General features: G+C 47.9%; 94 protein-coding genes (1 of these 94 cut by a window edge). 18 read left to right on the top strand and 76 right to left on the bottom strand.

Features of this window, described 5'->3' with window-relative positions; translation table 11 throughout:
* The first annotated feature begins 176 nt into the window (after positions 1–176).
* Positions 177–1,085, top strand: coding sequence for a C40 family peptidase (locus HP401_RS02605; protein ID WP_173603944.1), 909 nt, complete (start codon positions 177–179; stop codon positions 1,083–1,085).
* A 79-nt stretch (positions 1,086–1,164) separates the two neighbouring features.
* Here the strand turns inward: HP401_RS02605 and HP401_RS02600 are convergent, their stop codons facing one another.
* From HP401_RS02600 to HP401_RS02535, 14 genes are all read right to left on the bottom strand, one after another.
* Positions 1,165–1,416, bottom strand: a complete 252-nt coding sequence (locus HP401_RS02600) for a hypothetical protein (RefSeq protein ID WP_173603943.1) — start codon at positions 1,414–1,416, stop codon at positions 1,165–1,167.
* Positions 1,417–1,537: 121 nt separating this feature from the next.
* Entirely contained in the window at positions 1,538–3,325 is a 1,788-nt protein-coding gene (locus HP401_RS02595) for a M3 family oligoendopeptidase (protein WP_173603942.1), read from the bottom strand.
* Between the two features lie 140 nt (positions 3,326–3,465).
* The gene (locus HP401_RS02590; protein WP_064199675.1) at positions 3,466–4,683 is read right to left on the bottom strand and encodes a M20 family metallopeptidase; all 1,218 of its coding nucleotides are present in this window, start codon (positions 4,681–4,683) and stop codon (positions 3,466–3,468) included.
* Between the two features lie 37 nt (positions 4,684–4,720).
* Positions 4,721–5,683 carry a P1 family peptidase gene (locus HP401_RS02585; protein ID WP_173603941.1) on the bottom strand — a complete coding sequence of 321 codons (963 nt, stop codon included), beginning with the start codon at positions 5,681–5,683 and terminating at the stop codon, positions 4,721–4,723.
* Positions 5,683–6,240, bottom strand: a complete 558-nt coding sequence (locus HP401_RS02580) for an ECF transporter S component (RefSeq protein WP_016740391.1) — start codon at positions 6,238–6,240, stop codon at positions 5,683–5,685. Before HP401_RS02580 ends, HP401_RS02585 begins: the two co-directional genes overlap by 1 nt.
* A 66-nt stretch (positions 6,241–6,306) precedes the next feature.
* Positions 6,307–7,143 carry an energy-coupling factor transporter transmembrane component T family protein gene (locus HP401_RS02575; RefSeq protein WP_087350829.1) on the bottom strand — a complete coding sequence of 279 codons (837 nt, stop codon included), beginning with the start codon at positions 7,141–7,143 and terminating at the stop codon, positions 6,307–6,309.
* A gap of 13 nt (positions 7,144–7,156) precedes the next feature.
* On the bottom strand, positions 7,157–8,017 hold the full coding sequence (locus HP401_RS02570) for an energy-coupling factor transporter ATPase (RefSeq protein WP_173603940.1): 861 nt from the start codon (positions 8,015–8,017) through the stop codon (positions 7,157–7,159).
* Complete coding sequence (locus tag HP401_RS02565) at positions 8,014–8,883, bottom strand: energy-coupling factor transporter ATPase (protein ID WP_173603939.1); 870 nt, start codon at positions 8,881–8,883, stop codon at positions 8,014–8,016. The genes HP401_RS02570 and HP401_RS02565 overlap by 4 nt, the downstream gene beginning before the upstream one ends.
* A 161-nt stretch (positions 8,884–9,044) precedes the next feature.
* A complete protein-coding gene (locus HP401_RS02560; protein ID WP_173603938.1) occupies positions 9,045–10,343 on the bottom strand; it encodes a sigma-54 interaction domain-containing protein in 1,299 nt (432 codons plus the stop codon).
* Complete coding sequence (locus HP401_RS02555) at positions 10,340–10,582, bottom strand: hypothetical protein (RefSeq protein WP_106653159.1); 243 nt, start codon at positions 10,580–10,582, stop codon at positions 10,340–10,342. The genes HP401_RS02560 and HP401_RS02555 overlap by 4 nt, the downstream gene beginning before the upstream one ends.
* A 109-nt stretch (positions 10,583–10,691) precedes the next feature.
* Complete coding sequence (locus tag HP401_RS02550; RefSeq protein ID WP_173603937.1) at positions 10,692–11,363, bottom strand: GNAT family N-acetyltransferase; 672 nt, start codon at positions 11,361–11,363, stop codon at positions 10,692–10,694.
* A gap of 41 nt (positions 11,364–11,404) precedes the next feature.
* Positions 11,405–12,073: a GNAT family N-acetyltransferase gene (locus HP401_RS02545; protein ID WP_173603936.1), complete on the bottom strand. Its 669-nt coding sequence runs from the start codon at positions 12,071–12,073 to the stop codon at positions 11,405–11,407.
* A gap of 36 nt (positions 12,074–12,109) precedes the next feature.
* The gene (locus HP401_RS02540; RefSeq protein WP_173603935.1) at positions 12,110–12,967 is read right to left on the bottom strand and encodes a carbon-nitrogen hydrolase family protein; all 858 of its coding nucleotides are present in this window, start codon (positions 12,965–12,967) and stop codon (positions 12,110–12,112) included.
* Positions 12,968–13,095: 128 nt separating this feature from the next.
* Positions 13,096–14,355: a M20 family metallo-hydrolase gene (locus HP401_RS02535; RefSeq protein WP_173603934.1), complete on the bottom strand. Its 1,260-nt coding sequence runs from the start codon at positions 14,353–14,355 to the stop codon at positions 13,096–13,098.
* A gap of 203 nt (positions 14,356–14,558) precedes the next feature.
* Between HP401_RS02535 and HP401_RS02530 the strand changes: the two genes are divergently transcribed.
* Positions 14,559–14,744, top strand: a complete 186-nt coding sequence (locus tag HP401_RS02530) for a hypothetical protein (protein ID WP_012686240.1) — start codon at positions 14,559–14,561, stop codon at positions 14,742–14,744.
* A gap of 69 nt (positions 14,745–14,813) precedes the next feature.
* On the opposite strand, the gene HP401_RS02525 is transcribed toward HP401_RS02530, so the two are convergent.
* The 6 genes from HP401_RS02525 to HP401_RS02500 all read right to left on the bottom strand — a co-directional run bounded on the left by HP401_RS02525 (position 14,814) and on the right by HP401_RS02500 (position 22,161).
* On the bottom strand, positions 14,814–16,427 hold the full coding sequence (locus HP401_RS02525) for an ABC-F family ATP-binding cassette domain-containing protein (protein WP_012686237.1): 1,614 nt from the start codon (positions 16,425–16,427) through the stop codon (positions 14,814–14,816).
* 351 nt (positions 16,428–16,778) lie between these two features.
* Complete coding sequence (locus tag HP401_RS02520; RefSeq protein WP_173603933.1) at positions 16,779–17,900, bottom strand: sulfate/molybdate ABC transporter ATP-binding protein; 1,122 nt, start codon at positions 17,898–17,900, stop codon at positions 16,779–16,781.
* Positions 17,897–18,763: a sulfate ABC transporter permease subunit CysW gene (gene cysW, locus HP401_RS02515; RefSeq protein ID WP_012686235.1), complete on the bottom strand. Its 867-nt coding sequence runs from the start codon at positions 18,761–18,763 to the stop codon at positions 17,897–17,899. Before cysW ends, HP401_RS02520 begins: the two co-directional genes overlap by 4 nt.
* Before the next feature lie 12 nt (positions 18,764–18,775).
* A complete protein-coding gene (cysT, locus tag HP401_RS02510) occupies positions 18,776–19,612 on the bottom strand; it encodes a sulfate ABC transporter permease subunit CysT (RefSeq protein WP_173603932.1) in 837 nt (278 codons plus the stop codon).
* A gap of 30 nt (positions 19,613–19,642) precedes the next feature.
* Complete coding sequence (locus HP401_RS02505) at positions 19,643–20,647, bottom strand: sulfate ABC transporter substrate-binding protein (RefSeq protein WP_242466622.1); 1,005 nt, start codon at positions 20,645–20,647, stop codon at positions 19,643–19,645.
* Positions 20,648–20,934: 287 nt separating this feature from the next.
* Positions 20,935–22,161, bottom strand: coding sequence for an NAD(P)/FAD-dependent oxidoreductase (locus HP401_RS02500; protein ID WP_173603931.1), 1,227 nt, complete (start codon positions 22,159–22,161; stop codon positions 20,935–20,937).
* A gap of 150 nt (positions 22,162–22,311) precedes the next feature.
* Between HP401_RS02500 and HP401_RS02495 the strand changes: the two genes are divergently transcribed.
* Entirely contained in the window at positions 22,312–22,614 is a 303-nt protein-coding gene (locus HP401_RS02495) for a DUF3846 domain-containing protein (protein ID WP_016740093.1), read from the top strand.
* Between the two features lie 97 nt (positions 22,615–22,711).
* On the opposite strand, the gene dut is transcribed toward HP401_RS02495, so the two are convergent.
* On the bottom strand, positions 22,712–23,248 hold the full coding sequence (gene dut, locus HP401_RS02490) for a dUTP diphosphatase (RefSeq protein ID WP_173603930.1): 537 nt from the start codon (positions 23,246–23,248) through the stop codon (positions 22,712–22,714).
* A gap of 197 nt (positions 23,249–23,445) precedes the next feature.
* Between dut and trhO the strand changes: the two genes are divergently transcribed.
* The 4 genes from trhO (at position 23,446) to HP401_RS29785 (ending at position 26,519) form a co-directional block, all read left to right on the top strand.
* The gene (trhO, locus tag HP401_RS02485) at positions 23,446–24,390 is read left to right on the top strand and encodes an oxygen-dependent tRNA uridine(34) hydroxylase TrhO (protein ID WP_173603929.1); all 945 of its coding nucleotides are present in this window, start codon (positions 23,446–23,448) and stop codon (positions 24,388–24,390) included.
* 144 nt (positions 24,391–24,534) lie between these two features.
* The gene (locus HP401_RS02480; protein WP_173603928.1) at positions 24,535–25,986 is read left to right on the top strand and encodes an amidase family protein; all 1,452 of its coding nucleotides are present in this window, start codon (positions 24,535–24,537) and stop codon (positions 25,984–25,986) included.
* 12 nt (positions 25,987–25,998) lie between these two features.
* Positions 25,999–26,229, top strand: coding sequence for a hypothetical protein (locus HP401_RS29790; protein ID WP_254456980.1), 231 nt, complete (start codon positions 25,999–26,001; stop codon positions 26,227–26,229).
* 59 nt (positions 26,230–26,288) lie between these two features.
* Positions 26,289–26,519 carry a hypothetical protein gene (locus HP401_RS29785; RefSeq protein WP_254456979.1) on the top strand — a complete coding sequence of 77 codons (231 nt, stop codon included), beginning with the start codon at positions 26,289–26,291 and terminating at the stop codon, positions 26,517–26,519.
* A gap of 31 nt (positions 26,520–26,550) precedes the next feature.
* On the opposite strand, the gene HP401_RS02470 is transcribed toward HP401_RS29785, so the two are convergent.
* Positions 26,551–27,000 (bottom strand): hypothetical protein, encoded by a 450-nt coding sequence (locus HP401_RS02470; RefSeq protein ID WP_173603927.1) that lies wholly within the window; start codon positions 26,998–27,000, stop codon positions 26,551–26,553.
* A gap of 240 nt (positions 27,001–27,240) precedes the next feature.
* Here HP401_RS02470 and HP401_RS02465 point away from each other — a divergent pair, with 240 nt between their 5' ends.
* Positions 27,241–27,993: a class I SAM-dependent methyltransferase gene (locus HP401_RS02465; protein ID WP_173603926.1), complete on the top strand. Its 753-nt coding sequence runs from the start codon at positions 27,241–27,243 to the stop codon at positions 27,991–27,993.
* 34 nt (positions 27,994–28,027) lie between these two features.
* Here the strand turns inward: HP401_RS02465 and HP401_RS02460 are convergent, their stop codons facing one another.
* Positions 28,028–29,404, bottom strand: a complete 1,377-nt coding sequence (locus tag HP401_RS02460; protein WP_173603925.1) for a D-serine ammonia-lyase — start codon at positions 29,402–29,404, stop codon at positions 28,028–28,030.
* Between the two features lie 160 nt (positions 29,405–29,564).
* Here HP401_RS02460 and HP401_RS02455 point away from each other — a divergent pair, with 160 nt between their 5' ends.
* The 3 genes from HP401_RS02455 to HP401_RS02445 all read left to right on the top strand — a co-directional run bounded on the left by HP401_RS02455 (position 29,565) and on the right by HP401_RS02445 (position 31,412).
* A complete protein-coding gene (locus HP401_RS02455) occupies positions 29,565–30,056 on the top strand; it encodes an NUDIX hydrolase (protein WP_087350279.1) in 492 nt (163 codons plus the stop codon).
* Between the two features lie 18 nt (positions 30,057–30,074).
* A complete protein-coding gene (locus HP401_RS02450) occupies positions 30,075–30,527 on the top strand; it encodes a GNAT family N-acetyltransferase (protein ID WP_012686223.1) in 453 nt (150 codons plus the stop codon).
* Positions 30,528–30,611: 84 nt separating this feature from the next.
* Positions 30,612–31,412, top strand: a complete 801-nt coding sequence (locus HP401_RS02445) for a VOC family protein (protein WP_173603924.1) — start codon at positions 30,612–30,614, stop codon at positions 31,410–31,412.
* A gap of 61 nt (positions 31,413–31,473) precedes the next feature.
* On the opposite strand, the gene HP401_RS02440 is transcribed toward HP401_RS02445, so the two are convergent.
* The 3 genes from HP401_RS02440 to HP401_RS02430 are packed head-to-tail and all read right to left on the bottom strand — an operon-like array spanning position 31,474 to position 33,941.
* Complete coding sequence (locus HP401_RS02440; protein ID WP_173603923.1) at positions 31,474–32,592, bottom strand: YheC/YheD family endospore coat-associated protein; 1,119 nt, start codon at positions 32,590–32,592, stop codon at positions 31,474–31,476.
* A gap of 59 nt (positions 32,593–32,651) precedes the next feature.
* A complete protein-coding gene (locus HP401_RS02435) occupies positions 32,652–33,560 on the bottom strand; it encodes an RluA family pseudouridine synthase (RefSeq protein ID WP_173603922.1) in 909 nt (302 codons plus the stop codon).
* Positions 33,561–33,593: 33 nt separating this feature from the next.
* Complete coding sequence (locus HP401_RS02430; RefSeq protein WP_173603921.1) at positions 33,594–33,941, bottom strand: thioredoxin family protein; 348 nt, start codon at positions 33,939–33,941, stop codon at positions 33,594–33,596.
* A 151-nt stretch (positions 33,942–34,092) separates the two neighbouring features.
* On the opposite strand from HP401_RS02430, the gene HP401_RS02425 reads away from it, so the two are divergent.
* Both HP401_RS02425 and HP401_RS02420 read left to right on the top strand, forming a co-directional pair.
* Complete coding sequence (locus tag HP401_RS02425; RefSeq protein ID WP_012686218.1) at positions 34,093–34,311, top strand: hypothetical protein; 219 nt, start codon at positions 34,093–34,095, stop codon at positions 34,309–34,311.
* Between the two features lie 133 nt (positions 34,312–34,444).
* Complete coding sequence (locus HP401_RS02420; RefSeq protein WP_254456978.1) at positions 34,445–35,032, top strand: class F sortase; 588 nt, start codon at positions 34,445–34,447, stop codon at positions 35,030–35,032.
* Between the two features lie 29 nt (positions 35,033–35,061).
* Here HP401_RS02420 and HP401_RS02415 read toward each other — a convergent pair whose 3' ends face one another.
* Entirely contained in the window at positions 35,062–35,949 is an 888-nt protein-coding gene (locus HP401_RS02415) for a LysR family transcriptional regulator (RefSeq protein ID WP_012686216.1), read from the bottom strand.
* 114 nt (positions 35,950–36,063) lie between these two features.
* Here HP401_RS02415 and leuC point away from each other — a divergent pair, with 114 nt between their 5' ends.
* Positions 36,064–37,494: a 3-isopropylmalate dehydratase large subunit gene (leuC, locus tag HP401_RS02410; RefSeq protein WP_173603953.1), complete on the top strand. Its 1,431-nt coding sequence runs from the start codon at positions 36,064–36,066 to the stop codon at positions 37,492–37,494.
* Positions 37,491–38,075 carry a 3-isopropylmalate dehydratase small subunit gene (gene leuD, locus HP401_RS02405; RefSeq protein ID WP_064200017.1) on the top strand — a complete coding sequence of 195 codons (585 nt, stop codon included), beginning with the start codon at positions 37,491–37,493 and terminating at the stop codon, positions 38,073–38,075. The genes leuC and leuD overlap by 4 nt, the downstream gene beginning before the upstream one ends.
* Positions 38,076–38,150: 75 nt before the next feature.
* Here leuD and HP401_RS02400 read toward each other — a convergent pair whose 3' ends face one another.
* From HP401_RS02400 to HP401_RS02310, 19 genes are all read right to left on the bottom strand, one after another.
* The gene (locus HP401_RS02400) at positions 38,151–38,657 is read right to left on the bottom strand and encodes a GNAT family N-acetyltransferase (protein ID WP_173603919.1); all 507 of its coding nucleotides are present in this window, start codon (positions 38,655–38,657) and stop codon (positions 38,151–38,153) included.
* Between the two features lie 116 nt (positions 38,658–38,773).
* Positions 38,774–40,432, bottom strand: coding sequence for an AMP-binding protein (locus HP401_RS02395; RefSeq protein ID WP_173603918.1), 1,659 nt, complete (start codon positions 40,430–40,432; stop codon positions 38,774–38,776).
* 135 nt (positions 40,433–40,567) lie between these two features.
* On the bottom strand, positions 40,568–41,044 hold the full coding sequence (locus tag HP401_RS02390) for a hypothetical protein (protein ID WP_012686211.1): 477 nt from the start codon (positions 41,042–41,044) through the stop codon (positions 40,568–40,570).
* Positions 41,045–41,136: 92 nt separating this feature from the next.
* Positions 41,137–41,628 carry a YajQ family cyclic di-GMP-binding protein gene (locus tag HP401_RS02385; RefSeq protein ID WP_064200014.1) on the bottom strand — a complete coding sequence of 164 codons (492 nt, stop codon included), beginning with the start codon at positions 41,626–41,628 and terminating at the stop codon, positions 41,137–41,139.
* Between the two features lie 20 nt (positions 41,629–41,648).
* Positions 41,649–42,437 carry an SDR family oxidoreductase gene (locus tag HP401_RS02380; protein WP_173603917.1) on the bottom strand — a complete coding sequence of 263 codons (789 nt, stop codon included), beginning with the start codon at positions 42,435–42,437 and terminating at the stop codon, positions 41,649–41,651.
* A gap of 124 nt (positions 42,438–42,561) precedes the next feature.
* Positions 42,562–45,657, bottom strand: coding sequence for an efflux RND transporter permease subunit (locus HP401_RS02375; protein ID WP_173603916.1), 3,096 nt, complete (start codon positions 45,655–45,657; stop codon positions 42,562–42,564).
* A gap of 4 nt (positions 45,658–45,661) precedes the next feature.
* Positions 45,662–46,885, bottom strand: coding sequence for an efflux RND transporter periplasmic adaptor subunit (locus HP401_RS02370; protein ID WP_173603915.1), 1,224 nt, complete (start codon positions 46,883–46,885; stop codon positions 45,662–45,664).
* A 247-nt stretch (positions 46,886–47,132) separates the two neighbouring features.
* On the bottom strand, positions 47,133–48,992 hold the full coding sequence (pepF, locus tag HP401_RS02365) for an oligoendopeptidase F (protein WP_173603914.1): 1,860 nt from the start codon (positions 48,990–48,992) through the stop codon (positions 47,133–47,135).
* Between the two features lie 96 nt (positions 48,993–49,088).
* Positions 49,089–50,375 (bottom strand): UDP-glucose dehydrogenase family protein, encoded by a 1,287-nt coding sequence (locus HP401_RS02360; protein ID WP_173603913.1) that lies wholly within the window; start codon positions 50,373–50,375, stop codon positions 49,089–49,091.
* Positions 50,376–50,387: 12 nt separating this feature from the next.
* Positions 50,388–51,461 carry a glycosyltransferase gene (locus tag HP401_RS02355; RefSeq protein WP_173603912.1) on the bottom strand — a complete coding sequence of 358 codons (1,074 nt, stop codon included), beginning with the start codon at positions 51,459–51,461 and terminating at the stop codon, positions 50,388–50,390.
* A 26-nt stretch (positions 51,462–51,487) separates the two neighbouring features.
* A complete protein-coding gene (locus HP401_RS02350) occupies positions 51,488–52,438 on the bottom strand; it encodes an NAD-dependent epimerase/dehydratase family protein (RefSeq protein WP_173603911.1) in 951 nt (316 codons plus the stop codon).
* Entirely contained in the window at positions 52,435–53,238 is an 804-nt protein-coding gene (locus HP401_RS02345; protein ID WP_087350231.1) for a glycosyltransferase family 2 protein, read from the bottom strand. The genes HP401_RS02350 and HP401_RS02345 overlap by 4 nt, the downstream gene beginning before the upstream one ends.
* Positions 53,235–54,281 carry a glucose-1-phosphate thymidylyltransferase gene (locus tag HP401_RS02340; protein ID WP_173603910.1) on the bottom strand — a complete coding sequence of 349 codons (1,047 nt, stop codon included), beginning with the start codon at positions 54,279–54,281 and terminating at the stop codon, positions 53,235–53,237. Before HP401_RS02340 ends, HP401_RS02345 begins: the two co-directional genes overlap by 4 nt.
* A gap of 122 nt (positions 54,282–54,403) precedes the next feature.
* Positions 54,404–55,576, bottom strand: a complete 1,173-nt coding sequence (locus tag HP401_RS02335; RefSeq protein ID WP_173603909.1) for a glycosyltransferase family 4 protein — start codon at positions 55,574–55,576, stop codon at positions 54,404–54,406.
* Positions 55,557–55,979 carry a hypothetical protein gene (locus HP401_RS02330; protein ID WP_173603908.1) on the bottom strand — a complete coding sequence of 141 codons (423 nt, stop codon included), beginning with the start codon at positions 55,977–55,979 and terminating at the stop codon, positions 55,557–55,559. Before HP401_RS02330 ends, HP401_RS02335 begins: the two co-directional genes overlap by 20 nt.
* A gap of 105 nt (positions 55,980–56,084) precedes the next feature.
* A complete protein-coding gene (locus HP401_RS02325; RefSeq protein ID WP_012686199.1) occupies positions 56,085–56,768 on the bottom strand; it encodes a DnaD domain-containing protein in 684 nt (227 codons plus the stop codon).
* 120 nt (positions 56,769–56,888) lie between these two features.
* Positions 56,889–58,178 (bottom strand): asparagine--tRNA ligase, encoded by a 1,290-nt coding sequence (gene asnS / locus HP401_RS02320; protein WP_012686198.1) that lies wholly within the window; start codon positions 58,176–58,178, stop codon positions 56,889–56,891.
* Positions 58,179–58,395: 217 nt separating this feature from the next.
* Complete coding sequence (locus HP401_RS02315) at positions 58,396–61,350, bottom strand: WIAG-tail domain (RefSeq protein ID WP_173603907.1); 2,955 nt, start codon at positions 61,348–61,350, stop codon at positions 58,396–58,398.
* Positions 61,351–61,702: 352 nt separating this feature from the next.
* Entirely contained in the window at positions 61,703–62,869 is a 1,167-nt protein-coding gene (locus tag HP401_RS02310; protein WP_173603906.1) for a serine hydrolase domain-containing protein, read from the bottom strand.
* A gap of 171 nt (positions 62,870–63,040) precedes the next feature.
* Here HP401_RS02310 and HP401_RS02305 point away from each other — a divergent pair, with 171 nt between their 5' ends.
* Positions 63,041–63,484, top strand: coding sequence for an Lrp/AsnC family transcriptional regulator (locus HP401_RS02305; RefSeq protein ID WP_173603905.1), 444 nt, complete (start codon positions 63,041–63,043; stop codon positions 63,482–63,484).
* A gap of 85 nt (positions 63,485–63,569) precedes the next feature.
* On the opposite strand, the gene HP401_RS02300 is transcribed toward HP401_RS02305, so the two are convergent.
* The 5 genes from HP401_RS02300 to HP401_RS02280 form a co-directional block, all read right to left on the bottom strand.
* Positions 63,570–64,769 (bottom strand): MFS transporter, encoded by a 1,200-nt coding sequence (locus HP401_RS02300; RefSeq protein WP_173603904.1) that lies wholly within the window; start codon positions 64,767–64,769, stop codon positions 63,570–63,572.
* Positions 64,770–65,205: 436 nt separating this feature from the next.
* The gene (locus tag HP401_RS02295) at positions 65,206–66,717 is read right to left on the bottom strand and encodes an AAA family ATPase (protein WP_087348288.1); all 1,512 of its coding nucleotides are present in this window, start codon (positions 66,715–66,717) and stop codon (positions 65,206–65,208) included.
* Positions 66,710–67,237 (bottom strand): hypothetical protein, encoded by a 528-nt coding sequence (locus HP401_RS02290; protein ID WP_064199999.1) that lies wholly within the window; start codon positions 67,235–67,237, stop codon positions 66,710–66,712. The genes HP401_RS02295 and HP401_RS02290 overlap by 8 nt, the downstream gene beginning before the upstream one ends.
* A 152-nt stretch (positions 67,238–67,389) precedes the next feature.
* On the bottom strand, positions 67,390–67,869 hold the full coding sequence (locus tag HP401_RS02285) for a cell wall elongation regulator TseB-like domain-containing protein (RefSeq protein ID WP_064199998.1): 480 nt from the start codon (positions 67,867–67,869) through the stop codon (positions 67,390–67,392).
* Positions 67,870–67,898: 29 nt separating this feature from the next.
* Positions 67,899–68,591, bottom strand: a complete 693-nt coding sequence (locus HP401_RS02280) for a hypothetical protein (protein WP_173603903.1) — start codon at positions 68,589–68,591, stop codon at positions 67,899–67,901.
* A 133-nt stretch (positions 68,592–68,724) separates the two neighbouring features.
* Here HP401_RS02280 and HP401_RS02275 point away from each other — a divergent pair, with 133 nt between their 5' ends.
* Positions 68,725–68,904 carry a hypothetical protein gene (locus HP401_RS02275; RefSeq protein ID WP_133257456.1) on the top strand — a complete coding sequence of 60 codons (180 nt, stop codon included), beginning with the start codon at positions 68,725–68,727 and terminating at the stop codon, positions 68,902–68,904.
* A gap of 64 nt (positions 68,905–68,968) precedes the next feature.
* On the opposite strand, the gene HP401_RS02270 is transcribed toward HP401_RS02275, so the two are convergent.
* The 15 genes from HP401_RS02270 to HP401_RS02200 form a co-directional block, all read right to left on the bottom strand.
* A complete protein-coding gene (locus tag HP401_RS02270) occupies positions 68,969–70,273 on the bottom strand; it encodes an amidohydrolase (protein WP_173603902.1) in 1,305 nt (434 codons plus the stop codon).
* 16 nt (positions 70,274–70,289) lie between these two features.
* Positions 70,290–70,913 carry a redox-sensing transcriptional repressor Rex gene (locus HP401_RS02265; RefSeq protein WP_012686190.1) on the bottom strand — a complete coding sequence of 208 codons (624 nt, stop codon included), beginning with the start codon at positions 70,911–70,913 and terminating at the stop codon, positions 70,290–70,292.
* A gap of 15 nt (positions 70,914–70,928) precedes the next feature.
* Positions 70,929–71,834, bottom strand: coding sequence for a ComEC/Rec2 family competence protein (locus HP401_RS02260; protein ID WP_173603901.1), 906 nt, complete (start codon positions 71,832–71,834; stop codon positions 70,929–70,931).
* 41 nt (positions 71,835–71,875) lie between these two features.
* Positions 71,876–74,779 carry an ATP-dependent DNA helicase DinG gene (gene dinG, locus HP401_RS02255; RefSeq protein ID WP_173603900.1) on the bottom strand — a complete coding sequence of 968 codons (2,904 nt, stop codon included), beginning with the start codon at positions 74,777–74,779 and terminating at the stop codon, positions 71,876–71,878.
* Positions 74,780–74,870: 91 nt separating this feature from the next.
* Entirely contained in the window at positions 74,871–76,280 is a 1,410-nt protein-coding gene (locus HP401_RS02250) for a tetratricopeptide repeat protein (RefSeq protein ID WP_173603899.1), read from the bottom strand.
* 82 nt (positions 76,281–76,362) lie between these two features.
* Positions 76,363–76,746 (bottom strand): aspartate 1-decarboxylase, encoded by a 384-nt coding sequence (panD, locus tag HP401_RS02245; protein ID WP_007723146.1) that lies wholly within the window; start codon positions 76,744–76,746, stop codon positions 76,363–76,365.
* Between the two features lie 20 nt (positions 76,747–76,766).
* Positions 76,767–77,633: a pantoate--beta-alanine ligase gene (gene panC, locus HP401_RS02240; protein WP_217365899.1), complete on the bottom strand. Its 867-nt coding sequence runs from the start codon at positions 77,631–77,633 to the stop codon at positions 76,767–76,769.
* On the bottom strand, positions 77,630–78,493 hold the full coding sequence (gene panB, locus HP401_RS02235) for a 3-methyl-2-oxobutanoate hydroxymethyltransferase (RefSeq protein ID WP_173603898.1): 864 nt from the start codon (positions 78,491–78,493) through the stop codon (positions 77,630–77,632). The genes panC and panB overlap by 4 nt, the downstream gene beginning before the upstream one ends.
* A gap of 260 nt (positions 78,494–78,753) precedes the next feature.
* Positions 78,754–79,737 carry a biotin--[acetyl-CoA-carboxylase] ligase gene (locus HP401_RS02230; RefSeq protein WP_173603897.1) on the bottom strand — a complete coding sequence of 328 codons (984 nt, stop codon included), beginning with the start codon at positions 79,735–79,737 and terminating at the stop codon, positions 78,754–78,756.
* Positions 79,727–80,950, bottom strand: coding sequence for a CCA tRNA nucleotidyltransferase (locus HP401_RS02225; RefSeq protein WP_173603896.1), 1,224 nt, complete (start codon positions 80,948–80,950; stop codon positions 79,727–79,729). The genes HP401_RS02230 and HP401_RS02225 overlap by 11 nt, the downstream gene beginning before the upstream one ends.
* A 127-nt stretch (positions 80,951–81,077) precedes the next feature.
* Positions 81,078–82,220 carry an N-acetyl-alpha-D-glucosaminyl L-malate synthase BshA gene (gene bshA, locus HP401_RS02220; protein ID WP_173603895.1) on the bottom strand — a complete coding sequence of 381 codons (1,143 nt, stop codon included), beginning with the start codon at positions 82,218–82,220 and terminating at the stop codon, positions 81,078–81,080.
* A gap of 16 nt (positions 82,221–82,236) precedes the next feature.
* Positions 82,237–82,932: a bacillithiol biosynthesis deacetylase BshB1 gene (bshB1, locus tag HP401_RS02215; RefSeq protein ID WP_173603894.1), complete on the bottom strand. Its 696-nt coding sequence runs from the start codon at positions 82,930–82,932 to the stop codon at positions 82,237–82,239.
* Complete coding sequence (locus tag HP401_RS02210) at positions 82,929–83,339, bottom strand: methylglyoxal synthase (protein ID WP_012686180.1); 411 nt, start codon at positions 83,337–83,339, stop codon at positions 82,929–82,931. The genes bshB1 and HP401_RS02210 overlap by 4 nt, the downstream gene beginning before the upstream one ends.
* 48 nt (positions 83,340–83,387) lie before the next feature.
* A complete protein-coding gene (gene dapB, locus HP401_RS02205; protein ID WP_087348317.1) occupies positions 83,388–84,140 on the bottom strand; it encodes a 4-hydroxy-tetrahydrodipicolinate reductase in 753 nt (250 codons plus the stop codon).
* Positions 84,133–84,480: a nucleotide pyrophosphohydrolase gene (locus HP401_RS02200; RefSeq protein WP_016740047.1), complete on the bottom strand. Its 348-nt coding sequence runs from the start codon at positions 84,478–84,480 to the stop codon at positions 84,133–84,135. The genes dapB and HP401_RS02200 overlap by 8 nt, the downstream gene beginning before the upstream one ends.
* 215 nt (positions 84,481–84,695) lie before the next feature.
* Between HP401_RS02200 and HP401_RS02195 the strand changes: the two genes are divergently transcribed.
* Complete coding sequence (locus HP401_RS02195) at positions 84,696–85,553, top strand: YitT family protein (protein ID WP_173603893.1); 858 nt, start codon at positions 84,696–84,698, stop codon at positions 85,551–85,553.
* A gap of 58 nt (positions 85,554–85,611) precedes the next feature.
* On the opposite strand, the gene HP401_RS02190 is transcribed toward HP401_RS02195, so the two are convergent.
* The 10 genes from HP401_RS02190 to HP401_RS02145 all read right to left on the bottom strand — a co-directional run.
* Complete coding sequence (locus HP401_RS02190; RefSeq protein ID WP_064199986.1) at positions 85,612–86,427, bottom strand: sporulation protein YpjB; 816 nt, start codon at positions 86,425–86,427, stop codon at positions 85,612–85,614.
* A gap of 48 nt (positions 86,428–86,475) precedes the next feature.
* Entirely contained in the window at positions 86,476–87,075 is a 600-nt protein-coding gene (locus HP401_RS02185; RefSeq protein ID WP_016740044.1) for a DUF1405 domain-containing protein, read from the bottom strand.
* A 76-nt stretch (positions 87,076–87,151) separates the two neighbouring features.
* Positions 87,152–87,943, bottom strand: coding sequence for a menaquinol-cytochrome c reductase cytochrome b/c subunit (locus tag HP401_RS02180; RefSeq protein WP_173603892.1), 792 nt, complete (start codon positions 87,941–87,943; stop codon positions 87,152–87,154).
* Between the two features lie 28 nt (positions 87,944–87,971).
* Entirely contained in the window at positions 87,972–88,643 is a 672-nt protein-coding gene (gene qcrB / locus HP401_RS02175) for a menaquinol-cytochrome c reductase cytochrome b subunit (protein WP_012686173.1), read from the bottom strand.
* 1 nt (position 88,644) lies between these two features.
* The gene (locus HP401_RS02170; RefSeq protein WP_064199985.1) at positions 88,645–89,163 is read right to left on the bottom strand and encodes a Rieske (2Fe-2S) protein; all 519 of its coding nucleotides are present in this window, start codon (positions 89,161–89,163) and stop codon (positions 88,645–88,647) included.
* A gap of 250 nt (positions 89,164–89,413) precedes the next feature.
* Entirely contained in the window at positions 89,414–89,836 is a 423-nt protein-coding gene (locus HP401_RS02165) for a DUF2487 family protein (protein ID WP_173603891.1), read from the bottom strand.
* Positions 89,837–89,925: 89 nt separating this feature from the next.
* On the bottom strand, positions 89,926–90,141 hold the full coding sequence (locus tag HP401_RS02160) for an IDEAL domain-containing protein (RefSeq protein WP_173603890.1): 216 nt from the start codon (positions 90,139–90,141) through the stop codon (positions 89,926–89,928).
* Positions 90,142–90,150: 9 nt separating this feature from the next.
* Positions 90,151–91,269, bottom strand: coding sequence for a hypothetical protein (locus HP401_RS02155; protein WP_173603889.1), 1,119 nt, complete (start codon positions 91,267–91,269; stop codon positions 90,151–90,153).
* Between the two features lie 103 nt (positions 91,270–91,372).
* A complete protein-coding gene (locus HP401_RS02150; protein WP_173603888.1) occupies positions 91,373–92,320 on the bottom strand; it encodes a tetratricopeptide repeat protein in 948 nt (315 codons plus the stop codon).
* Positions 92,321–92,448: 128 nt separating this feature from the next.
* Positions 92,449–92,604 carry the 3' portion of a zf-HC2 domain-containing protein gene (locus HP401_RS02145; protein ID WP_012686167.1) on the bottom strand. It continues 495 nt past the right edge of the window, so only the last 156 of its 651 coding nucleotides appear in the window; its start codon lies beyond the right edge, outside the window; the stop codon is at positions 92,449–92,451.

Genomic DNA, 92,604 nt, shown 5'->3' with positions numbered 1-92,604 from the left:
GTGGTTTTTGTCCCCCATCTTGCGGCGACTTCTGTAATATAGCACGATCCTATCTCGTGAAGCAATAGTTTTTTAAAAATAATAGAAAGATTAATTTTTTCATAGATTTACCAAGCAAAATCCGATAGAATTTTAGCTAGATATGCAGATTTTAGTAGATTGGTGGAGACGATGACATGAAAAAGACTTCGAGGCTACTCACCTTCCTCGCCCTCTTCACTCTGCTGCCTACTGCTGCCCATGCTTCCTCATCGGCATATGTGGTATCAGCAGGTGATACGTTGAGCAAGATCGCTCGCGAACATCAGGTCACGGTGGATCAAATTATTCAATGGAACCAACTGAATGATGATCGATTGTCAATTGGACAAACTTTGTCAATTCATGGTGCAAACACTACTGGCTCCATTGCGACAGACATTCCTTCCGATGTAACTGTCGATCAGAATGATAACGCTACCACTGAGTCTAAAGAACTAACCGCTGGTGAAAAAGCCCGTGTCACTGGTGACGTGCTGAATGTGCGTAAAAAGCCTTCGGCTGACGCAAAAGTGTTAGGCAAGCTACGACTCGGTTCCATTGTAGAAGTCGTAGAAACGGGTAGTGAATGGACGAAAATCGAATTCGAAGATCGTGAAGCATACGTTGCTACAGAATTCCTCAGTCCAAACCTCACTTCTACCGTTTCGCTACCTGCCGAGGTAAATGCAGAAGATCTGGGTCGTTTGAAGGAAATTTTTGAGCCATTGCTCAAAACACCATACGTTTTAGGCGGAACGACTCCGAATGGCTTTGATTGTAGTGGCTTTACTTCATACGTTTTTGAGCAGCTTGGGGTTACACTTCCGCGCACTTCTGAAGATCAATTCCGTGGCGGTCAAGAAGTATCACTGGATCAAGCACAGCCGGGTGACCTTTTGTTCTACGATGCGCTTGGAAAAGGACGCGTGTCTCACGTAGCGATCTATCTGGGTAATGGAGCAATTGTGCACGCGAATGGCGAAGATGTTCGTTATGGCAAAGTCGAATACATGCATAAGCTTTACCCGTTTTACGGTGTGAAGCGTTACGCTAATTTCCAGTAAGCTTTCCTACACGGATAAGCAAACAAACAGCCCTCTCTGCCTTTTCAGCGCAGTTCGAGGGCTATTTGTCGTTCTATGCTTAATGTATTTCGGTATTATGTCCCTGCTGCTGCTGTTGTTGCTGTTGTTGCTGCCCTCCGATTTCAATTTTGCCCAACGCTTGCTTCATTTTGTCGAGCTGAAGTTGATAATCACGAACGACTACGGTAAGAACACTGACAGACTCCTTGAAATCTGGCTCGCTGCTTACTCTGTCGATGGCTCTATGTAAATGCAGCATTTTGTTCTCCGTTTCCCGTAATAGGTCGAGTAACTGCAATCCATTTACCACGTAATCACCTCATCTGTTTTTTCTTACTTTCTCCTTCCCCTCTGTTCCCTATGCGCACAAAAACGCTTTGCAGCATAAATAAAAAACGCCCGCTAATGACATAGCGGACGTTCTTCCTAATTTAGTTCAGGCGAGCAGACGCGAGCTCAACGAATTTTTCGATATCTTTTGCAACCAAAGAAAGGGAATTCCGCCAGAAATCAACGGAGCGTACATCAACATCCATGATGGCTGCTACATCCGCAATGCTCATTTTGCCCGTTACAGACAAGAGCTTGTCGTACTGCTCAACAAAAGCTTCCCCGCGCTTCAGATACTCTGCGTACAAGCCTTTCGCGAACAGGAGTCCAAAAGCATACGGGAAGTTGTAGAAATTGTAATCCGCGCTATAATAGTGCGGTTTGCATACCCACATGTACGGGTGCAGGGCTGCCGGATCTAAACCATCTCCATACGCGTCCTTTTGCGCTTGCAGCATCAGTTCGTTCAGCGTTGAAACAGACAAGGCACCTTCTGTTCTGCGCTCAAAGACAGCAGTCTCGAACAAGTAACGGCTATAAATATCAACGATAACCTGACTTGCTCCGCTGATATCATTTTCCAAAATCGCAAATGCTTCCTCGGAGGTCGCTTGTTCAAGCGCTGCATTGGCAATGATGGTTTCGCACAAAATGGACGCGGTTTCAGCGATTGGCATTGGATAGTCGCTATTCAAGAAGGCTTCGTTTACCAGACATTCTCCATGATAGCCATGTCCCAATTCATGTGCCATTGTACTCACATCGCTGTAGCTGCCTGTGTAGTTGGACATAATTCTGCTCTCCCCTACGATGTGTAGGTTGTAGCAGAATGCCCCTCCACGCTTGCCTTCACGAATCTCTGCATCTATCCACTGATTGTCATACGCTCGTGCTGCATAGTTGGCGAGCTTTTCGCTAAAACTACCAAAATGCTTCACGATGAAATCGCGGGATTCCTCATAAGAGAAACGCATGTCTGCCTCGCCCACTGGCGCAAACAAATCATAAAACGGCAATTGAGCGCTCTCATGACCGAGCAGCTTCGCCTTTGTACGGAAGTATTGATGGAAGGATGGCAGGCTCTCACGCATTGCCTGAAGCATTGCTTCGAGCGTCTCGCGATCCATGCGGGAGTCTTGCAATGTCTTATCCAGTGGTGATTCATAGCCTCTCAGCTTCGCTACGGTAATAACCTCGCCCTTAATTCCATTCAAGCTGGCAGCAGCAGCATCAACGATTTTTTTGTAAGCGGCAAGTTCTGCCTCGTATGCCGTTTTGCGAAGCTGTGGATCTTTTTCGTTCGCCATGTTTCGCACCACTGGCAATGGAAGCTGCTTGTGCTCTCCATCGACTGTAATGTCTACCAGCAATGTGGAGGTCAGCATTTCATGGAGCTTTGTCCATGCATTTGACCCTGTATTTTTCATTTTTGCCAAGATGATTTCTTCTTTTTCGCCCAGCATGTATTTGCTCTTGTCTGACATTTCTGTCAACATAAAACGATGTGTTTCTAACAGTTCCGACTGGGTAATCAACTCGGCCAGGTTGCTCAACGATCCTAACCATTTTTGGAATTGTACGCCTGGTTCAACCAATTCAACAGCTTGATTCTGCACTTTTTCAATCGCGAGCAGTGCTGCCTCATTCTTAGCATCGACGCTGGCAGTCAGCTCTCCGTAGGCGTACAAGCGGAATTGCGTTTGCAGGACGGAGGTCATCATCGTGATGTATTTCTCCATCTTCGCTACTGCATCTTCTGAAGATTGCAAGTTTTGCGCTGCCCAGCTTTTGATCTCTTCTGTTTCCCGTACGAACTTCTCCCAATCTTGTTTCCATTCTGGTGCATCAAATGAGGAATACAAGACGTCCAAATTCCAGCGCATATTCATGGGCACGCGCCTCCTTTTCACTTATGTAACAAGCCTATTGTAAAAAAAATTAGATGGATTCTGCAAGTTTTTACTAAGAAAACTTCTTTTGCGAAAAAAAGACTCTGCCGCTAGCGTAAGCAGAGTTCTTTTGTAGACGATCAAGCTCGTACCGGCTGCGTCAAAAACGTCAAGGCGGACAAGGCAAAAAGCTGGGTAGATTCTACCAATTGGTCAATCGCTACGTACTCGTCTGCATGATGAGGGATGTGGCGATCGCCTGCACCTGTTGTTAAAATCGGAATGCCTGCCTTGTGCAGGAAGGTTCCATCTGTCGCACCTGGAACGCCATTGTATACGGGTTCTTTTTTCGTGATTTCCCGATAGGCGCTTGCGACAGCGGTCACGACTTCTTCCTTCATGCCAGTCAACGTCCAAGGACGCTCTTCGATGACTTCCAAGGTGGCTTTGAACTTGTCATCTTCTTTACTTAATCCTTCTAATATGGCACTGATTTCTTTGTACAGCCCTTGGTGGTCCTGCCCAGGTACTGTGCGAATATCAAGTGTGGTCATGCATTGATCCGGTACGACGTTGATTTGAGCGTCTCCTTTGACCGGTGCCTGCAAAATCGTCGGAGTGATACTCGGCCACCCCAACATCGGGTGCTCTCCCAGACGAGCCATTTCCTTGCGCTCCAACCCCTCTAATGCGACTATGGCGCGTGCCATCCTTGTGTTCGGATTGATTCCTGTCAATGGCATAGCTCCATGCGCCATTTTGCCAAACGTACGAAGAATCGCTCGCATTGCTCCTTTTTGCGTGATGCAGAGCTGATTTTCTTCCGGTTCACAGATGATCGCAGCATCGACGTTGTTGGCCCAGCCGCGCCGGATGAAATCTTTGATCCCGATCATCATGCTCTCCTCATCGCAAGGGATGCACAGGAGGATTTTGCCTGTAAAAGACTGTTTGGATCGTTGGATAGCTTTGACGGCACATATTGCGGCAGCCAGATTTCCTTTTGTGTCACAGGATCCACGCCCGTAGATACGCCCACCAGATATTGTCCCGCCAAAAGGGTCGTAGCTCCAAGCACCCCGGTCCCCTTCTGTTACAACATCTGTATGGGCTTCGAACAAAAGCGTTTTGCCAGGTCTACCCGAATCGTAAAAAGCGATGACATTCGGCCTGCCCGGAACAACCTCTTCATAGAAGACCTGCAACCCCATATTGCGAAGATAATCGGCGACAAATAGCGCTACCCGCTCTTCATTCGCTCCTGCCTGATCAGGGCGAAACACACTCGGAATTCTAACGAGCTCCTGCGTTAGGCGCACAACCTCCTGCTCGTCAACAAAGGATATCACCTGATTCATCCGCCAATCCTCTCCTCTGCATCCCATTATGGTACACCTATTCCTGGAAGTAACTACGATAAGAAGGCAGTCCTCCTGCCTCCTCCGCGTGCTTAACGGCTTGGATGACGGCTTCAGCCAGAACATCTGCGGACAACGCGCCCACCAAGTCTACACTCGTCTCGACTTCGCCTGTTGCGACCGCAAAGATCGTATCGCCATCGTACATGGTGTGAATCGGCCGGATCGTACGGGCAAGCCCGTCGTGAGCCATTTGCGCTACTTTATTTGCTTCTGCTTTGGACAAGTGGGCATTGCTCGCGACTACGGCAATCGTCGTGTTTGTACCTGGAGGGATCGGGGCAAAAGCTCGCAGACGCATTAACTCCACGCTATCCCGAATCGTTCCCTGTTCATCTCTCGGGCCAGCTATGATCGTCCCTGACTGCGGATCTACGACATGACCGACCGCATTGACAGCGACGATGGCACCAACGACGAGTCCATTGGGTAGAATGACGGAAGCTGTGCCCAATCCGCTCTTCATCGCATTCCCAAATCCATTCAGCTTTCCTACTGACGCACCTGTACCAGCGCCGACGTTTCCTTGTGCTACTGTCTCACGGCTCGCTGCCTGTCCTGCCTCATAGCCCATTTGACGATCCGGACGAACCCGATAGTCGCCTACAGCCAGATCGAACAAAACTGCTGCTGGAACGATAGGAACGACGCCAAAGCCAACATCCAGTCCGATGCCTTGTTCTTCCAAATACTGCATGACACCTGTAGCAGCATCCAAACCATATGCACTACCACCGGAAAGGCAAATCGCATGGACGACACTCACAAGATTGACAGGGTCCAAGAGGTCCGTCTCGCGGGTACCCGGGGCAGAACCCCGGACATCCACACCGCAGACAGACGGCTTTTCCAGCATAATCACACTGCATCCCGTTAATGTTTCTTCATTTTGTGCATGCCCGACGAGAACGCCGGGTACGTCAACAATCGTTCCACTCATTATAAGTCTCCTGAAATTTTTGATTTTTGTCTGCCTGCTGAGCCTAATTTTTTCCAAGCCGCAACAACAGCCACCGTAACAATGACAGAAACAATTGCTTCTGGCAAGCCGCTCGTGATCGCGACCGTGGTCGCTACACCGAGGGTCATATATCCTCGAATGACGGCCATGCCCAGTACCAGGATCGTGTTGGTCATCGCCCCAATAAAGCCAGCGGCACCAATCGCTACATACTGATTGACGTTTTTCAAACCAACGTATGTCAAGTAAGCAGTCACACCAATAAACAAGCGTGGCAGGATGGCAACGAGAGGGTCTTTAAAAAGGGGAACGGTGGCATTTAAGAAAGAAGAGACTCCAAATATAAGGCCAATGATCATACCAACGCCCCAGCCCTCCATTATGCCCCCGATAACAGCCGGGATGTGCATAATAGTGGCATTGCCCGCTGCTGTCGGAACCGGAATGTAGCCGAGACGTGTCACCCCGAGCAAAATCGCGATCGCGCCCAGAACGCCTGCAATGACAATCTTGCGAACGGTCAAGCCTTTTTCCATGCATACTCCTCCTTTTACGCGTTTTATGTGGAATGCCCTACTCGGGCGAGTTCCCGCTAGTCTCCCTTACCAAGGTATGGCGAGCATGATGGCAGAAATGACAATGCTTGCGATCAGCGCAACGTAATCCTTGCCTACTGCCTTGTATTGGGTGTATCTAGTCCGTGCGGCGCCTGGTGTGTAGCACCTGGCTTCCATTGCCAAAATCAAATCTTCTGCTCTGGAAAGCGCCACATTAAACAACGGGATGATGATGGGAAACATGTCTTTTGTTCGCTGGATGATCCGCCACCATTCTCCTGTCCCGAAATCTGCACCACGGGACGCTTGTGCTTTCATCATTTTTTCCATTTCCATGGCGAAGGTAGGTACAAAGCGCACAGCAATCGTGATGATCAACGCAAACGCGTGAACCGGAAACTTTACTTTTTCCAAGGGCCCTAGCAGTCGTTCCATTCCGTGCGTGAGTTCCGTCGTAGAAGTACTCAACGTGAGGACACTCGATAAAAAGATCACTTCTACAAAGCGCATAGCTGACACGATGACGAGGCGCACACTCTCACTCGTGATCGTGATGAAGCCGTATTTCAAATAAACGGTTCCGCCATTGACAACCTCCCCGTAGAAAAGCAACTGCATGATTGCCAAAATAATAATAAAGGGGATGGCGGGCTTGATCCCGGATATGCCGTAATGCAGGGGGATTTTCGAGATTTGAAACATCCAGATACAAATAGCTAAAGCAAACAGGTTGCCCACGTATGTATCACAGATGGCAATCGCTAGGATGAGGATGACGAAAGCACCCAGCTTGAAACGAGGATCGAGACGATGAACGACAGAAGCAGTGGGTAAATATTGACCGATGGTAATATTGCGCGTCAATTCAAATTCTGCTGACATGTGGACCCCCTCCTTAGCGATTCATCAGTTTCAAAATTTCCATCGCCGTCTCTTCAGGTAAAAAAGCGCTTGGATCGATGCTGTAGCCCTGCTCACGGAGCCTGTATAAAATATCAACCGATTCCGGTGTGCCGATATGATGCTGGCGCAGCAATTCCTGATTGCCAAAAATTTCTCGTGGTGTCCCCTCGCAGACTGAATTGCCGTTTGCCATGACGTAAACGCGATCAGCAAGCTTTGCGACCTCTTCCATATTGTGTGAGACGAAAATAACTGTAAGCTTTTCTTCCCGATTGAGACGGCGGATGCGTTCCAATAGCTCAAGACGAGAGCGCGGGTCTAGCCCTGCTGTTGGCTCGTCAAGCACGAGAACCTTGGGTTGCAAGGAGAGGACGCCAGCTAATGCCACCTTGCGCTTTTGTCCGCCACTCAAGGCAAAAGTCGGACGGTCTTTCATCTCTTGAAACGAGAGGCCAACCAAGTCCATCGCCCACTGAACGCGTCGCCGCACCTCCTTTAAAGGCAGCCCCATCCGAAAAGAGCCATAGGCTACATCATCACCGACCAGCTTTTCGAACAGTTGATCCTCCGGGTTTTGAAAAACGAGCCCTACTTGTCTGCGCAACGTACGAATATCGATCTTCGGTTGAGAGACATCCATTCCATTAATGATGACCGTACCGGATTGCGGGCGAATCAGGCCGTTAAAATGCTGGATTAACGTCGATTTTCCCGAGCCGGTATGACCGATAATGGCCAAGCATTCGCCCTCTGCCACCTGGATGGTTACCTGATCGAGAGCACGATGTTCGAGAGGAGTTCCCTGCATATAGACATGAGATAGATTTTCTACGTTTACGATCGGTTGCGTCATGAACCACTCGCCTCCGCTTGTCTGACGTACAGACGATTAACCTCCGCGACAACTTCCTCATTGTGGATGAGATCAGGTGTAAATTCGCTATATTCGGAGTGAACGAGATGAGCAATCCGGCTCGCGTCCGGAACATCCAGATGCAGCTCGCGAAGTCTTTCTTGATGGGAAAATACTTCTCGCGGGGTGCCCTGTAATACGATCTTGCCGCCCTCCATCACGATAACGCGACCCGCTTCTGCTACCTCTGACATGTGATGGGTCACCGTGACAATTGTCATTCCTTCGCGGTGCAGCTTGCGGACGACGGCCAAAATATCCTGTCTACCGTAGCTGTCTAGCATACTCGTCGCTTCATCCATGACGAGGCATTGTGGCTTCATCGCCAATATCCCCGCAATAGCGATCCGTTGCTTTTGTCCGCCAGACAAATGATGAGGCGGTCGATGGCGAAAGGCACTCATTCCTACTGCCTCTAGGGCAAAATCCACTCGTGTTTTCATCTCTTCCGCCGATGTTCCGATGTTCTCCAATCCGAAGGCCACATCGTCCTCTACAATCGTCGCGACAATCTGATTGTCCGGATGCTGAAAAACCATCCCGACACGGCTTCTCACTTCATGAATACGCTGTTTTTCACGCGTGTTGATTCCGTTGACGATGACATCGCCTTCCTTTGGAGTCAATATTCCATTGAGATGCTTAGATAGTGTTGACTTACCAGACCCATTATGACCAATGATGGCGACATACTCTCCTGGAAACACCTCCAGTGAGACATTTTGCAGGACAGGAATTTGATGATCTTGGTTAACCTGATAGGCAAACGAGACATTTTCTACACGAATAATCGGTTGTGGTGTCATGCTCTCCCCTCGCCTCTTCGTAAAAGTCGTATGTGTTGTGTTCCTATAAATAAGCAACTACCATGCCAAATAAATATGTTTTTAATTTTCTGTAAATTAAGCAACTAACGGTGGCACTCTGTTGCAATTATGCATCGACATTGTTGCAATTGCATCAATTTTTACGACCTTTCGTAGCGCTTCATTTTTCTCCATAGGGTGGACCGATCCATTCCCAAAATTTTCGCCGCCTCCCCTTTGTTTCCCTTCGTCTCCGCCAAAACCTTTCGGATGGCTTCTGCTTCTCCCTCTTCATGGTCTCGGTAAGATTGTCGCTGATGCAGCTTCTTGGCAAAAAAAGCTGTGTCCCCCTTGCCAAGCGCGTCATCCTTGCACAGCAAGACCATTCTTTCCACTACGTTGCGCAGCTCTCGTACATTGCCTGGCCAGTCGTATTGTTTGAGAACGTGAAAAACGGCCTCTTCTACTTTCACATGCCTTTTATTTTCCCGTTCCTTGATTTCTTCCATGATCGATGTCACCAATAGAGGAATATCTTCGATTCGCTCTCGCAAAGCAGGTAACTCAAGCGTCAACACATTCAATCGGAAGTACAGGTCTGAACGAAACTGCTTTTCCTCGACCAGTCGTTCCAAATCCCGATTCGTTGCCGCAATGATTCTCACATCGACAGGGACGATACGCTCTCCGCTGATTCTGCGCACTTTTTTCTCCTGCAAGATACGCAAGAGCAACGCTTGGATCGGAATCGACATCTCTCCGATTTCATCGAGAAACAGAGTGCCTCCGTGAGCCAATTCAAACAGCCCGGGCTTTCCACCTTTTCGCGCGCCAGTAAAAGCGCCCTCCTCGTATCCAAACAACTCGCTCTCCAATAAATTGCCAGGGAGAGCCGCACAGTTAACCGGGATGAACGGTCCGGTTGCACGCTGGCTGCTCAAATGTATCCCTTGAGCAAACAGCTCCTTGCCAGTCCCAGTCTCTCCCTGTATGAGAACGGTCGCATCTGTCCGCGCAAATGTTTCCGCCCATTCCTTTGCTTCCCGGATCGCAGCAGATTCTCCAATGATATCCTCCAGGCGGAATTTGGCTTCCAAGCCGCTCTCCATACTTTGCTTGCGAATGCGCATCTCCATTTTTTGAATGTCGGTAATCTCTTTAAAAGTGGAAACCGCCCCCACTATTTCACCCTCTACGACAATCGGCAAACGGTTGATAATAATTTGTCGATTCAGGATCGTGGCAATGTCCCCTATTTCTTTTTTTCCCGTTGCCAAAATCCTCAACATATCTGAATTAGGGATATAACGGGTAATTTTTTGTCCAACAATATTGCTAGGCAGACCGAGTATTTCCATCGCGTTTTTATTGACCCCGATTATAATCGAATCCCGATCGACCGCAATGATCCCGTCATGAGAAGCGTCCAGAATCGCCTGCACATGGATGTCATGGATCATTTGCCTGGTTCTCCTTCCTCGGCATGCTCAAGCATGACTGCTACTTCTGGTGCTGGCCTTCTTGCCCGACGCTTTTTTCGTTTCTTTTTCCGTAAAATGAAAATGGACAGGAGCATCAGTGCGAGGATGGCTAGTTCGATTGGTTGTGCCAGCTTTGCAGAAGTCCAGCCACTCATGCCCAGCAAGTGAAAGATGACGGCTATGTAAAGGAAGATCGATGCTAGATTTTGAGCTTTCACCTGTTTCACCTCTGCTTTTTTCACAATAATCTGACTTGCACTCTACGAAAAACTCCCATGGAGCCGTGAACATCGCTCCACAGGAGAGTTGGTTCTTGTTGTCTTTCAATTAGATAGGGAACAGCTCCACCATTTCTTTGCTCTCCAAGTTTTTCACCATGTCGAGCCATGCTTGTGGCTTTTGTGGAAGCACGGCGTAATATCGCTTCAGGAACGTGACGATCAGATCCGCTTCGAGGGTCGTTTGCTCCTCGTTAGTCGGCATGAAGCCGAGATCGAGTCCAGATACTGCTTCGCCGTCATTTTGCCAGGACGGATGCACATACGTAAAGTTCGTACGTTTGTAGCCCAGATGCGAGAGTACTTCACGGCGTACAAATGGGTCCATTGGCTTGATCCCACCAAAGCTGTGCTCTGCCACACGGTACGGGTCGTAGATTTCTGCAAACATCCCGTACAGCTCCTTGCCGTTTTCAGCAGCCAGAGCGAGCAGGTCCTTTTGACGCTCTCTGGCGAGGAAGCGTCCCACTCCGAGTCCTTCGCGACCAATGATCGTGAAGTCTGTCATGGCTACGTTCATGTCTGTGTAATAACGGTATTCGGTAGCGCCCACAACTTCTCCTTCGTGTACAGCTACAAATACGCGAATGCCTGGATCTTCGAGCGGTTCTTTCCACAGATCGTACGCCAATACTTCCTCCGGCGGGAAAACCTCTTGCATCAAGCGGTGCATTTTCGCAAACAGCGGATTGTCAATATGTTGAATACGTACGAATTCCATTAGCCAAATCCCCTCTCGATCGATTATGTCGGATAAACGCCCTACAGATGCTGTTGAAATGGATTTTTCCATTCCATAAGTGTCGCGTAGTTGCGAGATTCCTCATCTTCCAAATAATTTGCCACAACCCGAACAGGCGTGCGACCACAGTGCATGAGAAATGTAATCACCGTGTCTCTTACTTCCCCTGTCAGAACACGTTCCAAATACTGCTCAGGTGTCCATTGGTCTGCATACCGTCCATATCCTGGCATGCGACCTCCGCCGAGCAATCTGCGCAGTCCTTTTTGTACCACCAGCTCATACATTGCTTGCATCATCTGTTGACCCAATCCCAGCTTGCGGAAGCTCGGGCGGATACAAATATCTACAATGTATAGCGTGTCCCCCTCAGGATCATGATTACGAATATAACCGCTATCCGTGACATCTTCCCATTTATGCTCGGGGTGAGCCGGATCAAACTTCATGAGCAACCCTGTCATCGAACCAGCTAAAATGCCGTCCACTTCTACACAAATAGCACCTTCCGGGAAGAGCGTAATATGGTTCGTCAGCTGCTCCTGGTTCCACCATAGCTCTGACGGGAACGGCGGGGGAAAGCTCTCCGCCTGTATTTGGATCAATTCGAAGAAGTCTGCGCGATTGTAGTTGCGAATGACGGCTTTGCGTGGCTTGTTCCTAAATACATACAGCTCTTTTCTGTACATATGCATCCTCCTGCTGTCCAGATCACAATGGAGTGCTTACTTCCAGTCTGTATACAAATCGGTGCGGCGGTCGCGCCACGTTGTGACGGAGCCTTTTTCCCGCACATCGTATAGCAATTGGATATCCAGGTCAGCGGTTACCATCATATCGTGGTTGATTTCCCCTTCAGCAAGAATGCCTCGCGGAGGGAACGGAACATCGTTTGGTGTCAAGATCGCCGCTTGTCCAAAGTTCGCTCGCATGAAATCAACGGTCGGCAACGAGCCTACTGTTCCAGTCAGCACGACATACACTTGGTTTTCAATTGTCCGGGCATGACTGGTATAGCGTACGCGGTGGAACGCGTGGCGATCATCCGTGCAGGATGGGCAGAAAATGACGTCTGCACCCCGTGCTTTGGCGATGCGCACCCACTCAGGGAACTCAATGTCGTAGCAAATAATCATCGCTACCTTCCCTTTGTCGGTCTCAAAGATTTGCAACGAATCGCCAGCCCCCATGTTCCAGCCTTTTACTTCCCATGGCGTGATATGGATTTTTTTCTGCTGGCCTACACGTCCATCCGGGTAGAACAGAAAAGCCGTATTGTAAAGCTTGCCGTTTTCCTCAATGATGTGCGTTCCACCAATCAGATGCATCTCATATTTGGCAGCGAGGGAACGAAACAGCTCGACATATCGGTCCGTGAATGCTGGCAATGCTGTAATCGGCAGCGCATTGCCCTGTTCGTCTCCGATTGACATGAGTTGAGTCGTAAACAGCTCCGGAAAAAGGAGAAATTCTGTGTCGTACTCTTGCGCGTTTTTTACGTAGTGCTCAACTTGATTGGCGAAGTCTTCAAAGCTATGTATGGTATGCAGATGGTACTGCACAGCGGAAACACGCATTTTCATGCCATTCTTCCTTCCTCAGACGTGATAACAACCTCTCAGACTAAAATATATCAAAAACAGTCTGTAAAGTCTCGTCATAGACTGTATGAAAAAAGTCGCCTATCGGCTTAGACGGGCGACTCTCACCATTATTGGTTGATGCACATCCGCAAAACGGTTTTGTAGAGCAACTCTGTTCCAAGTGCTACGTCTTCATAGGCTGCGTATTCTTGCGGATTATGACTGATACCGTCCCTGCAGCGGACAAAAATCATCCCGTAATCACAAACGTAGGAGAGCGCCAATGCGTCATGGAAAGGACCACTCATCAGCTCGCGCACAGAGGCACCGAGCTTGCTGCTCTCCTCATGCATGATTGCCTTAATCCAGTCGGCACAGTAACGCGGTTCACTATTTGTATCTTCCGTAATGGTATAGTGCAATCCACCTTCTATGGCAGCTAGCTCAATCGCCTCGCGCAACGCTTGTTCGCGCTCATCGCGACGCTTCAAATCGATATCCCGCAAATCAATCGAAAAACGCACCCGTTCGGGAATGATGTTGCGCGAATCCGGGAAAACCTCCAGGTGACCGACCGTACCGACTGTTGGCGCTTGTGGATCGAGCTTTGCCAGCTCGTTCACTGCCAAAATTACTTTTGCCGCCCCTACTAGGGCATCCTTTCTCATCGACATCGGTACGGAACCAGCGTGCCCGGCAAATCCAGTCAGCTCGACCGTCCACCATAAAGGCCCTGATATCGCCGACACGATCCCAATCGCTTCTCTCGCATCATCGAGAATCGGCCCCTGCTCAATATGCAGTTCAAGATAAGCACCGATGCTGCCTTTTGGATAAATAGACGCTTCCAGGCGATCAGGATCGCACCCAAAATCAATCAGCGCCTGCCTGCGTGTGATCCCGTTTTTATCCGTCCTCTCCAAGTCCGCCGGTTCCAGCATACCGAGAATGCCTTTGGAACCAAATAGTCCTTTTTGAAAACGGCACCCTTCCTCGTCACAAAACGCAACGACCTCAATAGGCTGTGCAGGCATGATTCCTTGTTCATTCAACGTCTGGGCGACTTCTAGTCCACCCAATACGCCGATCACCCCATCGTACTTACCCCCGTACGGCTGCGAATCGATATGCGAGCCAATCATCAAGATCGGGGCTTGCTCATCCTTCCCCGTCATCCGGCCAATCAAATTACCGAAGTCATCGATCCGCGTGTGAAGACCGGCTTCTTTCATCCAGCTAGCCACCAGTTCTACGCCTGCTCGGTCTTCAGCAGACAAAGCGAGTCGACATACACCCGTTTCGCCTATTTTCCCAATTTGCGCCAATTGCTCGATTCGTTTTTGCAGCCGTTCTTCGTTGATCGCAAGCTTCCTCGCCTTTACGTTCATGCTCGAAGGACCTCCTCATCTTGGCCGTGATAGACGAAAACTCATCCTTACCTTATGCATGTGCCTCTCCCAAAATAGTATTCAACTCGTCCTGTTCCTAGTAGAAATTTCCTCAAATGAAGCGATTCTGTATAGATTAGGTCAGGAAAATCGTCTTTAATCTTGGTATAATGAATCGGAAAGTCAGGTAGGAGGAACAACAGATGACCGAGTGGTTGAATAAACCAGTGAAGACCATACAAAGACCAAAGAAACGAGGTACGGTAGAATACATCGATGACCAGTATATCGTGGTGTTCTTTACTTCCCCGCGAAAAGAGCGCGTTATTTTCTCGAGCAAGGAAGCGTTCCTTAATAAAGTCGAGTTCGTGGAAGACCCCGTTTCATGAGAAAAAGCCCCTGACTTCAGCACTTCAATTAGTGCGAAGCCAAGGGCTTTTTATATGTGCGTAGGTAGCTTACGCGTAATGCTCGTCACGCAGGCGTTTGATTTCATCGCTCTCCAGGTACTCGTCATATGTCATCATTTTATCAATGACACCCTTCGGCGTGAACTCAATGACCCGGTTCGCAATGGTTTGAACGAACTGGTGGTCATGAGATACAAAGAGAAGTGTACCGTCGAACTCAATCAAGCCGTTGTTCAATGCAGTAATGGATTCCAAATCCAAGTGGTTCGTCGGTTCGTCCATGATCAATACGTTGGCACTCGCCAGCATCATCTTGGACAGCATGCAACGAACTTTTTCTCCCCCGGACAATACGTTTGACTTTTTCAGCGCTTCGTCTCCAGAGAACAGCATACGACCGAGGAATCCACGAATGAAAGTCTCGTCTTGATCTTTGGAGTATTGGCGCAGCCAGTCAACCAGGCTCAAATCGGAGTTAAAGTACTCCGCATTGTCTTTTGGGAAGTACGCTTGGGAAGTCGTAACGCCCCATTCGAAAGAACCGCTATCAGGCTGAACTTCGCCCATCAAGATTTGGAAGAAGGTTGTTTTCGCCAGCTCGTTTGGTCCGACAAATGCAACTTTGTCTCCTTTGTTGATGGTGAGGTGAAGGTTTTCAAAGAGTTTTTCGCCTTCAATCGTCTTGCTCAAGCCTTCGATGGCTACGAGGTTTTTACCCGCTTCACGCTCTGGCTTGAAGTTGATGAACGGATACTTACGGCTGGAAGGACGAATGTCTTCCAACGTAATTTTCTCCAACAGCTTTTTACGCGAAGTCGCCTGCTTGGACTTGGAAGCATTCGCAGAGAAACGCGCAATAAACTCTTGCAGTTCCTTCATTTTTTCTTCTTTCTTCTTATTCTGATCACGAACCATTTTCAGCGCCAATTGGCTCGATTCGTACCAGAAGTCGTAGTTACCTACATACATTTGAATTTTGCCAAAGTCAATATCCGCAATGTGCGTACATACCTTGTTCAGGAAGTGACGGTCATGGGATACAACGATGACGGTGTTTTCATAATCCGCCAGGAAGTTTTCCAACCAACGAATCGACTCGATGTCCAAATGGTTCGTCGGCTCATCCAAAAGCAGGATGTGTGGATTACCAAACAGCGCTTGCGCCAACAGAACGCGTACCTTCTCTGAACTAGCGAGATCCTTCATCTGCTTGTCGTGCAGGTCTGTCGGGATACCGAGACCGATCAGCAAGCTAGCTGCATCTGCTTCGGCCATCCAGCCGTTTAGCTCTTCGAATTCTCCCTCCAATTGGGACGCGCGATTGCCGTCTTCCTCAGAGAAATCTTCTTTCATGTAAAGAGCGGTCTTCTCTTCCATGATCTCGAATAGGCGCTTGTGGCCCATAATTACCGTTTTTAACACTTCGTACTCGTCGAATTCAAAGTGGTTCTGCTTTAATACAGCGATACGCTCGCCCGGTGTCACCGAAACGTGACCGCTCGTCGGATCGATCTCTCCGGAGAGGATCTTCACGAAGGTAGACTTCCCTGCACCGTTCGCACCGATGAGGCCGTAACAGTTACCTGGGGTAAACTTAATGGATACATCTTCAAACAGTGCGCGCTTCCCGTAGCGCAGCGTCACGTTCTGAGTGCTTATCATCGTCGCAATACCTGCCTTTTTTGAATCGTTCAAACACTTATCTTACCAGAGATGACCTCATTTTGCAAAAGGTAAACGATTTCGCGCCTAGCAAAAAATACTGGATTCATGAAATGGACACTGGCAGGGAAAACTACCATGGCAATCCAGTGGGAAGGAGGCTTCCGATTATGTCCAAGCAAAATGGTGTCAAAAATGAGATGGGAAAGAAAGAAAACCCTTCACAAACCCGCAGATCGAACACAATTAGCAAAGAACAGACACGCTCCAAGCAACGCGGCGAATAACGAGTGACTCCATCAAAAACCGGCCTGCGGCATATGCAGACCGGTTTATTTGCAAGAAATCAGATCACACACTGGCCTGCAACGGAATTCGGGCAGGACGATGTGTCTGAACAGGTTGTGAATCCACGTAGATCGATACATTGTGCAACGTCACGTACACAATGCTCTGCTCTTCTACGTTCAGCTCCATAAAGCGTTGCCTGCTCAACTCGGCCTCAAATACCTCCTCCGTGTCCAATCGCTTCAGGTCAAGGCGAACGATCGGCCCCAAGAGCGAAATATGATTAATCTCAGCCTGAACCGATCTGGCAGACTTCCCCTCTGGCGGGCGCACTGAGATCTCTACATCGTGTGGCCGCATGTATCCGACAGCGGGAGCCTCCACCGCTTTGTCCTTCCAATCTGTCTCGAACTCTGCCTCACCGAGCTTGATTTTGCCATTTTGGATTCGTCCGTGAAACAGATTGACCCGCCCCAGAAAACTGTACACAAACGGATTCGCCGGATGATGATAAATTTCTTCGGGCGATCCTACCTGCTCCACTCGCCCTTCATTCATCACAACTACCTGATCCGCCAATTCCATCGCTTCCTCCTGATCGTGTGTAACGAATAGAATCGTTAGCCCAAGCTTCCCGTGCAGATGACGGAGCCAGCGACGCAGCTCCTGCCTCACTTTCGTATCCAAAGCGCCAAACGGTTCATCTAGCAGCAAAAATTTTGGTTCCACTGCCAACGCCCTCGCCAATGCAACACGCTGGCGCTGCCCACCAGATAGCTGCGAGGGATAGCGATGTGCGAGACCTTCTAGCTGCACGAGTTTTAATAGGGAATGAACTTTTTCACTGATTTCTTCCTTGCTCGGTCGTGTTTTGCGTGAGCGAACGGACAATCCAAACGCAATGTTGTCAAAGATGTTCATATGCCGAAACAAGGCGTAATGCTGAAAAACAAACCCAACCTGCCGCTCGCGCACGTCGCGGTTCGTATTATCCTCTCCGTGAAAGAGAATCCTCCCCTCCTGCGGTTGCTCCAGTCCAGCAATGAGACGCAAAAGCGTCGTTTTTCCCGATCCGGAAGGTCCGAGAAGCGCTACGAGTTCGCCTTCCGGGATATGCAGATTTACATTTTTCAGCGCTGTAAAGCTCTTATAAGACTTGGTTATGTTCACTACCTCGATACTCATCCGGCTCTCTCTCCTGTCACGTCGTAGTGTTGTTCCTCATCCAGCTTTACCTGCCGCTCGGTCTTCCACTCGATCAGGCTTTTCAGAATAAGCGTCACTAAGGCTAAGGCAGCAAGCAAGGTGGCTACCGCAAAGGCAGCAGCGAATTGGTATTCGTTGTAGAGAATCTCCACATGCAACGGGAGCGTATTGGTCATGCCGCGGATATGACCAGAAACGACGGATACTGCCCCGAATTCACCCATGGCGCGGGCATTGCACAAAATGACCCCGTACAAGAGCCCCCATTTTACATTTGGCAGCGTGACGCGTAAAAAAGTTTTCCAGCCGCTTGCTCCGAGTGAGACTGCTGCTTCCTCCTCGTCTCTTCCCTGAGCTTCCATGACCGGAATCAGTTCACGAGCGACGAACGGAAAGGTAACAAAGGTCGTCGCGAGCACGATACCGGGAACCGCGAAAATGATTTTGAAATCCCACGCCGCTAGCAAGGGTGCCGCCACACCTTGACTCCCAAACAAGAGGACAAAGATTAGGCCCGCAATGACTGGAGATACGGCAAATGGCAAGTCTATCAACGTAAGCAACACATTTTTACCCGGGAACGAAAACTTGGCGATTGCCCATGCAGCAGCGATCCCGAACGTCACATTCAGCGGTACGCTAATGGCTGCCACTAGCAAGGTGAGCCTAACAGCGGATAACGTTTCCTCCTCAGTAATAGCGGCAACGAACACCTCCGCCCCTTGCCGAAATGCTTCTGTAAACACAGCCACTAGTGGCATGATCAAAAACAAGCCAAGAAAGAGCATGGCCACGATAATCAGTGTCCATCGAATATAAGCTGGCTCCGTCAAATGCTTCATACGTCATACCTCCTAACGGGCCGCATCGAATTTATTGATTTTCCATTGCAGGTAGTTGATTACCAAAAGCATGACAAAGGAAATGACAAGCATGACGGTTGCAATTGCCGTAGCGCCTGCATAATCAAACTGCTCCAGCTTGGTCATAATCAAAAGGGGTACAATCTCTGTTTTCAACGGCATGTTCCCGGAGATGAAAACGACGGACCCATACTCCCCCAAGGCTCTGGCGAAGGCAAGCGCAAAACCCGTAATGATTGCCGGTAACAGATGCGGCAAAACCACCCGCCAAAATGTATTCCATCGGGTAGCACCCAACGTAGCCGCCGCTTCCTCCATTTGCAAATCCCAATCCTGCAAAACAGGCTGGACGGTTCTGACGACAAAAGGAAGACCAATGAATGTTAGTGCAACCCATATGCCGATGGGGGTGTACGCTACCTTGATCCCCCACTCTGCCAGGTACTGCCCGATCCAGCCATTTTCAGCGTAAATAGAAGTCAGGGCAATCCCGCCTACTGCGGTAGGTAAAGCAAAAGGCAGGTCAACAATGCCGTCAATGATCCGCTTCCCCGCAAACTGATAGCGAACCAACACCCATGCCACCAAGACACCGAACACCGCATTGAGACAAGCCGCGAAAAAAGAAGTCATAATACTCACACGAATGGAGGCAAGGACCCTCGTATCCATAATCGTCCCGATGAATTGCTCCCAGCTCAGCGTCGAAGCTTTTAAAAATAAGACAGACAGAGGGATTAGCACCAGAAGACTCAGGTAGATGATGGTATAGCCCATAGTCATGCCAAAGCCTGGCAGAAACCCTCTGTTGTGGAGTGATTTTCTCATGAAGGTAACTCCTCTGAGGAAAGTGTAGGTCTATGGTTTATAAAGTTGATCGAAGACGCCTTGATCTGCAAAATGAGTCTTTTGTGCTTTCGTCCAGCCGCCAAACAACTCATCGATGGTAAACAATTGGATGTCAGGGAATGCGGGTTTATGTGCTTTGAGTACTTCCTGTGAACGAGGGCGGTAGTAATGCTTGGCTGCGAGCTCTTGGCCTTTTTTGGTATACAGGAACTGGAGGTACGCTTCCGCTACTTCTCTTGTCTTGTGCTTGTCAGCGTATTTGTCAACGAGGGTGACAGGCGGTTCAGCCAAAATGCTTACGGACGGATTTACAATCTCAAACTTGTCTTTCCCTAGTTCATTGACCGCGAGATACGCTTCGTTTTCCCATGCAATCAGCACATCCCCCATGCCACGCTCGACAAAAGTAGTGGTCGAACCGCGCGCCCCGGAATCGAGGACGGGTACATTTTTAAACAGTTGTGCGACGAATTCTTGTGCCTTCGCTTCATCTCCCCCATTTGTCTTCAAGGCATAACCCCAGGCAGCCAAGTAATTCCATCTGGCTCCCCCAGACGTTTTCGGGTTCGGAGTGATCACGGAGATACCAGGCTTGATCAAATCATCCCAATCTTTGATTTGCTTCGGATTGCCTTTACGCACCAGAAACACAATCGTGGAGGTGTAAGGCGAGCTGTTTTCCGAGCGCTTCTTTTGCCAATCAGCAGGAATCAGACCGTGTTCGGCAATCGCGTCAATATCGTAAGCGAGGGCAAGGGTCACCACATCTGCTTCCAAACCATCGATGACGGAGCGGGATTGCTTGCCTGAACCGCCATGTGATTGCTTGATCGTCACTGTTTGACCTGTCTTTTGTTGCCACTCTGAGGCAAACTCCTTGTTGATATCTTGGTAAAACTCTCGCGTCGGATCGTAGGAAACATTGAGCAGCTCTACCGTAGAGTTGCTGCCCCCTGCTCCCTTACCAGTTTCTGCTGGTGCAGCAGCCGAGCAGCCAGCCATAGCAGCAGCCATAGCAACGATTCCTACGCGTTGCAGGATCGTCTGGACCTTGCCTTTCGTGGTTTTCATACAGCTCACCTTCACTCCTCTTTTAATCTATAGTAATTTACTCGGAATACTCTGTTATTGAAGATTATACCTGCCTTTCTGTTCCTGTCAACGATATTTCCATCTACCCTATGCTAGGCAGGTAGGCCACGTTCAACTGTTATTCGCCTATCCAGCAAATTTGGGCCCGCCCGTTCTGATTTACTCAAAAAAATAAGCATTCCCGCTCAAAGCGGGAATGCTTGTTTCGATCAGACTGTGGCACTGGCATATTTCCTCCGGTCAAAAGCAAAAAGATCGGCGTCCGCGTGACTTCCTTTTGTAATCAGATCACTGATGATTTGCGCACCGATCGTGGAATAGACGGTTCCGTTCCCTCCGTAGCCTAGCGTGAACAAGCAGTGCGGATACCCCTCCTGCTCCCCAAACAGCGGGAGTCCATCATGCGTTTCAACAAAAGTCGCTCCCCAATAATATTCGGTTCGCATAGGAATATACGGAAATAACTCTTGAATCTTTGCGAGTAATTGATCCCGCTTCTTCAGACTAGAAGCATCCTTCTTTTGTAGGTCGTTCAACGGCTCATCAAGTCCTCCGACAATGATTCTGCCCTCCAAACAAGTACGGATATACAAATAGGGACGGGCGGTTTCCCAGATCAAACAAGCATTCGGCCAACCTGTAAGCACTTCGACTGGATTGGTCACGATGGAAAACGAGCTGGAAATCACCGCGTTGGCATTGCGTTTCATGGTTTGCGCTTCGTAGCCAGTCGCAAACACGGCACGCCTGCACTTGATTGTATACCCATTTTTTGTATAGACCAAAAGTCCTCCATCATGGACTTTTTGATGCACCACTTCCGTGTTTTCGTATACGCGCATCCCTTTTTTCACAGAGTGGGCGATCACACCGTTGGCAAATTTGTACGGATTGAGTTCCGCATCTCCCCTGGAAAAAATAGCCCCTGCCTTCGAAAAGGAGAATCGCTGCTCTATCTCTGAACGCTCCAAATAAGTGACTGGAAAGCCGTACTTCTTCAATAATTGGTACTCTGTCCGCAAGCCCTCCGCATCAGCTGGTTTACTGGCATAATACAAGCTGTCACGCCTTATGTAATCGGGAGATTGGTTTAGCTGCCCCGAGATTTTTTCCAATTCATCAACAGCCTGCCGCGTCAGTTCGTAAAAACGAACTCCTTTTTGCTCACCGAACGAATGGATACAGGCTGTCAGCGTTTTATCGTTGCATATTTGCAGCAAACCGGTATTAGCGCTGCTGCTGCCCCCACTCACCCGCCGTTTATCCACGAGGATGACATCCATATCATGCTGCTTCAAATAATAGGAAACGAGTGCTCCTGCCTCTCCGCCACCAATGATGAGGACATCACACTTCACATCCTCAGTAAGAGTGGGATAGAGGGGTGGTACTGGAACTGTTTCTGGCCAATACAATTTTCCGGTCACGAATATCATCAGCATGTCCCCTCAGGCTGAAAGTATCATTATGGACGTCCCTTCAATTCTCAACCATTAGGATAACCAACACGCCAACCGGCATCCCCTCCCCTATCGCCCAAGTCATTGCTTATACGGTATGATGGGTGTTAGAAGGAGTGATTGCGCTTGACTACGGTATATGTTAAGCTTCCGCACGAAAATGCAGTTGTTCGAGAAATCGCTGGAACGGATGAACTACAGGAGCTGGTGGGCGGAGACTATGAGGTAGTGGAAGATGACCATCTGGAGGGAATCTCCCTCGTTGTGAATGAAGATGCTCGCGGAGTAGAAGCAAATAATTTCCCCATCACGTCAGATGGTTTTCTAGACTGGGTCTATGGACCTTGCGTATTCGTCAAAGCAGATGGGCGTTCGCTTACAGCTGACGACCTTTCGAGAATTGACCGGTTTTTATCCTCCAAAGGATGAGGATTTGATCAAAACAATGACCCCTGACCTATCAGCTCACGTCCATGTACACGGCTGATAATCAGGGGTCTTGTATTTTCACTCAATAGAAAAAGAACTAGCTCTTGATACCGCTGCTGCCGAAGCCACCCGCTCCTCTTTCCGTCTCATCCAGCTCATCGACTACTTCGAACTGCGCGACTGGAACGATTGCAATCACGCCTTGTGCAATCCGATCCCCTTTTTTGATCAAGTAGCTATGTGTATCGACTTCTTGTTCAACGGTTACTTCGTTTTCGCCAGCACCCAGACATACCTTGCCACTTTTTCCGGATGCGATCCGAATGTTATCGATCAGGACGCATACTTCACCGCGATAACCAGCATCAACAGTCCCTGGTGCATTGGACAAGCGCAGCTTTGTTTTTGCACTGATCCCGGAGCGAGGGCGCACTTGCAATTCAAATCCTTCTGGAAGCGCGAACGCCAAGCCTGTTGGAACCTTTGCAGATTGTCCTGGGGCAATCAATGTATCCTCTACCGCGACCAGATCAAAGCCCGCGTCCATTGCTCTCGCGTACGCTGGGATCACGGCGTCTTGGTGGAGCTTTTTAATTTTCACCTGTGTAACCGGGCGCTCATTTGTCATGTTCATGTAATAGTCTCTCCTCATATAGCCTGTGGGCTGATTACCATTCATAGTGTACAAGAAGCAACCACATCCAGCAAGAAGCACTGATTTCATAAAAACCTCACAAACCCCTTACTTTTTTAGCGCTTTTAACAATGGAATGTGGTATAATCACCGATGCATCTAAAATCACAATTGAAAAAGAAAGGTGGAATTGTACCTTGCAAGTACAAAAACCATATCGCATTTTGTTGTATTACAAGTATACTCCTATTGAAAATTATGAGGAGTACGCAGCCGAGCACTTGCAATTTTGCAAGGATAATGGGCTGAAAGGGCGGATTATCATAGCTCCGGAGGGCATTAATGGAACCGTATCCGGAACGATTGAACAAACAGACGCCTACATGGAATATGTGCGAAAAGATCCACGTTTTAGTGATATGTGGTTTAAAATAGATGAGTCGGAAGAGCATGCATTCAAAAAAATGTTTGTACGTCCGAAACAGGAGCTCGTAACCTGGCGTTTGGAGGAAGATGTCAATCCGAATGAACTAGTTGGCACCTATCTGAACCCAAAAGAATGGTACGAAATGATGCAGGAAGAGGATGTCGTAATCCTCGACGGTCGCAACTATTACGAATACGATTTGGGACATTTCCGTGGCGCGATTCGCCCTGAAGTGGATTCATCCCGTGAGTTCCCTGAGTGGATTCGTGACAACATGAGCCAGTTTAAGGATAAAAAAGTCCTGACCTACTGCACAGGCGGTATTCGTTGCGAAAAGCTGACAGGTATCTTGCTGCAACAAGGTTTTGAAAATGTATACCATCTTGAGGGCGGAATTGTCACGTATGGTAAAGATCCAGAAGTCCAAGGGCGCCTGTGGGATGGAAAATGCTACGTGTTTGACGAGCGCATCTCCGTACCGATCAATCATACCGAAGAAGACGTCGTCATTGGCCGTTGCCATTACTGCGGTACTGTCGAAGACCGCTATGTAAACTGCGCCAACCCATTCTGCAACAAGCAGCACTTCTGCTGCACAGAATGTGAGACAAAATTCAAGCGTTCTTGCTCCGATGAATGCCGCGAGCACCCTCGCAACCGTTATGTAGAAGCGGAAGAACAAGCGAAGCTGCAAGCTGCTGGATCAAACGCATAATTTGGTACAAACACAAACAAGCTGATTCTCTCGCAGAGTCAGCTTGTTTTTTTATAGGCAAAAGGCTCACACTCCCCTCTCATTCCCTTTCCCTGAATTTGGTACTATAATAAAAATCAAATCATTCGCAAAAGGGGATACATTATGTCAGTGATTCATGAAACGAGCATTCTTGAATGGCAAGCTGCAATGACAGCTGGAACCACGACTTCGCGGGAATTGACCCTCGCCTTTTTACAGCGGATTGCCACCTACAACAAACAAAGCATCCGAATCAATGCCATTTGTGAGCTAAATCCAGATGCACTAGCGATCGCAGAGTCACTGGATCGAGAACGAGCGGTGTCAGGCAGTCGTGGGCCGCTTCACGGTATCCCTGTATTGATCAAGGATAACATTGCGACATCTGACAAGATGCACACGACGGCTGGAGCTCTAGCTTTAGCTGATTCGTTTGCCTCCGCGGATGCATTCGTCGTTACCAAGCTCCGAGAGGCGGGCGCGGTTATTTTAGGGAAAACCAATCTGACGGAATGGGCTAACTTTATCTCCAATGACATGCCAGATGGCTACAGCTCGCGCGGTGGACAAGTGTTGAACCCATACGGTCCTGGTGTACTCGATGTCGGCGGGTCTAGCTCGGGGTCGGCTGCTGGGATTGCCGCGGGTTTTGCCGTTGTGGCAGTCGGTACGGAGACTTCCGGGTCGATTCTCCATCCAGCAGAACAAAATTCGCTCGTGGGAATCAAACCTACTGTTGGCTTAATCAGCCGTTCGGGTATCATCCCGATTTCCCATAGCCAAGACACAGCCGGACCGATGGCAAGAACCGTGACAGATGCAGCTATTATGCTTGGCGCGCTTACTGGCATAGATGAAAAGGATCCGGTGACTGGAAAAAGCGAGGGTCTCGCGCAGACCGATTACCTCCCCTTCCTCGATGCAGATGGATTGCGGGGTGCACGCATCGGCGTTGTACGCTCCAGATTTTTGGCTGAGTGTGAAGCCGAAGAAATCGCCTTGTATGAAGTAGCAATTGAAAAGCTTAAAGAGGCTGGCGCAACTATCATAGATGCGGTCACCATCCCGACAGAAAATGCCGAATGGAACTTACATGTTCTCGTGCATGAATTCAAGGTTGGGGTAAATGCATACTTAAAAACGTTACCAGCCTCCTACCCGATCCGCTCCTTACAGGATGTCATTGCTTTTAATCGGGCACATGAAGAGCAAGCCCTGCTTTACGGGCAAGAGCTGCTGGAAGCATCCGAACAAACCAGTGGTACACTGACAGAGTCGGAATATCTGGCAAATCGCCTGTTCGATTTGGAAATGTCACAAAAACAAGGCCTTGATGCTGTCATGAAGGAGCACGAACTCGACGCCCTCCTGTACCCTGGCAGTACGGGTTATGCGATCCCGGCCAAAGCTGGTTACCCTTCCATTACGGTTCCGGCTGGCTATACTTCCGCAGGCAAACCATTTGGCATCATGCTTACTGGCTTGGCATTCCAGGAACCTACTTTACTTCGTCTGGCCTACTCTTATGAGCAAGCAACTCGACTACGAGTAGCTCCAAATATGACGACATTGTAGAGGAATCACAAGATGAACCGATATAACGGACTTTTTATTGGTACAGCAATCCCTTTTAAGCACCTGAAGAAAATCATTCGCAAATTCAACTACGCTTATTATGACAAAGCCAGTCCCGAACGACAGCAAGACTTTATCGAAATTATTCCAGATTTCCACATCAGTCACTCTGATGATCCACACCATAGGCTAGAGTGCATCATGGTGGAACCAGCGTTTTTGAACAGATTTTTAGAAATATAAACAACCTTGGCTTCACGTTCATCCTCTGCCATTATAGTCACGGTCATTTTCAAACGATCATGAATGAAATCGAGTATAGTGTTACGAGCTATCGCTCCTTGGAAGATGTCGTCTATCTGGTATTCGAAGATGAAGATGATATCGAAGGGAAATTCGCTAAAAAACTGCACACGCTCCCACTCGAAAAACAATTTGCCTCAGCCCCCGGAATCAAAACGAGCAAAGAATATCAGCATCTGCTAGATACATGGGTAAAGGAAGTACTCGCCTATCCAGCAAAAAACGCATGAGACCTATTTGGCCCCATGCGTTTTTCCCTTTCTACATCGTCTTGCTTTCTTGCTCCGCTTTCCCGAGTCGATCCTGGAACAGCTTGCTCAATTGACCGATGTTTACTTCCCATTCCTCATCCTTGTAATAAACTGTCGCTTTGGATTCGCCTTTTTTACCTACGATACGAATATTCGCTGTCTTCACTTCATAGGTGCCATCTTCCTTGAAGGAAATATCCGCATCCTTAAGCTCTTTGTCCAATACCGGGGTAATCGTCTTATCAACGACTTCCTGCGTCGCTACGGCTGCCTGGCGTCCCATTTGGATCACTTCTTCAGGACTGAATTGGAAAAACAACACGAGCACAACACCAATAATAGCTGCAAGCGAAATAATTCGAATGATACTTCGCACCACCCATTGGGCAGCCATGATGATGATTATGATAGCTAGCGCAATCGGCCAGTAATCTTTGATCAGTTGAAGTATTTGGTCCACGTATATCCCTCCTTCGATTTCAGTCTCGCCAAAAAATATCGAAACCAAATCTTCTTACAGAAAAAAACCGTCACAGCAAAGCGGACGGAATCACAAAAATGGGTTGTCTATCATTAAATTCTCGTAAAAAAAGCAAACTCCTGCTCTCATTTTCAATCATTTTAAACGAATAATTGACATCATGATCATCTTTTATCCATAATAGGAATCCGAGAAAAAATGGAAACGGGGAGATATAGGATGAAACAAAATCTGTATGATCAACCGGATTTTTATCAGGACTATCAAAAGCTGCGTCTGTCTGGTCAATCGGAGAATGATATAATCGAACAGCCTGCCTTTCGTGGATGTCTCCCTTCCCTAAAAGGTTTGCGTGTACTCGACCTCGGTTGTGGTGGCGGACAATTTGCCAGATACTGTGTAGAGCAAGGCGCAAGTGAAGTGATCGGTGTTGATCTTTCCCACAACATGCTGGAATATGCCCGAATGAATAACAGTCATGAGAACATTCAATATCTACATGGCTCCCTGGAAGACATTGAGCTTGCCACTCATGACTACGATCTCATTACGAGCTCTCTCGTCATGGACTATGTTCGTGACTATGAGCACGTGATCAACAAAATAAGCCGCGCCTTGCGCAACGGAGGACATTTCGTTTACTCCACACTCCATCCGCATATTACCGCTCGCAAAAAGGTCGAGGGCTGGGTACGCGACGAAGAGGGGCAGAAGCATTTCTGGCCCTTGGACAACTACCTGGAAGATGGAGAACGTGAAATGTACATGATGAACGGCAGAAAGGCGCTTTTTTACCACCGCTCCATGTCCACTGCTGTCAATACGTTAATCCAATCGGGGCTCACCCTCCAAGAGATTATCGAGCCGACCTGCACGCCAGAAGGACTTCTCATCCAGCCACATCAGATTTCAGAAGTAAGAAGACCGACGTTTATTATTTTCAAGACGCAGAAGATTGCTAAAAAGGAATGATGAAAAGCCCGGGAAGTGATCCGGGCTTTCTGTATCATTTCGATGCATATTTTTTTCCATTCTCATCCAGAGCTTTTGCATAATATTCTTCCTGAATAGACTCCGGGACCATACTCCCGCCCGTCGCCCATACAATATGGGTCGCCTTATTCATTTTTTCCGTTAGCCCTTGCTTCACCAGGTAGTGACGCCCTGCCTCCTGCTGAAACAATCGAACAGGTCCTGGCATGCCCGCCAACGCAGACGGCTCCAATCGAATGGATTCGAGATCACGCAAGGCACGCAACAAGGCGTATAGCTCTTCGTCAGCGACTGTATATACACCACTGAGCAGATTTTCCATGGTTTTCCCTACGAATCGCGAAGGACGGCCAACAGCCAAACCATCCGCCTCTGTCTTGTTATCGATTCCAAAGTCTTGAACGGAAACTTTGTCATGCAGTCCTGTCATTAAACCTAGCAGCATGCAGGGTGAATGGGTAGGTTCCGCAAAAAAGCAATGCACATTGTCTCCGTAGATAAGCTTCAATCCGTACGCCACGCCGCCAGGACCTCCCCCCACCCCACACGGCAGGTAGACAAACAACGGGTGATCGCTATCTACTGTAATCTGCTGCTCCTCAACCTGTTTCTTTAATCGTCCGGCTGCTACTGCATAGCCGAGGAATAGACGCTTGGAGTTCTCATCATCGATGAAATAACAATTCGGGTCGGCCTCCGCCTGCTTTCTGCCCTCTTCCACCGCTTTCCCATAATCCGATGCGTATTCGACTACCTGGACCCCTTTTGCCCGCAGCAATTCCTTTTTCCATGCTTTAGCGTCCGCTGACATGTGAACAGTGACTTGAAAACCGAGCTTCGCGCTAATGATCCCGATGCTCAAGCCGAGATTTCCTGTCGAGCCTACTGCAATGGAATAACGGGAAAACAGTTCACGGAACGCATCTGTGGCCAAAATAGCATAATCATTGTTCGGTTGCAGCATCTCATGCTTTTGGGCCAATGCTTCTGCATGTGCCAGCACCTCGTAGATGCCGCCCCGCGCTTTGATCGAGCCTGCAATAGGCAAATGGCTGTCGCATTTTAACCAGAGATTCCCCTGAATATTCGATGCAAAGCGAGCCTCTAGATGCTTTTGCATCTCTTTTATCGGAACGAGTGGGGACTCAATCAGTCCACCAGCAGCGCTCGTCTCAGGAAAAGCCAATTGAATGAACGAGCCAAAACGCCGCAAACGTTCTTCAGCATCCTGGACCTCCTCAGGCGTAACCAAGAGAGTTGCTTTTGCGATCTCGTCATAACCAGGGTTCGTCCAAAAAACTTCATCGGTCTCTAGCATGCTAGGAAGAAGCGGATATTTCGTTTTCCACTCCTCGATTGTTAACCCTTCCACCTTTTCATTGTCTCCCATCTTGAACGAGCCCCCTATTCTTCCTTCCACTCTTTTTTTTATTATAACGAAATATTACAAAACTTCTTTAAGAAAACCAAATAAAAATAACTGCTGAATCCACTCATTTGATACAATGGTCGTTAAAGAAGTTGACTGTAACAAAAAGGAAAGTGATAACATGTATCGCTATACCATATGCTTTCTCAAACATAGAAATGGAATACTCATGCTAAATCGCAACAAATCACCGTTAATGGGGCTATGGAATGGCGTAGGCGGTAAGCTAGAGCACGGAGAGACTCCACTGGACAGTGTCCTTCGCGAGGTTCGGGAAGAGACGGGTATTTTGTTAGAAACCGCTTGCTACAAAGGAATTGTCTCCTGGCGAGTCGATGGGGTTGAAACGGGCGGTATGTATGCATTTCTCGCTCATCTTCCAGAAGACTACGAGCGCTCTCAAACCCCACAGGTCGTGGAAGAAGGCATACTTGACTGGAAAGAGCTAGCTTGGGTCTTGGACCCCGACAATGCTGGCGTCCCAGAAAACCTTCCCACTTTTTTACCTTACATGTTGGAAGAGGATGAACCTTGTCAGCATATCTTTACGTACGAAAATAGTCTGGTTGTCAACTACGAAACAGCTTCATTGCCAAAGCCAGTAACCACTTGAATCGGAGGAGAAACACGGATGGAAATTCGCAAGCTTGCAGCACAGGAACAACCACCAATGGATTTACTCTTTTTGGCTGACCCCTCTGTCAGATTGGTGAAAGATTATTTACAAAGAGGCCAATGCTATGTCGCTGTTATGGAGGAGAGCATCGTAGGTGTGTACGTCTTGATACCAACCAGACCGGATACGATTGAGCTTGTGAATGTTGCCGTTGATGAGGCCCATCATGGCAAGGGCATTGGCAAAAAACTCGTTCTTCATTCCATTGAAGTAGCCAAATCTCTCGGTTATAAGACGATCGAGGTCGGCACAGGGAATTCTAGTGTGGATCAGCTCGCGCTTTATCAAAAATGTGGATTTCGGATGAGTTGGATCGATCGGGACTTTTTTTTGCGGCATTATGAGGAAGAAATTTACGAAAACGGGATTCAAGTGGTAGATATGGTTCGCCTCTCTCAAGATATTTGAGATGATTGTCTAGAAACAGTGTGAACCGAATGAGTATACATAATTTATATTATGTTATCTTTGTATAGGAAAAGGTGATGCCAGATGATCACGCACTTTTCAAAATTAACCTTACAAACTGTGTCCATCCAAGGGGTACATCAGGTTTACGCAGACTGTCTCGGCTTTCCGATTTCATCTCAATCAGACAAACAGATTACGTTTCAAGTCACGCCTGATTTTCGTTTAACCTTTGTAGAAGTGTATGAACCGATATCCCCCGCCCATATTGCTTTTCAAGTACCTTATTCCCTGTTTCATGAATCAGCGAAAAAGATCATAGAATCTGGTCTTTTGATTGTTCGATGGGAGGATGGGCATGACATTGATGAGGAAAAAGGACGGCTGAACCTGTATTTCCGTGATGGTGACGGGAATCTTCTTGAGATTATTGCCCACGAGTATGTGTCAGAGGAGGTCATCGAGCCATCCACTCCCCTGCACATTCTGTATTTACGGGAAGTCGGCTGTCCTGTGGAAAGTGTACCTGTTTTTACGCAATGGCTAAAATCGAATCTCAGTATGAAAACATACGAGGATGGCGATATTTTTAACTTCGTTATCGGCGGAACGGCACATATTGTAGCCACATGGAAAAACAGGCCTTGGATTCCCATTGCCATGAAAGCGTTGCCACCGAAAATGCACGTCACTTTTGGAACACCTGACCAAACGTTCCTACAAAAAGTGCGGAGACGATTTGAAAAAAGCAACGTCCTCTTCCACTCGGATGCTCAAGAGCTGACGTTCGTCAAGAAAGGATACTCGTTTTCGGTTATCCATACACCCGAATTCGCTCCTGACATCCCGAGCAAATTGCAATTACCGCTTTCTATCTCCACCTAGCAATACAGCGGCAGACGAGGACTTCAGACGTTGTCCCTACTGCCGCTGTTCTGCTTTCACACTATCCTCGGGCGACCTTTCTCTTCAAAAGTGGCTCGCGACCTTCGCGTCCTTGTGTTTTCGCAAGGTAGATGGCGTATTCAAGCGGCCGAGTAATGGCATTTTTGTACTGCCCCGTTGCCCCCATCTCCCGGAAAATTTCCCGCGCTGGCTTGGGATTCACTTCGATCAGCCAGGCGCGACCATCTACATCGATGCCAATATCCAGCCCAAATTCAACCATCCGTCCAAAATGATCCTCGAGTGTTTCCGCTGTTTGAAAAGCGAGCTGCTCGCAATCATGCACGATCTGCGCAGTACGCTCCTCCCCAAACCTCGGACGGAGAAATACCGAGACAGGGATAGCTCTTCCGCCGCCATGCAGATTAGAGGTGGCACTGCGTTCTGGACCCACGCGAATCCCATGACCTGTAATGCTCCATTCACCCTCCCCATTCTTTTGAATCAAGAGGCGCATGTCTACTGCCCGCGAAGGAACCAACTGCAATCGAAGCCCTTGCTGCACGATGTATTTCTCCTGTCTCGTCCAACGGTCTACCCATCTCTGGGCGGCGGCTTTGTCTCTTACGACTGTGGATACTTTCGCCCTTTGCTTGTTACGACCGAGCAGTCGAAGTTCGTCGCCACGCTTTTCAATCGACAGGATGTTTCGTCCCCCTGTTCCATTGAGTGGCTTTACATAGAGCAACGGATGCTTGCCTAACATGTTCACCAGGCTTTGTCGGTTGTACAGGTGTGTCTCCGGAAGCCAGCGATGCATTCTCGGGTCCCGATGCAGCACCTCATGTACTCGCCATTTGTTTGCCAAGCGATTGTTTACATACAAAAAATTACTCGTCCGCCGAAAGGCCACATAGTTCTTAAACGCTTGTGTTGGTGTATAGCGGTATCGGTCGAATACAGCGTCTGGACGGTCAAATATTCTTGCTTGCCAGCCACCATTGTTCCCCGGGACATACCCTCTCACCTGCTTGCCAGCTCCAAGGACATCGTTTGGTGAAAATAGGAAAGCGGTACAGCCCAGTTCTTGTCCAGCCTTGAGCAGTCGCCGAAAATAGGTTGGCTCTGCAAAGCGTTTGCCTTCCCGCCAAGTCAAGATGCCGATTATGGGTCGTTTCAAAAGACCACCCTCTCTCGTTTCCTCCTTGGCAGTTTATTCATTCCTTCGTCAAATGGCGATTATCTCAGCTTCTTTTCCAAGTGAAACAGATCGAGTGGCAACGGGGCTGTGACTTCGATGACTTCTCCCCCGAATGGATGCTCAAATTTGAGCACGGCTGCGTGCAGCGCTTGTCGCTTAATGAGTTCGCGCTTCCCACCATACAGTTCATCCCCTAAAAGCGGGTGCCCAATATGACTGAAGTGAACGCGAATTTGATGGGTTCTCCCCGTCTCCAATTGACATTCTACTTTCGTAACTGTTTGAAAGCGTTCCTTCACCTGGTAATGGGTAATCGCTGGATCGCCGTTAGGTGTGACCCTTCTGCGCGTCCCATGATTCCGATCTTTTCCGATGGGTTCATTGATTTTCCCGCGCTCTTTGGGCATTTGTCCCGAAACATACGCGACATAGGTACGCTTGATTGTGCGCTCACGCAGCATTTCATCTAACAGGGCAGAGGCCCACGGATGCTTCGCGTACAGAACAACGCCTGACGTATCCTGATCCAGTCGATGGACATGGCGGACCTTGGCTTCCAAACCTGTACGGAAAAAGTGCCCCGACACGAGATGATCCAACGTCACATGATGGTAGCGTTCGGTCGGATGTAACAGAAGACCAACCGGCTTATTCACGATGAGCAAATGATCATCCTCGTACAAGATCTCCGGCGCTTCACTGGCCGGATCAAGCCCCAATGGCTCTGGCTTGCACATCCGCAGACGAATTTCCTGCCCTGCTTTACCTACAACATGCTGGGCGACAGGTTCCCCATCCAGTAGTACTTCTTTGTGTTGGAATAAAAGATGGACCTGCTTGCGCGGCAGCTTCCACTCTTCGCGCAGCAGGTTCCCAATCGGGATGGCATCATCTTTGTCTCGTAAGTGAGCCACGAGCCATTCCCCTTCTTTTTTCATGTATAACATTTCTGTCTATCTCCCTGTTCTATGTTCATGCAATTACGCTTGCTCGATTCCTTTACTGACTTGAATAGCACGATCTAGGAAATGCTCGATCTCCTCACGACTTTTTCCGAGCTTGCTGACGAAGCGAACTAGTTCTTTTCCATTGTGGAACGCAATAAAGCTCGGAATCCCGAAGACATCGTACTTTTCGGACAGGTCCGGGAGAGTATCACGGTTGACTTTGATCATATCCAGCTGTTCTTTGTATTTCTCCTCCACGGCAGGCATGAAGGGATCAATGCGATGACAATCTGGGCACCAATCCGTGAAGAATTTGACGATGACTGGCTTGGTTGCTGCGATTACTTGTTCGAACTCAGCTTCTGTCTTAATTTCTCTCATGTTATCTTCCTCCCAGAATGATTTGGAAATAGTGTACCACAGGCGCGGGCTGTTTGGGACGTTTAGGAGAAACAATTGCCATCACTAACAAATGAGCAAACGGAAATCCTATCTCTTGTAACCCCAAAAAATTTCAAGGTAGGTGCTACTCATGAAGAAATTCGCTGCTTTGTTGATGGTTGCATGCTTGGTAACTACTGCAATTCCTGTGTCTGCCGCAACACATGACGGTCACAAAAAACACCACAAGGTACAAACAAAAGCGCATCATATGAAGACCAAGGCTCACCATATGAAAACCAAAGCACATAAAGGCAAAGCTCATATCAAGGCTCTGCCGAAAACTGGTATGGGTGGAGCAAGCAATTAAAGGGGGATCTTCCCCCTTTTCTTTGCAGCTTATGAAAAAACTTCTTGGGTCCCTTCTGTTCATTAGTTTGGTTACAATTGGTTGCGGCCATACAACTCAACAACCTGTCGAAGCTCCTAAAATCGAAAGTACCATGCAAAAACCAGCAGGGCCCATCTATATCAAGCAAACGGTTACCGTTTATGGTCCTTCGCTGCCACCTCAACCGACGTTCCTTCCTGCCCCTCCTCTTCCAGACGGAATCATGCCAACACTTCTACATATTCCGAAACTGAACCTACAAGCTCGTGTAGAACCTGTTGGCGTTTTACCGAATGGGCAAATGGATGTCCCAAAGGCTTTTGATCGCGTGGGTATTTTGTCGCCATGGACGAAGCCCGGAATGAAGGGGAATGCAGTGATCGCCGGTCATTTTGATCATTATACGGGTCCAGCTGTTTTTTACCATCTGAAAAAACTAAAGCCCGGTGACAAAATTACCGTGCGTGAAGCAAAAGGAAAAACGCTTACCTTCCAAGTTCGCAGAGTAGAAAGCTTCCAGACGGCCGAGGCTCCCATCGATCAGATTTTTGGGAATGCAGAGAGCTCCCATCTGAATTTGATTACCTGCTCCGGTAAATTTAACAAGAAAACACAGGAGCACGCTCGCAGGCTCGTCGTCTTTTCCGAACTTGTTCAAGATACAAAGCTCCAAGATGATAAACCCAGTGTTCGCAAATGAATGCGGCGACTGGGTTTTCTTGTTTGCCTTTATATTTTCCCACCCTGCTCGATGAGACATTGCACAAATGCCTCAGCCGGGCGTGACAACGGTTTGTCCTTCCGATACGCCACGACGAGTGTGCGAGAAGGTTTTGTTTTTATCCGCACATAAGTTGGAGGTTCGATCGTTCCGGGTGCGAGTGTAATCATCTTCGGTGCAAACGACAACCCCATGCCTGCTGCAACAAGTGACTGAGCTGTCTGGATGTTCGAGCTCTCAAACACAATTCGCGGTCGGAATCCCGCCTGCTCACATAGCCGAAGCGAAATCGTGCGGAAGCCTTGTCCTTCTTTTAACAGGATAAAAGGCTGATCGGCTACCTCTGCGAGATCTACTTCTTTTCGTTTCGCGAGCGGATGATTGGCTGGTACCGCCAAAAAGATTTCTTCGTTGATCGCAGGAATGATTTCCAGAGACGGATCACTGATGGGCATGGTTAATAGGCTGACATCAATTTTCCCCCGTACGAGCAGCTGCTCCAAATGACTCGACGTTTCCTCCATCAATTGCAGCTCGACGCCGGGAAATTGTTTGGTAAACGTAGGCAACACCCTTGGCAGCACGTACGCCCCTGTGATCGGCAAGCTTCCTACAAGCAATTTGCCGCTTTCTCCTACCGCATAAGCTCTCATTTCCCGCTCTAGCCCCTCTGACATGTCGACAAGCGTTTGCGCCACCTGTATAAAGCGCTGGCCTGCATCAGTCAGTTCTACGTGCTGCGGCAAGCGATGGAACAAGCTGACACCGAGTATTTTCTCCAGCTTCGCAATTTGTTGACTCAACGACGGTTGGGCCAAATGTAATCGATTGGCTGCCCGGGAGAAACTACGTTCTTCCGCAACAGCGAGTACATAACGAATTTGTCGTAACTCCATATTGACCTCCCGATAGGCAAAAACTATCCTTCTTATAATTATTATATCTTTGAACTATTCTCTTTGCCATGTTACAACCTTGTTAAGAGTTTTTGAACGAAGGAGGAATACATGATGACAGCCCGTACAATGTTTGAAAAGATTTGGGACAATCACGCTATTCACGAAGAGGCAGGCAAGCCGAGCCTTTTGTATATCGACCTGCACCTGGTTCACGAGGTGACTTCACCGCAAGCTTTCGAAGGACTCCGCTTGGCTGGCCGCAAAGTACGCCGTCCAGAGCTTACCTTCGCAACGATGGACCACAATGTACCGACTGCTGACCGTTTTAATGTCAAAGACCCGATTTCTCGTCAACAAATGGAAACCTTGACGGCGAACTGTGAGGAGTTCGGGATCACACTCGCGGATCTGAACAGCCCAGATCAAGGGATCGTTCACGTCATTGGTCCTGAGCTCGGGCTCACACATCCAGGCAAAACTATCGTCTGTGGTGACAGCCACACCTCCACTCATGGAGCATTCGGTGCCCTCGCCTTCGGTATTGGTACCAGTGAAGTGGAGCATGTACTCGCGACACAATGCTTGCAGCAATCCAAACCAAAAACCATGGAAGTACGCGTAAACGGCGACCTGCCATTCGGTGTCAGTGCAAAAGATTTAATTTTGGCGATTATCGCAAAATACGGAACTGACTTTGCAACTGGCTACGTCGTAGAATACACAGGCGCTGCGATCCGCAACCTGACCATGGAAGAACGCATGACTGTATGTAACATGACGATTGAAGGTGGCGCTCGTGCCGGCTTAATCGCTCCTGACCAGATTACGTTTGACTACCTGAAAGGCAAGCGATTCGTTCCACAAGGGGAAGATTTCCTTGCAGCTGTCGAGGCTTGGAAAGAGCTGTGCACGGACGAAGGCGCTGTGTTTGATGCCTGTGTAGAAATCGAGGCAGCCGAGATCGCACCGCAAGTGACGTGGGGAACGAGCCCTGGTATGGGTACGAACATTACGAGCACCGTTCCAAGCCCTGAGTCATTCGAGACAGTCGCACAGCGCAAAGCGGCACAGGATGCTCTGGCGTACATGGATCTTGCACCTGGCACTCCGATGAGCGAAATCAAAATCGATCGCGTCTTTATCGGCTCCTGTACAAACGGTCGGATCGAGGACTTGCGCAAAGCAGCCGAAGTGGCAAAAGGACGCAAGGTCTCCCCTTCCGTACACGCGATGGTCGTTCCTGGCTCTCAGGCAGTTAAGCAGCTCGCTGAACAAGAAGGCTTGCACCTCATTTTCCAAGAAGCTGGCTTTGATTGGCGCGAATCTGGTTGCTCCATGTGTCTGGCGATGAATCCGGATATCCTGTCGGAGGGTGAGCGTTGTGCTTCTACCTCTAACCGGAACTTCGAAGGACGTCAAGGACGCGGCGGACGGACGCATCTGGTCAGCCCGGAAATGGCAGCAGCAGCAGCTATCGCAGGTCACTTCGTCGATGTACGTGAATGGAAAAGCGAGAACGCTAACAAGGAGGTCTTCCAATGAATCCATTTGTCATCCACACCGGAGTGGTAGCCCCACTCGATCGTGTAAACGTAGATACGGACGCAATAATCCCTAAGCAGTTCTTGAAGCGCATTGAGCGCAGCGGTTTTGGTCAATTCCTGTTCTACGAATGGCGCTTTACTGTCGATGGTGCGCCAATCGATTCGTTCATTCTGAATACACCTGCGTACAAGGAGTCTACTGTCCTTCTTGCCCGCAACAATTTTGGCTGCGGCTCCTCTCGTGAGCATGCACCATGGGCACTCCTTGATTATGGTTTCCGCTGTGTAATTGCTCCATCCTTTGCGGACATTTTTTACAACAATTGCTTCAAAAACGGCATCCTGCCAATCAAGTTGAGCGAAGAGCAAGTCGATGAGCTGTTCAACCGTGCCGAAAGCAAGCCGAACTATCAGCTGACCATCGATTTGCAAGAACAAGTCGTTCGTGACAATGAAGGTCTCTCCTACCCGTTCGAGGTAGATTCCTATCGTCGTTACTGCCTCCTGAATGGTCTCGACGATATTGGAATTACATTACAGTACGAAGATAAGATCGCTGCATACGAGGCAAGTCGTTAAGTTTCCCTCCATCGCATTGCGAATAGAAAAAGCGAAGGCATCCACGAATGTGTGCCTTCGCTTTTATCATGTTTTCTAAAGGAGAATATACATGTGGCTTTCATCAAAGTATTGATCGCCATTTTTTAGTGCACGCTTTTCTAACCCATATGGAAGAAAGCCCATTTTCTCATAGAGACGAATGGCAGCCGGATTGGTCGTGACGACAGCGAGCTGTACCGTATCGATATCTCCCCGCTCCTTTAAGTAGGCTAGCTCTGCCTGCATAAGAGCTTGTGCGACGCCAGTCCCGCGATACGCTTCACGAACGTACATGGAGACGATAGAAGCTTTGTGTCTCGCTTTCAGCCCTCTGTGGCGGAAAAAACCGATGATGCCAGCCAGCTCTCCTTCCACAAATGCACCAAAATAACCGCTATCACCTGACTCCCCTTGAGAAAGTCTTTGCCGCCACTCTTCCATCGATACCTGCATTGCCTCTTCATAGGTAGAGCCGAATGCGTCTGGATCTGTTTGCAGCCCTTCCAGTCTAATCTTTACCAACTCTTCTGCATCGTCTGGTCCCAAAAATCTAACTTCCATGCTAGGCTGCACCTCTCCTATTTTGATTTCCACTTATCTTAGTCAAGAGTTGCTCGAAAGTAAAGAACTATCTAAAAAAAGCGCCAGGAGCATCTCCCTAGCGCTTGAACCTCATCCTATGCAGTTCCCGTCTGGTTTGGATTGCTTTGCCCAAACAGCTCCAGCGCTTGCTCCCGCAGCTTGAACTTTTGTATTTTACCGGAAGCGGTCATCGGGTATTCGTCTACAAACTGTATGTAGCGAGGGATTTTGTAATGAGCGATCTTCCCTTCGCAATAGTCCCGCACCTCATCCTCCGACAACGTTTCATGAGGCTTTATCCGAATGCACGCCAACACCTGCTCGCCGTATTTGACATCAGGCACCCCTACGATCTGGACGTCCAACACTTTTGGATGCGTATAGAGGAATTCTTCCACTTCACGGGGATAAATATTTTCCCCTCCGCGAATGATCATGTCTTTGAGCCTGCCGGTAATCCGATAGTAGCCTTCCTCATCTACGGTAGCCAAGTCTCCGGTATGTAGCCACCCTTCGTGATCGATTGCCTTGACTGTCTCTTCTGGCATATTGTAATAGCCCTTCATGACCAAATATCCACGCGTGCACAGCTCACCTTGTACACCTGGCGGCAAACTGTCACCTGTCGCGGGATCGATGATTTTTGCTTCCACCTGTGCGTGCAGACGACCGACAGTCGATACTTTTCGCTCGAGAGAGTCCTCTGGGACGGTTTGTGTGATGACGGGAGAAGCTTCGGTTTGTCCGTACGCTATCGTAATGTCACGGATTCCCATTTGATCGACGACCTTCTTCATCACCTCAATCGGACATAAAGAACCAGCCATGATGCCTGTTCGCAGGGAGCTCAGGTCACGCTCGGCAAACGACGGGTGGTTCAATTCCGAAATAAACATCGTGGGTACACCGTACAATGCTGTACAGTGTTCGGCTTCCACAACCGCAAGGACCACACCAGGATCAAAGGCGATGACAGGAACCATCGTCGCACCTGTCGCCACACATGCCAAAGTCCCCATCACACAGCCAAAGCAGTGGAAAAACGGAACCGGAATGCACACCTTATCCGCTAACCCGAGCCGCTGACATTCCGCTACCTTGATGGCATTGTTGACGATATTGACGTGCGACAGCATGACTCCCTTTGGAAAGCCAGTCGTCCCGGATGTGTACTGCATATTGATGACATCATCAGGTGAGAGCGTCGCCTGGCGCGCGTTCCGCTCTTCTTCCGTGACCGATGCAGCACGTTCGAGCAAATCACTCCACAAAAACATTCCGGGTTGTTGCTCATCCCCTAGATAGATCACATTTTTTAAATGCGGAAGCCTTTTGGATTGAAGCGCTCCAGGTTCACAGGTCTGCAATTCCGGGCAAATCTCTTGAATCATGGCGAGATAATTCGCATCGCGATAGGAATCCATTAAGAGAAGCGTCGTCGACTCTGATTGACGTAGCAAATATTCCAGTTCATGTACCCGGTAGCTCGTATTGACCGTTACCAGTACACCGCCCATTTTCGCTGTGGCAAATTGTGATATCACCCATTCAGGCACATTGGTTGCCCAAATCGCGATATTTTCCCCTTTTTGAATCCCAAGAGACATAAATCCTCGCGCTACTTGATTGCATATCGTTTGAAATTCTCCAAACGTATAGCGAAGCCCTCGTTCGTGATAAACGAGCGCTTCCTTTTCCTGATACTTACTGACTGTGTCGTCTAACATGTTGCCGATTGTGGTCATATGAATCATACAAGCACCCCCAAAATATTCAGACTATTCTGTAGGATTCTTCTTTTCCGCCACAATCCCTTCTTTTTCCATTATCGTCCTTCTTTTCCTTCCTCCCAAAAAGAAAAGCGTCCCTTTTCTGGAACGCGATCTGTTTTACTTCACAACGATTTTTTTCGTAGTCTCTATCTTGTATGGCAGATGGTTGCTGTAGTTGAGCTCAACGCGAATTTCATGCTCTCCCTTGGGCAACTTTTTCAGCAAAAACTCTGGTTGATAAATCATTCCTTTTGGTTCGCCATTCAGGTATAAATGTGCGTGTCCCTCTCCAAAGACTGGGGCCTCGGCCAATTCGCCATTATCCTGGACGAACGTGAAGTTCTGTGTTAGCAAGGATACCTCTGCCGTTGTCCCATCCACCTTGACCTCCATATTCACCGCCGGCTTTTCTGCCCCTGCTGGCTGGTTCATGGGAGCGCTCGCTGTAACAGCGGCAGCTGGATCCGATGGTCGATAAGAGTCCGAGACGCTCAGAGGGTCTTTGACCAGAAGTACGATGCCCGCCACCAGTACTACAAGGAAAACAATTCCGCCCAAAATGAGATTGCGCATACTGATAATAAAGACCTTCATGTCTCTACTCTCCCTTTCGCAAGTGCTTGTCACTTATTTGTACATGCATATGCGAGAATGAAGAGAGTTAGAAGTAAAAACTTTTCTAGTAGTTATCGGTAGTTAATAAATTGTACTTCCAAAGGCAGATCAGCCTTGCGAATTGCATTGATAATTTGCTGTAATTCATCTTTGCTTTTTCCCGTCACGCGAATTTGATCGTCTTGAATCTGTGTTTTCACTTTGAGTCCTGTATCTTTGATGATGCTGTTGATCTTTTTCGCATTGTCTTTGTCGATCCCCTGCACCAGCTTGACACGCTGACGGACAGTACCACCCGCTGCCGGTTCTATTTTGCCGTAGTCGAGGTTTTTGATCGGGACATCCCGTTTGACGAGCTTCCCAAGCAAAATGTCCTTTACCTGACTGAGCTTGAAGTCGTCATCGGAGACGAGGACAAGCTCTTCTTTTTCCAAGGAGATGCTGCTCTTGCTCCCTTTGAAGTCAAAGCGATTTTCTATTTCTTTTAATGCGGTCTGAATCGCATTGTTCACTTCGGCCAACTCTACCTTGGACACGATATCAAATGAGCTCTCTTTACTCAAAGGAATTCCCCTCTCTTTTATTAGATCGCGCGGATCAAGCCACCGTCGACGAGGAAGGATTGACCTGTCACGTAGCTGTTTGCAGGCGAAGCCAAGAACGTTACCATACGAGCAAACTCGTCAGGCTGACCGTATCTGCCCAATGGGATTTGCTTCTCCCAATTTTTCCTAACTTCATCTGCACTGATGCTCTTCGCCTCTGCGGTAAGCCCATCCAATTGTGCCACTCGATCCGTCGCAATTCTGCCCGGCCCGATGGTGTTAATCAGAATCCCATCTGGTCCGAGTTCTGACGAAAGCGTCTTGGAAAGGCCCAATACCCCTGTACGAAACGTATTGGACAGAATCAAATTCTCAATCGGCTGTTTAAAGGACGAGGAGGCAAAGTTGATGATTCTGCCAAACTGGTTCGCTCGCATATGCGGCAAAACAGCACGAATGGCACGTACATAGCTAAGCAAATTTAGCTGGAAGGCTTGCATCCACTGCTCGTCGGTGAGCTGATCGAATCTGCCTGTTGCAGGCCCACCTGAATTGTTAATTAATATATCGACGCTGCCAAAATGCTTGACCGTTTCTTCGACAACTCGCTTGATATCTTCTTCCTTCGTCACATCCATTGTTACGGCAAGAGGTGATTTTCCAGTAGCCTGTTCGATCTCTGCACGAACGATTTCCAGAGCAGCTTCATCTCTACCGCATATCGTGACATTCGCTCCTTCTTGGGCGAGGCACTGAGCTGTTGCCTTCCCCAATCCTTTTGACGAGGCGAGTACCAGAGCCGTTTTTCCTTGCAAAAATAGATCCATATGCATGCTCCTTTCATGGTTCACTCATGTATGTATCTTGATCTCTTTATTCTACAGAACTTTCAGATGAAGGAAAAGCAAAAGAGAAGGGGTACAGCATATGCTCCCCTTCTCTTGCAAATCACTATACCTCTGTCGGAGGTACGTTCTTGTCTTTGTTTTGTTTTGCCTCTCGTTTTGCTTCGCGCTTCGCTTGACGAGCCTCTTTTCTTGCCAGTCTTTTTGCCTTCGCCCCCTCAAACAGGGAGTACAGGACAGGAACGAGTACTAGTGTTACGACCGTGTGAAAAATCAAGCCGGAGATAACGGCTGTTGCAAGTGGCGCTTCCAAATCTGAGCCTTCCGCCATGGCAAGACCCATCGGCAGCATCCCGAGAATCGCCGTCAGCTTCGTCATAATAACGGGACGAATACGTTCCTTCGTGCCTTGGATAATCGCCTCTGCGGTTTCCATTCCACGTTTGCGCAGCAGGTTGATCCTATCGATCAAGAGGATCGCGTTGGATACGACGATACCGACAAGCATGATAATCCCGATCATCGCCATTTCACCGAATGTCCGCTGTGTAAGGACGAAGCCAAGCACAACACCGACCAAGGCCATTGGAATGGTCAGCATGATGATAAACGGCTGAGACATCCGCCCGAACTGGGCAACCATGATGACGTAAATCAGAGCCAGAACACCTAAGAATACGAATATCCCTTGACTCATGTTCGTGCTTTGCTCTTTCAACTTACCGGCGATTTCCACTTTATAACCCGCTGGAACAGGCACGTTTGGCAATTTCTCATCAATCTCACGGCCTATTGCCCCTAATTCACTTCCCAGCATCTCGGCAGAAACCGTCACGATGCGTTCGCCTTCTTTACGCTCAATCGTAATCGGAGACTTACTGTACTCCATAACCACCAGATCTGCCAAAGGCACTGCTGCCCCGTCTTTCGATGTCACCGTAATCGTTTTGAGCTGATCTGGGTGCTTCAGCCAGTTGTCCGGCATCTTGGCAACGACATCTACTTCGATTCCATCTTGTGTGATCGACGTAATGTGTTGGCTGCCGATTAACACGCTCATTTGTTGCAAAAGTGAACGGTGATCGACATTCAGTCTAGTAAGCGCATCTTGTTTTGGCAGCAACGTAACTTTTTCTTTTCCTTCTTTAAAATCGTTGCGAATGTTGGTGAGCCCGTTGATCGTGCCAAGCATCGCTTCCAGATCGGTTGCGACCTTCCGCATGACCTCCATGTCATCCCCGTAAACATCCAGTTGGATCGGACCGCTTCCGCCTTGTTGTCCGAAAGACATGGAGACGGATTCGATTCCTGGGGTCTCATTCAGGCGCTTATTAATATCCTCGTTCAAAGCGTCCTTATCACGTGTTCTGTCCGTCTTCGGAATTAAGGAAATGAACAATGTTGCTTCTTCCTTGGAAGTAAAGAAGAATACATCCTTTATCTCTGGGATCTCCCGCAGCGATGTTTCCGCGGTGACGGCTGCTTTTTGAGCTGTTTCTAACTTAGAACCGATTGGCATCTTCATATTGACAAAAACAATATTTTCGTTGGCGTTAATTCCTTGACCCATTTTCATAAAAGGTGTGAGGAAAGCGGAACCAACCAGCAAAGCAATCGCAAGTAAAACCGTTTTTACCCGATGTCTAATCGCTACTTGTAAAATACCGCTGAATACGCGAATGATAAGGTGTTCCTTGCCTTCTCCTTCTAACGAAACATGCTTATCCTTTTGCAAGAAGCGATTGGAAAACACGGGAACGAAGAAGTAAGCAGCGATCGTCGATGAAATAATGGCAGCGGAAACTGTAAAGGCAATTGTGGCCAAAACCGGTTTCAGCCAATCTTCAAAATCCGCAAAGACAAGTGGCAAAAAGACGATGATGATCGTGAGCTGCGAGGTGAACACAGGTGTCAAAACTTCTCTTGTACCTTTAATAATAGCCTGCTTCAGCTCTTCGCCCTTTTCCCGGTAGTGATAAATACTTTCCAAAACGACGATGGCGGCATCGACGATCAAGCCAACTGACAAGCTCAGCGACAGCAAGCTGATCATATCAATGTTGTAGCCTGCGAGTTTCATCGCGATGAACGTCATGAACGCAGAGAGCGGTAGCGTCGTAGCGATGACGAGTGTGACCCTCCAGTTGCGAAGGAAGACGAACAAGATGATGATCGCAAGCGCCCCACCAATCATGACATCCCGGCTGAGATTGCTCACCGCATGCTCGACAAAGGAAGCTCCTTCAAACATAACTTTGATGTTGTATTTGCCGTTTGCTTCTGTGTTTATTTTGCGAACGACTTCTTCTACACTCTTTTGTGTCGTGATCAAGTCATAGCCGTCTGCCCGCGTCACGCTGAGTTGAATAAACACGGAACCGTTTGTCAGGGCGACGTAGTCTTTCACTTTTCCACGCAAATCTTCAATTTGTGCCAATTGGTTCAGAGAAACGGTTCCTCTCGGTGTATCAATTGGCAGTGCCTCTATTTCCTGCGGGGTCTGATAAGTATTGTCAATCATGACAACCGTATCAAAACCCGTGTTCTCCAGTGTACCAATCCCTTGCTTCCAGTTTGTATCCTGAAGCTGTGAAATGATAGCCGCTGGCGTTGTTTGATAGGCATTCAATCGCTGTGGCAAAAAGGATATGGTAATTTTATTCTCGAAGCTTTTCTCTTCTACGATTACTTCCTTGACGCCCTCAACTTCTTCAATACGGTCCTTGATCGACGTTTTTGCCAAGCTTAGCATGGTCTTTGGCTCTGCTCCGACGACGGCAAAATCAATCATTTGATCGCTACCCATATTGCTCTGAAAGATATCTACTGTGTTAACGGCTTTCGGAAAACCATTTCGGAGACGGTTAACGGCATTTTGTACATCTTGCTTAACCTGCTCGCCTTTTCCTTCATTTGCAGAAATATTGATTCTAACGTGACCTGCACTTGTTGAAGAAGAGTATTTTTTAATATCATTAATCGACTTTAGTTCTTGCTCTACTTTCTTCGTTACTTTTTCTTCCATCTCTTCTGGTGGAAGTGCACCACCGGAAATTCTTACGTTAATATCAGGGAAATTCGTCTTTGGAACCAATTCGACATTAAAACTGAATAAGGAACCCAAACCTGCAATGACGAGCAAAAATGTAAACAAGTAGACGATTAGCTGTCTTTTCAGCAAAAAGAGAATCACTTTGTTCATGCAACTATTCTCCCTTCGCCTCTACTTTTTGCCCTTCGACGTAGAATGTAATTCCACTGCGCAGGAGTTGGTCGCCTTCTTTCACTCCAGATACGATTTCGATGGAGTCTCCGACCAATTGACCGGTCTTCACTGGTTTTTTTACTGTCAGTCCATTCTCTACTGCCATTACGTAATGGTCGGTTTGACTCACGCCGACACTTTCTAGCGGCACGAGGAAGCCATTCACTTGGCGCGGCACCTCAATTGTTGCGGCCATTCCTCCACGCCAGTACCCATCTGCATTCGGAATCGTGATCTCGACGCGGTACTTCCCTGTATCCTTGTTCACAACTGGAGAGATAAATGCAATGGTCCCTTCACTTTTCTTACCATCGTCTGCCAAAGCCTGCACCTTCGTTTTCTCACGGAATTGGCCGATCAATTCATTGGAGACATCCAAGGTTACCTTTACGTCTGACAGGTCAACAATGCGAATAATTTCTTGACCTGGAGAAGCCTGCTCTCCGATTTGCAGCCTTACATCCACGACTGTTCCCGCAAATGGCGCCTGAATTTTCGCATCATCCAAGCTCTTCTTCGCGCGGTCTACACCGCCGGCAGCAGCTTTAATCGATGCATTGGCGACCATGACATCTTCCGGCTCCGCTCCTTTTTGCAGCTCATTCAGAGACAGCTGAGCGTCACGCAGTGTAATCTCTGCTTGCGTAACAGCCCGTTTATTCGCATTTATTTCGTTTTGCGAAATGGCTCCGCCTGCAAACAGCTTCTCACTTGTTGCGAGGTCCTGCTTTGCTTTATCCAGACTGTCTTGCGCACTTTTTACCTGCAAGCGCTTCTGCTCAAGTGCTTCTGCTGTCGCGCCCTTTAACGTCTTGATTTTCCGCGCTGCTGCTTCCTCTACCTGCCCCTGTGCTGCTGCAATTTCTTTTTGGGTGTAACGCGTATCCAATGTGGCCAATAGCTGTCCTTGGGCGATTTTTGCTCCTTTGGTCGCGGAGATCGCTGAAATCGTTCCTCCTGTACCAAATGACAGTACCGCATCCCGCTTGGCTTCCACCATCCCTGTGACAGCGAGCATCACTGGCTTTGTTGCCTTTTGGACCTTTACAACCTCTACTACCTTCGCCTTTGCCTCTGTCTGCTGCGGTGCCTCTGGTGCTGGTGCTGAACAACCAGCAGCGACCAACATGACCGAAGCCAGAATAATGGATGCCCGTTTTTTCACTAGAATTCCTCCAAATTTTCACAATCATTCCTCATGGCGTAATTGTGCCAGTTTTTACCTCTGCTGCAAAACAGTCAGCGGGTGGAAATTTATCTCCGTCCCAAGACGGATAACAATACCGAACAGCGCATAAATAGATACGCAGCAAAAATGGGAAAGTTACCTTTTATTGGACGATCCTGAGGGAAAATTCACAAAAAAAGCAGCCAAGTCATAGACTTGAACTGCCTTTTGGATTTGATCCACGTTATTGTTCGACCAGCTGTTCCAGTTCTTCGAGCAATTCCTTGAAGACACTCAATGCTTCTGCAATCGGCGTTGGCGACGTCATGTCTACGCCTGCGCCCTTGAGCAGATTGAGTGGATAATCTGAACTGCCGCCCTTGAGGAACTGCAAGTAACGATCCACGGCTGGCTGACCTTCCTCCAAAATCTGCTTGGAAAGAGACGTCGCGGCCGAGAAGCCAGTCGCGTACTTATATACATAGAATCCGCGATAGAAATGAGGGATCCGCGCCCATTCTAGATCAACTTCGCTGTCAACGACCATATCTGGACCATGATAGGCAACATTGAGCTCACGGTAAATCGTACTGAGAGATTCGGCTGTCAGCGGCTCTCCCTGCTCTTCTTTTGCATGCACAATTTTTTCAAACTCGGCAAACATGGTTTGACGGAATACCGTTCCACGGAACTGCTCCAGATAATGATTAATCAAGTACATGCGCTGTTTCTTTTCTGTCGTCGTCTCGAGCAAATGATTCATCAGAAGTGCTTCGTTCAATGTGGAAGCTACTTCTGCTACGAAAATCTTGTAATCGGCATACGTGTAAGGCTGTGCGTGATTGGAATAGTAGCTATGCAAAGCATGCCCCATCTCATGCGCCAGCGTAAACATGTTGTTGACGTTGTCCTGATAGTTCATGAGGACAAACGGATGTGATGTATAGGCGCCCCATGAGTAGGCTCCGCTTGTCTTTCCTTCGTTTTCATGCACATCGATCCAACCGTTGGAAAAGCCCTCATCCAAAATGCGACCGTACTCCTCACCTAGTGGTTGTAGTGCTTCTTTAATCGTTGAGACGGCCTGGTCATACGGAATTTTCATGTCCGTCTCAGGTACAATCGGCACATACAAATCGTACATGTGCAATTCATCTACGCCCAATAATTTTTTGCGCAAAGCAATGTAGCGGTGCATGAGCGGAAGATGCTCGTGGATCGTTGCAATTAGGTTATCGTACACAGGGAGCTCCACATTATCGGCAAACAAGGCTGCGTACAGGGCAGACGGATATTTTCTCGTACGTGCGTAGAAAACATCCCCTTTGATGGCAGATGTCAGAGAAGCTGCGATCGTATTGCGGAACTTGCCATACGTACTGTACAATGCCTCGAATGCTTCTTTGCGCACGCGTCGGTCCTTGCTTTCCATGAACTGCGTATAGCGCCCCTTGGTCAGCTCGACTTCCTCGCCGCTTTCATCCGTGATCATCGGAAATTTCATGTCAGCGTTGTTGAGCATCCCAAAAATTTTGGAAGGAGAGGACGCAAGCTCACTCATGTTTGCCAGTAATGCTTCTTCCTCGGCGGATAGCGTATGTGGCTTAAAGCGAGTAATCTCATCCAACAAAATGCGATAGTGCTCAAGACCCTCTACTTCTTTGATCCACGTCTGCAAGTCTTCCGTCGAAATCGCCAAAATCTCCGGCTGTATGTACGAAATGGAGCCGTATACTTGCGTGCTCAGGCTAGTCGCTCTGTCAGTCAACCCTTGATACTTGCTATTCGCATTGTCTTCGTCTCGACGCATACGTGCATAGACGTACACTTGGTCAAGCGTCTTCAACAATTCATCTTGCAGAGTCAACACGGCCAGCAGCTGTTTACCGGAAGTAGCCAGAGAGCCTTTCATTGCTGCGATTTTTTCTGTGAGCTGTTTTACTTTTTGAACGTCCGCTTCCCAATCATTATCCGTGGGATACATGTCCTCAAGACGCCATTTGTATTCAGCGGGGACGTCACTGCGTTTCGGCAGTGCTTTGCTTTTATTCACCGTGATCACTCCCTCGTTATTCATGTAAGATGAAATGGTCAAATCATCCATATGTGTATCCTATCGTATTATGCCTACAGGTTCAAATCAATCAGACGCTTTCACATTTTCCATAGAAAAAAGCCGAGCTTTCCCAAAATGGAAAAGTCAGCTTCTTCCTACACCGATATAGTGAAAGCCTGCTTCCTTTACCTCCTGGTTCGGCCAGGCATTTCGTCCGTCTACCAAGAGAGGCTGCGCCATGCTTTGATAAACCTGTTTCCAATCCAGTTGAACACACTGTTCCCATTCTGTGACCAATAAGGCGGCGTGTGCTCCCTCGCATGCTTCTGTCGCAGATTGTGTATACGTGATCTGTGGAAACTGCTTACTGACACCAGATACCCCAATCGGATCGAACGCCTTCACGGAAGCACCTTTTTGCAGGAGTGCTTCTATTATTTTAAGCGATGGCGCTTCGCGGATGTCATCCGTATCTGGCTTAAACGTCAACCCCAGAACGGCAATTTGTTTGCCTTTCAGTTCAGGGAGTTGCAAGCATAGCTGCTCCAAAAACCAGGCAGGCTGCGTCGCATTCACCTCTCGCACTTTATCCAAAATGCTTAAGTGAATATTGTGCTCTGCTGCGAGCTGCAATAGCGCAATCGTATCCTTCGGAAAACAGGAGCCGCCATAGCCTACTCCTGCCCGTAAAAATTGCGGACCGATTCGGCTGTCCAGTCCCATTCCTCGCGCGATCGTCACGATATCCGTCCCGAGCGCAGTACTCAACCGTGCTAGCTCATTCATGAAGGAGATTCTCGTGGCCAAAAATGCATTGGAAGCGTATTTGATCAGCTCTGCGTTTGCTCTGCTGGTGATTACTCGCGGTGCCTTCACACCGTTGTACAGTTCCTCCATGCGGGCCGCTGCCTGAGGATTATCTACACCAATGACGATTCGCGAAGGCTCCAGTGCGTCTATTAATGCGCTCCCTTCCCGTAAAAACTCCGGGTTGGATGCAACAGATACCCCTTGACAGCCAGCCAGCATCCCCGCTACTTTTTCGCCAGTTCCGACTGGTACGGTACTCTTGATTACCACGATGCGTTCTTGCGGTGCGAGCGAATGGACCTTTTCTATGTCAGAAACAGCCCCGAGTAAGTACGTTAAATCGGCTGTGCCGTCTACTGCTTCAGGTGTCCCTACACAAATAAAAAATATCTCAGCATCCTTCGCTTCCGTCAGATCCGTATAAAATGCAAGCGCACCATCATCCAATACTTTTTTCAATGCCTCATCCAAGCCCGGCTCGTAAATCGGCGAGATCCCTTGGCGCAATTTTTCTACTTTGGATGCATCGAGGTCAATACCCGTCACCTGATGACCGTTCATGGCAAGGGAAACAGCAGTTGTCAAACCTACATAACCGGTCCCAATAACGGCAACTTTCATTCCTTCACCTCATCATTTTTTCGACACACGCAAATAGAGCTCTTCTAGCTTCATCCGTTGCTTATGGATGTCATGGTTTTTTTCTACTTTCAGTCGAGCCTCTGTCGTGATCTGTGTCCACTCGTGACTTTCTGTTAGTACACGGTTTATCATTTTCCCGAGCGCAGTCGGTGATTTCTCCGGAACCAGATACCCCGTCACTTTGTTTTCAACCAGCTCCGGAATCCCCGCGTGATAGGTGGAAATGACAGGGCGTCCGCTTGCCATCGCTTCCATGATGACATTGGGAATTCCCTCTTGGTTGCCATTTCGCGCTGTCTTGCAAGCGATGATGAATAAATGGCACTTGGCCAGTTCGCGCTGGACTTCACGATGTGGCAGAGCTCCTTTGAGCACGACTTGTGTGCCTAGCCTGTTTTTCTTAATCAGTCGTTTGAGCTTCTTTTTTTCTTCTCCATCACCGACGATGATTAGCTTCGCCTTGGGATATTTTTTATGCACATGCGTAAACGCCTTGATTAGCGTATCCATCCCCTTTTTTTCAGTCAGTCTCCCTACGCTTAACAATCGGTACTCCCCATGATCCACGGGCCGTGGCGGCAGCATGGGAAATTTGCGCAAATCAATTCCCGAGCGGATAAGGGTAATTTTGGACGGAGGACAGCCGAGACGAATCAAGCGCTTTCTCATGTGATTGCTGACGACTGTAAAAGCCTGGCCCTTTCGAAAGAGACGCATAAGGGACCGTCTGTACACTGGATTTTCTTTTACACGCTTAGTCGCATCAAAGCCGTGAAAGGAAGTGATCAGGGGGAGCTTGCTTTTTTGTGCATAAGGAAGCAATTCTAACCCGGCAGGGCCAAAACGGGCATGCAGGCATTTAAAATTTTTTCGTCGCAGCCAAGTGGAGAGGCCGGCCATATGCTTGCGCACATAGACCGGCGAATAAGGAAATTGTTTTCGATTAAAGGCTCGCTGTCGGGTCAACACGACGGGTTTGACCACCTGATGTCCAAGCAATTGCTCGTAAATAAATGTTTCACTCTTGGGAAGAAACTTTCTGCGATAAACGAGGACCCGATGCATGCAACTGGCCTCCTTTATGACGGGTGTTACCCCTTCGTTTGCGAACGAATCTCTGCTAATTGATGGCGAAGGCCCTCTTCTAGCGTCACTTTTGGTTTGTACCCCAAGCGTTGTTGGGCAAATTGGATGTCCGCACAGGTTCGTAGGGAGTCACCTGCGGGCCCATTTTGATACGTGATGCGAGGGGTCAGATTCATTAACGTGCCCATGATGGATAGCACATCGATGAGCTTGATTTCCCGATCTCCCCCCACATTAAAAATGTCACCAGGAACAGCATGCTGTGCAGCCAGCAGATTCGCCTCTACCGCGTCTGTCACATACGTAAAGTCTCGTGATTGCTGACCATCACCATAGACGATGACCTGCTCGCCTTTCATCATTTGGCGAAAGAAACGATGGAAAGCCATATCCGGACGCTGTCTGGGACCGTATACCGTAAAGTAACGAAGCATGGTAACCGGGAGTCCATAAGCTTTCACATAAACCGAGCAGATTTGCTCCATCGCTTCCTTGGTCACCCCATAGGGGGAAACTGGGCGAAGCGGCGCATTTTCATTCGTTACGATCCCTTGCATCGTCCCGTAAACCGAAGAGGAGGACGAGACCACGATGACAGGTGGCTTCGGTCTTTGCAAGCAAGCCTCCAGCAATTCTTGTGTGGCCAAAATATTATGGCTAACATAATCAGCAAAGGATTTTCCCCAGCTGTTTCTCACGCCCGGCAAGGCAGCGAGGTGAAAAACAACATCGACGTTCTCGAGCCAAATGTCCCAACGCCCCGTCTGAAGCGTTGTCGAGTGGAAGGTGAAGGAAGGGTGCTTTCCTATTTCGGCCAGATTACGTAATTTCGCAGCTACATCGTAGTTATCGATGAACCCGTCTATCCCGATGACTGTTACGCCATCGTTCAACAATCGCTGCGTCAAATGAGACCCAATAAAACCTGCACAGCCGGTGACAAGAGCTTTCTTCATCGCCTCCGACGCCTCACTTTCTTGAGCCTTCTAATAACTAAATAACCGTCCTTGTAACCATAGATGGCCTTGTACTTTTTACCCCACCTATTGAGATAATATTTGAATGTTTTTTTTCTTAAATAATTTCGGCGGAACTTCATCTTGCTATCCGTGAGCTGACCTTTATGCTTCGTCCGGTTGTAAAGGATTTGGTTGATGTACCTCACCCGATACTTTTCAATTAATCGCAAAATGATTCGCCGATCCTCCATAATCCTTCCCTCGTATCGATCCGAGGTATCCCAACCACCCACTTGATGTAGAGCTTCTACGCGATAGCAACGTGGAGAAACCATCCAGCGATTGTACTTCAGAAACTGGTATTTATTATGAAATGTCTTGTGCTTCACCTTAATCGACTTGGTATATTTCCCATGCCGAACTTTCCAGATGTTCATGTTCCCATAGAAGAGAGCTGTGCTTTTCCTGCTTTTGTGAATGTACTTTTTAAGTACAGCCAGCGTTCGTTTCGGTAACCAGTCATCAGAATCGAGTTGTACGAGATAAGGTGTATCCACCATTGACAATGCCTGATTCATGACTTTGCCTATCCCAGAATTTTGTTCCATTCGATGATACATAATGTTTGGGTGGTACATATATTTTTCAATTTTACTTCGGGTGCGATCGGTGGACGCATCGTCAATGATCAGCAACTTCCAATCCTTTGAGGTTTGATTCAAGACGCTTTTGATGGCTTTGCGAATAAACTTGGCCCGATTGTATGTCGGAATCACTACAGTAAAGGTCGGATTCATACGTCCTCCCTCTTGACTGCTGGAATGCAAATGGACGATTTGTCGCTGACAATGAAGACTCCTGTACTGTTAGAAGATTGACCCGTCATCATCGATGAGCGTCCGAAAACACTGTTTGTTATTTTCCAAGCAATGTCTTGCAGCGAGCTGTTTTCCAGCAAAATACTGTTTTCGATATACGAGCAATTTCTCAAGCTTACGCCATTTTGGATCGAGACGTACGGTCCGATTTGGCAATTTTCAATCACACAATCATCACCGATTCGTACGGGACCCGTAATCTTCGAATTTTTCACAACCGTTCCTTTGCCAATTTGATGTTGATTGCCTAGCTCCCTCGTAAGCATCCACTGGTTGGCCTCCAGCCAGCGATCGATGGTTCCCACATCCGAATATTTCCCGTTGGTGACGGAGTGAGCCAATTTGAATCCGCGATTTATCATCGATTGAATCGCATCCGTTATTTCTAGTTCGCCTCGGGGAGATGGTTGTAGGGTAGCAATCGACTCGAAAATAGGTGGCGTAAACAGGTATGCACCAATCACTGCCAGGTTGCTCTTTGGCTGAAGTGGCTTCTCCTCTACAGAGATTAGTCGTCCTTTTTGTACTTCTGCGATCCCATAATCCTGTGGTCTCTCCACTTTACTTAGCATCACGACACCGTCAGATTTTCCCTTCGTAAACGCTTTTGTAAGCCCGTGAAGCGAATCCATCAATAAATTATCACCTAGTAGCAAGATAAACGGTTCGTCTTGCAAAAACGGTTGCGCTAGCTGGACAGCATGGGCAATTCCCAATGGTACCTCCTGCTTGATAAACGTAATGGTAGCCCCGAATTGACTACCATCGCCCACCATGGGAGGAATTTGTGATTGAGAAGGATGTATCACGATGCCAATGTCTTGAATGCCCACTTCACGCAGTTTGCGAATGCAATAGTGTAAGACCGGGTGATTGGCCACAGGGAGGAGGGTTTTCGGCTGCGAATAGGAAAAGGGGTGCAGTCGCGTCCCACGTCCAGCACACAAGATTAACCCTTTCACAAGTATCACTCCCCAGTTGTGCTCTGCGATACTTATAAGGTATGCGTATCTGGATAGCTGGACAGGGCAGACGTCCACATTGGTGCAAGAAAAGGCAACCACCTACTTCATTTCCACTCAAATTAGCCAGTTTTTAAAAGCTGCTGTTTCTCTTCTATTCGTGTTGGAACGACTGATTCAAATACGTTCAGATAGCCTTGCGCAGTTGCATACCAAGAAAAAAACTTTGCTCGTTGCAGAGCCTGTTTGCCCATTTCATTCCGGACGGCTGGCGAACTCCACAACAACTCCCACACAGCAGGCAATCCTTTTTCCCAATCTTTTGGCGGGATGATAAAGCCACTTTTCTCGTGGGCAACGACTTCACGAATGCCGCCACGTGGAGTGGAAATGACAGGCTTTCCGGCAGCCATTGCCTCTAAATTGACACGGCAAAACGCTTCTTTCCAAACAGACGGTGTGGCTACGACATCCCCTATTTGGTAGTAAAGCGGCATTTTTGCGGAGGGGACGAAATTGACGAAGCGCACCTTTTCCCCCAAGGGCTTCGCAAGTCGTTTGAGCTCTCGAACATACGGATTTAGACGATTGCTGCCGTATCCCGTCCCCCCCACAATCACGAGTTTGGCTTTTGGGTCTTGTTTGCTCACCTGGCGAAAGGCTTTGATCAGCACATGTACCCCTTTGCCACGCATAAGTCGTCCGGCATAAAACAAGATGCGATCATCTGGCTTCAATCCGAGTTCTTGACGCATTTTTTTGACCGCTATTTTTGCAACCTGATAAGGTGTGACATCGACTCCGAGGTGAACCGCATGGATTTTATTGGCAGGAATCTTGCACGTCCGAATAAAATGTTGACGTAAAAATTCACTGTTCGTAATAAAACCCGTTGCCAGTCGAACAGCACGCTTCATATTTTCCTTGCTGATGATCGGCTGTGACCCGTACACATGAGAGTGCATATTCACAAAGACTGGGATCTTGGGAAAATGGCGTTTTAATGTGAGAACATAGATCGGTCTGTTTTCCACAAGAATGACATCTGGCTTGTTTTTCTTGATATGATGAATAATCCGGCGCAAATATGGCTTTGGCCCTTGATATGGGACACGAATGAACCGCCGATTTTCTTCCACGGATGAGGTTGGGTAGGTCGCACATTGACGAGTGTAGATCGTCACGTTATGCATGGGCTCGATCATCTTTGTGACCTCGTCAATATCATGTTCGACCGAGCTTCCTTTGACTGGTGGTACAGAAAAGGGACCCGGACTAATAATCGCGATGTTCATTTCGCTCGATCTCCCACTCCTTTTTCAGTGAAAGAACCACTTGATACAAGTACTGCAATTGTTTGGCATGGTTTTCTTCAAGGTTCTCCCATCTTTCTTCCCATGAAGCAAGCGCCTCTTTCAGTTCCATCACTTCTTGCTCAAGCTGGTGAACCTGTTCCACGACGGCCTCGTCGGTCTCTCTCATAATAATTTCGAAGGTAGGCTCCAAGAGCAGTTCCTTCGGCTGCTCTGCTGTTGTATTTACGACCAGCTCCTGGACGTTTTCCGTTACTACCTCATCTTGTTTTTCATTGGCTTTTACGATTGAAATACGCTGAACTGCCTCATCTACAACATAGTTTCCTGAAAATACACCTGGTGTTACCCAATGAGACAGATCCCATTTTTTTCGTTTTTCCACAAGTTATCGCCTCCTGAAGCTTGCATCTACGTAATATGTTATGACAGACAAGGAAAATGGGTACGTGTACGGTGACATAGAAAAAACCGCTTGATTTGGATGAAATCAAAGCGGTTGCCCGTGGTCTCTCATATTTGCTTGTCTGCGGAAGTTCAAGCTGTAAAGACGTGCTTCTTCTACGGTTGTTATCTGTTGCTTTTGCCATTCGAGCAAGATCCGGTCAATATAGCGGATGTGGAGCTTGCCGACGGTTGCAGCCTCACGCAAAGCGGTCAAAATCAAATCTTCTTGATAGCCGTCCTGTTCGGTCCACATATGGATGTTCTCCAATTCAAACGGCGCTAGCGGGCGGCCAAATGCCTGCTCAAAACGAGCGTAAATGGCAACAGGTTCGGCATCCAGAGAAACGGCCACTTCCATAAAAGGGTCTATACTTCTCGGGTCTGCTTGCTGCTCCCGCCAGGTCTGGTACAGCTTTTTGTACAACGGTGTCAAATTATATTGCTCATGACGCATACCAGTTTGTGGATCGATAAACTCATCTATCGTAATCCAATCTTCTTTTAATAGCTTTTGAAGAGATTGAATCAATCTCCTGCTCGTCATGGACATGCGTTCCTCCAGCTCTGTTAAGGTCGGGAATCGATTCCCTTCCTGCTGAAAGGACAGCAGATGAATCAGTAGCATCATCTCGTCATCAGTCAATGACATACGCTTATACATTTTCAAAAGAAGGTTGGAGACGGATGTTGCTCCTTCTTGCAACAATTGCAATATATGGGAGTCCATAACGCATATTCACCTCTGGGTTGGGATAACAAGGGAGTGCGTAAAACGCGCTGTCAAACAATAGGAACACCCTGCTGCCCTCGCGCAACAGGGTGTAGATCGTTCATCGATAAAGGAACTCTATGGATAGAGACGATTCAGCATGCGTGGGAATGGAATGGTTTCGCGCACATGATCCAGCCCGCAAATCCATGCAATGGTACGCTCCAGACCCAAACCGAAGCCGGAGTGAGGAACTGTACCGTATTTGCGCAGGTCCATATACCAGCGATAAGCCTCTTCCGAAAGCTCATGCTCAGCAAAACGTTTCTCCAACAGTTCTGGATCATCAATCCGCTGGCTACCCCCGATGATTTCACCATAGCCTTCTGGTGCGATCATATCCGCGCACAGAACCACTTCTGGACGTTCGGGGTGTGGCTTCATGTAGAAAGCCTTGATTTCGGTAGGATAATGGGTGATGAAAACAGGCTTGTCGAAATGGTCCGCAATCATCGTCTCATCCGGTGCACCGAAGTCGTCTCCCCATTTAATCTCGCTACCTTTTTCCTGCAAGAGTTTAATCGCATCATCATAAGAGATGCGTGGGAACGATCCCGTTACATTTTGCAGTTTTGTTGTATCGCGCTCCAACGTTTTCAGTTCGCGCTCACAGTTTTTCAATACGGATTGTACCACATGAGAAACAAACGCTTCCTGAATACGCAGATTTTCTTCGTGATCTACGAAAGCCATCTCCGGCTCGATCATCCAGAACTCGATCAAGTGACGACGTGTCTTGGATTTCTCGGCACGGAAAGTTGGTCCGAAAGAGTAAACGCGCCCTAACGCCATAGCGGCTGCTTCCATATAAAGCTGGCCGGACTGCGAGAGATACGCATCCTCATCAAAATATTTGGTATGGAACAGGTTGGTTGTACCTTCCGCAGAGGTCGGTGTCAAAATTGGCGGGTCTACTTTTACGAAACCGTTCTCGTGGAAGAACTCATACATGGCGCGAATCACCTCGGAACGCACAGCCATGACTGCACGCTGACGTGGAGAACGCAGCCACAGGTGGCGATGGTCCATCAGGAAGTCAACACCGTGTTCCTTCAAGGAAATCGGATATTCCTGGGCGATCTGAATAATTTCCACACCTGTTACTGTCAATTCGTAACCGCTTGGTGCGCGGTCATCCGCACGAACTGAACCAGTTATGTAAAGTGAGCTTTCTTGTGTGAGCTGCGATGCATTCTCCCACACTTCTTCCGCTACTTCCGCTTTTACTACTACACCTTGAATGAAGCCGGATCCGTCGCGGAGCTGCAAAAATTGAATCTTGCCGCTGCTGCGCTTGTTGTATAACCAGCATCCCAGGCGTACTTCTTGTCCAACATGCTGCCCGATTCGGGCAATCGTCGTCAACATTGAATGATTCCCTCCATTTACCATGCCACGCAAATACAGACTAAGTATACCAAACAATTATACTATTGGGGGCCTGCAAATTCAATGAAAGTCTCCCTGTATAATGTTAACGATAAAATAATTATGTAAACTCGATATGCATTTGGGAGACCTGATCTCAACATCGGCCTCCCTGCTTCTGAATCATCCACTCGCCCCATTGTTGTTTCCTACCGAATTATTTATCGTCCTCGCTATCGTATTCTTCACTACTTTCATAATCTTGCTCGAAGTCACTATCATCCGTGTCTTCTTCATCTTCATCCGTGTCGTAATCGTCCATGTCATCCTCGTCCGTGTAGGCATCATCCCTGTCTTCCTCATCTGTATCTTCCTCATACGTATCTTCGTCGACCATGTCCTCATCTTCCATGTCTTCCTCATTTGTATCTTCGTCTTCCACGTCTTCCTCATACGTATCTTCGTCGACCATGTCCTCATCTTCCACTTCTTCATCATTCGTATCTTCATCATTCGTATCTTCATCATCCATGTCTTGCTCATCAAAGTCGTGATCTTCCTCGACTTCTTCTGCCTCCAATTGTCCCCTCTCTGTTGACCAATCCAATATTTCGTGTGGGACATCTACTCCTTTTACTCCAATCCCGATCCAGTGAATCACACCAGTCGCTTCCTGCCCCTCCTGATTGCGAAATACGGTGATGAGCGCTGCAGTCCTTTTCGTATATTTGAGCGATGTATAGATGCCCGGTTGATTTGTCATCGCCACCATACAATAATGTGTATCCGCAAAAGGCTGCGGCAATCGAACAATCACATCTGTAGACTTGCTTGTGGCAGAAAGCCTGAAGGGGACGAAACCGTATTGTTGCAAGGTTACTCCAATATGATTATGGGTCTCAATTACCGGAAAGGATAATTTCTCTGCATCAATGGACTGATTTGCTATGTGATGCGTAGTGATAGCTTTGGACGCAATTTTAGAACCGGTCACGGAGTCCTCTGCCAGTTTTTCCTGCGTAATGATCCGGTTTTGCAGATGCTGTTCTGTTATGCTCTTGCTAATCAGATGACTTCCTTTCAGCGTTCCTTCCTTAATATGCGTTCCATCCAGGCTGCCTTTTATGACATGAGCACCATGAACGGAATGGCTATCTAGCTTGCTCGCATCAATGCTCTGATCGGCTATTTTCTCTCGGGTGACACTGCCGTCCTGTAATTTTTCCTTGGAAATGGAGTTACCCTGGAGATGGTCCGCTTGAATGATGTGACTGTTGAGATGTGCAGATGAAATTGCTTTTTCCGCAAGCTTTTCCCCCGTCACGGCTGATCTGCCTAGATGACGGGTCTTGATCGCATCTTTGGCTATTTTGGGCGCTGTGATGACAGCATCACCAAGCTTGCTTGTCGTAATGCTTAGATCTGAGATTTTGTCTGTGGAAACAGATTCCGGCGCCAATTTTGAGGTGGTCACCAAGTGGTCATGCAGATGCTGGGTCTGGATGATGTACTCGCGTAGATGATTGCCCCCAATGATTCTGTCAGTCAAATGCTGTTCTTCCACAGATCTTCTTGCCAGCTTTTCTGAGCGAATGGTTCCGTCAATCAGATGTCGTGAACTCACGCTCTCATCGAGTAAGTGTTGCTCTCCTACACACCTGTTCGCCAATTTGTCGGCAGTGATCGCCTTATCAGCTATCTTGGCTGAGGTAATTTGTTGATCCCCAATTTTTTTAGCCGTCAGCATCCCGTCCTGCAAGTGACTCGAAAGGACACTGCCAGCTTGTAAATGTGTGCTGCCAATTGATTCTTTGGCGAGCTTTTCTGCCGTGACACTGTTGTTGTCCAAATGCTCAGTCAATATCGCATACGGCCCCACTTTATCACTGGTCACCGCTTCTGGATGTAAATGCTGGCTATAAATGGCCTGAAATGCAATGTGATGATCTGTGATGCTGCCAGCGCTAATGTTGCTGCCATCGATTAGCTCTTCCGTGAGATGATGATGGTAAATGGAGCCTTCACGAATATGTTGAGACTCAATTGTATCTTCGTCTATCTTCGTCGAAGTTACAGCTCCATCGCGTAATTTATCGCCTGTGACAGCTCCATCCTCAATCTTCACTGTGTTGATCACATAATTGGCGAGATTACTTGTTTGAATGGTCCCCATCTTTATCTTTTCCGAGGTAATCGATTGATCCTGAATCAACTCATTCGTGATCGCTTGCTCCTGAATATGCTTGCTCTGGATCGAATGATCGGCAAATTTCATCGAGTCGATGGTTTTATCGGCTAACTTCTCGGAAGTAATGCTATGGTTGATCAATTTTTGCGCGGAAATGGAATAATCCAACAAGTGCTCGCCGCTTACGATTCCCTGCCCCAGATGATCCCTCTGTACCGCATGCGGGGCGAGTTTGGTGGAAGTTACGCTCTTGTCCGCGAGTTTACTGCTGTCCACGGCATAATCCTTCAAAATAGAATTATCCACGGCGCCTTGCTTAATTTTGGACGCGTCAATGGCCCGGTTCGCAATTTTTTCTGTTGTCACGGATTGATCTGTCAAGTCGTCTGTATAGACAAATGATTGGACACGATCATCATTTCGGTCTTTGATGACCTTCGAATAAAAGTTCGGATTGGCAGTTGAGCTCTGTTTGGAGGATGCGTTTTGTTTGGAAGATACGTTCTGTTTGGAAGACGTATCCGGTTTGGAAGACGTATCCGGTTTGGAAGAAGTATCCGGTTTGGAAGGTAAATCCTGTCTGGAAGCTAAATCCTGTCTGGAAGCTGAATCCTGTCTGGAAGCTGAATCCCGTCTGAGAGTTGAATCCTGTCTGGAAACTGAATCCCGTCTAGAAGTTGAATCCTGTCTGGAAGTTGAATCTTGTCTGGAAGTTGAATCCTGTCTGGAAAACGAGTCCTGTTTGGAGGATAGGTCCTGCTTGGGTACTTTGGGAATCGGGTTTTGTTGCTCTTTCGGTGTGGCAGCAGAGATGGGAGGTATTCTGTGACTGCTCTCCAAATGACTTTCAAGCAGATTTAATTCGAGGTCTTCCATCCACTCCCGATCGGGTGATGATGTATATGAGAGCGGTAACTCGTGCATGGTCTGCCTAAAGGTTTTGCTCAGACTTTTGTTTGCTTTTCGCCGGTTCACATTGGCCATAGGGTCTCCTTGCCTCCTGATTTCATTCCCGTATCACCTTTGTAGGATATTCATCCATTTACTTATTTGGCACCGTGTCTACAAAATTGTTTCATCCTGAATTGCCCAAGTGGCCAGTATCCGAAGAAAATATAGTTTTAGACTGGCTTCAATATAAAACCAGCCGCAGCCTTGGACCGGAAAAATAAAGTCTAGGCTGCGGCTGGTTTATTGAACTCGTTCTCCGTTAAGTTGAACGACGGATTGTACTGCATGGTAAATTCTCATCTCAAATTAACTTAGTAAGTGTAATCTGATATCCATCTAGGGTCTGCACACTCCGAATATTTGTTCAAGATAACGTTCTTTCTCCTTACTTAACTCCTCGAATACCCCTGTAGACAGATTCGCACAGCTCTGTTGTAAACCTACCTGACATTCCTTCAAGCGCTGTATTGGTGAACGCTACTACACTAAGCTCCTCTCTCGGATCAACAAACCAAGAGTGACCATAGGTGCCGCCCATCCGCCAAGTTCCCGGCGATTCCAGTGTATTGGCAGCCGCTGGGTCTTTAAGCAGCGTGAAACCAAGTCCAAAGCCTCGCCCCGGCCAATAGGGCATTACAAGGTTACCAATTTGATTGGTTGTCATTTCCGTAACAAGAGCCTCCGGCAGAATCGGATTTCCTCCCTGCCGCAAAGCTTCCAGCAGTTTAAGAAAGTCTTCTGCGCTGCCAATCATGCCGGCTCCCCCGGAAGGATAAGCTGTCTTATCGGTAAACCTGTTGGGTGAAAGGAGGAATCCTGCCGTCCCCTCCACGAATGGAACGGTATCAAAATCGTGCAAGCGCCGGGGCTCTCCAGCACTGTCTGCGTAAGCCGTAGTCAATCTGTCCGTGTCCACGGCCTTGAAATCCGTGTCCATCATGGAAAGCGGATGAGTTACAAGCATCCGTACAGCTTCACTTAGCGGCAATCCAGTAACCTTTTCAATGACCGCTCCGAGCACGTCTGTTGCTATGGAATACCTCCACATTTTCCCTGGCTCATATAGAAGCGGGACAGAAGCGAGTCTTTGTAGATTCTCTTCAAGTGTAATTCCCGCCAGATCCATGCCGTCCGATACCCCGGCAAGCTCATAAGTTCCCTTTTCTTCCTGAAAGAAACGGTAAGTTAAGCCTGCGGTATGCGTCATCAGATGGTGAACGGTTATGGGAACATACTGTCCGTTTGGCAGTTTGGGACGAAAGGCGGGCAACCATTTTTCCACCAGATCGTCTAACTGCAATCTCCCTTGCGAAATTAATACTAAGACTGCCGTTGACACGACCGGCTTGGTTACCGAAGCATATCTAAACAAAGCATTTTCCTGCATCGGCCGTTTCTGCTCGCGATCGGCCCAACCAGCAGGTCTGCTGTAAACGAGGTTTCCGCCTAATGCAATTTGGACGACGGTACCCACGATCCTTTTTTCCTCAAGTGTGCGGTCAATTACCTCATTGACGCTTTTATGCACCAATTCCATATCTATATTTCTCATGTTTCTCATCCTCTCCTGGTGTAATTTACTTGATTATTAATAGCAAGTGAGTTTATTATAGTAATAATTTCTGCTTCCTTACATAAAACAAACAAGTTAGATAAAGAAGTTTTCGATGATTATAAAGGTATTTAAAAGAAATAACTTTAAAAATAAAGGAGGGCGATTTTCTTGGACGAAATCGATAAAAACATCCTGCTCCATTTGCAGAACCAGGCAAGATTATCAATGACAGATTTAGGAAAGCTGGTGGGACTGTCTCAGCCAGCCGTAACTGAACGTGTAAAACGCATGGAAGAAAAGGGTGTTATCGAGGAATACCGAACAGTCATTTCTTCGCAAAAAGTGGGTAAGCAATGCACAGCCTATATGCTTGTTAGGACCGGGAATTGCTATCCATTCCTTGATTTTTGTCGTTCTTCACCGGAGGTCATGGAATGTTACCGGATAAGCGGAGAGCATAATTATTTATTGAAGGTCCTTACGGAAACAACCCAGGAGCTGGAAGGGTTTGAAAACCGGTGCGATCAATACGGAACCTATACGACTCTGATCGTAATGTCTTCACCGATCGCTTATAAAAATCTCATTGGAGAACCGAATTTGCTTGCATAAGATTTAATTTTATAATCCAAAAAAATGAATCCGCCTTGCAGCGGATTCATTTTTTTGCTTATGTTACACATACTTGCGGATTCCTTTAGGAAGGAAAGCCATGCTTTTTAGCTAGCCAAGCTGCAAGCAAGGAGGGAAGCAGCAGGATAATTAATGAGCCCGGAAGGAATCCTGCTCCAAGCAGCTCGAGAAGAAACCCACCAATAATGCCCCCTCCGCCGATTGCCACATTCCACGCGGTAACCAGCATCGATTGGGCTATATCTGCGCTGTTTCCCCCAGCTTGTGCTATTGCTGTTTGCAGTAAAGTGGCTGCCCCGCCAAACGTAAGCCCCCACGCTGTAACACCAAGAATGATGATTGCAGGTTGATTCATTCCGATTCCCAAGGCTGCAGAAGCCAAAGCAAATCCCGTGATGCTGATTAAAACCAGCATTCTTAGAGAACGGTCAATCAGCATACCTATCACCCAAATGCCTGCAACCGAGGTTATTCCAAAAATAAGAAGAACCAAATCCACTCGCTGAGCAAACGCGGTTTCCGCAAGATACGGTGCAATATAAGTGTACAAAATATTATGAGCTAGTACCCATGCCAAAACGACTAACAGAATCGGCCGTACACCAGGAATCAGGAAAACCTTGTGAAAAGGGAGCTGATCACCGGCAGGCTCGCCGGCATAATCCGGCACCTTCCAGAGCACCCAGCCAATAAGGGCTGCAGCCAGTAATGATACAGCTCCGAAAATGAGACGCCAGCCTGTATAAGTACCGAAAAAAGTGCCTAGCGGAACACCCAGCGCCAATGCCAACGGGGTGCCAACCATGGCTACTGCCATCGCTCTTCCTTTCAGCGAATCAGGCACCATGCGCCGCGCATAACCGGCCGTCATCCCCCACAGAACACCTGCCGAGACACCTGCGAAGAAACGCGCGACAAGCGTCAGCACATAAACGGAAGATAACGCGGTGATGGTGTTAAAAACAAGAAAGCCGATGATGCACAGCAGCAGAAGCGGCCGGCGCCTCCACTCGCGGGTAGCCGTTGTCAAAGGAATGGCGGCCAGAAGAGATCCAACCGCATAGAGAGTGACCAATTGTCCGGCAAAAGCTTCTGTGACCCCAAGATCCTGTGCAATTTGTGGCAATAATCCAGCAGGTAGGCCTTCCGTAAGAATGCAGATGAATCCCGCCATGGCTAAGGCCAGCAGCCCGACCCACGGAAGACGTTTGGAAGACGACACATTTGCTCCGCCTTTTCTTATAACAGCAGTGTTTGAGTTCACGAAAAAATCTCCTTTATTTATTTTTGCCGTATGAAAGCTTTGGCTTTCGTATAAGCATATATAAATAAAATATTATTTTACATGGATGATTAAAGGAGGATGAAGCGAATTAAGAGGAAAATACTTTTATTTTTATAGAAATTCCATGATTTTAAAGGCAAAAAGGCAGCGGCGGCCGCTCTGGCACTCTAGAAATAAAGGAGTCGTGAAGTTAGTTTTTCTTATCCTAAATTAAAAATAGGCGCTACCTTATTGCGCCTATCAATAGTCATTATTATTTTCCGTGAACCAGCTATTCTCCCGGTAACTTAATGCCGTTCCCAGTCTAATACTTTATTTTTCATTCTAATGGTTTATTTTCTTTGTTACAGCGAGCAAACACAAAAAAACCTGCTTCGCCGACTCTTCCCTTGGCTAGCAGGTTCATTATTTTCACTTATACAGCAACTTCTTCCTTCGTTTGTGACAATAGGGCCCTGAACTCATCGCCTTGCAGAACTTCCGCTTCCAACAATGTATGCAAGCCCGTTTGGAATACGGAATCAAATTGTCTCAAAAGATTGCGAGTTTCTGCGAGCAATCCTTCCAGCAGACGCTCAACCTCGTCATGAATCCGATTCTTATCCACGTATTGCAAATGTACAATCCCTAGCTCGGACATACCGCTTTGTACAATTTCCTGTGCCATTCCCAGCGCCTGCTCGAAGTCATTCTTCGATCCAGTACTGCGCCCACCGTAGTAGATTTCCTCCGCTACTGCTCCTCCAAGGCTAACCATGATTTGCTTCTCCATCGCTTCCTTGGTATACAGATAGCGGTCTTCCATTGGATTTTGTCGGACGTATCCCAGTGCTTTGCCTCGTGGACTCAGCGTGACCTGCGATACAGAGCCTGGTCGCACGCTCTCACTTACAATGGCATGTCCCAATTCATGGAGAGCAACGCGCTTCTTCTCTTCCTCAGATGCTTGACGGTCTACCTTCTCTCCGAGCATAACCTTGTCCACTGCATAGCCAAAATGTTTCGCTGTGATCTTGTCCTGGCGGTCACGCATGGCGTAAATAGCTGCTTCATTGGCTACACTCTCCAGCTGCGCGCCAGAAAATCCGAATGTCTCCTGAGCCACTTTTTCCAGTGTGACGTCCTCGCCTAGCGGTTTATTGGCCGTATGAATGGTCAAAATCTGCTCGCGTGCTGGTTTGTCCGGAAGATCAACGCTAATATGACGGTCAAAACGACCGGGACGCAACAGCGCTGCGTCGAGCATGTCCTTCCGGTTCGTAGCTGCCATGACTAAAATCCGCGGTTTGTCAGTCGTAGCTACACCATCCATTTCCGTCAACAGTTGATTCAAGGTTTGATCGTATTCACGCTGCTGTTGACCGTCCCTTTTTCCACCGACGACATCGATCTCATCGATAAAAATAATCGCGCTGTCTTGCCCATTTTTCTCTGCTAATGCCTTCGCTTCCTGAAACAATTCACGGACGCGTTGTGCACCGACACCGACGTACATCTCTACGAACTGCGAACCCGATGCCGCTACAAAAGCAGAATTTGTATAGTTTGCTGCCGCTTTCGCCATCAGTGTCTTACCCGTACCAGGAGGACCTGTCAAAAGAACACCTTTAATCGGGCGAATCCCGTACTGCTCAATTTTGTCTTTATACACGAGAAAATCAAGCGATTCCTTCAGTTCTTTTTTGGCGCGTTCCTGTCCACCGATATCGGCAAACTGCACGTCCGATTTCGGCAGCTCATGCTTGTTTGCTTTTCTTTTCCCCCCGAGGGCGACATTTCCACCTTGACCATTTTGCTGGCGGATGACCAGAAAGTAAATCGCACCCAGTACGGCTCCGAACACCAGGAATGGCGTAATGTTTACACCAAGAAAAACAAGAAAAATCAACAGTGCAGGTACGACGCCGATCAGTATTTCCTTACGCACGTGCCGTCACCTCTTTTTCATTGGATCGGGGGATGATGGTGTAAAAATCCTCCGTTCCTTTTTTCATATAAACATAAATGTTCTTGTCATCCATCGATGCAGATGCTTGGTCGAGTTGATTCCCCTTTTTCCATTGTTCCATAAGGGCTGGAATGCGGCTATATTCATGCAACTCCACTGCTTCTGTAAACACAAATTGACCACTCTGCCAAATATCGTGCATCGTTGTCGACTGATTGTCGATGTCAATGACCACTTCTTTTTCCCCTGCGATCTTTTTTGTCTCCGTTAGCAGATTCCGATATTCTGCTGGAAATGCGTCTGGTTTTGTAACAGTTACATCTATTTGAATTTTATCTTTGTTGATTTCCAAATTGCCCAATGTTGCGGACTGCATTTGTCCAATTTCTGCACGGATTGGCTCCTCAATCTCCATCTTTTGATACAAGAACCATCCTCCGAACAGGAGTGCCAAGGTTGCCACCAAAGATAATCCAATTGCGCTCTTTTTCATCTGCACGGCTACTCCCCCCATAAATATCGTTCTCGTTTTCTCTCTCTGCAACATCCCCAGTATATCACATGAGTATATCATTTTCTTATACAGATGTTGGGTGGAATGCCAAACAGGCCTTCTCCTATAAGGAAAAGGCCTGTCGTGATACCAGCGTCTTAGCTTGGCGAGAGCACGTATGAGGTTAACAGAGCGCCAGTGAATAGATCATAGTGAATGTAGTGAAAACGACCGTCTTTGTCTTTGACAGTGACTTCCCAAAATTTCTTATCGTTTTCGAGACCAGGAACCAAATGAGTGATCTCCGATTGCGGGAAGGACTTGTAAACCGCCTCTTCTACATTCTTTTTTGGAACAGCAAGATCCATTCGATCGAAGCTAACTTTTTGATCGGTCATCCAAGCGACAACTTGTGTCCCCGCCTTATTTTTCCCAATGACGACAGCGTAGCTCTCCTTGCCTCGATATTCATCAATGGTTTCAATCTCCGTGATTGTCGTGCGATCCTGGACCCACTGACGAACGGTTTCCTCAAATTGATTGCGCTCTCCTGCTACAGAAGCCGTCAGATGATAGGCGAACCCAGCTCCCGTAAGTAAAATGACGGCTACGATTGATAGGATAATTCGTACTAACACAGCAAAGTAACTCCTTTACGTGGCTGACATTACAATCGGAATCGAAGCTGGTCTCTCTTCACTCCAACTGCCGTTTGTATTTGCAAATCCAGCTCCAGTTGGCGAAGCTGCCCCGTAGTTGAATCGTACCATAGTTGGTAATTGACTATCATTCCGTTCGTTATATTCGGAGTCAAATCCTGAAGAGGGAAGGATGGACCTAACCACATCGATAATAACGAAGAGACTTCCTCAGGTGGTACCGCTATCCGGTATCCACTCCATCCTTGCCCTGCAGTATCTTCAAGGCGTTCAGGGCTGACCGATTGCAAAACTCCCTTGAGCAATACTGCGTGCTCATACGGGGTGAACATCGCATAAGGCAGTGCGGCATGATCCTGTATCTGGCCATCCATTCGCACCGATACTGGCTGCCCATCTTTTCTGGCTATTTCAAGCTGGTGGCCACCGATTTCTCCTGCGAGCTGAAATTGCTCATTTTGATATCGCCCATGCAAGGTCTGATTCTGCATGTATACGAGAAATGAGCGTTCCTCGTCCTTCGTGATCTGCTCCAAAAGCTCCGCTACCGTCTTCGTCTGCTTCGTCCCTGTTGTTTGTCTGACGGCAGGCGCAGTATCTGTATTGGCAGATCGACTTACTGTCCCCAATACAATCCCGAGGAGAAATAGACCGAGTAGGATTGGAATGAGCCACCACAGCATTTTGGGCCGGATGTACATGTCGTCCCCCCTGTCCCATTTTTGTCTTTAGCCTATGCTATACGGGAAGGTTTTAGAACGACACGGAAAAGTTGCTAATCATAGCTTAAGGTTGGGCGGTCATACTACACATACACCCCGAGGAGGTGAGCGCGTGACATCTTCGCAACAAACCACATCTCCTGACATACTTGGGTTTCTGTTACAGGAATACCGCGTCTCCTGGGCAGGATTGTCGTCTCCCTTGCGTCAATGGTCGCACACACCCACTCTTCATTTTCGCCATCATCTCCTGACAAAAGCTGTGGCAAAAATGAACAACGGAACGTCGTAGTATCCCAATTCCCCTACCTACACCTGCACTGCCTTACTCCTGTCCCCCACCTGACAGGAGCCTTTTACCGTTTTAACGTTTGGAATACGCGGTTTGCTTCGTAAATCGCGCGCTCCTCATCGATGGTTAACAACTTATGATTACGCATTAAGAATTTACCCGCTACAATCGTATCTTTCACATCTCGTCCATTTGCCGCGTACACCACGTGTGAAATCGGTTGGTGTGCTGGGTGGAAATGGGCTTGATGGCTATCCATCACGATCAAGTCAGCTTGCTTGCCTACTTCAATGCTTCCGAGTGTTTCTTCTTGGAAAACCCCTTCTGCGCCATAACGAGTAGCCATGCGAAGTGCTTCCTCTGCTGGAACCGCTACTGGGTCATTATTTACACCTTTGTGCAGGATCGCAGCGAGCTTCAATTCCTCAAACAAATTCAAATTGTTGTTGCTTGCCGAGCTGTCAGTACCCAGTGATACGCTTACGCCTTTTGCCAACATTTTCGGAACAGGCGCAACACCGCTTGCCAGCTTCAGGTTGCTCACGACATTATGAGAAACTCTCACGTTGTATTTTGCCAAAATGTCGATTTCTTCATCCGTTAGGTGAACAGCGTGCGCGACGAGTGTTGGGCGATTGAACATGCCCAGCTTTTCTAAATGAGCGACTGGACGCAGTCCGTAGTCCTTCTCGTTTTGACCGACTTCCCAAGCGGTTTCAGACATATGGATATGAAGCGGCAAGGACAACTCATCGGCTTTTTCGATAATTTGGGTAATAAATTCTGGCGAGCAGGTGTACGGCGCATGCGGTGCCATCATGACGGTAATACGTCCGTCTGCCTGATTATGCCATTCTTTTGCAAAAAGAGTCGCGTCTTTCAGCTTTGTTTGACGTTCTTCTTCGGAGCACAAACCGATCATCCCTCGGCAAAGGCGGGCACGCATTCCAGCTGCATCGACTTCTTTTGCCACAACATCCATATGATCATACATATCCACAAACGTAGTGGTTCCCGTACGAATCATCTCAATAAGCGACAGTTGAGTACCCCATTTTACTGTATCTCCCGTGAATTGCGCCTCCAATGGCCACATTTTGTCTTCCAGCCATTGTTGCAGCGGCAAATCATCTGCATAACCGCGTAGGAGGGACATACCAGCATGTCCATGCGTGTTGATTAAACCAGGGAGTATGTAGTCTCCTTTTTGATCGATAACCTCATCGTATCCTGCTTCTGATAGGTCCTCAGGAGTTGGGCCCACATACGTAATCTTGTTACCTTCGAATGCTACGGCACCATCGTAAATGACTTCATTCGTATCGTTAACGGTAATGACTGTTGCGTGAATGAGGATCGTCTTTTTCATAGTATACACTCCATTCTTATGTCAAGTAGTAGGCCAGGCTTTGCAGGTTGGACGTCACGTCCGCATAGTGAATGCGAACATCTTTTCCTGCGCGAATCGTCGTAGGGGCAAAATTCAAGATCCCCTTGATACCCGCTTGAGTCAACTGATCACATACGGATTGCGCTGCAGGTGCCGGTACCGTAATAATCGCCAGCTTGATTTGCTTGTTTACGATTGTCTCTTCCAGCTCTGATAAAGGCTGAATCGGTATACCTGCGACTTTTTTACCCTGCTTCTCTGGATTATTATCAAAGATGGCCGCAATCCGCATGTTATCTTTCAAATAAGCGTTGTAGTTACTAATGGCATGGCCCAAATGCCCAGCTCCGACCAAAGCGACACGGATTTCATCTGTTAGCTTTAGAATTTCACGTATTTTTTCCACCAGATAATCGACATCATAGCCGATTCCCTTTTTTCCAAAATCACCAAAAGCTGCAAGATCTTTTCTGATTTGGGCAGGATTCACATCGAGATTCTTGCCCATCTGTTGGGAGGAAACGGTGGTCACCTCAACTTGCTGCAAATAACTGAGGTAACGCAGATAAATCGGCAAACGACGGACGACCGCTTCCGAAATCTTTTCGTGTTTTGCCACGTTCGGTCTTCCCCCCTAATTCTTTTGCTTCAAAATCCGATATTCTTTTCCATTCGATAAAATGGTAATGGAACCGTCGTGGCTGGTAACGTATGTCTCGGCCCATGACTCACCCAGGCGCTCCATGACTTCCGTCTGACCGTCTTTCATTTGATCCCGGGATCGGCCTGTCTGAATAATGGCGACCTGGGGATCGACCTTCGTCAGAAACGGTTGCGAAGAGCCTTGATTGCTTCCCTGACCAGCTACCTTTAGCACTTCCGCCTTCAATCTGTCATTTTGCCGTTCCAACAGTCGCTCTTCTGCTTTTTCATTCACAGCACTCATAAATAAAAATCGCAGTTGGCCATGCGTCAGTCGAAAAACGAGAGAATTATTCTGGGGCGATAAAAATAACGGTTCATCCGGGAGCAACACTTCCATGGAGATATCTTGGTCAAGAGTGAGTACTTGTCCTTGCTCTGCTTCCATCTGCTTTTGGTTGGAGCGAAGCAGCACGACATGGCGAATGGATGGCGCGATCAGCTTGGGCAAAATGACGGCATCTACAAGCACTTGTTGGCTCAATGAAGCGTAGCCTCCCATATGCTCAGGCTGGTCGTTCGTCAACACTACATAGTCGAGCCGTGTGATCTTGAGCTCTGCCAAGCGCGCCGAAAGAACGGGCCAATCTTCTGCCGTACCCGTATCAATCAGCATCGTTTTACCGCCTGGCATTCTCAAAAGCGTACTCTCACCATGTGGAAGTGCCAAGTAGGTGACAATGAGACCCGAAAATTCCTGTTCTGTCTCCGTTTCAAACGGGTCATCTATCTTCACTGCTGCTTCTTGCAAATACAAATGGCTATCAATCGAGCATGCGCTAAGGAAAATCGCACTAAGAACTACAGTCCACCAACGCCACGCTTTTTTCCATAACATTTATTTTATCACCTTAATCCCTATGAGACTATTGCTTCATTTTATGAATCTGACAGGGATTGCATACTAAGGAATGGCTCTATGCGCTCTCGCAGTGTTGGCCATGGACCGCTTTCGATTTGAAATGGCGGCAAAGATTGAAGGAATGAGCGTCCATATCTCGCCTCAACCACACGCGTGTCGAGAACGATCACGACCCCTCGATCCAAGTGATGGCGAATTAATCGTCCCACCCCTTGCTTAAATTGCAGAACGGCTTGTGGAAGAGACAACGACATAAAGGCGTTTTTTCCTTCTGCCTTCAAAAGCTCTGCCCTTCCTTGATAGACAGGGTGATTCGGCGGAGCAAACGGTAGGCGAACAATGACCAAACTGCTCAGCCATTCCCCCTGGATATCGACACCTTCCCAGAAGCTGCTCGTCCCAAGCAGAACACTTCTCTCCATGCTTCGGAACAGTCGCACCAGCTTGCTCCGGTTGTTGCTATCAATCCCGTGACCGAATAACGTATACGGTTCTGGAGCCTCCGCTAGCCGCTCCTTCATCGCTTGATAAACAAGGCGAAGCATCGAATGGGAGGTAAACAGGATCAGCGTCCTTCCTTTCGAAGCCAGTACGACATCCACGCACCCTTGTATGACCGCCTCCAAATACGTGTGGTCACTCTCTTTGCCTGGTGCCGGGAAATCAGATGGGATCAACAGCAGCCCCTGCTCTTCATAATGAAACGGCGATGGCAATGACAAGGTACGCACTCGTTCCTCGGGCAGTTGGTCGAGACCAAACTGGCTTTTGATGTAGGAAAAGCTGTTTTTGACCGTCAGAGTGGCTGATGTCAAAATCAGACTCCGCTTTTGCGCGAACAGTGGTTCTGCCAGTGAGTCGGCAACCTTCAAGAGTGCTGCGGACAAATGCACCTGCTTGCGAGCTGTACGGGACTCTACTTCCATCCAATACACATACTCGGCATCCTGCTCAAGTAAAAAGAAGTGAAGCAGCTCCACCGTATTCTGCCAGTCTTTAATGAGACCAAATAAATCTGTCAGTAGACTACGTACAGCAAAAGGTGGTTTTTCCTCTTGCGGAGTCGTTCGCAAAAGCTGCTCGATGCCCGCTGCATATGCAGTCATCCCTTCAATCAGCTTTTTGGTTACTTTGCGTATCTTCTCGTGTTTGCCTACAAACGATTCGATCCGATAACGTACCGTCTCACGACCAGCGTCCGTCGTCTCCTCCGCACGATCTGATGCCCATGCATACAAGAGCTGTGTCCATTGCTGCGCTTTCTCTCGCAAGGTCGCGGACTGTTTTCTCAGCTCCAAAAGTTTTGCCACTACCTCTTCTTGTACCGCAGGCACCCAGCTTTGCAGCTCTTCTGCGAAGCGTGCAATTGACCCACTTTCTTCAACCGATGCACGATCTAGCAAGAAAAGAAGCTGCGTGGTTGAAAATTGCTTGCCTAAATGCTGTGTCGCAGCATCCTCCAAATGATGGGCCTCATCTACGATGGCAACTTCATACGCAGGGAGGATCCTGTTTTCCGCTTGCAGATCGCTGATGAAAAGGGCGTGATTGACGATGAGGACATCGACATCGCGAGCCCGTTCCTTCGCCTGAAAATAGTAACAGCGACTAAACCACGGACAAGCCCGATTCAGGCAAGAGCCCGTATCACTTTTTACCTGTTGCCACAGCAGCTGGCCACTTGGAGGCATGCTCAGCTCTTCAACGTCACCAGTAACGGTTTGCGTGAGCCACGTCAGCATCTGCCCTTTTACCAAGCGCATTTCTTGGCTGCTTCCTTCTACAGGCTCGTCCACAGCTTGTTCAAATTTACGCAAGCATAAGTAGTTTCCTCTGCCTTTTAGCGTCGAAGCAGTAAACGAAAACGGCAACGACTCCTGCAAGGTAGCGATTTCCTTATGAAATAGCTGTTCCTGCAATTGAATGGTATTGGTACTGACCACCAGCTGCTGCTGATTGTGATGGGCCCAAATGATCCCCGGCAAGAGATAGGCTAATGATTTTCCCGTACCTGTCCCCGCCTCAACCAATAAATGGGTGCCATCCTCCATTGCCTCATAGACAGCATGCATCATCGCTTCTTGAGCATCCCTACGTTGATACCCCGACATTTTTGCCTGCATGTACCCGTTTTCGCCCAAAACATCCTCGAGCTGCTCGGCAAACGCTTTGGTCACTGTCACATCAACAGGAGGATGCTTCAGGGACGCTGTTAATTTTTCTTCGCGTTTCCGTAAGGCCAACTGGCGATAAATATCCCACATATCGGAGGAATCCGTTTTGGTTGGCGTTCCATCCAGCTCTGGCAGCTCTATTAGCTTTTCCATCTCGATCTGCCGCAAAAGAACCTCGATATCTGAGCGAAACGAAGAGACGAGTATCTGCAGCCGCTGGATCGTTACAAGTGGCAATTTCTTTAAAATATCCAGCAAGTGGAGAAACAGCTGGGCCGTGGCAAGCGCATCACTATCTGCTTGATGAGGATTATCGTGCTCGATTTCCAGCTCAGACGCCAGTTCTCCGAGTCTGTAGCTATTTTGCATCGGCAAAAGAACACGGGATAGCTCCACCGTATCAAGCACGTAGCCGTCAAACGCATAATAGCCCTGGCTCAGCAGGGCTTCTTGTAAAAATTGGAGATCAAAGCTTGCATTATGTGCAACAAAAGCTCGCCCGTCCAATAAACGCAAGAAATCTGGAAACACTTCTTCCAAGGAAGGAGCATCTGCAACCATCTCGTTGGTAATCCCTGTTAATTGGGTAATAAAAGGGGGAATATCCTGGCCCGGATGAATCAGGGTGGAAAAACTCTCGGTAATCTGCCCGTCATCGATTGCGACGGCACCAATCTGAATGATGCTGTCCCCTTGGCGTGGATGGCTTCCCGTCGTCTCAAAATCTACAACAAGTAATCGATTCAAACGTTGTCACCTCGTAACCTGGGCGGAAACATTCAATCCGCACTCATTCACATTCGGCAACGATGGGAAATATTCCTGCTCTCCTGTACATTTACGGCTGTACCAGCTCAGTCTGCATTTCTGATTGACCGAGCTTGCTTGCACACAATTGCAGATAGATGGGGATTTCCCATAACTGTTCTGCGAATGGCAATGCCCGTTGAAAATATTGTTCAGCCAGGCGCCAATTTTCTTCCACAACCGCGATTCTTCCCAGATGAAAATACCCTAACGAACGTACATATGGCTCAGCGTCTTCCAGGAAATACTTTGCCATCCGTTTTGCTTCGTGTGTATCCCCAAGCTTTTCGTATGCGGAAATCATCCCGGATTGTCCGAGGCGATTGTCTCGGTTTTTCTCCAGCATGATCCGAAACGCTTTGATCGCTTCGTCTACCCTTCCGTCAAACAACAGCATCCAGCCATAACTAAAAAGAAAGTCGTCATTTTCGGGTGCAAGACTGATCGCTTTTTTGACGAGCGTCAATGCGCGCTTCGTACCAGCAATCAGCCAAGTATTCCAGGCCAAGCCATGCCACGTCCACCCATCTTTTGGGGAACGCTCCGTCAAAAAGTGATAGCAAATCTGTGCCCGGTGGTAATTGCCCACTGTTTCGTATAAAGAGGCCATTTCCTGAAGAGTATCGCTGTCCAAATCGCGTGTCGGTAGTTGCAAGCCTTTCGGCGGGCTCCATTCCACCGTCTGGTCCATCATATGCAGTAATTTGGCAGCACGTAGCCATAGCATCTGCGCTTCCCAATCGTGCTCGTTTTTTTCTAGATACGGTTCCAATTCGTCCAAAGCTTCCTGTGCATCGCCATCTCTTAAATAGCATAGCGCGAGGTTGTATTTGGCTTCTTCCTGTTCTGGCTTGATCTCGAGAGACGTTTTAAAAGCTTGTGCTGCCTCTAGCCATTGCTCCTCTTCCGCAAGTATACACCCGATGGCATTAAAACTGATGGCCACAATGGTAGGGGAGCCAGCTGTCCTGCCGAGAAGACGGAATTCCCGAAAAGCTAATTCCTTCTCCTCACACAAAAGGAGACTGTAGGCATAATATAGTCGCCCACTTTCCCAGTCTGGCGATTTTTGAACTAATTCTGCAAAACACTTTTTCGCGTCTTGGAACATACGCAAATGATAAAAGCCTTCCCCACGACGAAAAATCGGCTCGTATGCGTTTGTTTCAATGGCCTTTGGTGATTCTGTTTTCACCTTCGGCTGATGCGCCTTTTTCTCTTCTGCCGGAAGCTGTCCTTCCATTTCCTTGATGTTGCGAATCGCATTCGATAATTTTTCTTCGAACTGCAGCCACAGGTCTACGACAGTATCACTTACTTGGCGCAATTGAAACAATTGTTCTGCGAGCTGAAGACGTTCTTGTTCAGAAGCCCCCTGCCACTTCTCTTCAATCGTCTGCGCTTTGTTCCGAAGCGTATGAAACCAGTCCTCGATTTTCACAAGAAAAGCCACCCCCTATGAGGCATGAGTACTTTCATTGTCTCACAAGGCAGGTGGCTCTATGCAGGAGTCGACAGATCGCTTACAGAATCGTCGCGTGTACTTCTTCCGCGATCAATTCTTTGATCTGATTTTTTTCATCCATGATGGCGACACGTGGCTTGTAGGTTCTTGCCTCTTCATCCGTCATCATCGCATAGGCAATAATAATCACGATATCGCCCTCTTGTACGAGACGTGCAGCTGCTCCGTTCAAGCAAATGACGCCACTGCCTGGAGCACCTTCGATGACGTAGGTTTCCAGACGCGCTCCGTTGTTGTTATTGACGATTTGTACTTTTTCATTTGGCAAAATATCCAGCGCATCCAACAAATTTTTGTCGATGGTAATACTTCCAACATAGTTCAAGTTTGCCTCAGTTACCGTTGCGCGATGGATTTTTGCTTTCATCATGGTGCGGAACACTACCAATTCCTCCCTTATTACTACTTGATTGTTGTAATCGTATTGTCGATCAGACGTGTTTTGCCAAAACGAACAGCTAGCGCGATGATGATCGTCTGACCTGCCGTTTCCTGCTCCATTGGTGTAAGCGCTGGATAGCTCAAAATTTCCACATAATCAATGTCAGCCAACGACTTTTCGGAAATCATTTGCGTAATACGATCCTTGATTGTAGAAAGAGCAACGCCCTCGTTCAGCCATTCCTCTGCTTGCCTCAGGCTCTGTGATAGCACGAGTGCTTGTGCTCGCTCATCCGCTGACAAGTAGACATTCCGAGAGCTCAGGGCAAGCCCATCCGCTTCGCGTACAATCGGGCATGGAACGATTTGCACTGGCATCGACAAGTCGTGAACCATTTGCGTCACAACAGCTATCTGCTGGGCATCCTTTTGTCCAAAAAAGGCGTAATCGGGCTGGACAATTTGAAACAATTTATTGACGACGGTCGATACGCCATCAAAATGACCCGGACGAGAAGCTCCACACAATGGAGTCGTCACGTTTGCCACTGAAATATTGGTCAGCATCGGCGTCGGATACATCTCGCTCACTTCCGGGGTAAACAGGAAGTCCACTCCTGCTTCTTCCGCCATTTTGCTATCTCGTTCGATATCACGCGGATAACGATCAAAGTCTTCATTCGGTCCGAATTGCAGCGGGTTTACGAAAATGCTCATCACAACCAAATCGCATACTTCACGAGCAGCTTTCACCAAGCTGAGATGTCCTTCATGCAGAAAGCCCATGGTCGGTACCATTCCGATTGTTTTGCCTTGCCGACGAGCATCTTTTAAATGAACACGCAACTCTGCAATGGTGGAGACTTGCTTCATCATTGTTTGCATCATGACTGTTTCACTCCTTCCCCGTACAATTCCTTGATGGTTTCTTCAGAGGCATGGAAGACATGCTCTTGTCCTGGGAAGCTTCTTGCTTCCACTTCTTTGTTATAAGTCTCCACTGCTTCACGGATTGTTTCCCCAATGTTTGCGTAGCGCTTCACGAATTTTGGTGTGATATCCGATGCATAGCCGACCATATCATGGAACACCAGCACTTGCCCATCACAAGTTGCACCCGCTCCAATTCCGATCACAGGGATGTCCAGCTTGTCTGCAATCATGCCTGCGACCTCTTCCGGAACACATTCCAGAACAATAGCGAATGCTCCCGCTTCTTGAATTGCAAGGGCTTCGTCCAGCAATTTTTTGGCCGCCTCTAGATCTCTTCCTTGTACTTTGTAACCGCCTAATTGATGTACCGATTGCGGAGTAAGCCCAATATGTCCAACGACAGGGATGCCTGCTTGTACACAGCGTGTAATGATTGGGGCGAGTTCACGGCCCCCTTCCATTTTGACCGCCTTGGCCAGCCCTTCTTGCATTAGTCTGCCCGCGTTTTTCACCGCTTCCTCAACTGTTCCGTGATAGCTGAGGAAAGGCAGATCTGTCACGACAAATGCACGCTTGGCCCCTCTCGTTACTGCTTTCGTATGATGTAGCATATCCTCCATCGTAACAGGGATCGTGGAGTCATAACCAAGTACGACCATTCCCAATGAATCACCGACCAAAATCATATCAATGCCAGCTTCATCTACTAATTTGGCTGACGGATAATCATAGGCGGTCACCATGGTAATCGGAGTTCGCGTTTCTTTTTTCTTGCGGATACTCGAAGTCGTAATCGGTCTGTCGTTTTGTGCCATTTTTCATTGCTCCTCTTTTGCATCAAGCCCGTGGATCGTGTGAGGAATAAAAAAACCTTCTCGCGTCAATCGGGAGAAGGTTGTCCATGTCAAAAAGACATTTTGCGTTAGCGGATTCCTTCTGTCTCGGTCCACACAGGCTCTGAGCAGATTTTTGTCCTTGCACGTATTGATTTAAGATTACACGATAGATACAAAAATACTCCGGGAGTACCGTTCACGAAGTGATACAGCCTCCAAATTGGAGTATAACAAATGCTTCAACCATTTGCACGATAATTGACATCAGCCGAATAAACTTTGTGAATCTGTCCAGCCTGATCCTCGACCATGAGTACGCCTTCTTCATCCAAACCAACAGCACGACCTTCCAGCTGTTGTGAAATCGTCTGGAGTGTCACCCATTTGCCAATGGTGTATGAATGATTCTCCCACTCTTGTTTGACACGCTCAAAGCCAGCTCGCAAATAGTGGTCGTACTCTTCTTCAAAAATTCGGCAGAGTCGCTGGATAAACGTAACACGCTTTAGTGACTCACCAGATTCAATTCGAAGCGAAGTCACAATCTGTGCCAATTCATTTGGGAAATCAGACTCGACACTGTTGGCATTGAGCCCTATTCCGATTACTAAATAATTGACTCGATCAGATTCAGCATTGAGCTCTGTCAAAATCCCGCATACTTTTTTGTCACCGATAAAAATATCGTTCGGCCATTTGATTTTGACAGGCAACCCAGTCCCTTCACGGATTGTTTTCGCTACAGCAACCGCCGTTAGCAATGTCATTTGAGGTGTCTTCGGTAACGGAATCGAAGGTCGGATGATCAAGCTCATCCAGATCCCCGTTCCTTTCGGAGAATGCCAGGGTCGACCGAGTCTGCCTTTCCCACCTGTTTGCAGCTCGGCGAGCACAATCGTACCTTCTACTGCCCCTTTTGCCGCAGCCTCATGTGCGAGTGGCTGTGTAGATACCACCTCATCGTAAGCGATGACATTTTGACCGATCCGATTCGTTTCCAGTCCAGCCATAATTTCTGCTGCGGACAAGCGATCAGGGGCAACCAGCAGGCGATACCCCGATTTGCGAACCGCCTCTACCTCGTAACCATCTCGACGCAGCTCTTCGATATGTTTCCAAACCGCCGTCCTTGAGCAGCCGCATGTTTGGCTTAATTCTTCACCAGAAATGAAACTGCCTGGCTGATCACGGAATGCTTGGAGGATGACTTGCTTAATGTTCATCTTGTGCAACCTCTTTCTTTGCAACTTCGACAAGTGCTTCTGGTGTATTTGGTAAACCATGCAGAGCCGTTTGTCTAAGCAACGATTCCAAGACGCGGACAATCCACTCGCCTGGCTTTTTCTGAACAGCTATTTGCAGGTCAAGCCCCGTGATTGCCAAATCCTTGATGGTTTTGACAGGCATGTTTTCGTATTGATCGAGGAGTGCCTGCATCGAAAACGATTGCCTCTCCTCCCACCAACACGCTTGCAATAAAAGAAAGAACTCGTTGCACGTGTCCCACCCGACTTCAAGCAGCAATGGTCCCCACTCGATCTCTTGAGGGATATCCCATTTCGGCTGCAATCGCGTAAGAAGTTCAACCAAGCAACAAATTGCTTCTGTCTCGCGTTTGGACATTTTGAGGAATCGGCATACTTCACGCGCTTGCACAGGTGAATAATTCGCAGTAAACAGGAGCAACGACCATTTTTGCGTCACGGTTTGCAAATGACGGAGCCGCCAAGCATGCTCATTTGAGAGGATGAACAGTTTTTCTACCTCCGGAGCATACGCCATGAGCCTCGTTTCATTCAACAACTGACAACCAACCTCTGGAGCTTTACTGTCGAGCGTTTTATTCAGCTCTTCCCTGATGCGCTCCACAGCAATATGAGCTAACAAAGGTGCCGTCTGTTTCATAGCAAGCATGGTTTGGTCTTCTATAGCAAAACCTAGCTGAGAAGCAAATCGCACACCTCGTAAAAGTCGAAGGGCATCCTCCTGAAATCTCTCTAGTGGAATGCCTACAGCCCGAACCAACCGATGCTCTATGTCCTCTTGTCCACCGAACGGGTCGTGCAATACTAGATGACGATCCATCGCCATTGCGTTCATCGTAAAATCACGTCGCTCTAGATCGAGTCGAAGTTCTGAAACGAACTGAACCTCAGCGGGTCGACGGTAATCTTCATATTTTCCTTCCGTCCGAAACGTGGTTACTTCAAATAGCTGCCCCTCGACTTTTACAGATACAGTACCGTGTTTCAGACCAGTCGGGACATGATCGGGAAACAATCGGATGACGTCGCCGGGATGGGCATTCGTACATATATCTATATCATGAACAGGTCGTTGTAAAAGCCAATCTCGGACGCAACCACCCACGTAGTAAGCTTCAAAGCCGTGTTCCTCCAATCTGTCGAGAACACGCTTTGCCAATTCTATCGCCAATCCAATCCCCCCTTTCTGGTTTGCTCCGCCTGATCTACACAAGGAGGCGTTTTTCATGAGAGTTCTGTATGGATTGTTCATTTTACTATCCAAGGTGCATCAGCTAGCCAAAAGCACCATCTTACGTTCAAAAGCTTAGGTTTTCTTCGGATTTGCTTCCCAGCAGGTTGGCGTAAAGTGCTTCATACTTCGAGGCAATCGTTTCATGACAAAATGTTTTGCAGGATCGCTCAATGCTGTTCGCAGAGAATTCGCGGTATAGCTCTTCATTTTGCAAGAGACGTATTGTTTCTTTCGCCATGCCTTCCACATCGCCAATTGGACGCAAGAAACCGTTCACACCATCCAGCACGACTTCGGGCAAACCTCCTGCCACTGTTGCGACGACAGGCACACCGCAAGCCATTGCTTCTAGTGCAACGAGGCCGAAGCTTTCCTTTTCTGATGGAAGCAACATGATGTCTGCCATGGACAATACCTCGGCAACGTCTTCCTGCTTACCGAGGAAGCAAACATCGTCGTTCAGACCGAGCTCAGCGATCATCTTGCGGACCAGCCCCATTTCGGGACCTTCACCAATAAGGATTAGTCTGGAAGGCACTTCTTCACGTACGCGTGAAAATATTTCAATCACATCCGGCACTCGTTTAACCGGACGGAAATTAGAAATGTGCATAAGAATTTTTTCACCATTCGGTGCAAACACCTTTTTCAGCTTCGTAACCTCTTTCGGGTAATAACGCCGCTTGTCTACGAAGTTGTACACTGGGACAATTTCTTTTTCCGTATGCAGCAGCTCTTTCGTCTGCCTGATCAAATCATTGGACACCGCTGTTACCAAATCGCTTCGCTCAATACCGAAGCGGATCATATCACTCAGATTCGAGTCATAACCCAGAACGGTAATATCCGTCCCGTGCAGGGTGGTCACAATTTTCAAATGATCCCCTACCATTTGCTTGGCAAGGAACGCACACAACGCATGTGGCACAGCATAATGCACATGTAATAAGTCCAGGTTTTCATTTTTCGCCACTTGCGCCATTCGGTTCGCCAAGGTCAAATCATAGGGTGGATATTTAAAAACATCATAGTTGTTCACTTCTACTTCATGATAGAAAATGTTTGGGTGAAACGCGCCTAAGCGAAATGGCATTCCACCTGTAATGAAATGAACTTGATGTCCTCGCTCAGCCAATAGCTTGCCAAGCTCCGTAGCTACTACGCCCGATCCGCCCAATGACGGATAGCATGTAATCCCGATCTTCATACAGTGTCACTCCTTCTCACAAGCTCTTTAATACATACGGAGCTGCACTGACAAATCCTTCTGCGTAGGCTACACCAGCCTGCTGACCAAATAATCGTTCTCGATACTCGACAGACTCCAGATACCCATTGGTAAGGGGTGTTTGAACACTGCCTTCTTCAAGCTCAAACTGACTGCGGTAGCAACGCAGCGCCTCCATTTTTTGCGAATAAACGCCAGTGATATCCACGACAACCTGCGGTGTGACAGTGGAATTAATAAAATAGTAAAGGAATTGCGATGGTCGATAGGCAGGCAAAGAAGGCTCCGGCAAATACTTGCGGATGCCTGCATTAAACACCGCTTCTCGAACGATACGACTTACACTTTCGTGATCTGGATGACGATCCGAATAATAAGGCGCAAGCACAATGGCTGGGCGTGTTTCACGAATCAGCTTAACGACGCGTTCAATCGCACTTTCCCTGACTGCTTCCAAGCCACGATCAGGTAGTCCAAAATTATAGCGGGCAGCCACTCCCATCACTTGGTCAGCGGCAGCCGCTTCCTGTTGCCTTCTCTCCACCCTTCCATTCGAAGACAATTCCGCGTAGGTCAAGTCGAGAATCCCCACGCGCTTTCCCTCTTTCGCTGCCAAAATCAGACTACCTGCCGCGCCGATCTCGACATCGTCAGGATGAGCGCCGATTGCCAAAATATCGAGTGAACTCATGCTTCATTCTCCTCACGCACCACTTCGCGCCAATCCAGTTGCCCCAGCTCCAAGGCCTTCAGCATGATTTCTGCCGAACCGAGATTGGTGGCAAACGGTATCTTGTGCACATCACACAGTCGAAGCAGTGCGATAATATCAGGTTCATGCGGTTGAGAGGTAAGCGGATCACGCAAAAAGATAATCAAATCCATCTCATTGCGGGCGATCATCGCACCGATTTGTTGATCGCCCCCTAATGGTCCTGACAGAAATCGGGTTAGGGAAAGCGACGTAGCTTCCATGATTCGCGACCCAGTTGTTCCTGTGGCATACAGGTCATGTTTTGCCAAAATGGATTCATAGGCCATCGCTAGTTGCACAATCTGTTCTTTCATTCGATCATGGGCAATCAATGCAATTTTCAAGAAAACCTCTCCCTTATGGCTGGGTAAGTGTGTATGTTAAACAAACGTTTAATCAATCAGATGTTCCAATCCGTAAATCAATCCGTTCATATTCATTACAGCTTTAATGGCCATGTTCACGCCAGGCATGAAAGATTCCCGGTTAATCGAATCATGGCGAATGGACAGCGTTTGGCCTGTTGCCCCAAACAAAACCTCTTGATGGGCCACCATGCCTGGCAGGCGGACACTATGAATCCGGAAGCCTTCGTAATCTGCTCCGCGAGCGCCTGGAATTGTTTCTACCTCTTCCGGATGCCCTTGCTTGAGCTCTTCCCGAACGGCTGCAATCATCTCCGCGGTCTTCAAAGCAGTTCCACTTGGTGCATCCAGCTTTCGGTCATGATGTAGCTCGATAATTTCCACATGTGGCATATATTTTGCTGCCATTGCGGAAAACTTCATACATAGAATCGCCCCGATTGCAAAATTCGGAGCAATGATGGCACCCAGTCCAGCTTCTTTATAGCGCTCCGTCATCTCTTGCAGCTGCTCTGTTGTCAGCCCTGTTGTTCCAACAACCGGTCGCACACCACGAGCCAGACAGAGCTCCATATGACGATACACCGTATGCGGTGTCGTAAAGTCTACCAAAACATCCGGCTTCATTTCGTCCAATTGTTGATTAATTTCTTCTTCGCTCACACGCGTATCCAAATTGCCTGTAAAAACGAGCGCCGTATCCTGCGCGAGCATTTTCACTACTTCTTGCCCCATTCGACCATTTGCGCCAGCAACTGCTACACGAATTTGTTTAGTCATGCTGCTCGTTCTCCTCTATTCTCGTCCAGCGATCTTTATCGCGGGTATTAAACTTGTGCATAATACGATCAAACGCTTCCTGCAAATCGATTCCGAGTGAGTTTGCGAAACAGATCACGATGAAGAGTACGTCACCCAGCTCTTCTTCTACTGTTTTTTCGCCTTCGTCCTTTTTCTTTGGTTTCTCTCCATAAAAGTGGTTAATTTCTCTGGCTAATTCACCTACTTCTTCGGTCATTCTAGCCAGCATCGAAAGCGGAGAAAAATATCCTTCTTTAAATTGCGATATGTATTGATCAACTTCTTGCTGCATCTCTTGCATTGTCTTTTGCCGTTCCATCCGCCCACTCCTTTTCACATTCTTCTCTCTTTCACCTATCGTACTAAAAAAGGCTTCGTTTGCCAAATCACAATACTTCGTCTTTCCAGCATATGGACAATCAAACGAGCGTTCATTTATAATGGCTTTCGGATAGCCCTCAGGTAACACAAGTATTACCTGCACATCAAGTCCGGGGGGAAGCCTGTTTCCTGATCCGGCGAACAGGAGGATATATGAAAATTCGTCTTGACAGTATCATTGCTATTATCATCGGTTCTGCCATCATGGGATTTGGTATTAACGCGTTCAACATTCCCAATCACCTAGCTGAGGGCGGTATCACTGGTATCAGTATTTTGATCAAGCTGCTAGTTCCGGTTGTAGATCAGGGAATCGTCTTCTTTGTCCTGAACGTACCGTTATTTTTCTTGGGCTGGAAAATTCTTGGACGGACTTCTTTTTTCTACACGATTTTGGGAACGGTTTCTCTTTCCGTCTTTTTATCCTTATTTGATGGTGTGCTTCCATTGCCGATGAAAGATCGCCTGCTTGCTTCCCTGTATGCCGGGGTAGCTGTTGGTGTCGGGTTAGGGATTATTTTCCGTTACGGAGGAACGACCGGCGGTGTGGACATCATTGCCAGACTGCTTCAGAAATACATGGGTATTAGCATGGGAAGAACGTTATTTTTCGGAGACATTTTGGTCATTGGGGCGTCCCTCGTCTATTTGAATCTAGAAAGCGCCATGTATACCCTTGTCGTCGTCTTTATCGCAGCACGTGTCATCGACTTTTTCCAAGATGGCGCTTATGCAGGAAAAGCATTGACGATCATCTCCAACGAAGCAGATAGCATCTCCAAGCACATTCTCGATGTAGGTCGTGGTGTGACACTCTTAGCCGGTAAAGGAGCCTACTCTGGCGAAGAAAAGAAAGTCATCTATGTCGTTGTCGGCCGAAATGAAGTCATGCGTTTTAAAACCATTGTGCAAGAAATTGACCCGCATGCTTTTGTCATCGTAAACGACGTGCATGAAGTTCTCGGAGAAGGCTTCACGCTTGATGAAAACAAGAAACCGCTTCACGATTAGCATGAAGCAGCACAGAAAAACCCTTGCCTTTTCGTACAGGCAAGGGTTTTTGCACCTTTTAGGTCGAACGGATTTCTCCGTCATATTTCTTCCATGCCACGTAAGACAAGGCCATGATCAAAGCTATCGAGATAGAAGCAAGAATAAGTATAGGAGAATCTGGCCGCATCATTAAACGAGCAAACGTACTCTTCTCTTCTCCCACAAACGCCACTTGAAAGGAGCTGTTCAATTCTCGCAACGCCTCACGAACTAGCTGCCAATCTACTTGGCTGTTTCGCATCTCTTTGGATATGATATCGTACGCAACCGTAATCGAGGACATTTGCCCCTCTGGAAGCTGAATACTCATCCCCGGCTTAATCGCCAAAAATAATCGGTAGTTCTCATCAAACTGTTCGCGAAACTGACCGAAATTCCGCTCAACAGCCGATAGCTGCAGGTTTTGGACCTGTGTGACAAGAGAAGGATAGTAGCTGCGCCACATCGGCTGGTGATCATGGGTAAGTGCGTCTATGGCGATACGGACCCGCGTGGCATGCCACAGCAATTGTTGTTCACTTGCATTTGCAGAAGCAAAGCTTTGCTTGGCTGCCAGTATGGACTGGGTCACTGCATTCAGACTTTCAATTCGTATTGGATTGGGCAAATGCTGGTTCGGGAATCGGTCTGCTAGCTGGACGATGCGCTGCTCAGCCCCTTCAAGATCTCCTTTTTTTGCATACGTCAGGAACTCATGCGCAATTTGATCCAAGGCTGCCAACTGCTTTTCTTCTATCGGCTGATTCAGCTTCGAGTACAAATTATGAATGGGCCACGACAAGAACAACCCGATCATGAGAAAGAATAATAAAAACCGGATGTTTTTCTTCAACGCAAATAACCTCCTTCCCTAGTACAGCCTATGGAAAGGAGGACAAGATTAGACCTTATTTGTCGTATACTTCATATTTACCCACCAGATCACCGAGATCGAGATCAGACTGAGAAGAACCGTAAACAAACCAACGAAGCCCTCATACGGATCCAGCACACTCGGCAGCCAAGGATGGATGTCCATGACGTAATCGAGAAAATCATTATTCAGTGTCCACAGCGCAGCGATTCCTACCGGCAGAAGACTTAGCTTGTAAAAACGCGCATACAATACAGATTCCACAGCCATGCCGGTGTGGGAAACAATCAGCATCAAGTCTGTCACGCGCACTTCATTGCCCATCAGCCAACCAGCCACGATAATGCAGACGGCCCAGACACCATACTTAAAATTGGTGATGCCAGCCAAAGCTTCCAGTACAGGAATGTGGCGACCCAACAAATAGGTAAGGAGTACAAGCGAAAAAAGTCCGCTACCTGTCGGGCTGTCCGGGACAAAAGGAATTAAATATGCTGGTGTCACAGCCAATTGGTTGCCATACCAGATAAATCCATATATGGTTCCTAAAAAGTTGACGACGAACAGCGTCCAAAGAAACCACCTTTTGCCCAAAGATTGCCGAAACCACTCCCATATCCAGATCATCTATAATCGTCTCCCGCTGTGTACGCCGCTAACGAAAAAGCTGACCGCATTACCAGCCAGCTTTTCCCCTATTAGCTTATTTCAAGCCAGCCAAGTAATCAGCTAGCTTTGCGATTTCTGCATCATCTTTGACCATACCGCCTGGCATTGCGCCTTTACCGTTCTTGATGATATCAGTAATCTTGGCTGCATCCAAAGTTGCGCCGATTTTTTGGAGGTTTGGACCCATGCCACCCTCCATGTTTTTACCGTGGCACCCCATACAGCTTGTTTGCGCTTTCCAAAGCGCATCTGCTTTAAAGCTGGTGTCAGCAGGAGCAGGTGCTGTTGCACTCGATCCCTCTTTGCCACCAGTTCCTTTACCTTTATCTGGGTGAGCCAGATGATATTCATGGTTTGCCGCCCAAGTCAGGTAGAAAACACCAACGAGTGCAGTCAGCATCAAGCCTGTAGCAACTGGACGCTTGCTAGGGCGACGCTCTTTACTGGTATCCAGCCAAGGCGCCAACATCAGTGCACCAAATGCGATACCTGGAATGACAACGATACCGAGTACGACCCAGTCCCCAGCAGCCCAAGGATATTTCAGCATTTGATACAGGAACAAGAAGTACCAGTCTGGCAACGGAATGAATGAAGTATCATTCGGGTTTGCTTTGTCAGTTAACGGCGACGGATGTGAAACCGTTAACACAAGGAAACCAACCAAGCAAACAGCTGCCACCATCCACTCTTTCAACAGGAAGTTTGGCCAGAACGGCTCATTTTTACCTGGAAAGTCGGAGTAGGCTGGAGAAATGTTTGGAATACGCTTCGCCGATACTCGGGAATCTCCGACGAAGGTAGCATCTTTATCTTGTTTTGCCATGCTATTTCCTCCTTTTTTCGAAGACCGATTATAGTGGACCCGAGATACCTTGCGAACGGATCATAACAAAGTGAGCTCCCAACAGACCAAGCAGTGCGCCTGGGAGGAAGAACACGTGAATCGCGAAGAAACGGGTAAGGGTTTGCGCCCCTAAAATGTCTCCGCCTGTGAGCAATGTTTTCACATATGGACCAATGAAAGGTACAGAGTCAGCGATCTGCACACCTACTTTGGTTGCAAAGTATGCGGTGTTATCCCAAGGCAAGAGGTAACCTGTGAAACCGAGACCCAGCATAACGAAGAAAATCAGTACACCGACTACCCAGTTCAATTCACGAGGCTTTTTGTATGCACCTGTAAAGAATACACGCAGAGTATGTAGGAACATCATCACGATTACCAAACTGGCACCCCAGTGATGCATACCGCGTACAATTACCCCGAACGCTACTTCGTTCTGGAGGTACTTAACGGATTCGTAAGCATTGATAACGTCTGGTACATAATACATCGTCAAGAACATACCAGACAAGATTTGAATAACGGTAATAAAGAACGTAAGTCCACCAAAGCAGTAAACAAAAGCTGAAAAATGATGTGCCGGGTTCACGTGCTCAGGTACTTCGTGGTCAGCTAGGTCACGCCACATCGGAGTGATGTTTAAGCGCTCGTCGACCCAATCATACATTTTTTGCATCATTTTAGCCGTTCACCCCCGGACGAGGATTTGCTTTTACTTTACCTAAATACAATTTTCCATCTTTGACTTCTGTCTCATACTCATCAAGAGAGGCCGTAGGTGGCGTTCCCAAAATGTGCTCGCCATTGATCGTATAACGACCCATGTGGCAAGGACAGAAGTACTCATTCGGTTGTCCTGCGCCAGTTCCCCAGCTAACCGTACACCCTAAGTGCTTACAGATCGGGGACAGAGCAAGAATCTCACCCTTGTCGTTCTTGGTAACCCATGCAGTAAGTGTTGATTCTGATTCATACCAACCGTCCTTGGTATGGACCTTGAATTCAACGCGTTTTGGCACGGCACTAAACTCATCCGGACTGCCGACAGCTACTTTATCTCCACCTGCATGTCCTTGCAGAAGGGGGTCTACCGCAAAACGAATCATTGGGGTGATCATTCCCGCAGCAAGGAATCCGCCAGTTCCCATCAGGGCGTAGTTCAAAAATGTACGCCTGGAAATTTCGCGTTTGTCTCCCATATCTTTTTCCCTCCTTATCCTGTAAAATAGCGCTACGATGGCATTTTTATACATATACACTAGGTCAATCCCAATCATAGCTAACGCCTATAAAGATGTCAAGAATGTCCAGTGGACATGTCTTTGCTCAAACGATGTGTGACAGGATATTGTTGCTAGATTGTCAAATTTAAGACCTTGCCCCACCCATTTTTCTGTAGTATTACCGGAAAACGCTTTCTCTATCGCGTCTCTTTTTTAGTCAAATCGATTAACTCTGTCCAGTTTGCCACAACTTGATGACCTCTTTATACAGCACATCCACGGTCACCTCGAAACGCAAAGAAGATTCCAAGTCTTCATCTCCTACCAATAACGTCAACACACCTTCTTCTGCCCTCTCCTTTACTTGAATCTTTTCTCCGCGGAAATAAAGCAGTACTTTATAAGGAAATTCCGCCGGTGTTCTCTGTTCCACCTGTTCTTCTCCTATGTGATAGCTTAACGGAAATAGTAGCACACGTCCCTTCAGCCGTTGCTCAATCCCGGCAGCTACATTTAATAAGTAGTTCATGCGTACTACATGCTCTTCTACTTTTCTGTCCGAACTGTACAAATAAAGAGGGAGCAGCGCGGTATCCACAAAGGATCGCAACTCCTCCCAGTTTTCAAAATCGTTCAAGTTCCACTGCATAGAGCCGTCTCCTCATTTCCTTGTTCATTTCTGGAAACAAGCGTACCATGAATGGTTGGAGACTAGCAATAACGCATACGATTATGTATTTAGGCTTGCTCGTAAGTCATGATTTCTTTCAATTCGTCTGTTAAGCGCAAAAACAGCTCTTTGTTTTTCGATGCAAGTGCCTCATCAATCTCCTGGACTAGTGTGCGCTTGCGATATTGACGCATCTGCTCGTCGATCACCATTTCAGATAGCAAACCGGAAACCATTTGATTGTTCGTTCCGTACGCGTTGGAATAGAAATTCGGCCACTCCATACCCATCCCTCACTTCAATAAAATAGTCGTTTCGGTAAAACCATTGTATTTTCGAAGCCAAGTCTGGCTCGCATACGTTGCGGTGTATAACCACTGCTCCTGTTCGTTTTGTCCGACGCGCAACAATCCAAGATGCACCATCATTTTGCATACCCGATTCACCAAGATATCCGTAGGTGAATCGTAGTAAAACTCTTTCATCCAATGGAGCAGCGTGTCCATCAGAGATTGCTGACTTACCCATCCAGCCGACGCGATCAACGGAATAAGCTGAACCAGCATTGGCAAATTGGGGACAGCCCGCTTGTAAAGCCTCATCCAGAAGCGAATGACATCATGGTACAATTGATCGCTATACGGTTGCTCCAGTCGCTCCCTCCCTGCTTCCGTAACTGCTACCTTGCCGTCCACTTCGACGATCCAACGGTGATAGTAGCAGAAATCGTAGAGCAAGGAAAAGCGGTCAGGGTATAAATCAAAATGCAGCCCGTACCCAAAACGCCATTTTTGTGGCAATAGCGGCTCTTCTTTTACGTACAAAAATTGAAAAAGCTGCTGCTGATGACGCTTGTACATGCCACCTTCTGCGGTAAGCGGTACTGGCTCCTGCTGGAGAAATTGTAAAAATTGCATGATATCATCGCATAGTGCTGTTCCTTCATCCCTGTATGCTTGTGGACCCGAATGAAGCAGTGCGTTTGACTCACGCCACTTTGTCAACCAAGCTTGCAAGTAAGGCTCACGGATATCCAGCGGAATTTGGTATTGCCCTACTGTCTTACTTTTCGCCGGAAAAATCCATCCTCGCTTCATTGCAGCCGCAACAAACTTTCGTCCTTCCTCCTGCTTTTTTTCCTTTTCACACTCCAGTGCCACTCCAGCCTTCGCCAACAAATCCTCAAGCGACATGACCGTACGCTTGTCCAGGAACAATTGGAGCAAAAAATGGGTTTCTGCACTGCTCAGCTGCTCAACTTCTTGAGAGATTGTCAGCCTGTGCCTCAAGCTAGACAACAGTGACGTAATCAATTCGTTTTTGGAATGAGGGTTGCATTCGCATCCGTAATGGTTGGCAATCTGATGGAGCTGCCGGATATCGGTGTAAACCAAGATCTCAGCCAAGTTCATCTGTGCATCCCTTCTTTACGATGGCTTACTTGTCTCTCATTCTTGCCAAAATGCGGAAAAATAAACAGGAAGCCACCGAAGTGACTTCCTGTTTGTCGATTTTTTATTGTTCCTCGTCGGATTCATTGTCCCACAGGTCGTGAAGTTGTTGGTATTCCTTCGCTTCCTCATAGCGTCCGGCTTGACTCAAAAGGGCAATCAGCCTGCGGATTTGGTCCAAATCGAAACCTGACAACGATACGTATTGCTTCAACGCCTCAATCGCTGCTTCTGTTTTCCCCATCGAAAGATTCAAATCTGCAGCTAATGGATATGCTGCCACATACTCCTCGTCAACGGCTTGCAAACTATTGACCAATTCTGCTGCTTCATCCAGTCGTCCTACGTGGAATGCCATCAGTGCACAGCCGTAGAGTACTTCTGGCGAACGATCCATGACCAGCGCCTGACGGAATACTTGGTAAGCCTGTTCGAATTGACCGCTTTGTGCGTACGAACGCCCCTTCGTCAAAAGCATAGACAGACTTTCATCCCCGGCTTGTTCCAGGAGCTTCATTGCTTTCTCGTCTTCTCCAATACGGAAATACAAGTTACCCAGTGCTGCCATAATATCTTGGTTGTCTGGCTCCTTCAGTCTCGCTTGCTCCAAGTACTTGACCGCTACTTCATCTAAGTCTTGGAGTGAATACAGATCCGCTAACAACAAGTCAAGCTGGATGCTTTCGAAGCCAGATTCTTTGCATTCATAAAGAAGATGTTGCGCCGTCTCAAAATCACTGGAATCCAATGCAATCTCCGCTAGCAGCAGCTGACATTCTCTACGTAAAGAGGAATCCATTTGCGGATTTTTGGCCATGACATCTGTCAGCAATTGACTCGCCTCTTCCAAATGTCCAAGTCGATACCAGACCTCTGCCAAATACATCATGACATCCGGCAAATCTTTTCCATGCTCCTGAACCTTTTGCAGAGCGGTCAAGCCCAACTCTACTTCATCGTTTTCAATCCGCTTGATCGCTTCGTCTATGACATACAGCCACTTTTTCGGCATTTCTTTCACCTCATATGTATTTTACGTGGCCTTGTTGCTCTACGCGTTTGCTGAACAACCACTCTAATAAAATAGCCACAAAAGACCGTCCGAAGACGGTCTTTTCTTTTACTCTTGATCATATAACATTATGCTCGTGTTAGCCAGCTCATTGTAAGAACAGTAATAAGGATTCCAAAAATACTAAGTACAATGCTGTAATTCGGTTTGGCTAAATCAGGAGAAGTCGGCTTCCCATCGAGTGGTACGATCGAAGCAGTAGCATGTTCCAGTGAATCTCCTTG

Origin of the sequence: Brevibacillus sp. HB2.2 (assembly GCF_013284275.1) — a bacterium.
Taxonomy (GTDB): Bacteria; Bacillota; Bacilli; order Brevibacillales; family Brevibacillaceae; genus Brevibacillus; species Brevibacillus brevis_D.
This window is presented reverse-complemented; position numbering and strand designations above follow the sequence as displayed.

Coding starts and splice junctions, on each gene's coding strand:
- dapB (WP_087348317.1), bottom strand. CDS start 84,140: ATGACTAAACAAATTCGTGTAGCAGTTGCTGGCGCAAATGGTCGAATG.
- cysW (WP_012686235.1), bottom strand. CDS start 18,763: ATGAAGCATTTGACGGAGCCAGCTTATATTCGATGGACACTGATTATC.
- HP401_RS02550 (WP_173603937.1), bottom strand. CDS start 11,363: ATGGAATTCGTACGTATTCAACATATTGACAATCCGCTGTTTGCGAAA.
- bshA (WP_173603895.1), bottom strand. CDS start 82,220: ATGAAGATCGGGATTACATGCTATCCGTCATTGGGCGGATCGGGCGTA.
- HP401_RS02325 (WP_012686199.1), bottom strand. CDS start 56,768: ATGGACTCCCATATATTGCAATTGTTGCAAGAAGGAGCAACATCCGTC.
- qcrB (WP_012686173.1), bottom strand. CDS start 88,643: ATGATGCAAAAAATGTATGATTGGGTCGACGAGCGCTTAAACATCACT.
- HP401_RS02350 (WP_173603911.1), bottom strand. CDS start 52,438: ATGAAGAAAGCTCTTGTCACCGGCTGTGCAGGTTTTATTGGGTCTCAT.
- HP401_RS02390 (WP_012686211.1), bottom strand. CDS start 41,044: ATGAAGGTCTTTATTATCAGTATGCGCAATCTCATTTTGGGCGGAATT.
- HP401_RS02270 (WP_173603902.1), bottom strand. CDS start 70,273: ATGAAAAAGACGATCCTCATTCACGCAACAGTCATTACCGTTAACGAT.
- HP401_RS02165 (WP_173603891.1), bottom strand. CDS start 89,836: ATGCAGTGGAACTTGAACGATTTTGAAAACTGGGAGGAGTTGCGATCC.
- HP401_RS02565 (WP_173603939.1), bottom strand. CDS start 8,883: ATGACACCACAACCGATTATTCGTGTAGAAAATGTCTCGTTTGCCTAT.
- HP401_RS02180 (WP_173603892.1), bottom strand. CDS start 87,943: ATGGCAAAACAAGATAAAGATGCTACCTTCGTCGGAGATTCCCGAGTA.
- HP401_RS02455 (WP_087350279.1), top strand. CDS start 29,565: ATGTATCGCTATACCATATGCTTTCTCAAACATAGAAATGGAATACTC.
- HP401_RS02505 (WP_242466622.1), bottom strand. CDS start 20,647: ATGGCTGCTGCTATGGCTGGCTGCTCGGCTGCTGCACCAGCAGAAACT.
- HP401_RS02170 (WP_064199985.1), bottom strand. CDS start 89,163: ATGGGAGACAAACGCGAAATTTCCAGGCGTACATTTTTGAACTACGCC.
- HP401_RS02420 (WP_254456978.1), top strand. CDS start 34,445: ATGCAAAAACCAGCAGGGCCCATCTATATCAAGCAAACGGTTACCGTT.
- HP401_RS02360 (WP_173603913.1), bottom strand. CDS start 50,375: ATGAAAGTTGCCGTTATTGGGACCGGTTATGTAGGTTTGACAACTGCT.
- HP401_RS02585 (WP_173603941.1), bottom strand. CDS start 5,683: ATGAGTGGAACGATTGTTGACGTACCCGGCGTTCTCGTCGGGCATGCA.
- HP401_RS02450 (WP_012686223.1), top strand. CDS start 30,075: ATGGAAATTCGCAAGCTTGCAGCACAGGAACAACCACCAATGGATTTA.
- HP401_RS02605 (WP_173603944.1), top strand. CDS start 177: ATGAAAAAGACTTCGAGGCTACTCACCTTCCTCGCCCTCTTCACTCTG.
- HP401_RS02580 (WP_016740391.1), bottom strand. CDS start 6,240: ATGGAAAAAGGCTTGACCGTTCGCAAGATTGTCATTGCAGGCGTTCTG.
- HP401_RS02480 (WP_173603928.1), top strand. CDS start 24,535: ATGTCAGTGATTCATGAAACGAGCATTCTTGAATGGCAAGCTGCAATG.
- HP401_RS02155 (WP_173603889.1), bottom strand. CDS start 91,269: ATGAACTTGGCTGAGATCTTGGTTTACACCGATATCCGGCAGCTCCAT.
- panC (WP_217365899.1), bottom strand. CDS start 77,633: ATGATGCAAACAATGATGAAGCAAGTCTCCACCATTGCAGAGTTGCGT.
- HP401_RS02595 (WP_173603942.1), bottom strand. CDS start 3,325: ATGAATATGCGCTGGAATTTGGACGTCTTGTATTCCTCATTTGATGCA.
- HP401_RS02535 (WP_173603934.1), bottom strand. CDS start 14,355: ATGAACGTAAAGGCGAGGAAGCTTGCGATCAACGAAGAACGGCTGCAA.
- HP401_RS29785 (WP_254456979.1), top strand. CDS start 26,289: ATGAATGAAATCGAGTATAGTGTTACGAGCTATCGCTCCTTGGAAGAT.
- HP401_RS02525 (WP_012686237.1), bottom strand. CDS start 16,427: ATGATAAGCACTCAGAACGTGACGCTGCGCTACGGGAAGCGCGCACTG.
- HP401_RS02590 (WP_064199675.1), bottom strand. CDS start 4,683: ATGAATCAGGTGATATCCTTTGTTGACGAGCAGGAGGTTGTGCGCCTA.
- HP401_RS02150 (WP_173603888.1), bottom strand. CDS start 92,320: ATGCCGAAAAAGTGGCTGTATGTCATAGACGAAGCGATCAAGCGGATT.
- HP401_RS02200 (WP_016740047.1), bottom strand. CDS start 84,480: ATGGAACGGCAAAAGACAATGCAAGAGATGCAGCAAGAAGTTGATCAA.
- HP401_RS02415 (WP_012686216.1), bottom strand. CDS start 35,949: ATGGAGTTACGACAAATTCGTTATGTACTCGCTGTTGCGGAAGAACGT.
- HP401_RS02160 (WP_173603890.1), bottom strand. CDS start 90,141: ATGGAGTGGCCGAATTTCTATTCCAACGCGTACGGAACGAACAATCAA.
- HP401_RS02530 (WP_012686240.1), top strand. CDS start 14,559: ATGACCGAGTGGTTGAATAAACCAGTGAAGACCATACAAAGACCAAAG.
- HP401_RS02315 (WP_173603907.1), bottom strand. CDS start 61,350: ATGGCCAATGTGAACCGGCGAAAAGCAAACAAAAGTCTGAGCAAAACC.
- leuD (WP_064200017.1), top strand. CDS start 37,491: ATGAATCCATTTGTCATCCACACCGGAGTGGTAGCCCCACTCGATCGT.
- HP401_RS02400 (WP_173603919.1), bottom strand. CDS start 38,657: ATGGAAGTTAGATTTTTGGGACCAGACGATGCAGAAGAGTTGGTAAAG.
- HP401_RS02540 (WP_173603935.1), bottom strand. CDS start 12,967: ATGAAAATGCGTGTTTCCGCTGTGCAGTACCATCTGCATACCATACAT.
- HP401_RS02435 (WP_173603922.1), bottom strand. CDS start 33,560: ATGTTATACATGAAAAAAGAAGGGGAATGGCTCGTGGCTCACTTACGA.
- HP401_RS02195 (WP_173603893.1), top strand. CDS start 84,696: ATGAAAATTCGTCTTGACAGTATCATTGCTATTATCATCGGTTCTGCC.
- HP401_RS02310 (WP_173603906.1), bottom strand. CDS start 62,869: ATGAGAAATATAGATATGGAATTGGTGCATAAAAGCGTCAATGAGGTA.
- HP401_RS02260 (WP_173603901.1), bottom strand. CDS start 71,834: ATGTTATGGAAAAAAGCGTGGCGTTGGTGGACTGTAGTTCTTAGTGCG.
- HP401_RS02445 (WP_173603924.1), top strand. CDS start 30,612: ATGATCACGCACTTTTCAAAATTAACCTTACAAACTGTGTCCATCCAA.
- HP401_RS02280 (WP_173603903.1), bottom strand. CDS start 68,591: ATGTACATCCGGCCCAAAATGCTGTGGTGGCTCATTCCAATCCTACTC.
- HP401_RS02430 (WP_173603921.1), bottom strand. CDS start 33,941: ATGAGAGAAATTAAGACAGAAGCTGAGTTCGAACAAGTAATCGCAGCA.
- cysT (WP_173603932.1), bottom strand. CDS start 19,612: ATGAGAAAATCACTCCACAACAGAGGGTTTCTGCCAGGCTTTGGCATG.
- panB (WP_173603898.1), bottom strand. CDS start 78,493: ATGGCACAAAACGACAGACCGATTACGACTTCGAGTATCCGCAAGAAA.
- HP401_RS02520 (WP_173603933.1), bottom strand. CDS start 17,900: ATGAGTATCGAGGTAGTGAACATAACCAAGTCTTATAAGAGCTTTACA.
- HP401_RS02185 (WP_016740044.1), bottom strand. CDS start 87,075: ATGATCTGGATATGGGAGTGGTTTCGGCAATCTTTGGGCAAAAGGTGG.
- HP401_RS02560 (WP_173603938.1), bottom strand. CDS start 10,343: ATGATCCATGACATCCATGTGCAGGCGATTCTGGACGCTTCTCATGAC.
- HP401_RS02545 (WP_173603936.1), bottom strand. CDS start 12,073: ATGTACAGAAAAGAGCTGTATGTATTTAGGAACAAGCCACGCAAAGCC.
- asnS (WP_012686198.1), bottom strand. CDS start 58,178: ATGTTGACGACGATTGCCCGAATCGGGCAGCATGTTGGACAAGAAGTA.
- HP401_RS02335 (WP_173603909.1), bottom strand. CDS start 55,576: ATGAACATCGCGATTATTAGTCCGGGTCCCTTTTCTGTACCACCAGTC.
- leuC (WP_173603953.1), top strand. CDS start 36,064: ATGACAGCCCGTACAATGTTTGAAAAGATTTGGGACAATCACGCTATT.
- pepF (WP_173603914.1), bottom strand. CDS start 48,992: ATGGATGATTTGACCATTTCATCTTACATGAATAACGAGGGAGTGATC.
- HP401_RS02355 (WP_173603912.1), bottom strand. CDS start 51,461: ATGCATCGGGTCCTCGTTTATCGCAGAAAGTTTCTTCCCAAGAGTGAA.
- HP401_RS02395 (WP_173603918.1), bottom strand. CDS start 40,432: ATGATTCATATGACCACAATCGGCAACATGTTAGACGACACAGTCAGT.
- HP401_RS02460 (WP_173603925.1), bottom strand. CDS start 29,404: ATGGGAGACAATGAAAAGGTGGAAGGGTTAACAATCGAGGAGTGGAAA.
- HP401_RS02575 (WP_087350829.1), bottom strand. CDS start 7,143: ATGTCAGCAGAATTTGAATTGACGCGCAATATTACCATCGGTCAATAT.
- bshB1 (WP_173603894.1), bottom strand. CDS start 82,932: ATGAGTTCACTCGATATTTTGGCAATCGGCGCTCATCCTGACGATGTC.
- dut (WP_173603930.1), bottom strand. CDS start 23,248: ATGAACATGACAAATGAGCGCCCGGTTACACAGGTGAAAATTAAAAAG.
- HP401_RS02425 (WP_012686218.1), top strand. CDS start 34,093: ATGAAGAAATTCGCTGCTTTGTTGATGGTTGCATGCTTGGTAACTACT.
- HP401_RS02380 (WP_173603917.1), bottom strand. CDS start 42,437: ATGGATCTATTTTTGCAAGGAAAAACGGCTCTGGTACTCGCCTCGTCA.
- HP401_RS02465 (WP_173603926.1), top strand. CDS start 27,241: ATGAAACAAAATCTGTATGATCAACCGGATTTTTATCAGGACTATCAA.
- HP401_RS29790 (WP_254456980.1), top strand. CDS start 25,999: ATGAACCGATATAACGGACTTTTTATTGGTACAGCAATCCCTTTTAAG.
- HP401_RS02570 (WP_173603940.1), bottom strand. CDS start 8,017: ATGACGCAACCGATCGTAAACGTAGAAAATCTATCTCATGTCTATATG.
- HP401_RS02345 (WP_087350231.1), bottom strand. CDS start 53,238: ATGAATCCGACCTTTACTGTAGTGATTCCGACATACAATCGGGCCAAG.
- HP401_RS02500 (WP_173603931.1), bottom strand. CDS start 22,161: ATGATATTCGTGACCGGAAAATTGTATTGGCCAGAAACAGTTCCAGTA.
- HP401_RS02230 (WP_173603897.1), bottom strand. CDS start 79,737: ATGAACATTAAGCAAGTCATCCTCCAAGCATTCCGTGATCAGCCAGGC.
- HP401_RS02375 (WP_173603916.1), bottom strand. CDS start 45,657: ATGAACAAAGTGATTCTCTTTTTGCTGAAAAGACAGCTAATCGTCTAC.